Below are 86,816 nucleotides of genomic sequence, written 5' to 3' on the forward strand. Positions count from 1 at the left end.
GCCGCCTGATGACCCAAGACGACTGGGACCACGACTTCGGCCGCGCCCTCATGGTCTACCTCAATGGCAATGCGATTACGGAAACGACCGCCCGCGGCGAGCGCATCACCGATGATTCCTTCATCATGATTTTCAACTCCCACGACGGCGAAATCGAGTTCACCCTGCCCACCAAGGATCTCGGCGCTACGTGGCGGCTAATGGTCGATACCGCCGATTCCGGCGGCTACCCCGCGGAGGAAACCCTCATTGAGGCAGAGGGTACGATCACGGTGCAGCCGCGTTCAACGCTGATTCTGCGTCAGATTGAACCGCCCATCTTCGATTCCTAGAGAAAGGCCCCTCGTGTCATTTCCCGCGCACGGCGTACTCATCGATGTCACAGCGGATAAACTCGTGCTCCACCGCACCCTGCTGGCTACCAGCCTCGGCGCCCCCGCCACGCAGGATATCCCGCTTGAGTCCATCGACACCGTGCGCGTGAGTGAACCGACCGCCACCGGCTTCGGCGCCCTGGACTTGGGCGCCGCCGGCACTATCGCCTTCGCCCCGCACCAAGACCCGCAGGCAGTCGCCCGCGCCATTTCCGCCGCACAGCGCGGCGAAGCGCCCTCCTCCGCCGCCACCATCCCCGGCCTCGATTTCACCGCCGTGGACGTGGAAACGGCTAATGACAACTGGGGCTCGATCTGCCAAATCGGTGCGGTACGCTTCCGCGAAGGCCAGGAGACCGACTCCCGGTCCTGGCTGTGCACCCCTCCACCAGGCATAGAGCACTTTGCCGATATCAACGTCTCCATCCACGGCATTACCGCGGACGATGTGAAAGGAGCGCCGGCTTTTGTGGAGGTCTCCAAGGAGCTCTTCGATTTCCTCGGCGGCGACGTGCTTGTCGCCCACAACGCCCAGTTCGATTCCACCGCGCTGCGCTCCGCCCTACTTACCGCCGGTGCCGAGGTGCCCACCGTGCCGCTGGCCTGCTCTCTCGCACTGTCCCGCGACGCTTCCAAGGCCAAGGTGATTTCGGTGCGCAACCACAAGCTGCCTACCGTCGCCGCCCACCTGTCTGCGCCGGACTTCAGCCACCACGACGCCACCGAGGATGCTCGTGCGGCCGGCGAAATCATCGCCCGTTTGGCCGAGCGCTTCGGACACACCGGCAGCATCCGCGATCTATTCACCGCCCGTGAATTCACCTTGGGCCGCCTCGACTCCGAGGCCATCCTGCCCGTCCTGCGCGCCCACACGGCCCCCACCTCCGGTGCGGACCTCGGCGCTGGCACCGACTTCCGCGACCAGACCCGTGCGGCCGGCTCCACCAAGAAAAAATCCAACGGGCCCGCCCCGTGGCAGTCCGTCGCCACCCCGGACACAATCCCGGAGCCCAACCCCGACGCCGACCCGGAGGGCGCACTCTACGGCCAGCATGTCACCCTCACCGGCGATTTCGAGCCCTATGACAAGGGCGTGCTGTGGCAGGGCATCGCCGAGCGCGGTGGCCAAGTGGCAAAGAACGTCACCAAAAAGTCCACCCTGCTCATCGTGGGCGAATGGGCCAAGAAGACCTCCAAGGAAAAGCGCGCGGAGGAGCTGCAGGCCAAGGGCCAAGAGATCGACATTTGGCCGGCCGATAAGCTCTTTGCTGAGCTGCAGCTCGACGCCGAGCCACCCTTCTAGGCCCACCCGGGGAACCAAACGGCGGTTTCTCCAGTCCAATAAAGGCGACCGCACCCTACCGCCACTGGAGAACCCGCCGTGACCGTCGCCCTGCGCCCGCCTCGTCCCACCACCGCAAACCTGCTGCCTGCGCTCTTTGCTCGTTCCTGGCTGAAAGAACAGCGGCTTTCCGACGACGGCTTTTGCGACTCCCTCGCCACCATCCAGCTCTCCCCGAGCCTGTCCATGGCGCTAGTCTTTCCCGGCAAGCAGACCTTTCGCCGGCTCAGCCACCGCGGCCTCGCGGACATGGATATCTCCGCGCGCCGCGCATGGAACCACGCCTCGCATAATCTGCAGCGCGCCGCCCTCGATTCGCAAGGGTTGCGTTTTTGGACCCGGCCTGCCGCCTGCGAGCTTCCTTCCGCCGCTCGTTTCGGTGGCTTGCAAGTCCGCTCCCACGGCGCACCGATTTCCTCCTGGATTGCCCACCCGGAGACCTTTACCGTGCTGGACAAGCACATGCGCCGCCTCCTGCGATCGCACTCCCTGACATACCTCGTGCCGGACTCCGCCACGCTCTTTGCCTTTGCCCACCTGCCGGACACCTATGCCCGCCAGCTGGCCGCCGATGCCGTCGCGCGCGTACCCCGCCATCGCACCGTGCTCCACCCACGCCCGCTAGTATGGTCTAACGGATTCCCGCGGGAGTTATGAAAGGAGCACTATGCCGGAAAGTAGGATGTCGCGGCTGAGCAACCAGTACCACGACTGGGCGCGCAGCCACCCCACCGCCGCGGTGGACTTCCGCACCGCCATCGAGGACCTCCTCAATGACGCCGGCATCATCTTTGACCGCGTCTCTACCCGCGTAAAGACCTGGCCCTCGCTGAAGGCGAAGGCCAAAAAGCGCCGCGAGAACGGCGATTTTGTCTATCCCCAGCCCTGGCAGGAGATCCACGATGTGATGGGCGTGCGCGTGACGTTGTATCACTCCACCGCCATCCCGCAAGCGCTCAACGTCTTTGGGGAGTCTTTCCACGTGGAGCGCTCCGTAGACAAGGCGGCCGAAACTCGCATCTCTGGCGGCTTTGGCTACGGCTCCCACCACCTGGTGCTTACCGTGACCGAAGATAGCGCGGCTGCGATGGAAGAGCTCGCCGCCTACGTGGGATGGACTTTTGAGGTGCAGATTCGCACCGTCCTGCAGCACGCATGGGCGGAATTTGAGCACGATATCCGCTATAAGCAGGGACCGAACCCGCCCTCGCCGGAGGTAGATCGCCTCTTTACCTTGGCCGCCGGCCTTATCGAGCTCGCCGACCAGCAATTCGATGAGATCGCCGCCCTCAAGGCCCCCGATACAGAAACCGACAAGGACGTGGAACTTACCGCCGAGACCCTGCCGGGCGTGCTCGCCATCATCTTGGGCAATCGCTTCCCGCTCTCGCGCTCGGAGCACTACCGCTTCTTGGCGGAGCTCCTCGAGCAAAACGGCGTGCGCCACTTGGGCCAGCTTGAGCAGCTGCTGGATGACACCGCTATTGCCCACGTCCACGACGCCATGCGCTACCGCTTCCGCCCCGGCCAGGTGCGGCTTATCGACGACCTCCTGCTCAACAAGTTTGGCAAGCAACACATCGAGGCCACCGCCGAATCCGGCGACCGCCCGGGCCGCAAGCGGCGGCTTACTGCGCGCCTGAAAGCCCTACGCGCCGCCCACTAGCCGCGCAGTATGTTTCGGTAACTTACCGGAAACCGCCGCGGAATTTCTCCATGTCGCGGCGTTCCTTCTTCGTCGGCCGGCCGGCACCGCGCGGGCGCACGGGAACCGACGGCAGAAACTCCTTGGGCGGCGGCGGTGGCGCATGGTCCGTGTAGCAGGTGCGCGCGACGGGCGCGCCGACGCGCTTTGCGACGGTCGCTAAAACCTCGAGGTCATGCTCATGGTGGTTGCGCCATACGCGCACGCGGTCGCCAGGCACCACCTGTTGGGAAGGCTTGACGGCCTCGCCGTTTATCTTCACGTGCCCGGCGCGCACGGCGGTCGCGGCCGCGGACCGGGTTTTAAACATGCGAACGGCCCACACCCAGGCATCGATCCTGACGGGGCGGCCGCTAGGTTGCGGTGCCGGCATCTAGTACTGGTTGTGGTTCTCGTTGACGATTTTCTGGATCTTCAGCCAGTTATAGCCGCCACCTGCAACGGCGACGATGGCACCAATTAGCATCCAGGCCCAGAAGTTAGCCGAAAGCACGCCGAGCACTACGCCCACACCGAGGCCGCCGGCGACGCATACGACGGCGTTGCGGGAGTGCTTGCGCACCTGCTGCTTGCGCTGCGCAATGGGGTTATTCGGTCGCTGCTGCATACTCATGGTCAGGATCCTACCTCAACCCACGCGCTGCCCGCCTCTGCCGCTTCGAGCTGGCCCTGCGAGATCGCCGCCAGCGTAGCTTCCAGCTCGTCCAGCCCACCCGGGCGCACGGCCAGCGTAAAAGTCACCGCGGCCGCATAGGCGGTATCGGTTATCTCATAGCCGCGCCCACGCAGATCCGCTTCCACGCGCCCAGCCGTCGCATGCGGGCACTCCACCGCATAAAGCTCCCGGCGCGCCCTGGTTACCGCGCGCACCTTCTCCATGGCCTCGCTGACCGCACCACCATAGGCATGCACCAGCCCGCCGGCCCCCAACTTGATGCCGCCAAAGTAGCGCACGACCACCGCGCACACATCGAGCATGCCGGAGCCCTTCACCACGTCCAGCATCGGCTTTCCGGCCGTACCGGAGGGCTCGCCGTCATCGGAAGAGCGCTCCACCGGGTTCGCACCATCAACGTGGTAGACGTAGGCGGAGCAATGGTGGCGGGCGTCGGGAAAGCGGCTGCGGGCGGCGTCGATAAACGCGCGGGCTTCTTCCTCATTAGTGACGCGGCCGATCAAGGTAATGAACCGGGAGCGCTTAATCTCAATTTCGTGTTCAACCTGGCCCACTGGGCGACGATAAGAATCCTGCATTAGGCCACGAGGAATTCGTACTCGGGGGTGTCGGGCTTGAGGTACTGCACCGAAATCTTGGATTCTCCCATGCGCTCTAGCAGGCCCTCGAGATCCTCGGCGCGGCTAAGCTGCAGGCCCACCAGCGCAGCACCCGTCTCGCGGTTATTGCGCTTGAGATATTCAAAGAGCGTGATGTCATCGGTCGGGCACAAAATCTCGTGCAAGAAATGGCGCAACTGGCCCGGCTCCTGCGGGAAATTCACCAGGAAATAATGCTTCAGGCCGCGGTGGACCAGGGAGCGCTCCATGATTTCGGCGTAGCGCAGCACATCGTTATTGCCGCCGGAAATTACGCACACCACCGTCGAGCCTGGCTCCAGGTCCAATTGGTGCAAGCCCGCCACCGACAGCGCACCGGCCGGCTCCGCAATGATGCCCTCATTTTGATACAGGTTGAGCAGGTCCGTGCACACCGCGCCTTCGGACACGGTATCGAAGCTCAGGCGCTCGCGATTGGCCTGCAAAATCTCATAGGGCAGCGCGCCAAGGCGCTTGACGGCCGCGCCATCCACGAAGGGGTCGACCTCCTCCAGCGTCACCGGGCCGCCGTGGTCAAACGCCGCTCTTAGCGACGCCGCCCCCTCCGGCTCCATGCCCACCACCCGGGTCTGCGGCGCCATATCCGCCACGTAGGAGGTGATGCCGGAAATCAGGCCGCCGCCACCCACAGGAACGACGATGGTATCGAGCGACTTGCCCTTGGCCGAAAGCTGCGCCAGAACTTCCGCCGCGACCGTGCCTTGTCCGGTGATGGTATCGCGGGCGTCGAAGGGCTCGATGAAGGTGGCGTCGCGCTCGGCGGCGTCGGCATGCGCCGCGGCGGCTGCCTCATCGAAGTTGGCGCCGACCACCACCAGCTCCACCTGGTCGCCGCCATGGACCAGGATGCGGTCGCGCTTTTGCATCGGCGTGGGCTCCGGCACGAAAATCTTGCCGGCAATGCCCATCGTGCGGCAGGCATAGGCCACGCCCTGCGCATGATTGCCGGCCGAGGCCGTAACAATTCCCCGGCCGCGCTCTTCCTGGGGAACATTCGACATACCGTTTAACGCGCCGCGAATCTTATAGGAGCGCACGTCCTGCAGATCCTCCCGCTTGAGATAGACCTCGCAGCCCGTCTCGGCCGACAGCCGGGCGCAGTACTGCAGCGGAGTCGGGGCGATTTCCGAGCTAATCCGCGCCTGCGCCTGCTGGATATCGGATGCATGGATGGTCGAATCAGTCATGTCTTGACAGTCTACCCATTCACTGGAAATTCACTGTCCTTTAGTTGCACCGTTACCTCCATCAGCAATAGTGGACATAACCACAAGAAAGGAATACTTATGCTCAAGCGCATCTCTCTCTGCGTTACTTCCTCGCTCGTCCTCGCCTGTGCCCCGGCCGCCCACGCCCACATCGTGGATAACGTGCTGGAACACTCCGCCCCCAACGCGGCACTGCAGCTGACCCCCATCGGTTCCCATGAATCCGGCGTGCTGGGCAAATCCGCCGCCGAAATCGTCGCCTACCACGCTGCGTCCCAGCGCATCCTCACCGTCAATGCGCGCTCCGGCGAGGTCGATATTCTGGACGCCTCCGATCCCACTAAGCCGCGCAAGATCGGCGCCCTCTCCGCCGGCGGGGACAAGGAAATCAACTCCGTGGCCGTGCGCCCTGATGGCCTGGCCGTCGCCGCGGTGCAGCAGGCGGACAAAACCGACAACGGCGAGGCGCTGTTCTTCAACGCCGAAACCGGCGAGGAGCTTGGGCGCGTAGGCGTAGGCGCCCTGCCCGATAACGTGCACCTCACCGCCAACGGCCGCCACGCGCTGGTTGCCAACGAGGGCGAGCCTTCCGACGCCCTCAATGCCGAGGGCACCGCCTACCTCAAGGACCCAGAGGGCTCCATTTCTGTCATCAGCCTGCCCGAGGACGTCGCAGCGCCCGCGCTTGGCGACGTCCACACGGCCGACTTCACCGCCTTTGACACCGCCGACCTCGACCCCTCGATCCGTGTCTTCGGCCCCTCCGAGCACCATAACCTGCCTTCGCGGGACTTCGAACCGGAATACATTTCTTCCGCGGGCGGCAAGGCCTACGCCACGCTGCAGGAAAACAACGCCATCGCGGTCATCGATATCGAGTCCGCCACCGTGGAAAAGGTAATCCCCGCCCATATCGCGGACCACTCCCAGGTGCCGCTGGATCCGTCCAATAAGGATGACGCCGCGGAGCTGCGCACCATTCCGGTCAAGGGCCTGTCCATGCCGGACTCCATCGGCGCCTTCGAGTCGGAGGGCCAGACTTATTTCGCCACCGCCAACGAGGGCGATGCTCGCGAGTGGGGAGGCTATACCGACGAAGTAGAGCTCAAGGACCTAGTAAAGGACGGCAAGGTCTGCGACGATCTCGAGCTTCCCGAGGGCATTGAGGATAAGAAGTTCGCCGGCAACCTCAAGCTCACCAACGCTTCTGGCTGGAACGAAGAAAAAGAGTGCTTCGACGGCCTGTATTCCTATGGTTCGCGCTCCTTTAGCATCTACGACGCCGAGGGCAACGTCGTCTTCGACTCCGGCGCGGACTTCGAGAACATCACCAAGGATATGCCCGGCCTGAACTTCAACGCCGATAACGAGGATCCGGATTTCGATGACCGCTCCGATAACAAGGGACCAGAGCCAGAAGCCTTGACCATCGGCAAGGTTGGCGAGCGCACCTACGCCTTCATCGGCGCAGAGCGCGTGGGCGGCATCTTTGTCTACGACGTAACCACACCCGCCGAGGCAAAGTTTGTCACCTACGTCAACAATCGCGATTTCTCCGTTGGCTACGACGAGGACGATGTTGCTGCCACCACCAAGGCCGGCGACCTCGGACCAGAGGGCCTAGCCTTCGTTCCCGCCGCCGACTCCCCTATCAATGACGCCCTCCTCATCGCCGGCAACGAGGTCTCCGGCACCACCACCGTGTTCTCCGTCAAGGACCTGCTTGCCGACGCCTCCGATGACACCGATTCCCCCTCCACGTCCGCGGGCTCCACTGGATCCAGCAACAGCAGCAGCGGCAGCAGCGTCGCTGCCGGCGTGGGCATCGTGGCTGGTTTGGTAGGTCTTGGCGCCCTGATTGGCGGGGCGCTGGGCTTCCTGCCGAAGACCGTCGACGAGTTCTATGCGCTGTTGCCGGCACAGGTGCGCCAGCTTTTGCCATAGATCTTCTGGGATTTAGCTGCTAAATTATTTGAGGCTAATACCTCTCACTCTAAAGGAGAACCATGCGCAACCGTCTCAGCACTTCGCTCGTCGCCGCCACCGCCGTGGCAGCGGGCCTCGTTGCACCAGCAACCGCTTCTGCCGCTGAAGCGCAGCCGAAGCAGATCTCGGCTGAATGCCAGGCCGAGGTCGACAACGCCAAGGCAGAGCACCTCAAGAAGATCGAGAGCGGCGAGCTCGGATCTTCCGCCCGCACTCCGCAGGAGCTCATGCAGGGCCTGGCCAACGGCTACGGCTCTTCCGGAATGCCAAAGGAACCGGACTGCGTAGCCGAGGAGGCAGAGGCGCAGCAGATCGAGGCACTCAAGCGCCTGCCTATCTGGGGTTCTTCCTCCCCAGAGAAGTTCCTCGAGGTCATGAGCTGGGTTACCGTGGCTGCCAGCCTCGTTGCCGCGCTGCTGCAGGCCTTCACCATGGTTGCCAAGGTGAACCCGGCCGTGCTGGAGCCGATGAAGAATGCCCTCAAGCAGCTGGGCGTGCGCTTCTAAGCACTGAATAATTTAGCCGCTCCGGAGCTCCGGAGCGGCTTTGTGTGTTTTAGAAGAGTTCGCGGGTAGCAATCTCCGCGCCCTCGACCAAGGACTGCAACTTCGCCCAGGCAATCTGGGGGTGCAGGCGGCCGCCCAAGCCGCAATCGGTCGACGCGATGACGTTTTCGGGGCCGACTACCTCAGCGAATTGGATGATGCGATCGGCCACGAGGCGCGGATGCTCTACCGCGTTGGTGGAGTGAGATACCACGCCCGGGTAAATCACAGTGCCTTCGGGCAGCGCGTGGTCCTGCCACACGCGCCACTCATGCGCGTGGCGCGGCGAAGCGGCCTCGAAGGAGAATCCGCCGACCTCGGCACGCAGAATTTCCTCGATGATATCCGCAAAGGGCACGTCGGTAACGTGCGGGCCGTGCCAGGAGCCCCAGCAGATGTGCAGGCGCGTTTGTTCCTTGGGCAGGCCGGCGATGGAATCATTGAGGACGTCGATGCGCTCGCGAATAAAACCGCGGAAGTCCTTCACGGACGGCTCGGGATTGATTTGGTCCCAAGCCTCAGCCAAGTCGGGCGCGTCGAATTGCACAGTAAGCCCAGCGTCGGTGATGGCCTGGTATTCGGTACGCATGGCGCGGCCGACGTCGGCAAGCAGCTCATGCTCATCGTCGTAGTAGCGGTTGGTCAGGCGCGCTGCCGAGCCGGGCGAAAGGGCGGCGATGAAGCCGGGGGTGCCGGCCGGGAGGGCGTCGGCAAGCAGGCGCACATCGGCCGCGACCTCATCCTGGCCGATGTAGGTCACAGGGCCGGTGAACTCTGGGTTCGCCACCTTGGCGCGGCCGGTGAAGATGCCGGAATCCGGGTCATTATAGGCCTCCGAGAACAACGCGCGGTCGCGGCGATCAATAAAGGACGTCAGCCGCGGCTCACCCGGCTTGGAGCGCACCACCTCGGCCGATTCCCAGCGGTCGGTATCCGTCATCGTCAGCCCGCCTAGGCGGCTAAACGAATAATTCCACCACGCGCCATAATCCACCGCGCCAGAGGTGATATGGCCGTACTCGCCCTCGTTAATGATATCGAGGCCGAGATCGAGCTGCCGCTTGACGACGTCCGCCACCGCAGCCTCCAAAATCCCCTGAAACTCCGCGGCCGGCAGCTCCCCGCGCTGCAGGTTGGCTTCCAGCAGTTCCGGGGTGCGCGGCAGTGAGCCGACGTGGGTGGTGCGAATCTTTTTGACCATCAGGTTTCCTCCATCGATATAGACTGTGCTGTCTAGATTAGTGGAGGGCGCCTGCCGCCGCCGAGTTTAAATTCAGCCTAATATGCCCGCGCCCATGGTGGCCTTGAGGTCGCCCATGAGGTTGCCAGATCGCTCCACGCGCAGGTGGTCGCCGAGGATCATGGTGGTGGACTCGGAGCCATCGACAAGCTCGAGGTACACATCCGACTCGCCCTGGTTTTTGAGCAGGACCTGCTTGAGGCGGGCAATGTTTTCCATGGTGCACTGGTCCGTGCGCATGGTCAGGCGCAGCGGCAAGCCGGCGCCGCCGCCCGGGCCCAGCTCCGGCACGCGGATATCGGAGCAGAACAGGGAGCGGCGCTCATCGCGAACCTTCACGTTCACGCGCGCGAGGATGATATTGTCCTCGACAATCTGCGGGGCGACGAGCGAGTACACCTTGTTGAAGACCAGGATTTCCACCTGCGCGCCGTTGTGGTCCTCCACCGTGACAATGGCCCACGGCGAGCCATCACGCTTGGAAAAGCGACGGTCCACGCCCGAAATGATGCCGCCGATGATGAGCTCTTGGCCGTTATGCACCTCGTCGTTGAGGATCTTGGTCAGCGGGGTATCCGTCTGCGCGGCCAGCGCCTCCTCGAAGCCATCGAGAGGGTGGCCGGAAACGTACAGGCCCAGCATTTCGCGCTCGAGGGCAAGTTCGTGTTTGCGGTCCCAGTTGTCTTCCGGAATGTCCAAGGCAAAGGCGTTAGAGGCCGCATCGTCTTCTCCCCCGCCGATTCCAGCGAAGAGATCGAACTGTCCCTTATCCGCGGCCTTCTTGGTGGTTTGCACCGCATCCACCGCGTCCTCGTGGATGAGCATGAGGCCCTTGCGCGGGTGGTTCAAGTCATCGAAGGCGCCGGCCTTAATCAGCGCTTCTGTCACGCGCTTAGTGCAGGCGGCGAGCTCGATCTTGTCCAGGTAATCGCTAAAGGAGGTAAACGCGCCCTTGTCGTGGCGGGATTTGATGATGGATTCCACCACTTCCGAGCCCACATTGCGGATAGCGCCCATGCCGAAGCGGATATCCTCTCCCACCGCCTGGAAGTCCTCCTCGGACTCGTTGACGGACGGCGGCAGCACCTTGATGCCCAGGTGGCGGCAGTCCGATAGGTAGATGGCGGACTTATCTTTCTTATCGCCCACCGAGGTCAACAACGCGGCCATGTACTCCGGTGCATAGTAGGCCTTGAGGTAGGCCGTCCAGAAGGACACCAAGCCGTAGCCCGCGGCGTGGGACTTGTTAAACGCGTAGGACGCGAAGGGCTCGATGGTGCCCCACAGCGCGTCCATGGCGGACTTGGAGTAGCCATTTTCTTGCATGCCGCCCCAGAACTTGTCGTACTGCTGGGCCAGCACCTCGGGCTTCTTCTTACCCATTGCCTTACGGAAGCCATCTGCCTCGCCGGCCGTGTAGTTGGCGACCTTCTGCGAGATACGCATGATCTGCTCCTGATAAACAATGAGGCCGTAGGTCTCATCCAGGATTTCCTTGAGCGGCTCTTCCAGCTCCGGGTGAATTGGGGTGATTTCCTTGCGGCCGTTCTTACGGTCCGCGTAGTCCCAGTGGGCGTTCACACCCATCGGGCCTGGGCGGTAGAGCGCAAGGGAGGCCACAATATCCTTAAAGCCGGTCGGCTTCATGCGCTTGAGCAGCTCCTGCATGCCGCCGGAGTCGAGCTGGAAGACGCCCAGCGTATCGCCGCGCGAGAGCAGGTCATAGACCTTGGAGACCTTGGGGTCGTCGGCATGCAGCTGCTCTAGGTGGATTTCTTCGCCGCGGTTGCGCTTGATGTTTTCGATAGCATCGCCGATAACGGTGAGGTTGCGCAGGCCCAGAAAGTCCATCTTCAGCAGGCCGATGGCCTCGCAGGCCGGGTAATCCCAGCCGGTGATATAAGCGCCGTCGGCCGGGCGCTTCCACATAGGAATGTGGTCCATGAGCCGGACCGAAGCCATAATCACCGCACAGGCGTGCACGCCCGCCTGCCTGACGACGCCCTCCAAGCCCCGCGCCGTGTCATAAATCTTTTTCACGTCCGGGTCGGATTCCACCATCTGGCGGACCTCGGCGGCCTCGGAGTAGCGCTCGTGGTCCGGGTCCGTGATGCCCTTAAGCGGAATGTCCTTGGCCATGATGGCCGGCGGCAGCGCGCCGTTGATGCGGTCGGCCATCTGGAAGCCGGGCTGGCCAAAGTGCACCTTGGCCGAGTCCTTAATGGCCTGCTTGGTTTTCACCGTGCCGAAGGTAATCACCTGCGCCACCTTGTCCTCGCCCCAGCGCTCGGCCGCATAGGTAATCATTTCGCCGCGACGGCGGTCGTCGAAGTCGATATCGATATCGGGGGCGGACGGGCGTTCTGGGTTCAAGAATCGCTCGAAGAGGAGATCGTGCTCCAGCGGATCGATATTAGTAATGGTCAGCGCATAGGCGACGAGCGCACCAGCCGCCGAACCACGGCCCGGCCCCACGCGAATACCCACGGAGCGCGCGTGCTTAATGAGCTCGGCCACGATGAGGAAGTAGGACGGGTAACCCTTCATCTCGATAACGGAGATCTCATACTTGGCGCGCTCGATATATTCCTCCGGAACATCCTGGCCGGGGAAGCGCTTTTGCAGGCCCTCCATCACTTCATGGGTGAGCCAGGAGGTTGGGGTGTGGCCCTCGGGGACGTCGGCAATAGGCATGCGATCGTGGGTGTGTTCTTCCCAGATCTCGCCGTAGTCTTGCACGCGCTCGGCAATCCACAGGGTGTTATCGCAGCCGTCTGGAATCATATCGTCCCAGGTCTCGCGCATCTGCGCGGCCGACTTAATGTAGTAGCCGGTGCCGCCGAACTTGAAGCGGTCCGGGTCCATGAACGTCTTGCCGGTCTGCACGCACAGCATCGCCTCGTGCGCCGGCGCCTGAGACTCAAGCACGTAGTGGCAGTCATTGGTCACCAGCGGCGGCAAGTCCAGCTTGCGGCCGATCTCTAGCAGGCCATCGCGCGTGCGCTTTTCGATGTCCAGCCCATGGTCCATCAACTCCAAAAAGAAGTTGTCCTTGCCGTAGATGTCCTGCCACATGGCCGCGGCCTCCAGCGCCTCGTTGAACTGGCCGAGGCGCAGGCGGGTCTGGACGTCGCCGGAGGGGCAACCGGTGGTGGCGATGATGCCGTCTGCGTGCTCGGCGATGAGCTCGGCGTCCATGCGCGGCCACTTGCCCAACTGGCCTTCGTAGGAAGCCAGCGAGGACAAGGTAAAGAGGTTGCGCAGGCCGGTGGCATTCTCCGCGATCATCGTTTGGTGGAGGTAGGCACCGGACGCGGAGACGTCGTCGCGCTTTTGATCTGGAGTGCCCCACAGCACGCGCTTCTTATTGAAGCGAGATTCGGGCGCCATATACGCCTCGATGCCGATGATGGGCTTGACACCGGCACCGGTCATGCGGCGGTAGAAGGCATCAGAGCCGTACATATTGCCGTGGTCGGTCATGCCGACGGCCGGCATCTCCTGGCGGACCACCTCGTCTGCCAGCATATCGACCTTGGCCATGCCGTCCAGCATGGAAAACTCGGTGTGGTTGTGCAGGTGGACGAAGGAGGAGTTTTTGGCCATGCGGCTCATCATAGCGGGGCGGTCAAAATGGGCTATTATTTTGTGATGCTCTACACGCTCGCCGCCTACATCATGTGGGGATTTTTCCCCGCGTTCTTCCCCCTGTTGCTGCCGGCATCGCCGCTGGAAATCTTGGCTCACCGCGTGTTGTGGACCGCGGTGCTGGTCACGGGATTTTTGATCCTCGGCGGCCGGTGGCGCGAAATGGCGCGCATGGGCAAGCGCACCTGGGGTTGGCTTGCGGCCGCGGGCGTGTTCATCACGGTCAATTGGGGCACCTACGTAGTGGCGATTAATAGCAACCACGTGGCCGATGCGGCGCTGGGGTATTTCATCAATCCCCTGGTGTCGGTCGCCCTCGGCATGGTGTTTTTGAAGGAGCGGCTGCGGCCGTGGCAGGCCGGCGCGGTGGGCGTTGCGGCCATCGCGGTGCTGTACTTGACGTTCTTTACCGGCCAGGCGCCATACATTTCGCTGCTGCTGGCGTTCAGCTTCGGCTTTTATGGGCTGCTCAAAAAGCAGGTCCGGGTGTCCTCGGCCGTCTCGGTCGCGGCGGAGGCGCTCGTGATGTCACCGCTGGCGGTGGGCTACATCCTGTGGCTAGAAACAAGCGGCCAGGGCACATTCGCCAGCGAGGGAGTCGGCCACGCGCTGCTTTTGGTCAGCGCCGGCTTGATTACCGCGCTGCCGCTCCTCTGCTTTGCGGAGGGCGCACGGACGCTGCGCTTATCGACGATCGGCATGCTCCAATACCTCACCCCCATCATGCAGATGCTGTGGGCGCTCTTTGTCACCCACGAGCACTTTTCAACGCACCGCTGGATCGGCTTCGGCATCATCGGTGTGGCGGTGGCGATTTACGTCGCCGACTTGGTGCGCATGGCTAGGAGCGCCTAAGTTCCTCGCGAGCGGCGCGGGCGCGGCGACGCGCCGCCTGTTCCTCTTCTGCGCGCAGCGCCCAGCGCGGCATCACCACGACGAGAAAAATGCCATAGGCACATACGATCCCGGAAAACACCAGCGTCATCGAAGTGCCGCCGGTGACAAGGCCGATTAAAAGCGCGATGCCGGAAACCACCACCGCGACCCACGCGGCGATATAGGCAAACTTGTAGTTGGGCATCCACTGCGAAAAGGGCTGATGTGAGGACATAGGTCTAGCCTACGCGGTGGTTGTATTCGCAGGCCCGGTATCGACGAGGTCCGGTGGGGGCGGATCCCAGGGGTTGACCCAGCGCACGCCGCGGGCCGTGCGCTCGAAGCGGCCATTGCGCGGCGGGCCGGTGCGATGGTCATCATTGCGGCCGTTGTGATAGGCACAGGCGGTGGTGAGGTTCTTCGCATTGGTCCACCCGCCCCCGGCCCAACTGAAGATGTGGTGAACCTGGCACTCATCGGCAGGCTTATTGCATCCCTTGACCGGGCAGGTGGGATTTTCCGCCGCGGCCATCATGAACTGTTTCCAGGTGGCCCCGCGGCGCATGCGATACAGGTTCACTGGGCCCTCTACGGGGTGGAGCAGGGTGACAAACCCCTCCTCGGCAAGCGCACGCTGGGCCAATTCAGCACCCGTAATCTGCGCGCCATTGGTCATGGTCAACACCACATCGTCGCTGCCATGGGCCACGCCAACCAACTTATCCAGTGGCACCACAACGTTGGTGCGCACGGTTGCGGCGGCGCCAGTACCGGTGCGGAAGAGGGAGGCGACGTCGGCAAGCGAACCGGCATGCTGGTGCAACTCGGCGATGAGTGCGGACGGCCCAGTGATGGACAGCGTCCAGGGTTTGCCGGCGGCGCGGCGCCGCAACCGCACCCCCGGCTTGGGTTCGCGCGGAGCGCGCATCTCACGCAGCTTCTTGCGGGCACGCCTTTCCATCTCCCGCGTATCGCACGCGATATGGGTGAGCTCGGCGCGCAGGGCCCAGGCGCGGGCTTGGGTGGGCGCGCGCCGCGCATGCTTTTCGATGACCTCCAGCGTCGGCAGCGAATGCCGGTTGCGGCGGGCCCCGTCCACCGCGCGGCGTTGGCGGCGGCGAAAGCTGGTGGTCCCGAAGTAGACCTGCGCGAGCTGCGCAACGGATTCTGCTTCCGCATCGGGCATGCCAGCGGCGGTAAGGTCCGCGGCGGAGGCATCGGCGGCCTCGGCGAGGAGGTCCATCGCCGAGTTGAGTGCCGCAATATAAGCCCGAATGTGTTTCATGCCCTAGATGCTAAAAGCACTGGGCGGCCACCGCGCGCCACAGGGGCCAGGAGGGCGATATTAGCTGGGAGGGCGGATGGCGAAGCTGCCCCAGGCGGCGTCGGCAGGCGCGGGTTCGACGGCGGCGACGGAGGGAGTGGAGGCGACGTCGGCAAGCTGGGCGCCCGATCCCCACACCACGGCCGCGCTCACCGCGGTGGGGCGCTGGCCATAGGAGGCATCGATGCGGTCGAAGGCGCGTTGGATGACCGCGGCCCGGTCCTCGCCGGCGGTGGGTTCAGGGACGTCGATGGGGGCGGTGGAGCCGATAAGGATGGCATCCATGCGCGGGGCTGCGGCGACGGCGGCCGCGGCGGCTACGGGTGGCAGGTCCTCGTCGAAGGTGACTAGAGCGTAGGCAGGCGCGTCCGGAATGTCGCTGCCGGACACGCGCGCAATATACTCCGCGCGCGTCTCGCCATCCGGGCCGAGCTGGTCTCCTTGCACCTGCGAAGAAGCCTGGGTCCCTAGGGCGCCAAAAAGCGCGAGCGCGGCCAAGAAAAGCACCGCAAGCACCGCCAGGGCCGCTAGCCGACGCCGCCGGTAGACCTTCCTCATCCCCGCAGAACCTCCAAAGCGTGCTCGAGATCGGCCGGGTACGGCGCTTCAATCTCGAACCACTTGCCGGTGCCGGGGTGGGTAAAGCCGAGCTTTACCGCGTGCAGCCATTGACGCTGAAGCCCAAGGCGCTTAGCCAAGTTGGGATCCGAGCCGTACATTGGGTCGCCCACGCACGGGTGGCCGGTGGCAGACATGTGCACGCGGATCTGGTGGGTGCGACCGGTCTCCAGGTGCACCTCGATGAGGCTGGCCTCGCGGAAGGCCTCGATGAGGCTGTAATGGGTGACGGCCGCTTTGCCGTCGTCAAGCACGGCGAATTTCCAGCCCGACTTGGGGTGGCGGCCAATGGGAGCATCGACGGTGCCCTCGATGGGATCCGGCAGCCCCTGCACCACGGCGTGGTAGGTCTTTTTCACGCTGCGGTACTTAAAGGCATGCTTGAGCGCGGAATAGGCGCGCTCCGAGGAAGCCACGACCATCACGCCTGACGTGCCCACATCGAGGCGGTGCACGATGCCCTTGCGCTCGGTCGGCCCGGACGAAGCCACGGTATAACCGGCCGCGCGCAGCCCACCAATCACCGTCGGCCCGTCCCACCCCACGCTGGGGTGCGCGGCCACGCCCACCGGCTTATGCACGCAGATGATATCGGCATCGTTGTAAAGCACGTCCATGCCCTCGACCAGCTCTTCGCGCGGCAGCAACGGCTTTTCTGGCTCCGGCAAAAGCACGGAGACCACGTTGCCGGAAGTCAATCGCTCGGATTTGCCCAGCTCTTGGGAATCGATGGTCACACTGCCCTCGGCGCACAGCTGCGCGGTGGCGCTGCGGGAAAGGCCAAGGAGCTTGGCCAGGGCGGCGTCGGCACGCATGCCTTCTAGGCCTTCAGGAATGGGGAAGCTGCGCATCTGCCTATTCATGCTCGGCCTTCCTTTCCTCCAGCACCATGGCGATAATGAACAGCACCACGCCGCAGGTAATGGCCGCGTCCGCAATATTGAACACGGCGAAAGAGCCGACCGAAATAAAGTCCACCACGTGCCCGCACCAGAAGCCGGGGGCGCGGAAGATGCGGTCGGCGAAATTACCCAGCGCGCCTCCGGCGATGAGCGCTAGGCCCACTGCCTGTCTGGAGTGGGTAATGCGCGGGGCGGCAATGGCCACGCCGAGCACAAAGACCAGCTGGATAGTGGTAAAAAGCCACGTCGATCCCTCCCCGCCCATGGAAAAGGCGGCGCCAGGGTTAAAAAGCAGGGTAAACCGGAACCAATCCCCAATGACCGGCAGGGGCTCGCCCTCCGTAAGGATGGAGAGCATTATTTGTTTCACGGCTTGGTCCACCAGCGCCACGGCGATGACAACCGCGGCGATAAGTCCTGTCTTGCTCCTTCGTTTTTGACTCACCCGCTCTATTCTAAACGGGAGCGTCCGGTATTTTGGTAAGCGTGTTTCGAGTCAAAGTTTTTGCAGCCCTGACCACAGCCGCCGTAGCGCTTACGGCGTGTTCCTATGAAAAGCCGGGACCCGCGGTAGAACAGCCCGTGGGCCTGACTATCGACGCCCCACGCGTCACCGTGGACAATCCCGGCACCGGGGAGAAAAAGCTCCTGGAATACCGCGATATCGACTCCACGCAGGACGTGAACTACCGCGTTACCGAGGGTTTTTCGCAGGACCTGCTCAAAAAGTCAGCGGCCGAGAAGTTTCAGGCCTCCGACGTCGAATCGACCACCACTACCCTGCCGCTATCGGCCAAGGTAGATAAGGCTAGCGAGGACGTTGAAGATCAGCTGCCCGCCACCCGCAATGCGTTCGTCACGGCCGGTGCGCCGGAAACTTCTGGCGACACCGACGTCTCTTCGGCCGAGGGATTTCAATTTGGCTGGCGCGGTCAAAATACTGGCCAGATGAATTCGCTGCGCCTGGCCGCACCCCAAGACGCCACGGATGAAGCCCGTGGCTCTGTCGAACAGGCGATTATGAAGCTTACGGCCTTACCCGTGGTTTTCCCCACCGAGGAGGTAGGCAAGGGAGCGAGCTGGACGGTGGATTCGCGCGTTACCGGCGAGTCCACTCTGCTGCAGACCACGCGCTATACGGTCGATTCCATCGAGGGCGACCAGGTCAAGCTCAACGTAGAGGTAGAACAGCGGCCGTCGCTAGGCGCGCTGTCGTTTGAGGGCCAGGCCCAGGGCACGGAGTTGGAGGACAAGGAGCTCAAGGTTGTGGACTCCAGCACCCAATCCAAGGGCAACATCACGGTAGACCTGAGCAAGCCGCTGCCCGTGGGCGGTGACGTGTCTTTCGACACGAAGGTCATTTATGGCGCCGCCGGCTCGGAGCTGCGCGTGGTGCAGTCGAGCCTGACGGAGCTAAACTTTTCCTAATTACTCGGCCGGTGCCTCAACGGGGGCCTCGGCTGGGGCCTGCTCGGCGCCTTCAGCCGGGGCGTCGCCTTCAGCCGGGGCAGCGTCGCCCTCGGCCGGTGCCGGGGCAGGTGCGGAGGCACCGGCGCCGGTATCCGCGCACATCTCCGGAACCTGCTCCGGCGGCACGGTGTTTTGGATGAGCGTGCAAGCCCACGCCTTGGAAAGCTTCCAAGTGCCGTCTTCGTAGACGAATTCCACCTGTTCAGCGGTCTGCTGCTGGCCGTCAGCGGTGGTGAAGTTCACGGTGGTCAGCACGGACTGCGGGTCATAGCCCGGAAGTACGGGATCGACGACCTCGAACTCGGCGCCGGATTCCTGCTTGGACTGTGCCATGGTGTCAAAGATTTCCGGTGCGGTCTCGCCGCCCTGCACGGTGGCGGTCTTTTCCTGCTCAGAGGCGTTCGGATCAGTGGCCTTGGCCAAGATGGCGTTGAGGTCCGCCGGGGACGGCAGCGCTGGGGCGGCGGAATCGCCGTCGGAAGAGGCGGATTCCTGCGCCTCGGTGTTGGTGGCGGCGGTATCGTCCTGCTCGTCGTCGGAAGAGCAGGCGGCCAGGGCGGTGGCCGCGGTCAGTGCGAGGCACGCGGCGCTAAACTTGCGGAATTTCACTTCTAACTCCTCACGTCTGGGTTCTAAACTCCCATCAGTTTACAGCTGCACCAGCCTTTTCCGGGCTGCGCCCGCCGCGTGGGCGGAGATTTCTTTAACCTTGAGTGCATGACCCGACTTGCTTTGATAGCCACCGGTGGCACGATCGCGTGCACCACCGTGGCCGATGGTTCCTTGGTTCCCACCGTCTCTGGCGCGGACCTTGCCGCTGAAATCGACGCCGAGGTAGTGGAGTTTCGCCAGCTCGACTCCTCCTCTATTACTTTGGCGGACCTCGATGAGCTCATTGCGGTGGTCAATGAGCACACCGCGCGCGAGGACATCGGTGGCGTGATCATCACCCATGGCACCGACTCCATGGAGGAAACCGCGCTGGCGTTGGAGATTTTCTGCGCAGGGGCAAAGCCCATCGTGCTTACTGGAGCGCAGCGCGCCTACGATCACCCCGCGGCCGACGGCCCCACCAATCTGCGGGCTGCCCGCGAGCTAGCGGCCAGCGGGCACCCTGGGGTTTTCCTCTGCTTCGGCGGCGAGACCATCCCGGCGCGCGGTGCGCGCAAGCGGCACACCAGTGACCTGCGCGGGTTTGAGTCGCTGCCCGTTCCTGGCACCACCCCGCGTTTGCGTCCTGCCCCGCTGGCGTCGCAGCGTATCGAGATCATCCCCGCCTATCCGGGAGCGGGCCGCCTGCTGGTCGACGCCGCCGTACACTCCCCCGCCTCCGGCCTCATTGTGGAGGCCATGGGCTCGGGAAATATGGGCGAGGAGATGGGCCGCGCGCTTGCCGACGCCCTCCACGCCGGCCTCCCCGTCATCATTTCTACCCGCACCCCCTATGGCCCGACGGCGCTGGCTTACGGTGGCGACGGCGGTGGCGCGAGCCTGGGGAAGCGTGGCGCCATCAACGCCGGATGGTTCCGCCCGAGCCAAGCGCGAATCCTGCTCGCGGCGGCGCTGGCCACCGGCACCGATCCGGCGGAGCTTTTTGCTCAGGAGGGCTAGTCCTCGCTGGTCAGCCAGTCCTGCCAATCCAGTGAGTCGAGCGGGTCTGCTGGCACGAGCGCGGGATCGTCGGCCGCGAAGGATTTGGTGCGGCCGGGACCCGTGGCGCGGGTTTCAAAGCGCACGCTGACCACCCCGTGGCCGGCGCCTTGAATCCAACCGTGGCCGTATTCGGGGTGGAAAACATCCTGCGTGGCGTGCCACTGGTTATCGGTTTCTTCCTCCACCGTCACCGTAGGCGCTGGTATGGCCGGTGTTGCGTCGTCGCTCACCCCAGTTTCATAGTCCGTATCCGCCGGTGCAGGACGCACGATTTCGCGGTCGAGCTCCGGAAAGAGCACGTCTTGGCGAGCGGCCTCTAGGCCAGAATAGCTCACCCCCACCAGGCGGATGGGCCCCAGCTCATCGGGGTAGCGGGCAAGCTTGAAGGCGGCGGCGGTGAGCACGGCGGCGTCGTCAGTCGCGTAGGGCAAGGTGGTCGAGCGCGATTCGATATGAAAATCCGCCATGCGCAGCTTCACCGTAACGGTGCGCGCGCCGCGCCCATCCTTGAGCAGCCGGCGGTGCGCACCCTCCGCAGCCCGGGCAATGGCCGCATCGACCTCGGGCGCGGTCTGCAGATCCTTCGGGTAGGTGTGCTCAGTAGAAATCTGTTTAGAAATAGCACGCGGCGCCACTTCACGGTCATCGATGCCACGGGCTAGCTGCCACAGCTGCAGCCCCACCACGCTGCCGATGGAAATCTCTACTTCCTTGCGCGTCATCGCCGCTAGCTGCCCAATGGTTTCTACGCCGATGGACTTGAGCTTCGCACCAGTCACCGGGCCGACTCCCCACAGCTTGTTCACCGCAAGGGGGTGCAGCATATCTAGCTGGCGCTCCGCTGGGATAACAAAGGTGCCGTCGGGCTTCGCTTCGCCCGATCCAATCTTGGCAAATTGTTTGCCCGAGCCCGCCCCAATGGAGCACGGCAGACCCGTTTCCTCCCGAATGAGCGCGCGCAGCTCATCCGCCCAGCGCTTGACCTCCTCCGCGCTCGCCCCTTCCAGGGCGGCGGGTTCCATAAAGGCCTCATCGATGGAAAGTTGCTCGATGACCTCCACGTGTTGCGCGATGATGCCAAATACGCGGCGCGAGGCCGCCGAATACACCGCCCGGCGCGGCTGCACTACCACCGCGCGAAGTCCAACAAGCTGCTGCGCGCGGTACATCGGCATGGCCGAATGCGCACCGTACACGCGCGCCTCATAGGAGGCGCCAGCCACCACGCCGCGCCCGCTGGTACCGCCCACCAGGACGGGGCGTCCCTGCAGCGTAGGCCGGGTCAGCTGCTCGACGGAGGCGAAAAACGCGTCCATGTCGATGTGTAGAACCCAGCGTTGCATGCGGCCCAGTCTAATAGGCGCACCTCCACATGCACTCCTGGGTGTTTGCGTGCCGTTAATTAAAGCTTTTATTTCTTTCCATCTTCACGTCACCCACATGCAATATTGCGGCCTTATCTTTTTCGAGGTTATTTCTTGAAGAAAGTATTTCGCTGAGTATGAACTCACCCCACGTCATCTTGCGCGGCGTTAAGCGCGAATTCGCCGATAATACGGGCCTCCACGAGACCGATCTAAGCATCAACCGCGGTGAATTCATCTCTATTCTCGGACCTTCCGGCTGCGGTAAGTCCACCCTGCTGCGTTGCATCGCCGGGTTGGAAACTCCTGATGCGGGCACCATTGCCATTGGTGAGAGGGAGGTTTATGGTCCGCGGACCAATGTGGCCGTCAACAAGCGCCGGCTGTCTATGGTCTTCCAAGACCTCGCACTGTGGCCGCACATGACGGTGGAAAAGAACATCGAGTTTCCGCTGACAACCCCAGGCAATAAGGTGGCGGCAGGCCAGCGGTCCGAGAAGGTGCGTGCCTGCATGGACATGGTGGGCATCACCAGCAAAGCGAAGGCGCGGCCAAACCAGCTCTCCGGCGGCCAACAGCAACGCGTCGCCATCGCCCGTGCGCTGGTTTCGAATCCGGACCTCCTGCTCATGGATGAGCCGCTGTCCGCACTCGACGCTGCGCTGCGCGTACAAATCCGCGCCGAGCTCACCCAACTGGCACAGGAGCTGGGGCTGACGGTCATCTACGTCACGCACGACCAAGCCGAGGCACTTGCCATGTCGGATCGCGTCGTGGTTATGAATCAAGGCCACATCGAACAATTCGCGGACCCGGTCACCCTTTATGAACAGCCGGCCACCGACTTCATCGCTGGCTTTGTAGGCACCATGAACCGCCACCCACAGCTGCCCAGCGTGCGTCCAGAAAATCTCACCGTCACCACTGCGGAGGAGGACACCGGCGCCTCCCCGCGCCGGGTCGAGGCGCAGGTTCTTGGCGCTCACTACATCGGTGGGCGCTACGAGTTGCGCTGCGACGTCCCCGGGGCGGAGGAACCCTGGGTGACGTATTCACCGCATCGCTTCACTCGCGGCGAGACCGTCTACCTCAACTATCCATCTTCTCTTTCTGCATAGGAGCCACACATGTTTACCAAGAAGTTCACCGCCACCATCGCCACCACCGCTGCTGGTGCGCTCGCCTTGACCGGTTGCGGATCCGTCGAGGACAGCGCCGATACCGCCACCGACCAGTCCACCTCTTCTGCCGAAAAGTGGCAGGCACCTGAAGGCCTGTCCGGCGAGGTGGATTACTACTCGGCTAACCCGCAGGGGCTTACCGACGCCCTCGTGGAGGCCTTCGAAGAAAAGACCGACGTCCACGTCAACGTCTTTGCCGATACCACCGGCAAGATCACCGCCAAGCTCAAGGCAGAGGAAGCAAACCCGCAGGCTGACGTGGTCTACCTCGCCTCCTGGGCTGCAGCTAGCAAGCAGGAAAAATCCGGCGCTCTTGAAAAGTACACGCCGGAGGGAGCGGACAAGGTTGTTCCCGAGTGGGCGTCGAAAAGCGGGGCGTTTACCGGCCGCGATGGTTCGGCCCTAGCGCTGGTAACCAACACCAACGTCGTGGACGAGGCCCCGAAGGACTGGGAAGATCTCACCGATGAAAAGTACAAGGACCAAATCATCATGCCGGACCCGCGCGAATCCGGTACCGCGGCCGACCTCATCGCGGCCATGGTGGACCAATGGGGCGAGGAAAAGACCTGGGATCTCTTTGACAAGCTCTTTGACAACGGCATGATCGTCCAAGGCGCCAATGGCCCAGCGCTCGACCAGGTCACCTCCGGCTCGCGCGGCATCGTCCTCGGCGGCGTTGACTACTCCGCATACTCCGCGCAGAAGAAGGGCGAGCCGCTCGAGGTTGCTATCCCAACCTCCGGCACCACGGTTACCCCGCGCCCAGTCATGATCCTCAAGTCCTCCGATAACAAGGAAGCCGCAGAGGCATTCGTCGACTTCATGTTCTCCGATGAGGCGCAGGAGATCTCGGCCTCCAAGAACATGATCCCGGCCAATAAGGACATCGCTCCAAAGAATGGCCCGAAGCTGGATGAGATTAAGACCCTCAACGATGACCTCGATGGCCTGGTTTCTCAGTCCAAGGACATCAAGGAAACCTTCGCCAAGCGCTATTTGAAGTAACCAATGAGCTCCACCACCACTCCCCAACGTCGCCTTGGGATCTACGGGGTCCTTCTCATCTTGCTCGCCCTCGTCGCCGCGCCACTGGCTTCCGTGTTGGTCAACGCGGCCGTGGGCTACCACGATGAGCCTTCAGCCCTAGGCAGCATTGTCCAACCGGGCATGCTGCATATCCTTGGCAATACCGTCCTGCTCTCCGTGCTGGTCGTGGCTTTTGCCACGCTCATGGCCGCGCCGCTCGCCTTTCTCCGTTCGTGGACGCGGTTTAGCAGGGCCAATTGGATCGAGATCGTCATCATGATCCCGTTTATGACCCCGCCCTTTGCGGCGGCGATGGCGTGGATGGATTTCACCCGCCGCGGTGGTGTGGCCGAGATGCTGCTCGGCCACGGCGCCGGCAAGCTCGCCCACGATGCCATCTACTCGGTGTGGGGAATGGCCTTCATCATGGCCGCGGAGCTCTTTCCATTCTTGTACCTCATCCTGCGCACCTGCCTGAATTCCATTCCGGCGTCCACGCTGGAGATGGCACAGATAGCCGGCGCGAGCCGCTGGCAACAAGCCGTGCGCATCATCGCTCCGAACATAATCGGCCCCTTTTCCCTCGGCGCGCTGATTATCTTCATTAAGGCCGCCGGCGAGTTTGGCACCCCAGTCACGCTTGGCAACGCCATTGGCTACAAGGTGCTCGTCTCCTCCATCTATGAAGACGTCACCATCGACCCCCTCGATTTTTCCAGCGCCGCTGCCTCCTCGTCGGTGCTCTTTGCCATCGGCGTGGCCGCCTGGGCTTTCCAACAGTGGATTTCACGCCACGACCTCTCCGGCGGTGGCCGAGTAAGCCGCCCCGTACGTATCCGCCTCGGCTCGGTCGGCACCGTCTTCGGCGCTGTGGTGACCGCAATAATCTTCATGGCCGCGGTGGTCATCCCCTACCTTTCCATCACCTTGGCCGCGATGACCATTCTGCGCTCGGCCCCGCCTACGCCTAATAACCTGACCTTCGATTACTTTTCCATCGTTGTGCAGATGCCCACCGCTCAAGAGGCACTTGTTCGCTCCATCGGACTAGGCGCCCTTGGCGCGACCACCGCCGTTGCTCTCGGCGTCCTCGTCACGGTACTCACCCGCCGCCAAAGCACCATTACCGCAAAATTCAGCGATTTCTTGGCCATCGCCCCCGACACCGTTCCCGGCATTGTCCTGGCCATTGGATTTATTTTGCTGTGGAACTCTCCCTGGCTGCCATGGTCGCCCTACGGCACTATGGGCATGCTAGTTATGGCCTTCACCGTGCTCTTTTTGCCCATGGCCATCCAAAACATCAAGGCTTCAGCAGACTCCGTCTCCCCTACCGTCTACGAGGCCGCTGCTATTTCCGGCTCCTCCACTCTGCATACCTTTGGGCGCATCACCCTGCCACTGCTTGCCCCTGGCATCTTCGCTGGCTGGCTCCTCGCCTTCTTCGTAGGCATCCGCGAGCTGGTCATGTCCTCACTCATTCGCCCGAGCCAAGTCAACCTCTTGGCTCCGTGGATCATGAACCAATTCGATCAAGGCCACCGTGCCGAGGCCATGGCCATGACGCTCATCGGCGTCGGAACCTCCACCGTTGTCTTGGTAGCTATCACCTGGTGGCAAAACCGAAAGGCCGCACATGCCCGCTAGCATTTTTGTCTTTGCCGATCTGCACCTAGGCCGCCCGGGCGCCCCTGGGCTGGACTGGGCCCTGCAAGAACTCGAAGTTGCCGCCAATAGTGGAGCCACGGCGTGCGTATGCTTGGGCGATATCATTGACCGCAACGCTGAGGCGTCCGAATTCGTGCCCCAGGCCCGCGCCGTAATGGCCCACGCTGCCACACTGTTCGGCGAGGTCCACTTCATTTCCGGCAACCACGATACCCACCACAATCTGGACTTCCCGCCCGAGGTCACGGTCCACGGCACGCAGGTGCACTCCTTTCGCATAGGAAACACCACGGTTCTAACCGCAGCGGTGGCCACCGATCCGGACCCGCGCCGACTCCAGCTTCCGCCGCGCCCGAGCGACGGCCCCGTCCTCGGCCTCCTACATTCTTCCGTCACCGGTGAGTTTTCTAAAGGCACCTGCCTGCCGCTTTCCGTGGCTGAGCTACAGGCCAGCGAGGCCGATGCCTGGATCCTTGGGCACGTCCACACCCCGCACACGCTTGCCGACGCCCCCTTCATCGGCTGGGTCGGCATGGGCCACGGCTTACTCTTCCACCCCGATACGTGCCACGTCACACGTTTGCCTAGCTAGATCCGTTCCCCACAAAGTGCCACCACACACTTGCTTGCATGCAAGCTTGCATGCAAGATGGATGCATGTCCAATGAACGAATGCAGCCCGCCGCGGAGCGCGCCTATGACTTCGTCAAAGAGAAGATCATTGACGGCTCCTTCGAGCCCTCGCAGATGCTTTCCGAGGCCTCCCTGGCTACCGAAATGGGAATTAGCCGCACCCCGATGCACGAGGCTTTCCTGCGCCTAGAGGTCGAAGGCTTTCTACAGCTCTACCCCAGGCGGGGTGCGCTCATCGTGCCGATCAGCCCGCAGGAAATCCGCGAGGTTTATGAGGCACGCTTGCTCGTGGATAGGCACTGTGCTGAAAAGATCTGCGCAATGTCTGATGCCGAGCGCGCGGACATCGCTGATCAGCTAGATGCGACCATCGCGGAGCAGGACACTGCGTTGGATGGCGCAGACCTGCATACCTATACGCACCTAGATGCACGTTTCCACCAGATCATCATGGATGGCGGTGCCAATAGCCTGCTGGCCGGGCTGGGACACCAGCTGCGCGAACGCCAGCAGCGTTTTACCGCCACGGCCATTGGCCGCAACGTGGCCCGCGCCCGCACCTTCGTGGATCAGCACCGCACGCTTGCCGATGCCCTCCGCACCGGCGACCTCGACGCCTACCTTTCCGCATTGGACACCCACCTAACCAACTCGAGGAATCAACTATGACCGAAAAGTTTGCCAAACACTCATGGTTTCCCGTCGCTGGCAGCATGGTCGCTGTCGCGTGGGGCGGCAATGAGTTCACCCCTCTCCTAGTTATGTACCGCGAGGAGTCGCACTTCTCGCAGGTCACCGTCAATGGCCTCTTGGCCGCCTACGTACTCGGCATCGTGCCAGCGCTGCTGATTTCTGGCCCGCTTTCGGACTACATTGGCCGCCGCCCCACGATGCTGCCTGCCGCGCCACTATCGCTACTCGGTTCCTTCCTTCTGTCCATCGCACCGAACGAGCCACTCGTCATCGCCGTGGGCCGCATCATGTGCGGCTTGGCTTTGGGCATCGTCATGGCCGTCGGCTCCACGTGGGTGGCAGAGCTCATCACCCGCGCAGGCGGCGATCCCGCTGCCGGCCCGCGCCACGCCTCCATGTGCCTGACATTAGGCTTCCTCATCGGCGCCGGCCTCGCATCGGTGCTGGCCCAGTGGGGCCCGTGGCCGACCCACTTGGCGTATATCCTGCACATCCTCCTCACCGTCGCCACCGCTGTCTGGCTGATGAAGACCCCGGAAACCCGCCCGCCGCGTGGCGCTACGGTAAAAGACACCTTCCTTGACCTGAGCATCCGCGACATGCTGCGCATGCTGCACATTCCCTCCGCAGCACACCGCCGCTTCGTGCGCATTGTTCTGCCGGTCGCACCGTGGGTCTTCGGCTGCGCTGGCGCCGCCTATGCCCTCCTGCCCCAGCTTTTGTCCAAGTCCGCCGGCGATGCCCCCATCGCTTTCTCCGGCCTGATGACCGTTATCACCTTGGGCTGCGGCGTCGGCATCCAGATGCTCGGCAAGGTTATCGATACCAGCCGCTCCGCCCGCGCTTCCGCAGTTGCCATGGGCGTTATCACCGTGGGCACCATCCTCGGCGCGGTTGCCTCTCATACTCGCTCCCTGCCGCTCGGCATCGCCGGTGCCGCTGTCATGGGTGCAGGCTACGGCCTCGCCCTTGTCGCCGGTCTCTCCGAGGTCCAGCGCATCGCCCGCGCCGAAGAACTCGCCGGCCTCACCGCCGTGTACTACTCGGTCTCCTATACCGGCTTCTTTATCCCCATGGCCTTCAGCGCACTCGCGCCGCTGCTCGGCTTTACCACCCTATTCCTCATTGGCGCCGTGCTCGCACTGTGCTGCCTCGTTAACGTCGTCCTCGGCTGGCGCGCTCACCTGCCCGGCCCGGTCCGTTAAGTCCTATCACTCATAAAAATTGCCCAGCCGCTAAGGCTGGGCAATTACTTTTAGGTGGCGGCTAAGGCGCTACTGCTTAACGACGGTAGCCTTAACCCCCTTCACCACCTCGTGCACGTCCACACCATCGAGTGCCTCGGTGGTCACCTGGAAATCGGTGGCGAGCACTTCACCGGCGATGTGGTCGGCGTGACGCTCCGCCCAGGCCTTCTTCTCCTCTGGGACAGAGAGCACGGCCGCGATGCGGTCCGAGACCTCGAACCCAGAAGCCTTGCGGGCATCCTGCAGGCCACGGATAACGTCCGCCGCCCAGCCTTCGGCCTCGAGCTCTTCGGTCACCTCGGTATCGAGTACTACCAGGCCGTCGAGGCCCTCGATACGCGCGGTGGACTTCGGATTCGCTGCCTGCAGGCGCTCGGTGTACTCATCCGGGCCAAGCACGATATCGCCGTCCACTACAACCTCTTCGCCGCGGCGTTCGTAGTTGCCCGCCTTGAGGTTCTTGATGGCGCGCTGCACGTCCTTGCCCAAGCGCGGGCCGGCGACCTTCGCGTTGCAGACAACCTGGAAGGTGCCTACCGAATCGACGTCGTCAGTAAGCTCAACTTCCTTAACGTTGACCTCGTCGCGGATGATATCGGCAAAGTCCGCCAGGCGCTGCGCCCCATTGAGAGCCACCGTCAGCTTCGGCAGTGGCAAACGGTTGCGCAGCTTATTGGACTTGCGCACCGAGGATGCAGCCGAAGCGACCGCGCGGGTCGCATCCATTGCAGACACCAGATCTGCATCGGACGGGTAGTCCGCAGCCTGCGGGTAATCCGCCAGGTGCACCGAACGCTCACCGGTCAGTCCACGGTAGATAACCTCCGCCACGTGCGGCAGCAGCGGCGCCACCACGCGAGTCACGGTCTCCAGCACGGTGTACAAGGTATTAAACGCCTCAGGATGGGCGTCCTCGCCCTCCCAGAAACGATCACGCGAGCGACGGACGTACCAGTTGGTCAGGACGTCGGCAAACAGGCGTACTTCTTCGGTTGCCGTGGCGATATCGGTATCGGCAAGCGCCGCGTTGACATTGGCCACGACGTCGTGGGTCTTGGCCAAGATATAGCGGTCCAAAACATGCGTGGAGCTGGTGTCGAACTTTGCTTCCTTCTCTGCGTAGAGCTGCAGGAAGGTATAGGCATTCCAGATAGGCAAGATTGCCTGGCGCACGCCCTCGCGAATGCCCTGCTCGGTCACGATCAGGTTGCCTCCGCGCAGGATAGGCGAAGACATCAGGAACCAGCGCATGGCATCCGAACCATCACGATCAAAGACCTCGTTAACGTTCGGATAGTTGCCCTTGGACTTAGACATCTTGAGGCCATCGTTGCCCAGCACGATGCCATGGGCCACGACCTTCTTGTACGCCGGGCGATCAAAAAGCGCGGTGGACAGCGCGTGCATCACATAGAACCAACCACGCGTCTGACCGGAGTACTCCACGATGAAATCGGACGGCGAGTGGGTCTCAAACCATTCCTTATTCTCGAATGGGTAGTGCTTTTGCGCAAAGGGCATCGAGCCGGACTCAAACCAGCAATCCAGCACGTCTGGCACGCGGCGCATCATCGACTTACCGGTCGGATCATCCGGGTTCGGGCGCACCAACTCGTCGATATGCGGACGGTGCAGCGACTCCGGACGAACTCCGAAATCGCGCTCCAGCTCATCCAAGGAGCCGTAGACATCCATGCGCGGATAGTTGTCATCATCGGACATCCACACTGGGATAGGCGCACCCCAGTAGCGGGTACGGGAGATATTCCAGTCGCGCGCGCCCTCGAGCCACTTGCCAAACTGGCCATCTCGGATATGCTCCGGCAGCCACTCAATCTCCTTATGATTAAGCTCCACCATGCGATCGCGGAACTCGGTCACCTTTACGAACCAGGCCGGCAGCGCCATGTAGATAAGCGGCTCGCCCGAGCGCCACGAGTGCGGATAGGAGTGCTCGATGGTTACGTGGCGCACCACTCGCCCAGCAGCCTTCAAGTCCTTGATGATGTCCTTATTCGCATCAAAGACCAGCTGGCCCTCATAAGGCGGAACCTGCGAGGTGAACTTGCCGTCCTCGTCCACCGGGATAACCAGCTCGATGTCGTACTGGTTGGTGGTATTCATATCGTCTTCACCAAACGCAGGAGCCTGGTGAACCACGCCGGTGCCGTCCTCAGTGGTGACGTAATCAGCGATCAAGATCTGGTAGGCATTGCGCAGATCCGGGAAGAAGCCGAAGATAGGCTCATAGGTAAAGCCCTCGAGTTGCGCGCCGGTAAATTTCTCCAGTACCTCGGCCTCACCCAGTTCCTTCTCCAAGGTGGCCAACAGGTTTTCCGCCATGATGAAGGTACGGCCAGCGAAATCGCCCTCCGTAGCCTTAAAGAGCACGTAAGTAACCTCTGGATGAACCGCCAAGGCCTCGTTCGAAGGCAAGGTCCAGGGGGTGGTGGTCCAGGCGAGGAAAGAGGCGTCGGCAAGCGCAGGGTACTCCGCCAACGTCTTTTCTGCCGCGCTTCCCTCGCGCGCGCCCTCCACTGGGAAGGTAACGGTCAGGGTTGGATCCTGGCGCATCTTATAGGAATCGTCCAGGCGGGTCTCCTGATTGGACAAAGAAGTGTGCTCCGCCCAAGAGTACGGAAGAACTCGGAAGCCCTTGTAGATAAGGCCCTTGTCATAAAGCTCCTTGAACGCCCACATGACCGATTCCATGTAGTTGATATCCATGGTCTTGTAGCCGTTGTCAAAGTCCACCCAGCGGGCCTGGCGGTTGACGTACTCTTCCCACTCGTCGGTGTATTCCAGCACGGACTTGGCGCAGTATTCATTGAACTTTTCCAAGCCCATGTCCTCGATCTGCGCCTTTTCAGTGATACCCAGCTGCTTTTCCGCCTCCAGCTCAGCGGGCAGACCGTGGGTATCCCAGCCGAAGACACGAGGCACGTAATTGCCGGCCATGGTGCGATAGCGCGGGACGATATCCTTCACATAACCGGTCAACAGGTGGCCATAGTGCGGCAAGCCATTTGCGAATGGAGGGCCATCATAAAAGATGTACTCTGGGCAGTCCTTGGTCTTTTCTAGCGAAGCCTGGAAGGTATCATCCTGCTTCCAGTACTTCTGGACTTCCTCTTCCATATCTGGGAAGCGGCTGGAGCCGCCAGTCATGTCGACCTTGGGGTAAACCTTTTTCGCCATAATTATCCTTCACTCTTAACACGGTGCAGGGACGCGCCATCAAGGCTCGCGGTACCACCCTGCTTGAGCCCGAAGGCTCCGCTTCGTTTCGGTGAAGGAGTTGACGGTCCCACCCGTTCAGTTCTACTGGGCCACACTGGCTGTTCTTCTGAATTGCTCCCCGGTGATGGCCGGATCACTGCGTGTAGGCCACAGTATAGCGCCCCAGAATCTTCGTGCACAATAAGTTATCCACAGGCGAAAAATTTTCCCTTGTGGGGGCTTGCGCGGGGAAATAAATTGTGAGTCGTGAACGCGCTAGATACTTACCTCGCAGCCATGGCACCCGGGATGGACATCGTCCTCGGGTGCGCAGGCATGTCCGAGGACGACCTCTGCGCGCGTGGCGCCGCTGAAAAGACGGCCCGCGAGTTGGCATTGCTCAAAGAGGCGTACTGCGGCACGACCAAGTTCACAAGGAAGCGTCGTCGTGCTATCGAAGGAGCTCAGCACAATGGGCATTCCATCGTTGCGTTATCCATCATTGAAAAGTATGCACGCAAGATGCCCACGCTTTTCGACGCCTGGGTCCTCCGCGAACAGCTATGCACCACCAAGGCCACAGCAGCGGCACTAGAAAAGCTGGCGCAATCCAAGGTTCCGAAGAAAAAGCGCAAGGTAAAGCCTGGTGTACGCATCATCCGCCGCAAGGATGCGCCGTGGACGTTAGCTATCGACGGCTCGTCCTCGTTCATTGCAGACCTCCACGCGGCGGTGGAGAACCAGGATAAAAAGCCGCTGGATGTGGTGGAAGATACCTTCTTCGGCAGCGATACGGGGCAACGAAGCACGGTGGTAACCAATGTCATCGTGCGCTTGGAAGACTACGTGCGCATCGTCAACGGTGATGGCGAGGAAATCACCTTGCAGATGACCAACGGAGCAACGCTTACGGGAGCGCAGTATGTGCGCCGCACGTTAAAGGAGCATGGGCTCATTACCCTGGTGAGCCCCTATGAAGGCGCGGTGAACCTGTACCGCACGGAGCGCTTCGCCAATGCTAAGCAGCGGTTGATGGCGGGTGCGGAAAATCCGGTATGCCCATGGCCGCGCTGCGCTAAGCCTGCCGACGAATGCCAAATTCACCATTTGGAGCCGTGGTTGCACGGTGGATTGACCAATATCGCGAACTTATCCACAGCCTGCGCGTACCACAATGGCGCCAACGATGACGATCCCAATGCCCCGCCGCTGCGCGGGCAACTTGCCCGAACCAACGGACGGATTCGGTGGCAACCGCCCGATTGCTAGAGCCCGACTGCAGAATAAGGCGCCTCGTGCGCCTTATTGGCATGCCTGCAACCGAAAGCTTGGGGTCTCGCGGCGTTAGTCCTCGCGAAAGGCTGCGCGCACAGCCTCCTCCTCGGGGGATTCAGTTGCTGAGGCTTTGTCAGCGCGATGCTTATGCGCCCAGTCCAGGATGAAGCACACGAGTCCGACGCCGGCGGCGCCAAAAACGATATACAGCGACCAATCTGCACCCGAGATAACAAAGTTGACCAAGGCCACGAATGCCACGAGGGCGAGAACTAAAGCGGCTACGAGCACAGTGGTTCCTTTCGGTAGGGGCGGGCTATAGCACGACGGTCTAAAACAACAATAGCGCCCCCGCCGCGGTGGCGGGGGCGCTAGGAAGAACGGGGTGGCTTAGTTGTTGCCAGCCTCGCCGTTCGGTGCGGCGGTGCCGCGGGTAGCCAGCTCTTCCAGCTGAGACTCCAGCAGGGTCTTCAGGCGGGTGCGGTACTCGCGCTCGAAGGTGCGCAGCTCGGAGATGCGAGCCTCCAGTGCGGTCTGCTGCTGCTTGACGGTGTTCATAACCTCGGTGTGCTTGCGCTCGGCATCGGCCTGCAGGGACGCGGCCTTCTCCTCAGCCTGACGGATTTGCGCCTCTGCGCGGGAGGAAGCATCAGACTCGGTCTGCTTTGCCTTAGCCTCAGCGTCAGATACCAGCTTCTTGGAGCGGGAATCTGCATCTTGCAGCTGGGCGTCGTACTTCTTCTGGGCGTCGGCAAGCTGTGCCTTGGAGCGGGAATCTGCATCGCTCAGCTGCTTCTCGGCTGCAGTGCGTGCCTCGGACAGCATGGACTCGGACTCCGCACGAGCCTCGGAGGTCAGGCGGTCTGCCATCTCCTGTGCCAGACCCAGAACGCGGGCAGCCTGCATGTGGGTTTCCGGGGTAGCCAGGCCATCGGCGGTCTGTGCAACACCAGCACCTGCGATACCCGCTGCCGCTGCACCAGCCTTGGAGGAACCAGCTGCGGAAGCGGACTTCTTCAGCTCGTCGTTTTCCTTCTTGGAAGCCTCGAGGTCCTTCTTTGCCTGGGCTGCCTCGGCGCGAGCTGCCTCGGCGTCCTTCTTGGCCTGAGCCGCTTCATCGCGGGCTGCCTTCAGGTCTGCGGAAGAGGAAGCAGCAGCGGAGCCAGACGCCTGTGCCTTGGAAGCCTCAGCCTGGGCAGCCTTAACCTGCTCCTGTGCCTTCTTGGTCTCTTCCTTGGCACGGGAAACCTCGGACTTGGAGTCCGCCAGCTTGGTTTCGTACTCGGCGCGCAGCTTGGCCTCAATCTCCTTGCGCAGCGCAGCCTCATCGGTGCGGGTGGAAGCCGCAGTTGCGGTACCAGCAGCACCGGCGCCAGCACCCGCCTTGGCCTGGGAGTTCAAATCGCTAACCTGCGCCTGCAGGTCTTCGTTCTCATCCTGCAACTGGGCAAGGGCGTCCTCTACGAGGTCGAGGAACTGATCCACCTCGTCTTCGTTGTAGCCACGCTTGCCAATCGGCGGCTTGCTGAACGCGACGTTGTGAACATCAGCTGGTGACAGTGGCATGTCTTCTCTTCCCCTTCAGGTTGGTACAACCCCGGAGCTTCCAGGGCCTTAGGAGTGCGGTTCAGGTCTAACTAAACCTTCCCCACAAAGGTACATGTGGTTCATAATACGGGTTATCGCGATTTATCGTAACCAAACGCCCACAATAATCGACGCCCCGCCGAGTCTCAACGTTTACCACAGGTTTCGAGGCGACGGGGGTGCTACGTCAGAAAAATCATCTGCAAGATCATTGTGAGTATCGAGAGCAAGACGAACAGTACAAGCACCGATACATCAAGCGCTACGCCACCCATTTGCAGGGGCGGGATCAGGCGGCGCAACGTCTTGACCGGCGGGTCCGTAATCACAAACAGAGGCTCCGCTATAACCATAAACCAGCGTGGAGGGTTGAACTGCCGCGAGAAGGACTGGATCATCTCAATAATGATGCGGGCGATGAGCACCCAGGTATAGATCCGCACGAGCAGGATAAGAATAATTCCAAGTTGTGTCACAATGACCGAGCCTATCGAATAAACCCCCGCAGGTGCCCAACCGGCACCCCACGGGGGCTAAATGAACCGTGCCGCTCTAGCGCAGGCCTGCGGCGCGCTCGAGCTCGTGCTTTGCGATGTCCGCAGACTTCGGCACGATGGAAAAAACCTTGCGCTCAGTGTCCATACCCTTGGTGAGGTTGAGCATACGGCCCTCCAGGCCGAAGCAGAGGCCGGCAGCGAAGTCGATGAAACGCTTGGCGGTGGCCTTTTCGGCGTCAGTCAACTCGAAGACAACGGCATCGCCATCGCGGAAGGGCTCGCCTACCTTGGCGGCGTCATTGAAAGACGTCAGCGAGATGGCCACGATGGTCGGAACGAATTCCTCCTGCGCTGGGGCCGGCTCGTAGGACTGCGGGGCGCGGCGAGGTGCGTAGGCCGAGGAGCTATTTTCGGAGTAACGCGGCTCCTCGTTGTAGTAGGCATCGTCTTCTTCGATGTCCACCGGGCCCAGCCCGAAGAAATCCTTCGTCTTATCAATGAATGACATTTTTGGGTCTCCCTCTGACCTAAATTTGTACAAGTCTAAACGCGCAAAATGTGTCTTGTGTGACTCATGTGATTTACGCTGTGAAATGCGCTTTTGCGATGTTTTTAACCTACTGGCCGCGGCCCCATGATACTGGTTCCGACACGCACGATATCACTGCCCGCAGCAATTGCCTCGGCCATGTCCGCACTCATGCCAGCAGAGAATTTCAGCGGTCGATTGAGCTCAGAGGATAAGCGATCTACCTCTCCGCGGACGTTTCGGAATACCTCGCCAGCATCGGCATCAAGTGGCGGAACCACCATGAGTCCGGCAAGTTCTAGATGCTGCGCTTCTTCTACGGCACGCACGAGCTCATCGAGTGCCTCAGGAGAAACACCACCGCGAGCACCATCACCGTCGGCGGAGACTTGGATAAATACCGGCAAATTGCTTTCGCGCTCGCCTCGTTCCTTGGCTAAGGAAACTCCCCGCTCCAGTGCGTGGGCCAGCTTGAGGGAATCAAGCGAATGCACGCTGGCTGCCCATCGGGCTACGTGGTTGGCCTTCTTGGTCTGGATCTGGCCAATCATGTGGAATCGCAGCTGCGGCAGCTCGGTGGCCTTGGCGCGGGCTTCTTGTTCCCGGTTTTCGGCGACGTCGGTAACTCCTAGCTCTGCCAGCAGGGCAATATCGGCAGCTGGGTGAAACTTCGTTACCGGCAACAGCTGCGGTGGTTTTCGCCCTGACTGCGCTGCTAGCCGTTCAATCTTGGCAAGGGTGGCCGATAGGTTGTGTTCTAGCTGTGCCTTTCGGTCTGACATTACTTAACCTCCAACCAAATTAGTCCAGCCTGGCGGCCGGTGGTTCCTTCGCGCCGATAGGAAAAGAAGTCTTCGTCTTCGATGGTGCAGCGCGGGTCGGATTCAATCGCGGTGATACCTAGCCCCATGAGCTGGCGAATCAGCCCTGCGCGCACATCGATGCCCCACGTGCCCTTCGACGTCCGAGTCTTGGAGCCGGGCAAGCGGCGCTCGACGTCAGTGGCCATTTCCTCAGGCACTTCGTAGTTCTTTCCCGAAGCAGCCGGCCCCATAACCACCTGAATGCGCTCGGGCTGTGCGCCAAGCTTCTGCATTTCGCGCACGGTATTGACCACAATGCCGTTGCGGGCGCCCAAGCGGCCGGCGTGGGCGGCAGCAATGACGCCAGCGGCGACGTCGACAAGCAGCACCGGCGTGCAATCCGCAACGAGAACGCCTAGCCCGAGGCGTCGCTGGGTGGTAACAATTGCGTCTGTGGCTGGCACGGGCTCGTCCTGTGGACCATCGACGACGGTGACGGTATTGGTGTGCAGCTGTTCCATCCACACGATGTCGTCCAGACCGGTCACGCGCTTCAGGCGCTCGCGATTAGCGGCAACCGCGGCCGGGTCATCGCCGACGTGGTGCCCCAAGTTGAAGGAGTCGTATGGAATAGCAGACGCCCCGCCAGCACGGCTAGTAAAAACCATGCGGACGGGGCGTGTGGTGCGATGTTCCTCGTTTACTGGCATGCACACCAGCGTAGCGCTTTGCGCTTAGCGCATGAAGGAAGGCACGTCCAGATCGTCGTCGCCGTCATCGTCACGACGCTGCGACGGGCGGGACAAACGGTAGTCATCGCGGCGCTCCTCGCGGGAGAAACGGTCAGAGTTGGTGAACAGACCGCTAGATTCTGGGCGACGCTCCTCGGCAGGACGCTGCGGGGTGTAGCGCTCTCGCTCCTGGCCGGCGCGCGGCTCGTAGGAGTGGCGCGGGGAGTAGTCATCCTGTACTGGCTGAGAAGCAGCAGGCTGCGCCGGTGCCGGGGTGACGGGCTCTGCGGTCTCGCGCTGGCGATTGTCAAAAAGGGAGCCGGGCTTGCGCTGTTCCTGCTGCGGCTGCTGCGCAGCGGCCTGGGTCATATTGGCCTCGGCATCGAAACCGGTGGCAATAATGGTGATGCGGATTTCATCACCCAGGGTGTCATCGATGATGGTACCGAAGATGAGGTTGACGTCTTCGTCAGCGCGCTCTTCCACCATGGAGGCAGCGGCGTTTACTTCGTGCAGGCCAAGATCGGAGCCGCCGGCGATGGACAGCAGCACGCCCTTGGCGCCTTCCATCGTGGATTCCAACAGCGGGGAGTTAATGGCTTGCTCAGCAGCGGTCATGGCGCGGTTATCACCGCGGGCGGAACCGATACCCATGAGCGCGGAGCCAGCGTCAGACATGACGGAGCGAACGTCCGCAAAGTCGACGTTGATCATGCCCGGGATGGTGATCAGGTTGGTAATACCCTGCACACCATTGTGCAGCACCTCATCGGCAGCGCGGAAAGCCTCAACGATGGAAAGCTCTTCCCCACCGAGCTGCATCAGGCGATCGTTCGGGATGACGATGAGGGTATCGCAGACCTCGCGCAGCTCCTCAATACCGGCCATGGCCTGGCGGGTACGGCGAGCGCCTTCGAACTTAAACGGGCGGGTGACAACACCGACGGTCAGCGCACCCATTTTCTTCGCGATAGACGCCACGACTGGAGCAGCACCGGTGCCGGTGCCGCCACCCTCGCCGGCAGTCACGAAGACCATATCGGAGCCCTCGAGGGCGTCTTCAATTTCGGACTTGTGGTCTTCTGCGGAGGTCTTGCCTACCTCAGGGTTAGCGCCGGCACCGAGGCCGCGGGTGGCCTCACGGCCAATGTCGAGCTTGGTATCTGCGTCAGAGAAGATGAGGGCCTGGGAGTCCGTGTTGATGGCGACGAACTGCACGCCCTTGAGGCCTTCTTCGATCATGCGGTTCACGGCGTTGACGCCGCCACCGCCGACGCCGACGACCTTGATATCCGCGAGATTGTTATTGGAAGAGATCATGTGAGTTGGTCTCACCTTTCGCTACTGTAAGTCTGCACGTGCATTAAACGAGGAATGTAATGCGGTCCGCCGAGGGCGAATCGCGTTCCTTTCCATCTTTAACGACAGCGGTGTAATTTTCACGCACATTTTCCGCGTGTCGAGACCCTCAAGTTCCACTTTAGGGTTTCTCACCTGCGGTTTTGCTTGTCACACCCGTATCATCCGCCCCATGGTTCAGGCACTGAAATGGGCCCGTGCAGCGCACACGCCTAAGCGGTGCTGCACGGGCCCACAAGCGCGATAGAAAGTACCCGCGGGGGCACCCGTCGCCCTATCCGCGTGTGGTGACCAACTCAGGGTTGGAAATATTCCACTCGCGGCCTTCCATCTTCAACACGGTGGCGAAGGCATGCGCCTTGTCCTCATCGTTGGAATCGCTGGCACCCCAGAAGACGCGCCGGTCGTCTTTAGTGGTGAAAGTCAGCGAGTATTCGCCAGCAACTTCGAGTTTTGCTACCTGGTTGCGGACGTCGTCGGAAAGCGCTGCAATCGCTCGCACCGCATCCTGGGTTTGCGGGGAGCCGCTATCGACGGAGCCCGTCACCTCAACCGCGCCCGCGGGAGGCTCAGCGGAGGTAAATTCCTCGCCTTTATCATCGATCAGGTAGGGCTTATTATCGCGCTTTACAAACGCCACGGCCTTGTGCTCGGCCACGTTGATGGTCAAGGTCGAAGGGAAATCGCGAGAGACTGTCACCGAATCGACCCAGTCCAATCCAGCAACGCCGGAAGCTGCCTCACGCGCGTTAACGCGCAGCAAATTTTCGCCCTTGGGAACCCCAGAGGCTTCCTCCACCTGTGCGGGATCGAGCTGGTGGACGCCTTCCACCTGAAAATTGCGTACCTTCAGGACGGGAACTGTCCACATCACGGCGGCCGCTATGACGGCCACGGCGACAATTGCGGCGATGACCCCAGCGATGAGCTTTGCGGAGACGCGCACTAGCTTGCCCGCAATTCATCGAGGATTTCCGCCGCCACCATGGTTACCGAGCCAGCACCAATGGTCAGCACCACATCGCCTGGCTCCACCACCGACACGACGTCGCGGGCAGCGGCGGAAAAATCCGGCTCGAAAATAACCTGCATATCAGCGGGCATCTTATCGGTAATGATGCGGGAGGTAATTCCCTCCACGGGCTGTTCGCGGGCGCCGTAGATGTCGAGGACCACGGCGGCGTCGGCAAGCGAGAGTGCTTGGGCAAACTCGGCGTCGAATTCCATGGTGCGTGAGTACAGGTGCGGCTGGAAGCAGGCGATGACGCGCCCGCCGTGGCCTTCCGCCTCGACCTTGGCGCGTGCGGCCCGCAGCACTGCCGCAACCTCGGTGGGATGGTGCGCATAATCATCAAAGACCCGCACGGGCTTGCCCTGCTTGTCGACGCTCCCCCGGTACTCAAAGCGCCGGCGCACACCGCTAAAGTCAGCCAATCCCTCGGCGATGGCGGCTGGAGCGCCACCGGAGAGCACGCCGGCGATCAAGGCGCCCATGGAATTGAGCACCATGTGGTGGCCTGGGATCTGCAGCTCGTAGCGCACGGTTTCAGAAACGCCAGGAAGGTCGAGCTTGACGGTGGTGTCCATGCCTTCCGCGGTGGTCTCTTCGCGGACCAACTCGGCGGCCAGTGGCACAGTAGAGGTAAAAGACTTCTCCGCCGAGCCGTAGGCCACGACGTTGATGCCGCGCTCCAGCGCCCGCTCGCCAGCGCGGGCAGCGTGCTCGTCTTCGGCGCAGACAACGAGGTAGCCGGTCTCCGGGGTGACCAAGTCAGCAAAGTCATCGAAGACTTGGAAGTAGGCTTCCTCGCTGTGGAAGAAGTCGAGGTGGTCGGGCTCGATAGTCGTGAGCACCGCGACGTCCGGGCTATAGCGCAGCAGCGAGGCATCGGATTCATCGGCCTCGGCGACGAAAGCTTCCCCAGTGCCACCGTGGGCATTGGTGCCCGCGCGGTTGAGCTGGCCGCCGATGGCGAAGGAGGGATCAAGACCCGCGTGTTGCATCGCGCTCACGGTCATCGACGTGGTGGAGGTTTTGCCGTGGGTGCCAGCCAACAGCACCTGCTTGTGGCCTTCCATCAAGGCGGCGAGCAGATCGGAGCGGCGAATTACCGGAATATCGTTATCCTTTGCGGCCACTAGCTCCGGGTTGTCTTGGGGAATGGCGGCAAAAGAAGTAACCACGACGGTGGGCAGTTCGCCAGACAGTCGCAGGTTTTCTGCGGCGTGGCCGATGGCGACTTTGGCACCCATGGTGCGCAACACCTCAACCGGGGTGGAGTCTTTGACATCGGAACCTGTAACCACTCCGCCGCGAGCGGCGAGGATTCGCGCGAGCCCCGACATGCCGGAACCACCAACGCCGATGAGGTGGACGCGGCGCAGATCGTAGTGTGCGGGATCGGTCATTTACTTGTCCTTCCTTCCAGCGGCGTCTTCGGCCTCGGATACGCGGGCGGCGATGCGGTCTGCGATGGTATTGGCCACGTCCCCAGCGCTGGCATGGGCGGCGGCGTGCGTCATCGACTCGAGGCGTTGCGGGTCATCGAGAATGCCGCGCACCTCGGAGATGAGTCGCTCTGCGGTCAGCTCCGCGTCCGGGATCTGGATGGCGGCGCCTGCCTCGACCACGTCGCGGGAATTGAGCGCCTGTTCGCCATTGCCGTGCGGCAGCGGAACGTAAATGGCCGGCAGGCCTGCGGCGGATACTTCGGCGACGGTCATCGCGCCGGAGCGGCACACGACGAGGTCAGCCACCGCAAGGGCGGAGCCCATGTCCTCGATATACGGCAGTGCGGCGTAGTTCGGGTGTTCTGCGGGCGGGTCATTCTTCTTGCCATAGGCGTGCAGAAGCTGGAAGTCCTGTGCCAAGTCCTCTACCGCTCCGGCAACAGCGCGGTTGATGCTGGCCGCGCCTTGGGACCCGCCGGTGATAAGAATGGTGGGAAGCTCGGACAGGTTCCACTTGGTGCGCGCGTCTGCGGCCAGGTTGCCATTCGGGTCCTCCGCCAAGCTCGGGCGAACGGGGATGCCGACGACCTCGCCCGGCATGCCAGAATCCGGGTGCGCGTTGAGTCCGATGCCGCCCATCTTTACACCGAGCTTATTGGCCATTCCAGCCAATGCGTTGGTCTCGAGAACATAAAACGGGATGCCGAGGGATCGCGCAGCGATATAGGCCGGCCCGGCTACGTAGCCGCCGGTGCCAAAGACGACATCCGCCTCGACGTCCTTGAGTACCTGCTTGGCCTCCCCCACCGCGCGGGAGAGGTTGAACGGTAGTTTGAAGAGCTGCGCGTTGACCTTGCGCGGGATCGGCACGGGGGTAATCAGGCTCAGGTCCACGCCGCGGGCGGGAATGATATCGCGCTCGAGGCCCTTTTCGGTACCGAGAGCGGTGATGCGTGCGCCGTGGCGCTCGCGCAAAGCTTCACCCACGGCGAGGGCGGGTTCAATGTGTCCGGCGGTGCCGCCACCTGCGATGACGACGGAAATAGGCGTGGAATTCATAGCCTAAAGGCTACCAGCGCCACCTAGCGATAGCGGCGCTCGGCGCGCGGATAGCGGCGGCCGCTTCCGGTCACGGGGCGTCCAAAACGCTCCTCGCGCACGCGGGATCGCGGCTCCTGCGGACGAGCGTGACGACCCTGCTGCTTCTTCTTCGGCTTCGGCACCGGCTGCGGCTCGCCGATGAAAAAGAGGCGGTCGAACAGTGGGCGGCCGAAATTCTGCATGGCGGAAATCTGCATCGGCTCATGACGCGCCACGTTGCACAAGATGCCCATCGAGCCGATCGTGATGATCGCCGCGGTACCGCCGGCCGAAATCATGGGCAGCTGAATACCGGTCACCGGCAGCAGGCCAATGACGTAGCCAATATTTACGAAGGCCTGCGTGACCACACCGATGGTCAGCGTGGCAGCGAGCAGGGACTGGAACTGGTTCTGCGCGCGCATTGCGGTGCGCAGGCCCACATAACCCAAGGCGGCGAAAAGCACGATGACGAGCGCACCGCCCCACCAGCCGAGTTCCTCACCCACGATGGCAAAAATAAAGTCATTTTTCGCCTCGGGAAGGTAGAACCACTTGGCCCGGGATTGGCCAATGCCAACGCCCCAGAAGCCGCCGTCGGCAAGCGAGAGAAAGCCCTGATAGGACTGGAAACCCGTACCTTGAGTATCGGAGATATTGCCCACTAGGGCGTCGAAATAGGTATGGAAGCGGTTAGAGCGGAAGCCGCCAGAAAGGAAGATAAACAGCAAACCACACACTGCTGCGACGCCGATGGTCGCTGGGACCCGCCAGTCGACACCCGCGAAAATCAGGGTGAAGACAACCACGAGGGCAAAGGACAAAGCCATGCCCAAGTCGCCCTGAAAGACGATGAGCAAGAACATAACGCCGGCGATGAGGGAGTACATCATGAAGGGATCCGTCACCTTCATGGATTTGTGCTCCTTATCCGCCAATACGGTCGCACCAAACATGCCTACGGCGACGCGCGCAAGCTCCGAGGGCTGCAGGGAGAACGGGCCCAAGTAAATCCAGGACTGGGAACCTACCTCCTCGCGGCCGGTGCCCACGCCGGGGATCAGCACGGCGATGAGCAAAATGATGGACAAGCCCACAATCCACGGCACGCATTTGCGCAGGGTATGAGGCGACACCTTGAGGCCAAACCAAAAGGCGACGAGGCCCAAGAACACCATCACGCACTGGCGCAATGCCTGGTTCCATACGCCGCCGTCCTCGGTCAGGGAAGTAGCCATAGAGGAAGAAAAGACCATGAGCACGCCGATGCCGACGAGGAAAAAGATGATAAAGCGCAGCAGCTGGTAATCAAGGCCTGCTTCCTGGCGGGCTCGTTCGCGCAGCTCGCGAACGCGGTCGCCAAAACTCTTGGAGCGCGGGCGCTGCTGGGAGGTGGCCGTCATGTGTTCTCCTGATCCTTAAATCTAAAGCTCTACTTACGGGTAAGCTCCCGCGCGGCCGCGGCGAAAACATCACCGCGTTGAGCCATGCCGGTATACATATCCAACGATGCCGCAGCGGGCGCCAAAAGAACGGTATCCCCGGCGTCGGCGTGTTGCAGTGCAGCCTCCACCGCAGCATGCATGGCTGCAAACGGCTCCTGCGTTTCGATGACGTCCACCGGGGCATGCGGCGCGTGCGCGGCGAGTGCCCGGGCCACCTCTTCCCTATCCACGCCTAGGACTACCGCGGCTTTGATGTGGGCGGCGTGCTTGGCGACGAGCCCGTCTACCTCCGCGCCCTTCAACTGCCCGCCGGCAATCCAGATCACGGAATTGAGCCCCTTGAGCGCCGCATCCGCCGCGTGCGGGTTGGTGGCCTTGGAATTATCGATAAAGGTGATGCCGGAATGCTCATGGACCACAGCACCGCGGTGCCCGGCGACGGTATATGCGGCCAGCCCCTGCGCAATGGACTCCGGGGTGGCGCCTGCCAGACGCGCGACGCTGGCTGCGGCCGCAGCGTCGAGGACTCCTGCCAGGCCGGCGGGCTCAATGCCCTCTGCGGACGCGAGATCCTCGCGCTGCTCGTTAAGCCGCGAGACAAGGCGGCCGGCGCTTACGCCCACCTCTCCCTGTGTGGGTTCAGCGGCGGTAAAGCCGTAGAAGTCTGTGGTATCTGCGGCGTAGCGGACCGCCTCGGCGTCATCCTTGCCCACCACTGCGACGTCACCGGAGAGCACCTTGGCCTTCGCGCGGGCATAGGCATCGAACGATCCATGCCAATCCAGGTGATCGTCTGCCAGGTTCAGCAACACGCCCACATCCGGGCGCAAGTGGCTGGACCAATGCAACTGGAAAGAAGATAGCTCGGCGCAGAGAACGTCGACGCGAGGGGTGGCCGTGAGGGCGTCGAAAAGCGACACGCCGATATTTCCCACCGCCAGTGCGCGCTTGCCGGTGCGCTTGGCATCTGCCTGCATGATCTGGGCCAACATACCGGTAGTGGTGGTTTTGCCGTTAGTCCCGGTAACTACCAGCCAGGTACGCGGCGCGCCGAAGACGCCCGCACGATCCAGGCGGTAGGCCAGCTCCACGTCACCGATGACCTCTACCCCAGCGTCCTGGAAAGCAACCAACAAAGGCGAATCGGGACGCCAGCCCGGCGAAGTAACCACAAGGTCAAAATCGCCCTGGGCGGCAGAATCGACGGAGACGGTTGCTACCCCGAATTCCTCCGCCAATTCCGCCAGCGCGGTCTCGTTGGAATCTGCAACGGTGGTATCCACCCCGAGGCTTGCCAGCATAGCGACGCAACCGCGCCCCGATACTCCCGCCCCGGCCACGAGCACTCGCCCGCGCAACGAGGATGGCAACTCGGTCATCTCTATTCCTCTTTCCTCGATAAAGCTAAAAAGGCGTGAGTCTTAGGAAGCAAAGCCGACGGCGGACAGCCAGTCGCCGTAGAAGATGCATACGCCGGCGATAGCGGCCATGGCGCTTAGCAGCCAGAAGCGGGTGACCACGGCGGTCTCGGCCCAGCCACCATTTTCAAAGTGGTGGTGGATGGGCGCCATGCGGAAGAAGCGCTTTCCGGTGCTGCGGAAGACGATGATCTGGATAACTACGGAGACCGTCTCAATCACGAAGATGGCGCCGATGATGATCATGAGCAGTTCGGTGCGAGTCGTCACCGAGAGGCCGGCGACGAGGCCGCCGAGCGCAAGCGAACCGGTATCGCCCATGAAGATCTTTGCCGGTGCGGCATTCCACCACAAAAAGCCCAAGCAACCGCCCAGGCCGGCTGCAGCCAGCACAGCCAAATCGAGCGGATCGCGAACTTCATAGCACCCTGCCGCTGGCGAGACGGCGCAAGAGTTGCGGAATTGCCAGAAGGAAATCAGTGCGTAGGCGCCCATCACCATCGCGGTGGTGCCGGCGGCCAAGCCGTCGAGTCCGTCGGTGAGGTTCACGGCGTTCGACCACGCAGCAATGAGTAGATAGAGGAAGACCAGGAAAACAATGGTGCCGATGATGGCGCCGCCCACGGCGATGTCGAAGGTTTCAAAATCGCGAACGAAGGAAAGGTTAGTAGACGCTGGGGTCAATCCGTGCTCGTCTGGGAACTGCAGCGCCAGGATTCCGAAGATGAGCGCCACGGCCAGCTGACCTACCAGCTTGGCGGTCTTGTTCAGGCCGAGGTTGCGCTTTTTGAACAGCTTGATGAAGTCATCGGCAAAGCCCAGACCGCCAAGGCCCATCGTGAGGAAATAAACCAAGAGACCAGAGGGGCTAAAACCACCGTTGCCAGTCACGCGGGCATAAATTCCCACCACGAGGTAGGCCACGGTGATAGCCAGCAAAATCGCGAGACCGCCCATGGTGGGCGTACCGCGCTTGCGCAAGTGCAACTGCGGCCCGTCCTCGCGAATTTCTTGCCCCTTGCCTACCCCGGAAAAGTAGCGGACCAACATGGGAGTGGTAAAGATCGCGACGAGGAAGCTGAGGATGCCCGCGATAATGATCTGAGTCATTGCTAGAGGTCTTTCTCCTTGTACTGAGGACTAACGGCGATTGAGCTGTTCTGCCACGCGCCACAGGCGCTGGGCATTCGATGACTTGATGAGGACTACATCTTTGGCCTCGCGCCCGGTCCAATCTTCGATGCCGGCAGGCGCTACCCTGATGATGTCTTCGACCGCCGCCGCAGCGGCGTCAACATCCGGGCTGATAGTAGTATTTATACCCCGCGCCTGTGCGGCCTCGACCATGGCCCTCATATTATCGTTGTCTCCCACGGCCACGAGGTGGTCAACGTGGTACTTGGAAAGCACCTCTCCCAATGCGCGGTGGGCGGCCACTGCTTCTCCGCCGAGCTCGCCCATCTCACCGAGCACGGCGATGGCGCGGGCATCCGGTCGGGCGGCCGAGGTATAGGCCAGCGCAGCAATGGCCGCGTGCATGGAATCGGGGTTGGCGTTATAGGAATCATCGATGGTGGTTACTCCATCGCGGCGGGTACGCACGTCCATGCGGTGTTCCGAGGCATTCTGGTGCCCGGATAGCGCGTTGGCTACCACCTGCGGGTCCATGCCCGATTCGATGGCCGCGGCGGCCGCTGCCAAAGCGTTAGAAACCTGGTGCTTGCCAAAGACCTGCAGCTTCACCGGAAGTGGGTCCGTTCCCGGCGCATGCAGCACAAACGAGGGGCGGGCGACGTCATCGAGCTGGATATCGCTGGCGTAGTACTGGGCGTCGGAAGCCGGCGGCTTATTGGCCGAGTAGTAGACGACCTTGGCTGAGGTGCGCGGTGCCATGCCCGCGACGAAGGGATCATCGGCATTGAGCACGGCGACGCCGCCCTCAGCGGCCGAGGGCAAGGCTTCCACGAGCTCGCCTTTGGCCTGGGCAATATTCTCGCGGGAGCCAAACTCACCCAAGTGTGCGGTACCAACATTGAGTACCACGCCGACGGTGGGCGCGGTGATGGTGGTCAGATGGCGGATATGACCGATGCCGCGGGCAGACATCTCGGCAACCAGGAAGCGAGTGTGCTCATCGCAGCGCAAAGCGGTATACGGCAGGCCGACCTCGTTATTAAAGGAGCCGGGAGGAGCGACGGTGTCGCCCTCAGCGCGGAAGATTGTGGCCAGTAGGTCCTTGGTGGAGGTCTTTCCGGCCGAGCCGGTCACGCCGACGATGTCTAGGCCCTGCTCGGCGGTCAGGCGGCGCGTGACTTCTCTCGCGATATCGGATAGCGCCTGCACCACCGCGGCAGCCGAGCCGTCCTCGTCGTGGGCATAGATATCCGCGTTGGCGGCATCACCGGTTACGCGGCCTTGGGGCTTGACGACGACCGCCGGAACCCCCACCGGCCGCGCAGCCAACACCGCCACTGCGCCCTGCTCGATGGCCTTTTCGGCATAGTCGTGGCCATCCACACGGGCGCCGGGCAAGGCAAGGAAGAGCCCGCCCTTGGTTACCTTGCGGGAATCGAATTCGATGAACCCGGTAACGCGCTGGTCTGGGTCAGACACGCAATCGAGGCTGCCCCCGGTGATTTCGGCAATATCGGCAATAGAAAGTGGAATCATGTCTACTCCTTCGCATCCCCAAGGGTATCGCGGTGCGGGGTTCCGGCCAGCTTTTCCTCGATAGCGCGGGCCATTTCCTCGCGGTCATCAAAGTGCAACGTCTTTCCGTTCACGAGCTGTCCCACCTCGTGGCCCTTGCCCACGACGATGACGGCATCGCCCGGCTCGGCCCAATCGACGACCTCATCGATGGCACGGGCACGGGAGCCTACCTCGCGGATATCGCCTTCTGGGGCGGCGTCACGCGCGCCCTCCACCACCGCCGCGCGAATGGTGGCGGGGTCTTCGGAGCGCGGGTTGTCATCGGTCACCACGGTAAGGTCAGCGCGGCTGGCTGCGGCTGCGCCCATGATGGGCCGCTTAGAGCTATCGCGGTCTCCGCCGGCGCCGACGACAATGCCGACGCGACCTGTGGTTCCCTCCAGCTGACCACGCAGGGTGTCGAGCACCGCGGCGATGGCCGCGGGCTTATGCGCATAGTCCACTACGGCTACAAAGTCTTGGCCGCGGTCGATGCGCTCCATACGGCCAGGGACTGCGACCTTCTCCACGCCCGATAGGAACTCCGCTGGGTCCTCTCCTACCGCGGTGGCCATGCCGAGCGCCAAGCAGGCATTGGCGATATTGAACTCGCCAGGCAGCGGCAGCCGGAAGGTGAAATCGGCACCGTCATAGTTCAAGGCCACCTCCTGGGCACCGGTGGCCTCAGTGGCGGTTTGGCGCGCGCTAATCGTGGCCGCAGCGCCCTGGGTGGCCACCGTAGTCACTGGGTGGCCGGCGCTCTTGGCGACGCCGCGCATGCGCTCGCCCCACTCATCATCGATGCAGAGGACGGCTCGTTCGGCCGCCTGCTCCCCGGCGAAGAGCTTCGCTTTTGCCTGGAAGTAGTCCTCCATGGTGGGGTGAAAATCAAGGTGGTCCTGGCTCAGGTTTGTAAACCCGCCTACCGCAAACCGAGTTCCGCGCACGCGTCCCAGCTCCAGCGCATGCGAGGACACTTCCATCACCACGTGGGTAACGCCCTCGTTCTTCATTCGCGCGAAAAGCTCTTGCAGGGTCGGCGCCTCAGGCGTAGTCAGCGAGGTGGGAACCGGCGTGCGGTTAATACGGGTACCGGTGGTTCCGATAAGGCCCACGGAATGCCCGGCGTGCAGCAGGCCGGCCTCCAGCAGGTAGCTGGTGGTGGTCTTGCCGGAGGTGCCGGTAACGCCGATGACCGTCAGGTCGCGGGTGGGGTGGCCATATATCTCGGCGGAAATTGGGCCGAGCACGGCACGAATATCCTCCACCACCACAATGGGGCGGGTCTCTTGGTCCTTGGTAAGCAGGTCGAGCCCAGCGGCGTCGGTAAGCACAGCTCCCGCCTTGGTATCGCGAGCGAACTGCGCGCCGTGTACGCGCGTGCCCGGCAGGGCGGCAAAGAGCGCGCCTTCCGGCAAACGGGAAGAATCCAGCCCGCACGCGGAGACCTCCACGGAGGCATCACCAATGACGCGCCCACCAGAAAGCTGGGCGAGAGTGTCCAAAGAAACGGTCATACTAAGCTCCTATTGTGCCCGCAGGGTCAGCCGCGGTGCTGGTTTCGATGTCGGAATATTGTCACGGTTGAGCAGCCACGAGGCGATATCGCGGAAGATAGGTGCCGCCGACTGGCCGCCACCGCCATTGTCCTCCACGCCGGACTTGGGCTCATCCAGCATGACGGCAACAACGAAGCGCGGATCATCGGCCGGCGCAATGCCGGCAAAGGTGATCCAATAGGCGGAATTCGAATATGCCCCAGTATTTGGGTCCACCTTCTGGGCTGTACCGGTCTTGCCGGAAAGCTGATAGCCCTTAAGCTGCGCATTGCCGGCCGTACCATTTTGCAGGCCGGCATCATCGTCTTGGAAGACGGCGCGGAGCATATCCACCGTGGTTTTGGCGGTCTCTGGGCTTACCACCTGGTTCTTTTCCGGTTCCTCTAGCTTTTCGTCTTTGCCGTCTGGGCCCTTGACCGAGTCAATGATGCGCGGCTCGATACGTTCGCCGCCATTGGCCAACGTTTGGTACACGCTGGCCATCTGCAAAGTGGTCCACGACTGGCCCTGACCAATAGGCAGGTTAGCGAAGGTGCCGCCGGACCATTGCTCCAAGTCTGGGACGCTGCCGGCCGATTCGTTCGGCAGCTCAATACCGGTGGTATTGCCCAACCCAAACTTCTTGAGGTACTCGGCGTACTTCTCTTGGCCCAACTTATCGGCGATCATCAAGGTACCGACGTTGGAGGACTTACCAAAGATGCCGGTGGTGGTATACGGCTCGGTGCCGTGTTCCCAGGCATCATTGACCGTCACGCCCGCCATATCGATGGAACCGGGGACCTGGTGCACCTCATCCGGGGTGGTCACGCCCTCCTGCAGTGCAGCAGCCGCGGTAACCACCTTGGCTACAGAACCCGGCTCATAAGGATGGGAAACGCTGCGGTTTTCAAAGTCCTTACCCTCATCAAGCTGATCCTCAACATTCTTATTGGGATCCACGGTATCGGTATTGGCCATGGCAAGCACCTGGCCGGTGGCAGCATCGAGAACTACTGCTTCCGCACCAGAAGCCTTGGAGTTGGCCTTGGCCTTTTCCAGCTTCTGCTGAACGTAGGTCTGCAGGTCCAGATCCAAAGTGAGGGTGACGTCGCGACCATCAACGGTATCCACGACGTCACGCAGAGTGCCTGGAATCACCTGGCCATCTGCGGAGACGTCCTCGGTGGACTGGCCGTCAATGCCAGTAAGCTCCGTATCGCGCGCGGCCTCGAAACCGAACTGGCCATGGCCGTCCATCGACACCTTGCCCACAACGTTTTCACCAATGGCGCCGTTGGGGTACTGGCGAATGTCTTGGCGGTCCGCTGCCACTCCGTGGTACTTATTGGCGATCTCTACGGCAACGTCCGGGTCGACGTTGCGCACCAGTACCTCATACTGGGTATCGGCTTTGAGCTTATTGAAGATATCGTCCTTATCCACCTTGGAGGTCGAAGCGCCGGAATCCTCAATCAACTTCGGGATTCCCTCAGACATGTCCTTGAGGGTCTCCTCCATCTTCTTGGTGAGGAAGCTATCCAGCTTCTTATCATCCATGCCCTCGGTCGAGCCATCGTTTTGGGCCTCGATCTCGGCCTTGTCCTTTAGCTCATCGCGAAGTCGGGTCGGCGAGACAGTCAAGGAACGAGACTTCATCGTGTAGGCGAGGCGCTGGCCATCACGGTCTAAGATCTCTCCCCTACGGGCCGGCTCAATATAGACGCGCTCGCGCTGCGTTACGGCCTTGGCGGAAAGGTCTGGGCCCCACACAAGCTGCACCCACGCCAAGCGCCCAGCGAGGACGACCATCGCCACGAGCACCACGGATACGATGATGCGCAGGCGTTTGCGCATCATTTTCTTTTGCGGCACCGCGGAGCTGGCAGAGCGGCGCGGGCGGCGCCTAGCCTTACTTGGCGTAGTCACAGTCCAGTGTCACCTTCCCTATTTCCGCCACAATTTCTTGCGTGTATTGATTGTGCCCTACAAAAGTGAGAATGCCCGCGCCACCACGCGCGAGCATCATCTTTTTAACCGATTATTCTTCTCTAGCTACTCGGCGCGGCTGGCATACGGCGCACGGGCAGGAAGGTTAGGTCGCGCATTGTCTTGGGAGGCACCGGCATCGCCGGTCTCGCGGTCCGAGTTGCGGTCGCCGGCATCGCCACCATTGCTGGTGCGCTGCTGTCCCTGTGGCACGGCATTGAGGGAATCCGACATCCCCTCCGTGTCCTTTGGGTCGCTAGAAGCCTGGCCCGGGCGGATTGGTTCACCGTTGACATCAATGAGTTTCTCGGTATCCGGGGTGCCTTCGCGCTTGTCGACGATCTTTCCATCGCCGCCAACTTCCGCAATGCCCGGCTGCTTAGGAATAGCCATTCCCATCTCGTCCGCGCGGCGCGCAATATCAGCAGAAGAGCTGAGATTCTCCGCATCGCGGTTGAGGGTCTCAATCTGGTTATCCAGTTGGGAATCCTGCACGGTCAGCTGCTGGATGGCAAAGGTTTGCTTGGTAGACAGACCCGACAGCCACATGGCCAAGGCCACGCCGACGATAAGCAGCGTGAGGGAAATGACACCCAACCGGGTAAGGAGCCCGTTCTTCTTCGTCTGCGGCTGCAGTTGGCGCCCGCGGAAGCTAACCACCTGCTTCGAACCCAGTCGCTTAGTGCTGCGGTGCGGCACGCGAGTGCGGCTCGGGGCACGCTTAGTGCTGGGACGCTCGCGCAGCGCCGTCGGGGCTCCGGTATCGATTCCGGTGGTGAAGTCTCGGCTGGCGCCCATGGTGCGAGTGGCCTCTCTGTCGCGGCTGTCAGTCTTTAGGTGGTTGCGGCGTGGGATGGTGCTCATTGCCTGCCTCCCGGCGGTAGAAATTCTGGCATTCCCTCGAGTCTTTCGATGGCACGAACACGCACCGACGCGGCTCGCGAATTTTCCGTGACCTCCTCTTCAGAGGCCTTTTCCGCCCCGCGCGTAACGATCTTGAACTTCGGCGCGGTGCCCGGAAGATCCATCGGCAACCCAGCCGGCGTCTTGGACGTAGTCAGTTCTTTGAAGGCTGCTTTAACGATGCGGTCTTCCAAAGATTGGTAGCTCATGAATACGGCACGGCCGCCTTCTGAAAGCGCCTGGGTTATGACCGGCAGGACATTTTCGATAGCTTCCAACTCGCGGTTGACCTCAACCCGCAGCGCCTGGAAGGTGCGCTTGGCGGGGTGCCCTCCGGTACGGCGGGTCGCAGCGGGAATGACATCATACAGCAGCTCAACGAGCCGCGCGGAGTTCTCGAAAGGCTCCTTGTCGCGCTCTTTCAACACGGCGGAGGCAATTTTTCCCGCGAAACGCTCATCACCATAGGTTTTGAGGACGCGAGCCAAGTCACCGTGCGTATAGGTATTAAGCACATCCGCCGCAGTAATCCCCTGCGAAGGGTCCATGCGCATATCCAGCGGTGCATCCGCCTTATAAGCGAATCCGCGGTCAGCCTGGTCTAGCTGCATTGAGGAAACACCAAGGTCAAAAAGGGCGCCGGCAATGCCTACGGTGCGGGCCGAATCAAAGATATCGCCCTCACCTTCCGCGATGGCGCTGCCTAGCTCATCGAATCGTGCATTAACGCCAACGAAGCGATCGCCGTAGGGCGCAAGACGTTCGGTTGCATTGCGCAGCGCCTGCTTATCGCGGTCAACGCCAATGACTCGAGCCTTGGGGAAAGATTCCAGGAAGTAGCGGGTGTGGCCACCGGCGCCCAGGGTGGCGTCGACAAGCACTGCCTTATCCCCCGCCGCTTCTACCTGGGGGCGCAGGAGATCAGCCATGCGCTCGCGCATGACCGGCACGTGGCCGTGGTTTTCGGCCACATCATAATTTAGGTCTTTGGTAGCCATGTCTCCCCGCAACCCCCTTTCTCAAATTCCCTGACTTCCAGTGGTGGAAAGCATGCGAGTGCGTATAGGGCCCTGTCCGAGGCAGGTTTCTGATATCGGGGAAGTACACCAGAATCATCCGCCTCGGACAGAGTCCTTACACGCACTCTTGTGCAGGCTTAGAGCAAGCCCGCCAGCACGTCATCGGCATCTGCTGCCGAATAAGCATCTTCAGTTTGCGACTGGTACTCAGCCCACGCGGCTGCGTCCCAAATTTCGAGAAAGTCCACAGAGCCAACCACAACGCACTCCTTAGACAAGTTGGCATATTCCCGATGCCCCGCGGACAACGTAATGCGCCCATGCCCATCCGGCCGCTGTTCGTCCGCACTTGCTGCCAAGTTACGAATGAAAGCACGTGCTTCTGGGTTGGTTCGAGAAACCGCCGCAGCCTTCCGCGCACGTGCCGCAAATTCCTCCCGCGGGTACACGGCCAGCGAGTGGTCCTGCCCCTTGGTGACCATGAGGCCACCCGCGAGTTCATCGCGAAACTTTGCCGGAAGCGTAAGACGTCCCTTGTCATCGAGCTTCGGAGTGTAGGTTCCGAGAAACATCCCGGCGTCCACCTTCCTTACTCAAAAACTCCGGATTCTCTTACTTCAGAATCGAGACCCTTGAGCCCCTCTTTCCTCCGCTGCGCCCCACTCTACCCCACTTTCCCCCACCTAACCCACTTAAAGCGGCGTGTCCCTCGGATTACTTTCAATTACGTGCAGCTAGATAATGGTTTTTCCGGTGGGAAGAAATCCCGCGAAAGGCCTTGACAGCCCACTACAACCACCCCACTTACCCCACCCGTAACACCAATATAATGCGCCCCACCCCACCCACCGACCCCATATGCTGTGTTATCGAGGACTTTTATCTAAGCCCATGGGGCAACCACCCCACCATTGCCCACCCAGCGCCTCATCCGTGGGGCAAAGTGGGGAATTTTGGCGCGGCACAAAAATGCCCCGGTTGACCCTCACTGGGCCAACCGGGGCGAACTAAATTAAAAAGCGCTAACGCTCCTCAAAGCGGCGACGGAAGTTTTCCTCCAACTTGCCGCTGACTCCACCACTGCGGGACGCGGACTTCTTTGCACGAGCGCTGGAATAATGCCCCTGGGCAGAATGCCCAGATCCATCTCCGCGCAGCATCCACACACCGGCGGCAAACATCACCAAAAAGCCCGCGATAGAAAGCACGATAAACCACAGGCTTTGCTGTGCGAGAGCAACACCGCCGATAAGCATGCAAAGGCCAACGACAACGAGCGCTACGCCTCGGAGGGTTACCGCACCGCCAGATCCGCCGAACGACGTAGGCTCAGAAACGGAAGCGCCAAACTTAGGATCGTCAGCAAGTAACGATTCCTCAATTTCACGGAGCGTGCGCTGCTCCTGCTCGGAAAGAGACACTGTTCCTCCAACTAGGGATTGAGCTTCGGGCGGTAATAGTTCTATCTATATTAACGCCCAGAATAATCAGTATGTTCCCCAAAAGGTAGTGAGCGCCCCCACGAAGTGACTACGCAGCAAAAGAGCCGAAAGTAGTCCCTGCCTCACTTTCATCCAAAAACTGTGCAGCACGCTGCATGAGGCCATAAACATATTCCTCGCTCGGCGCTTCATCCAGTCCCGAAGACACGCGCGCACGAGTCCGCGAATATCCCTTAAAGGATTCAGCCCACCGCTTGTCTTCCACACCGACGAGCGCTAACCGATCCCATGCACTGGAGGGAAGGCGGCGGCGCCGAGCCACTACAGATGCAGCCACTCGTGCGCCAGCAGTACGTAGAGCCGATTGGTACGCCACCTCTAAGGCTTGATCGAATCGCCCCTCAGCCGCATAACCTCGCGCGGCGTCTAATAATTCTCGTGCCTGAAAGAGGAACCGTGCCCGCTTGCTGCCTTCTCGCCCAAGAGAACGGGTACGCGTTGCCGAAATAATCTGTGCCATTGTCTTTGCCCTTAACTAAATAAATAACGTCGTTGAACTGCCCCTGACCCTAAGTAAGCCGCTAGACATTTCAACCCCGAGTATAGTTCACCTGTTCGATTCGAGCAATGTTAATAGCTGGACACACGCTTTCCTCAGTCTTCTTGTTCGATTCACTTTTGTGAATTTCGAAGAATATAGCGAGCCCTGCTTTCCCCCTCCTCTACAGACATCTGGTGTCATAGGAAGTGTGAGCTTTGAAATTCGCCGTCTAACCCCGCCGGAATTCTCCCTGCTAGCCCCGCAACTGGTGGAAATCTACATCGAGGCAATGCACTACAACCCCGCGATCTTGCATAGTCGCATTTCAAGCTGGCGAAATGACGTGACCCGCCCCGGATTCAGCGCGCAGATTGCCACCCATGACAATGGCATCGTCGGCGTGGCCTATGGGTTCTTAGGTTCCCCAGATAGCTGGTGGGACGCTGAGCTTCGCCGGGGGCTCCTACTACAAGGCGGGCCCACCGAAGAGCAGTGGGACATTGTGCGCAACTACTTTGAGTTGGCAGAGATCCACGTCTTGCCGCAGTACCAGGGGCACGGCCTAGGCAGAAAACTATTAGAGGGATTGCTATGGAATGCCCCGGCGCGCTACGCGCTGTTGTCCACACCCGAGGTACCGAACGAGGATAACGGTGCCTTCCGCCTCTATAGAGCCGCCGGCTTCTTCGATGTCCTCCGTGAACATCTCTACCCCGCCGATTCCCGCCCCTTTGCCATATTGGGCGCGAGCCTGCCGCTGTAAACCTCTGTTATTTCTTGCGCAACCTAGCCGGTATCGTGTGGGGTGTGACTATGCAGAATATTCCTGAGCTTGCGGACATCCCCGGTGCAGTGCGCGAGGAACTCGCCACCTTCCTTGATCAACGCCGAGAGCAGGTGGCCGCAATTGGCGCCCCTGTAACCAAGGCCGTGAGCTTTTTGGAATCCTTCGTGCTTGACGGTGGCAAGCGAGTGCGGCCTACCTATGCCTGGGCGGGCTACCTTGCCGCAGGTCGAGGAGAAGAAGATCCCGTGGCCATGCTCCGCGCAGCCGCCTCTTTGGAGTTTATCCAGGCCTGCGCCCTTATCCACGATGACATTATCGATGCTTCCAATACCCGTCGCGGCAATCCTACGGTGCACCGGGGCGTCGAAAAGCTGCACCGCGAATCTGAATACTTGGGAGACCCAGAGTTCTTCGGCACCTCCGTAGCGATCTTGGTGGGCGATTTAGCGCTGGTGTACGCAGAGGACATGTTCCAAGATTCCGGCCTGAGTGCGGCCGCTTTGCACCGTGCTCGCAGCCCGTGGCGCGGCATGCGCACTGAGGTTATCGGTGGACAGCTCTTGGATATCTCTTTGGAGGCGGCAGGTTCCGAATCAGTAGAGCTTGCCAATTCCGTCAACCGCTATAAGACCGCCGCTTATACCATTGAACGCCCGCTGCACTTGGGCGCCGCCACCGCCGGTGCGAGCGAGGAACTTATCGCAGCCTTCCGCGGCTATGGGCACGATATTGGCATTGCCTACCAGTTGCGCGACGATCAGCTGGGTGTTTTTGGCGATCCCGCGGTAACCGGCAAACCTGCCGGTGATGACCTGCGCGAAGGCAAGCGAACCGAACTGTTAGCGCTAGCGCTCCAGCGCGCGGATGAGTCTGATCCACAAGCTGCTGCTACCTTGCGCAAGCTCATTGGCCGCACCTCAGATCCCCAGGAGCTATCGCGCTTGGCCCAGATCATCGCTGATTCGGGCGCACCAGAAGAAATTGAGCGCCGCATCGATGCCCTAACGCAATCGGGCCTGCAGCACCTGCGCGCCGCACAGGTGGATCCCGCGGTGACCGAAACCCTAGAGCAGTTGGCGATCAAGGCCACTGCTCGCCGCAAGTAGGTTGTCCCGTGGCAAAGACGTACTCTTTTCCCATTCCACGCGCGCTGCCGCTGGGGCTATCTGCCTCCTGCATTTTGTTGCTCGCGTCCTTCTCTGGCGGCGCCACCCGCAACCGTGGAGGACTCCTTGAAGCATTAAATATTGGCTTCTTGTCCTATGGGCACGGGCGCAATCTCGGCCTAGCGCTGTACTGGGTGGGTATTTTCCTCTTAGCCGCAGCGTGGGTGCTTGCTGGGCGCACCATCATTCGCCCACAGCTCAAAAATCCTCTCCCCGAGGGCGGCTTGCGCGACATCCAGCGCATTCTCATCGCCTGGGTAGCTCCCCTTTTATTAGCCGGGCCATTGGCCTCCCGCGATGTGTATTCCTACCTTATGCAAGGTGCAATGGTTCGCGATGGCTTCGATCCGTATACCGAAGGGGCCGCCGTTAACCCCGGCCCCTTCCTCCTTGAGGTATCACAAGATTGGCGCAATACCACCACACCTTATGGTCCCCTTCACCTGTGGATAGGAGAACTGGTCACCAGCCTGGTAGGAGATAACGTCACTGCAGGCGTGGTGATCTATAAGGTTCTTTCTCTGCTCGGGTTTATTGCCATCGCCTGGTCAATCCCCCGCATCGCCCGCAAACTCGGCGCGGATCCTGCGGTAGCACTGTGGCTTGGTGTAGCTAATCCAGTTATTATCTTGCACCTTATCGGCGGCATGCATAATGAGTCGCTCATGGTGGGGCTCGTGTCTATCGGCCTGCTAGCGGCATTGCATCAGCGCTTCCACGCCGCCCTCATCCTCGTGGGCACGGCCGTGGCTATGAAGGCAACTGCGGTTATTGCGGCACCGTTTATCGTATGGATGATGCTCCACCACTACGCTCCCAAGGGCTCCAGTAAGTGGCGACAACTTGCTGTCTTTGTGCTATCTGGCATCGCCGCAGTGGCAGAAATCATCGCCGCAGTAGCCCTCATCACGTGGGTTTCCGGCACGTCATGGGGCTGGCTATCGCAGGTAAGCGGCAATTCCAAGGTGATTAACCCGCTAGCCGGCCCCACCTTGGCCACCGATATTATCTTCCCAGCGGTACAAATATTTATGCCGGATGCGTCCTATAACGCCATCCTGGCCGTCCTGCGCAGCATCGCCATGGCCTGCATGCTCATTGGGCTGGTGGCGGTGTGGTGGCTTTGCCGCAAGGACAACCGCGACGCCATTATGGGCACCGCGGCCGCGTACCAAATTGCCTTTGTTTTCAACGCCGTGACCCTACCGTGGTACTACGCCTCTATCTTTACCCTGATGGGCACCTTCCGGCCGCCGCTCTGGCTCATCAAATTCACCACCGGCGTGGCCCTGTTTATTGGCGTCTCTTTCTCCGGCGATGGCAATCACCAGCTCTACAACTGGTTCTGGGTCATCGGCATGATTGTGGTGGCATGGTTTGCCACCCAGTGGATCTTTGAAGGCGTGCCTAAAAAGCGGCAGCCTGCGCGCGCCGAATAACTTCGCGGGCAAGGTGACCGTGCAGGGCATCGATCGGGCGGCCGGGCAGTGAGTCATCCTCGGTAAAGAGATGCTTGAAGATTTCGTTGTCCTTATAGCCGCCGTCTGTCAACACAGTAATTGCGGCAGTTACATGCTTGGCAATCACACCCTTGTCGTTGAAGAAGGCCAGAGGTACGCGCTTTCCTTCTGGGGAATCCCAGGCAATGAACTTTCGGTCCTGGAGCAGGTCATAAGCGCGCGTGATGGGTAGGTCTAGCTTTTCTGCCACCTGCTGCATGCTGAGCAGTTCTTCGTTAGCGAGCAAGGAATCGAGGGATTTTTCTTGGTTAGTCACGTTTTCTACTTTAACGCGGGCTAGATGATCGGCCATACTGGGAAGCATGACTAGGTTGGAAATTGGTGACGTTCTGGAGAACCGTTACCGGATCGATCGCCCCATTGCCCGCGGTGGCATGTCTACCGTCTATCGCTGCGTGGACATGCGGCTGGGGCGAGCGGTCGCGGCCAAGGTCATGGACGAGCGCTATTCCGATGACCCCGTCTTTATCAAGCGTTTTTCTCGCGAGGCTCGCGCCATGGCCCGCCTGCAGCATCCCAATCTCGTAGCTATTCACGATTTTTCCGCCGACGGCGAGCCCATTTATCTCATCATGGAGCTCATCGACGGCGGTACGCTACGCGAGCTACTGGCCGAGGGCGGCCCCTTTCCGGTGCAGGCGGCCACCTCTACCCTGCGCAATGTGCTGCGCGGCTTGGAAGAGGTGCACTCGACCGGGCTCATCCACCGCGACATCAAGCCCGATAATGTACTTATTACCTCGCACCACCGGGTAAAGGTGGGCGATTTTGGGCTGGTGCGTGCCACCAATGCCGAGGCTACCTCGGACATGATCGTGGGCACAGTGTCCTATCTCGCCCCGGAGCAGGTCACGGGCGAAGAAATTACACCGGCCTCGGATGTCTATTCAGCCGGCATCGTCCTCTTCGAGCTTCTTACCGGCACCGTTCCATTCTCGGGGGATACTCCCCTAGCGCATGCCACGGCCCGCTTGGATTCCGACGTCCCCGCGCCGTCCTCGCGGATTTCTGGGGTGCCCAAGCTTGTCGACGCCCTCGTGGCCACCGCCACCGCCCGCGATCCCCGCGAGCGCTTCGCCGACGCCGGAGAATTCCTCGAGGCGCTCGATGATGTATGCCGAGAGCTCGATCTTCCGGACGTGACCATCCCCGTGCCAAGGAACGCTGCCGCGGCACGCACGGCACAAGCACCCACGGATTTTTCGGGCACTGGAGCCACGGAAATTTTCGAACCCACCCGCAGCATTCCGCAGGGCGAAACGGAGCATCTCGACGGCGGCCCGACTGAAGTCATCCCGCCGCAGCGCCTTAGCTTTGAGACGAAACTGGATTTGCCACAGGCCGGGGCCGCTCCTGAACCGGAGCCGCAACCATTGTCACAACCCCAGGCACAGCCGTATTCCGCGTCCGAGCCCCCACTCGAACCATTTGCGCCGGCAGCTGCCTCTGCGCCTGCACCGGTACCTGCTCCAGTCCCCGAGCAGCCGGTCCAGAGCGCGCATGAAGAACCCGCCGAGCGTCCGCTGACCAACCGCAATCCGCTGTCACTAGTGCTGTACTTAGTAGTGGTCGCGATTGCGGTGGGCGCGGTGGCTATCGGCGGGTGGTGGTTCGGCTCCTCGCTCTACGGCATGACGCCGAACCTGTGGATTTAGTTACGTAGCATCTCCGCGATGAGGAAGGACAGCTCGAGCGACTGCTGAGTATTAAGGCGCGGATCCACGGCCGACTCGTAGCGGCCCGGCAGATCCACGTCGGTAATGTCCTCGGCGCCGCCCAAGCACTCGGTGACGTCTTCACCGGTGAACTCAAGGTGTACGCCACCCGGGTGGGTACCCAGTTCGCGGTGAACCTCGAAGAAGCCTTGGACCTCATCCACGATCTTGTCAAAGTGGCGAGTCTTGTAGCCATTAGAAGCGGTGAAGGTATTGCCGTGCATCGGGTCGGACTGCCATACCACCTTGTGGCCGGAGTCTTCCACTGCCTTGACAATGGCAGGCAGAACCGTGCGCACCTTATCGTGTCCCATGCGCGAAATCATGGTCAGGCGGCCTGGCTCGCGATTCGGGTCCAGCCTTTCCGCGTACTCCACGGCCTGCTCCGGGGTGACGCCCGGTCCCAGCTTGATGCCCACTGGGTTACCAATCATCGCCGCAAAGTTCACGTGGAAATCTTCGATGCCACGAGTGCGCTCACCAATCCACACCTGGTGTGCAGAGAGATCGTAAAGCTTGGTATCGCCGTTATTGTCCTGGCCCAAGCGCAGCATGGAGCGCTCGTAGTCCTTCAGCAATGCCTCGTGCGAGCAGTAGATATCGGCCGAGCGCAGGGTGTCATCGTGCACGCCACAGGCATTCATGAAGTTCAAGCCGTTTTCAATCTCCCGGGCCAAGTCCTGGTAGCGGGCACCAGCGCGGGAATTGCGCACGAACTCGCGGTTCCACTCATGCAGGCGATAAAGATCCGCAGTGCCGGAAGAGGTCAAAGAACGCACGAGGTTCATTGCCGCCGAAGAGTTCGCGTAAGCGCGGATCATTCGGGCCGGGTCGTGGCGACGAGCCTCATCGGTCGGCTCCACGCCATTGACAATGTCACCGCGGTAATTCAACAAACCATTGGAGTCCGTATCGGAAGAACGTGGCTTGGCGTACTGGCCAGCGATGCGGCCGAGTTTTACCACGGGAACGGATGCGCCGTAGGTCAACACCACGGCCATCTGCAGCAGCGTTTTCACATTGCCACGGATATGCGGCTCAGTATTGGACTCAAAGGTTTCCGCGCAATCGCCGCCCTGAAGCAAAAAGGCGTTACCCAAGGCAACGTCTGCCAGCTTCTTCTTGAGCGCCTCGATCTCGGGCGCAACCACGATGGGCGGCACGGACTCGAGAATCTTGCGCACGTTATCGGCCTGGGAAGTATCCCAGCTGGGCTGCTGCTTTGCGTCACGCTTGATGACGTCCTGGAAGACCTCGTCAATGCCGGCGGGCAATGGCGGGAGGTCTGGGAGAACGCCTTGCGGAATATCTACTGTCCAACTCACACTGCTATTTAACCATCAAGCGCCTATCGCGCGTTAGTTAAATTTTAGATATTAATTCTATTGCCCATAGACAGCGGAAGCACCTGGGCGCAGGCACGGAACTTGGCGAGGTTATGGCGGGCGTCGACAAGCGCATCGTGATTACCCTTAGGCACGGCCGGCAGGCTGGGACGCCCCGCAAACTCCCAGTACTGCTTCAGCTCGCGGGTATAGCGTGGCATGCGCTTAGGCAATCCGGCCATATCGCCCCACAGCTGCGCCAAAACCACATGATCATAAGCGCCCACCCAAGCCCACAGCTCTACCGGGGTTGAGCTCTGGGTAAGAAACTCGAAGACCTCCGTGCGAATGGTCTCCAGAGGCTTCCATACTGGGTCCCGCGGGCTGGGCAGCTTAGCCAGTACATTGTCTTTGACCCAAGAATTGGCCTTGGACGGATCGAAATCCGTAGACACGGCGTAGTACTCGCTGCCATTCTCACCGACGATGCCGATGGAGACCAATTCAATGGTTTGTCCATCTTCGATAAATTCGGTGTCATAGAAGTAGCGCACGTCTCCCAAGCCTAGTGCCGCCTAGTCTGCGGCGATAAATTGGCCCCTTAAAGAGACGGTTGTAGACTTCTGGCGTGAAGAAATCTTTGTGGTTTACTGCTTTGCCCTTGTGCCTCTCTGCCCTCGTGGCCCTTTGGTGGCTCATTGATATTCCGGAGCTTTTCTCCGGCCATTTTTCCACGTATTACCACATTGACCTGGACGTTTACCGCGAAGGCGGGGCCGGCTTTGGCAGCGACCTCTATTCCAAGGACTACCTCGTTGGCAGCAATCGCGATGTCTCTCTTCCCTTCACCTATCCGCCCTTTGCGGCGCTGCTCTTTGCCCCACTGAGCTGGATTCCCCTCACTGCTGCAAGCATCCTGGTTTCTATCGCCTCCTTTCTTGCGCTGTGGGGCTGCATAGCCTTGGTTCTGCGCGCCGTTGATTGCCCTGGCTGGGCAGGCTGGGCGCTGCTAGCGGCAATGCTTACGGAGCCGGTAACGGAGACCTTTAGCTTCGGGCAGGTCAACATCCTGCTCACCGCACTCGTCGTGGTCGATATCCTCTGGCTGCGCCCCGGACGCGGCAGGGGCGTGCTTACCGGCATCGCTATGGCGATCAAGCTCACCCCTGCGGTATTTCTCGCCGTATTTTTCGTCCGCCGCGAATGGCGCGCATTTTTCAGCGCCCTGGGTTCCTTTCTGGCAGCTGGGCTCATCGCCTTCGCCTGCAATCCGCATAGCTCCATCCAGTACTGGAGCGAAACGCTGCGCGATTCCAACCGCATAGGTGGACTTGCCTATAGCTCCAACCAATCCCTGCGCGGTTTCTTTAGCCGCCTAGTCCCCGAACACGCTGAAAAGCTGTGGCTTGTAGCCGTAGTCCTCGTCGTTGCCATCGTGTGGTTTGCTATGGAGCGCCTCTCCCACGAGAACCAGGCGGTACTCATGCTGCTGGCCGCTTCAGTATCGCTCCTGTGCTCGCCGGTGTCATGGTCACACCACTTCACCTGGTTGGTATTGGCGGGCGTACTGCTAGTGGCGCGGCGCCACTGGGTGCTCGGTGCGCTGACGTGGCTGGCGCTTTTGGCCCGCGGTCATTGGCTTGTCCCCCATGCCAATGAGCAAGAGCTGGACTGGGCATGGTGGCAGCACATCGTGGGCAATGACTACGCCATCGTTACCGCTCTGCTGGTTCTTTGCTCGCTACCATTGGCTCTACGACGGGCCGGCGCTTATCAATCCGCGGCGGAACCAGCGTCCAGCCAAGGATAGGGACCTTCCCGAGGACCCAGAGCGCTACCGATGCCGCTGCGGAGTAGAAGAAGCACATTCCGATCCAGAACCAGGTGTTTTCCATCGGCCACTGGCCAGCAAGGCTCACCACATAATCGCGGTGGGCCATGAAGAAGCCGTACCCCAGCGTCATGCCGATTGGGTGGGCCAAGTAAATGGGCAGGGTATGCCGGCCCACGAACTTTACAAAAGTGGACAGAGCCGGAATATGGCTAATAAGGACAGCACCAACAATGCCCGCTGGGGTTTCAAGCGTCTGCTCCGCAAAGCGGATCAACAGGTCTAGATCGCCTCGGCCAAGAATGTCCCCACCTGGCAGAGGCCACTGCACCGCTACCTCGCCTTCGACGGAATTCCAGGTGTGCCGGATGGTTAGTCCCGCGATGTAGCTGATGATTGCCGCGCCATATGCCCACATAGAGCCCTTGCGGAAGGTGCCTTTAAAGGGTGCTTCGGCGGCGTCGGCAAACCGCGTAATAGGCCCGCGGAGATAGGCTGCACCGACGAAGATGGGCAAGAACATGATTGCCTTGCCAATAAAGTAATAATGATCCTGCCACGCTATAAACAGCAGCGGCGCAAAGCTCAGGCCAATGCCTGCCCACGCGGGCAACTTGCGTACGGCCCACAAAAATATATTGAAAAAGATAAGCGCGTGAATGAACCACGCCATGGTATGGCCTAGCAGCAGGTTATAGAGCAGATCCGTAAGCTGCAGATAAGGATCACCAAATACCCAGTGGTACTCGATGCGCTTAGTCCACAGCTCAACGGTCATCCACACCGTATAGGGCACGAGAAAAAACCAAAGGCGGCGGGTAAAAAGCTCGCTGAAAGAATAGCGAAAGATCTTGGTAGAGAAATAGCCGGATACGAGGAAAAACAAGGGTAGGCGGAGCGGGTCCAGCCACATGTTTAGGTCAGCCAACCACGTTAGCTCACCTTCCGGAACCACCAGCGTGACGTGCAAGAGCACCACGCCGATAATGGATACGCCTTTAGCGGTATCTGGCCAAGCTAAGCGGGCCTTGGGAATAGTGATTACCTCCCCTTGTATTCGGCGCCGGCGGGGTAACCATGGCCGGCTTTAAGCGAAGCCTTCACATCGGAGGCGTACACATCAACATAAGGCTTATCGCTCAGCTCGGCCAAATCGCGCATCACAAAATCCGTGAAGGCGCGGATAGTCTCATGCTCGGCCGGATTCATCCCGCGCTCCTTGGCCCACTCATGCGGCCAAATGGGGTCTCCTACCCGCACGCCAACCTTAAATGGACGGGGAATCCACGAGCCAATGGGATTGGCCTTGCGCGAATTGATCATCGCAATGGGAAATACTGGCTGATTAGTCTCCATGGCGATGCGCGCCATGCCGGTACGGCCCTTGTACACACGGCCATCTGGGGAACGAGTTCCTTCCGGATAGATACCGAAGAGATCGCCACGGGACAAAATGCCTTCTGCGGTTTCCACGATGGCGTCGCCAGCGTCCTCGCTATCGCGCTCGATGGGGACCTGGCCTACCGAGGTAAAGAACCACTTTTGCAGGTTGCCGACAAGACCCGGAGTGGTGAAGTATTCCGACTTAGCCGGAAACGTGATCTGGCGCGGGCACACCAAAGGAAAGAAGAAGGAATCCATGACGGCCTGGTGATTCGACACCAAAATCGCAGGACCCTCAGCGGGGATTTTCTCGATGCCCTCGGTCCACGGGCGATTCCATACTCGCAGGGCGGGTCCGAAGAAGATGTGCTTAAAAGCCCAGTACCACTTGTTTTTCATCGCCAGGTCGTCCTTTGTTAGTTTTAACGGCCGCTGCGGGCCAAATCGGCTACGCCAATCATACCCGCTGCCGACCCTAATTCTGCGGTGGCAACACGTGCGAGGGGGCGATGCCCTGCCCCGACAATATCCTGCCCCATGGCTTGGGCAGCGCCCTCGAGATAGAGGTCCGCATCTTGGGATACGCCGCCGCCGAGCACGATGAGCTCCGGATCCAAAACATCAGCAACAATGGATAGGCCCTGGCCCAGCCACCGGCTGAAGTCTTCCATTACCGCTACGGCAAGCGGATCTCCACGGCGCGCCGCTTGGGTAATTTCCTTACCGGTGGGCTCAGCCGGCAGCGAGGTTTCATAGCTCCCACGCAAATCGGCGCAGGTATCCGGCAACGCGGTGCCGGAGGCATAGCGTTCCAAGCAGCCGCGCTTACCGCAGGAGCACTGCCGACCATTAGGGACTACCACGATATGCCCAAATTCTGGGGCGGTGCCAAACGCGCCGCGGTAGATGGTGTCATGCGTCATCAGAGTGGCACCGATACCTGTTCCTACCGCAAAGAAAACCCAATCCTCCGCTCCACGGCCGGCGCCAAAGCACCACTCACCCCACGCGGCGGAATTTGCATCATGCTCCAACCGCACGTGCATACCGAGCTTCTGCGAGAGTGATTCCCGCACATTGGCGTGCCGCCAGGGAAGGTGCGGGGCGAAGCGCACTACCTCGCACGTAGGATCCAAAAATCCCGCCAAGGCGAGGCCAACGGCGTCCACCTCATAGTCAGCGCGCAGCTCATTGACAATGCCCACAATATCCGCTTCCAGCTGCTCGGCGTCCATGGAAGTAGGAACCGTGCGGCTCGCGAGAATCTCACCCTCCCGAGTGATCACTCCGCCGCGCACGTTGGTGCCACCGACGTCGAAGCCGATAGTCAGATCGGCGGAGTTGTTCTTAAGCATGCATAACAGAATATACCGACAACCGGGTTAGGGTCACATCAAGACATCAGCTGCCGCAATCGCTGCCCCATTATCCGCCACGTCCAATTCTCTTCCACATGGCGACGCCCCGCCTGCCCCATGCGCAGCCTACGCTGCGGGTCGGCCAGGAGAGCTTTCAACGCTTCAGCTAGTTCCGGCACAGAGGCGCCCTTGACGACGACCCCCGTCTCCCCCGTCATCGTCTCCGGTGCTCCTCCGGAGTCTCCGGCGATAACTGGCAGGCCGCACGCTTGGGCCTCCAAATACACGATTCCCAAGCCCTCGACGTCTAACCCACCGCCACGGGTGCGTGCCGGCATGGCAAAAACATCCGCTGCGTGCAAAGCAGTCTCAATGCTTTCTGCTTCTTGGATCACTGCGTCTGGGCAATAGATTTCCGCCAACCGTTCTAAAGCCGCGCGGTAGCGTCCGCGCCCAATAAGTAGGAGCCGTGCATCCGGGAATTCTTCACGCACTAGAGGCATAGCGCGGAGCAGCTGGTCTTGCCCCTTACGGGGGACAAACCGCGAAATGCAGACGATGGTCGGCCCGCTGACCCCGAACTCTGCCTTCGCCGCTGCGCGTTGCTCCGGCGTGGCTGGAGAAAGACCTTCCACGCTCACTCCGGAAGGCAGGTGCTCCCAGCGCGGATTCGGTCCAAATGGTCGACGCAACCGACGTAGGGTGTAGTCGGAAATATAGGTAATCACGTCAGCATGGTCACCAATACGGCGCAGGCAGTGCCGTGCCACGGGCACCATTGACCACCCCACTTCGTGCCCGTGCGTGGTAGCAACCACACGGGTGGCACCCGCCTCTTTTGCAGCCTTGCCCATCAAGGCAAGGGGCGCGGCGGCGCCAAACCAGACGATGTCGATATTTTCTGCGCGGATGATCTCCTGCATCCGACGCACCGTGGCGGGCGTCGGCAACATCACGCGGCGAGGCCAGCGGATGACCTTGTAGTCCACCCCGGCATCGAATTCCGCCGGCGATTCCTGGGTTGAGGCAAAGACCACGACATCGCGCGGATCTAAGGTTGCTACGAAATCGCGCAGGTAAGACTGAATGCCGCCAATCTTGGGCGGAAAGTCATTGGTTACCAGCAGAACGCGGGCCACTTAGTACCGCGCCGTTCCGGTAATCGGCATGGACTTCAGCGGTACTACCTGAACAGGCACGCCATAGGTAGAGGCATGGACCACCTGACCATTACCGATGTACATGCCCACGTGCGTTACCCCAGGGTAATAGCCCACGATATCGCCCGGCTGTAGGTCTTCCAACGGTACCGATGTGCCACCTGCAATCTGAGCCTGCGACGTACGCGGAATGGACTTGCCAATCTGCTGATACGCCCAGAACATCAGGCCGGAGCAGTCAAACTGATCGGGGCCAGCCGCACCCCAGCCATATGGGGCGCCCAGCTTCGACAACGCTGCGGAAGCAGCGCCATCTGCGACCTCGCCCAGATCCATATCCGGCTTATCAGATCCGCCGAACTGGCCTTCCCAAGCCTCGCGTTGCTGTTCATCGAGGGCGTCCACCTGCTTCTCGATGTCCTTTTGCTGCTTTTCCAGCTCCTCTTTCTCCTTGAGGAGCTCTTCACGCTGCTCTTCCAGCGCCTTCTTTTCCTCGCGCACCTTGGCAGCGGCGTCAGCAGCCTTATGCTTTTCCTCTTCCGCCATGGACGCAGCATTTGCCTTCGCATCAAGCGTGCGCTGGGCCTTGCGGGAAAGCGCGCCGAGGTAGCCCATGCGCTCTACGGCATCGGAAGGATCTTCCGCTGCCAAGGCCCCAGACACTGCCGAACGGGAATCACCGCGGTAGCGCGACTGTGCGATGCCGTTGACACGGTCCTGCTGGGTGGAAACATCGCCCTTCGCATCGTCCGCACGCGTTTGTGCCTCAGCGGCGGCCTGCTCAGATTCAGCAACCTCAGCCTGCTTTTCCTCGAGCTTGACCTCGAGCTCTTTTACTTCTTCATTCTTGGCAGAAACCTTGCGCGCAACTTCGCCAACGCGCTTTACCAAGGCGTCCACATCTTCGGTGGCGCTCTCCTGTTGTGGAGCCGCCTCCTGCGCAACAACCTGCGAAATCCCAGAAACCGACGAAACAGCAAGAGCCGCCACAAGTGCAGCTGCAGGAAGTACTCGTTTAGACACGTAAGGACCCTTAGACTAAGAAAATTTTAGAAATCGTATTAACTATAGCGGGTTTTACCCCCTAATGCACGACAAAGCCCTCCCCGCGAAGGGGAGGGCTAGATCCGCTGCTTCTTAGAAGCGAACTGCGGAGTGAATCGGCATGTAGTTCAGGTCGCGCTCCTGAACTGGGACGCCGGAGTTGAGGGCGTCGATGATGGTGCCGTGGCCGGTGTAGATACCAACGTGGGAAGCGCCACCGTAGTAAGCAATGATGTCACCCGGCTGCAGCTGATCCAGCGGTACCGGGGTACCGGCGGCAGCCTGTGCCTGAGAGGTACGCGGAATCTGCTTGCCAGCCTGAGCGTATGCCCAGCTGGTCAGACCGGAGCAGTCAAAGGCGTTCGGGCCAGCGGCGCCGTATACGTACGGGGAGCCGATGACGGAGCGTGCTGCAGCCAGTGCCTTCTGGCCAACGGTCTGCTGTGCCGGAGCGGCCTGCTTGTGGCCAGCTGCTGCGTAGTTGGTGTTCTGCTGGTTAGAAACCTTACCCAGGGACGGAACGTAGCGGTCGATGTTCGGAACCTGGTCAATGTTCGGGACGTTTTCCAGACCTGCTACCTCAAAGCGGTAGTCAGTATTAGGTACGACGACCTCTGCTGCCTGTGCGACGCCCGGTGCGACGACGGCGGCGGTTGCAGCCAGTGCTGCAGTAGATGCGATGCGACGGGTGTTCTTCATGCCCTGACGACGGTGCTGTGCCATGAGTAAAACTCCAAATCTTCCTGCGCGCCTACTCCCCTTGTAAAGGAAGCTCTGACCCTGGGGGACTAGCGTTCGTTGGGAATCCGTTCCTTTAGGATTTCCTCCGCTCGGCCCCTCAGTAGGAGGGGCCAGATGCGGCGCTGTAATTCTTCTGTTTAGATTGAGCACCTTTTCGGGCGGTAACTCAATGTCTCGAATAGGTTACGAAATCATCACAAGCAATGTCCATTCGCGACACCAAAATAACGTTTGTTATCGCTTCGTTACCTTCCGTTGACCTTGTCGAGATTTAACCTCCACACGGACGCTAGTTCCCACCAGAATTAGAGGCTTTAAGGTCACAAGCTGCACAAACGACAGAGGATGACAGACACCCGACCAAGAATTACCCTTACTAAGAAAACGCTTAACAATTAAGAGAATTCTAAATTGTGACTTTCAGCACTAAGACATTTTGGCAGCCCCTTCTTCCCCACCAATTGACTCCTCTACCGCACGCCTAGAGCCTAGTTTTCATCGCAACTGCGCCCCGCTTTGCCGCCTTTCCTTGCGGTGGTTCTAGCTAAACCGCTTTCCGACGCCCCCTAACGCGCTCAATCGACGAGCGAAACGTGCTTCCAGCAAACAAAGACTTCCGGCATCCACACCCATCTGAGCCCACGCACTAGGCTCCTAAAGCTACAAAGCATGAGAGAACCACTAACCACCGACAATTCGCGCACCAGAACACGTACTAAACCGACTACACAACAAGCTTCAGCAGCAGCCCTTCAAATGCTTCAAGATTCATAAAGACTCACAGAAGCGCAACAGCTCCCCCTTCAAAATCTCTTGTTGCAGCTAGAAGAATAAGGACTGGGTTCGGAATTGATCTTTACATACGCAAGACCCGCCCTTGCTCCTTTAATAGGAGCAAGGGCGGGTCTGTGAGCGTGTTTCGAGAAGTCCTCAGGAAAAGCGGTTAGATGCGGCCGTTTTCCTCGTCCTCACGGCGGTTAGCCTCGTTGAGGCGGCGGAACATCTCCGCTTCCTCGTCGTGGTTATCCGAGTGGATTTCGTGCACTCGGTGCATGAGGGCCGGATCATCAGGGCTGAAGGTGCCCTGAGTCTCGGAGTCCGCAAAGCCAAGCTGGTTGAGCTGCTTCGGCACCTGAGCGCCTGCGTACTCGAGCGGAACCGGGTGACCATCGGCGTCAACCGGGCCGAGTGGCTGGTGAACCTCAATGAAGGCACCATTCGGCATCTGCTTGATAACGCCGGTTTCAATACCGTGCTCCAGCACCTCACGATCAGAGCGCTGCAGACCAACACAAATGCGGTAAGTCATGAAGTACGCAATCGGAGGCAGCACGATGAGGCCGATACGACCAACCCAGGTCATAGCGTTCAGCGAAATCTGGAAGAAGTGTGCCACGTGGTCGTTACCACCGGAAAGGGTAACCAGCAGGAAGAACACGATGGCAGCCGCGCCGATAGCGGAGCGGGTAGGAACATCGCGCGGACGCTGCAGCAGGTTGTGGTGTGCATCGTCACCGGTGAACTTCTTCTCCAAGAACGGGTACGCCATCAGCAGGACGACCATGAGGCCACACAGCAGGGCTACCCAGAACGCGGAAGGAATGGTGTAGTTGCCGATGTAGAGCTCCCATGCCGGCATGACACGAGCGACACCGTCAGTCCACAGCATGTAGATATCTGGCTGGGAACCAGCAGAAACCTGGGATGGGTTATAAGGTCCAAGCGTCCAGATTGCGTTGATGGTCAGCAGACCAGACATCAGCGCCAGTACGCCAGCAACCATCATGCCCATGCCGATAGCCTTAGTAGCGAAGACCGGCATAATGCGCACACCAACCACGTTGTTCTCTGCACGGCCTGGTCCAGGGAACTGGGTATGCTTCTGGAACCAAACCATAATCAGGTGGGCTGCAATCAAGCCAAGGATGATGCCCGGAATAACCAGAACGTGCAGGATGTAGAAACGATCCAGCATCAGGTCAGACGGGAAGTCACCGCTAAAGATTGCCCAGTGCAGCCAGGTGCCGATAATCGGCAGGCCCAGGATGATGGCGGACATGATTCGCAGACCAACACCGGAAAGCAGGTCGTCCGGCAGGGAGTAACCAAGGAAGCCCTCGATCATGCCCAGCAGGATAAGTGCGCAACCGATGATCCAGTTTGCCTCACGCGGACGACGGAATGCGCCGGTGAAGAAGATACGCAGCATGTGCGCAACCATGGACATCATGAACAGCAAAGCTGCCCAGTGGTGCATCTGGCGCACGAACAGGCCACCACGAACTTCGAAAGAAATATCCAGCGCGGTGGCATATGCGCGGGACATTTCTACACCGTTAAGCGGTGCATAGGTGCCGTCGTAAATGACCTTGGTGATGGAAGGGTCGAAGAACAGCGCCAGGTAGATACCGGTCAGTACAAGAATGATGAAGCTGTATAGCGCCATCTCACCGAGCATGAAGGACCAGTGGGTCGGAAAGACCTTGTTCAGCTGAGTCCTCAGCACGCCGGCGGCGCTATAGCGCTCATCCATGTTGTTGCCCATTTGGGCGAGTTTATTGCTCATTATGACTTACGCTCCCAGAATGCCGGGCCGACAGGCTCAATGAAGTTGCCCTGTGCAACGAGGTAGCCCTCGTCATCCACCGTGATAGGCAGCTGTGGCAGTGCACGGGCAGCCGGGCCGAAGACCGGCTTTCCGTAGTGCAAAGCGTCGAACTGCGACTGGTGGCACGGGCACAGGATTCGGTTGGTCTGCGCCTCATACAGAGAGGTCGGGCAACCGATGTGGGTACAGATCTTGGAGTAGGCGTAGTAATCGCCGTGGTGGAAGTCTTCCTGACCTTCGCGCTCGATTGCCTTCTGAGCGTCGTTGTGACGCAGGCGAATCAGCATGACCGCATTGCGGTTGCCGTGAATCGAGTGCATGTGGTGCTCGTAGACATCGCGCTCGGCATCGTACTTGTCGCCATCGTTAACGTCTTCTTCTGCCAGCGGGAAGACGGTCTCCATGCCGCCTGCCGCCAGATCCTCCGGGCGCACACGAACCAAGCGGGTAACACCCTTGGTGCTGTAGTGCTCACCGGTTTCGCCAGAGTGCTTCTCGGCGATAGTACCGGTGTCGCGCGCCAGGTAGAGCTTGACGCCTTCATTGTGCATGGTCCAACCGGAAGTCCACAGGGTGCCGTCACCGGCATAGTTCATATTGTGGCGAACCTTCCAAGGGTTCTTAATTGCGCCGCCCAGCGGAGCAATCACGGTAAGACCGAACAGAACGCCGGCGCCGCCCAACAGACCCTGAACGGTCTTGCGGCGACCCAGAGTGGAGGTCTTCCAAGAATCGTTCAGAAGAGCGGTCAGGGTACGGCGGTCAACTTCTTCGGAAGGACCGTCGTGACGACGCTGAACGGAAATCTCTTCTGGGAGAATCTTCTTAACGTACTGAACGATGGCGATGCCCAAGCCGCAAATTGCGAGGGCTGCAGTAATACCCAGCAGAGGGGTGTAGAGGGTGTGCCAAATGTGGCCCTCCTCCCCTAGCTGCTTGTACTGCCACGGCCAGAACAGGTAAACGCCGAGGAATCCGAGGCCGCCGATGACGGACAGGAACAACCAGATAGCAACGTTACGTCCAGCGCGCTTTTCAGCCGGGTCACCTTCGACTGGGAAGCGCTCCTTGCGGAACGCAACGGTGACGTCGTCGAGCTCGGTACCAAGAGCAGCGAGTTCATCGTTGCTCATCTTGTCGAGCTCAGCGTTAGTGTAATTCTTCTTCACATTGCTCATGAGCGCGATCCAATCCACATAGCGGCAGCGCACAGGGCGCTAATGCCGATAATCCACATTGCCAGGCCTTCCGCTACTGGGCCAAGACCGCCGAGGTCCCAACCTGCTGGGGAAGGAGTTTCCTTTGCAGACTTGAGGTAGGCAATGATGTCCTTCTTCTCATCTGCGGTGAGCTGGCGGTCGGAGAACTTAGGCATGTTCTGCGGACCAGTCAGCATTGCCTGGTAGATTTCCTGCTCGCTTGCCGGAGCCAGCTCCGGAGCGAACTTACCGGAGGACAGGGCGCCGCCCTGGCCGGTGAAGTTGTGGCAGGAAGCGCAGTTCATGCGGAAGAGCTCGGAGCCCTTCGCTACGTCTTCTGCCTGGATTTCGCCATTGTAGTTAGCACCACGCAGCGATTCCTGAGCAACGCTTCCGTCGTCGTTGTAGACAATGTCTGCGCCGCCGCCGTTGGCTGCAACATATGCAGCCAAGGCCAGAGTCTGCTGCTCGGTGTAGCGAGGAGCCTTACGCTCTGCCTGGGCGTCGTTAGACATCATCGGCATACGGCCGGAGTGCACCTGGAAGTACACGGAGCCAGCACCGATACCAACGAGGGACGGACCGCGACCTTCGATGCCCTGCAGATTGGCACCGTGGCAGGTGATACAAGCGGTGTCATAGATGTCCTTACCCTCTTGGACGAGGGCTTGGTCATCTTTTTCCGCCGTGGCGACCTGTGCGTCCGGGGTCAAGGCAGAAGCCAAGACGCCCGCACCGGACAGGCCAATCGCCAAAGCGAAGCCACCGGCAAGGGTACGCTTCGCCTTGCGGCGACGGCGGGTCTTCTTAGCCGCCGCAGTGGTCTGCTCCACTGCCACGGACTGCGAATTGTTATCCATCATTTTCCTTTAGATAACTCGAACACGGGAGGACTGTTTGGGGATCTTGGCCAGTGCTACTGGACCAAGTAAATAACGGTGAAGACGCCGATCCACACAACGTCAACGAAGTGCCAGTAGTAGGACACTGCCATTGCTGCGGTCGCCTGTGCCGGCGTGAACTTGGACTTAGCAACGCGCGCGAGGATGATTGCAAAAGAAATCAGACCCGCGGTCACGTGTGCAGCGTGGAAGCCGGTGATGATGTAGAACACCGAACCAAAGACGCTGGACTGCACAGTCACACCTGCGTGAATCAACTCGGTCCACTCAAACGCCATGATGCCCAGGAACACAACGCCCAGTACCAGCGTCACGGTGTACCAGAGTCGAAGCTTGTAAACGTCACCCCTTTCTGCGGCAAACACGCCGAACTGCGAGGTCACAGAAGAAGAAATCAGCACTGCCGTAATGAGGAAACCCATGGGCAGGTTGATATGAGCGGTGTGCTCCGCCCAATCGCCTTCCTGACCGTTAGCTCGCGAGGTAAACCACATCGCGAACAGTCCGGCAAAGAACATCAATTCCTGAGACAGGAACACGATGGTGCCCACGCTGACCATATTGGGTCGGTTCAGCGAGGCAGCACGTGGTGCTGTCATACCTTGGTTAGAAACTACGCTCGTCACAGTGGCTATTATGGCTGTTCTGGGCGCTAAAGTCACCTCGATTCCCCCCGCTTTCTCTATTCTTTTTTGATGCTTCGTCCAGCAAAAGGCCAGCAAGTCAGAGTCAAAAACTTTATTTTTCCAAACGGGAACTTTTCGCCCCGCTTTCCGACGCCCCATTGATGCAGGTGACACCACACGTCGGGCCCTACCCTGAAATTCCGAAGCACCCCGGCCACCCGACGCCCCCACTTATCGATGCACCCGTCCGTGTACCCGAACCCCGCTGCCTGGAGAGATAAATCACACTCCACGAGCCCCCCAAACGCCCTGCTTTACAACTTTCGAACGACCCCCGCAAAAATCGGCTTTTACGTGCCAGAATGCAGAAGAAACGCTATCGCGAACATGCAGCAAGATCAGCCACGCCTCCCCCACCGGTAAAACTTTTTGAAACTCTCGGGAACTTTCTTGCGCCGCGAACGACGCTGGATCGCCAAAGCCCTCCTAGCCATGATAACTAGGAGGGCGGAGAAGTTTTAGGCAGGGATTCCCTTACATCGAGGAATTAGTGCTTTTCCTTCGGTAGGCCGTACTGCAGGGACAGGCCGGTGCAGGCCGCGATGAGGCAGACAGCGCCGAGGGCAATCAGCCAGAAGTAGAGGAAAATGATTCCCAAGCCGAGGAGGCCAATGGCGCCAGTCATAGCCAGCGGCCAGATGGAGCCTGGGGAGAAGAAACCAAGGATACCAGCGGCATCTTCAGTTTCTGCCTCTTCCCAATCCTCTGGCAGGACGTCACTGCGGTCATCAGTGAAGTGAAGGTAAGCACCCAGCATCATGCACAGCAGGAAGGCGAGGAACATGCCCACGATGCCAACCCACTCGGCACCGTAGAGGTAGCCGTCGTCCTTAACGAAGGTGACGCCGAAGATGTAGACAATCAGCGAGACAAGAAGGTACGTCGCGATTGAGTAAAAGACTTTCGATGTTGCACGCATTGTGTTGTGTCCTTATCTCTTATGCCGCGGTGTTCACGTAGTTGTCACCCTTAGCGGTATCACGCTCGCCGGAGAACGGGTGGGTGGTTACCGCGTATGGGTCCTGGCCGATTTCTTCCAGGGCCTCCGCATTGGTGGCATCTGGGTTGTCCTCGCGGAACTTCAGGTAGGTGTTGAAGTCCTCCGGAGAGACAACGCGAATTTCGAAGTTCATCATCGAGTGGTAGGTACCGCACATCTCGGCACAACGGCCAACGAATGCGCCCTGCTTCTCAATCTTTTCCACCTGGAAGCTACGCTCCTGAGCGTTTGCCTCTGGGTGTGCGTAGACGTCGCGCTTAAACAAGAACTCCGGTACCCAGAATGCGTGGGACACGTCGCCGGAAGCGAGGCGGAACTCAATCGCAGTATCGGAAGGAAGAACCAGAACCGGAACCTCTTCGGTGGTACCGACGGTCTCAATCTTGTTGTAGTTCAAGTAGGAAAGGTCGCCCATGGACTTGCCGTGGATTGGGTTCGGGTTATCTACACCCTCAGGGTCGTGAGCGGTCTTCTCTGCCTCAGCCTGACGCTCCTTGTCGGCACCGTCGTAGTTCTCACCATTGACGTGATTCTCGGCGTAACCGAACTTCCAGTTCCACTGGAACGCAGTAACGTCAACGACAACCTTCGGATCCTTATCCAAGGCGGTGACCTTCTGCTGAGTCTGAACGGTAAAGAAGAACAGGCCCATAATGATGAGGATCGGGACGATGGTCAGAACCATCTCCAGCGGAACGTTGTACTGAATCTGGCGCGGGAACTCGCCCTTGCCATCCTTCTTTGCCTTCTTCGCGCTCCAGCGGAAGATTGCGGTGAGGAACAGGCCCCACATAATAAAACCAACGATCCATGCAGCAACCCAGACCCAAATCCAGAAGTTGTACATGGCCTCTGCCTCAGGGGTAATACCCTTCGGCCAACCGAATCCCAGGAGGTTCTCTACAGCAGTTGGCGCCTGAACGTCACAACCTGCCAGAGCGAGTCCACCCAGGGCAAGTGCGCCAGCTACGCCCGCCTTGCGGGCAAAGGTGCGCTTATTACGCTGTCCCACGTGTGTTCTGCCTTTCTGTCCACACAAAACTTCTCGAATACTCACAGAGCACTCTTACCCAATCAGAATAGAGGATAATTGCCAGATTCCCAGCCTGTTTAAAGGCGTAAAAGGGCACCTAGTGCACTCATTTCATATTCTCTTTCTGGTAGGTTACCGCCCCACCTGCACAATGTTCCAACCGCACCCCCAGCAGCCACAGAATCCATGTGCGCCAATTCACAGGAATCGGACGGAACCATCATCCGAAAGTTCGCACCCCTATCGGGGAAGCTAATTCCAAGGCAGTCGGCAGGTTTCCTTAAGCCGTGGCGTGTTCTGGTTTCACGCTCTCTGGCCGTAAAGTGGGTGACTAGCAATAGACGCTTATATATAAGGAGCAATCTTTTCATGTGCGGACTTCTTGGCATGCTCGCCGCCACAGGCAACGTAGATAAGTACGTTGACGCGCTGGAACGTTCCCTGCCCTGCATGCGCCACCGCGGCCCAGATGCGGCCGGCACGTGGCATGACGGCGATGCCGCTTTCGGCTTCAACCGCCTGTCCATTATTGACCTGGAGCATTCCCATCAGCCCCTCCGCTGGGGCCCAGAGGACCAGCCCGACCGCTACGCCATGACCTTTAATGGTGAAATCTACAACTACGTGGAGCTGCGCGAGGAGCTCAAGGGTCTCGGCTACACCTTCCACACCGAGGGCGATGGCGAGCCCATCGTGGTGGGCTACCACCACTGGGGCAAGGACGTAGTCAACCACCTGCGCGGCATGTTCGGCATCGTCATCTGGGATACCCACACCAAAACGATGTTTGCTGCTCGTGACCAATTTGGCATTAAGCCGCTGTATTACGCCACTACCGAGGCGGGCACCGTTTTCGCTTCGGAGATGAAGTGCATCCTTGAAATGGCGGACGAGATTGGTCTAGAGCTCAACCTTGACCGACGCGCCATTGAGCACTACGTCGACCTGCAGTACGTCCCGGAGCCAGAATCCCTCCACGCGAATATTCGCCGCGTTGAATCCGGCTGCACGGTTACCCTTCGCCCGGGCGAAGACGTTGTCGCCGAGCGCTACTTCAAGCCTCGCTTCCCTGTGCAGCAGGTAAAGCAAGGCGAAGAGCAGCAGCTATTTAACCGCATTGCAGAAGCGCTGGAAGATTCCGTCGCTAAGCACATGCGCGCCGACGTCACCGTGGGTTCCTTCCTATCTGGCGGCATTGACTCCACCGCTATTGCCACCCTGGCCAAGCGCCACAACCCGGATCTACTGACTTTTACTACCGGCTTTGAGCGCGAGGGCTATTCTGAGGTCGATGTCGCAGCGGAGTCCGCGGAAGCTATTGGTGTGGAGCACATCGTCAAGATTGTCTCCCCCGAAGAATATGCCGAGTCCATCCCGAAGATCATGTGGTACTTGGACAATCCGGTGGCTGACCCCTCGCTGGTGCCGCTGTACTTTGTGGCGCAGGAGGCCCGCAAACACGTCAAGGTAGTTCTTTCCGGCGAGGGCGCGGACGAGCTCTTTGGCGGCTACACCATCTACAAGGAACCACTGTCCCTCGCCCCGTTTGAGAAGATCCCTTCCCCACTGCGTCGCGGACTGGGCAAGCTCTCCCAGGTTCTGCCAGAGGGCATGAAGGGCAAGTCGCTGCTTAATCGCGGCTCGATGACGATGGAAGAGCGCTACTACGGCAACGCTCGTTCTTTCAACTTTGAGCAGATGCAGCGCGTTATCCCGTGGGCAAAGCACGAATGGGACCACCGCGAGGTTACCGCCCCCATCTACGCCCAGTCCGAGGACTTTGATCCGGTTGCCCGCATGCAGCATTTGGACCTATTCACCTGGATGCGCGGTGACATCCTGGTCAAGGCCGATAAGATCAATATGGCCAACTCGCTGGAGCTGCGCGTGCCATTCCTAGACAAGGAAGTCTTCAAGGTTGCCGAGTCCATCCCTTATGACCTGAAGATTTCTCACGGCACCACCAAGTACGCCCTGCGCAAGGCCATGGAGCAGATCGTCCCGGCGCATGTTCTGCATCGCAAGAAGCTAGGCTTCCCAGTGCCGATGCGTCACTGGCTGGCCGGCGATGAGCTTTATGGCTGGGCCCAAGACACCATCAATGAATCCCAAACCGAGGACATCTTCAATAAGAAGGAAGTTCTCGAGATGCTCAAGGAGCACCGAGATGGCGTTTCCGATCACTCCCGCCGCTTGTGGACCGTTCTGTCCTTTATGATCTGGCACGGCATCTTTGTGGAAAAGCGCATCGATCCGCAGATCGAGCAGCGCGACTACCCAGTCAAGCTCTAAGAGCCTTCCACACACAAAAAGAGGGTGGGTACCACTGGCACCCACTCTCTTTTCTGTCCTTCTATTTAGTTGAAGGAATCGCCACAAGCGCAAGAGCCGGTGGCATTCGGGTTATCAATGGTGAAACCCTGGGACTCGATGGTGTCTGCGAAGTCAATCTTGGCACCGGTCAGGTAGGGAACGGACATTTTGTCCACAACGAGGTTTACGCCGCCTACCTGGTCAACCTTGTCACCATCCAAGGTGCGGTCATCAAAGTAGAGCTGGTAGCGCAGGCCAGCGCAGCCACCAGGCTGGACGGCAATGCGCAGGGAGAGATCGTCGCGGCCTTCCTGATCAAGCAGCGCCTTTGCCTTTGCGGCTGCTGCTTCAGTCAGAATGACGCCGGTTGCGGAAGCTGGAGCGGTCATCACTTCTCCTCAATAAGTATTGGAATCGTTGCCACTACCCTACCCGCTTAGTTCAGGTGGGAAAAGGTAGCCCATACCTACAACACCATCTGGGCCGGGCCTATTCCCCTATTCACACCTAAACCTTGTAGTGTGAGGAACGTGAAACTCCCGTGGCAAAAAGATGACAAGACCTCCACTGAGCCTGCTCCTGTACAGGACAAAGCTCAGGCAGAAGTTCAGGAAGAGCCCCAGCGCAAGGGCTATACCCCACCGAAGGGTCGTCCTACGCCAAAGCGCTCAGAGCAAGAGATTGCGCGCGGCGTAAAGCGCGATCCCCATGGCATGTCCGATGCACAGCGTTACCAGCATCGCAAGGACATGAAGAAGTCCATGAGCAAGGACGAGTGGAAGGAATATAAGAAGAAGGAGCGCCAAGAGCGCCAGCAGGCCAATCGCGAGCAGCAGGCCCGCATGGCAGAAGGCGATCCGCGCTTCCTGCCCGCCCGCGACCAGGGTCAAGTGCGCGCCTATGTACGCGATTGGGTGGATGCCCGCCGCAGCCTGAGCAACTGGGTCATGCCGATGGCCTTGGTACTCATCGTGGTCATGTTCTTGACCTACGCGGTACCCAGCATTGCAACAATCATCAACGCGGTAGCGATGGTCATCCTCGTGATCTTCGCCATCGAGGGCGTCATTTTGGCCCGCCGCTGCAATAATGCCGTGCGCGCCAAGTTCCCTGGCACCACCGAAGCCGGCTTTAGCCTTGGCTTTTATGCGTATTCTCGCGCCAGCCAGCCGCGCAAGTGGCGCATCCCGCGCCCCCGCGTGGAGCTCGGCGCTGACGTTTAGGGGGACTACTCATGGCCATTCCGCAGCCCGATAAGCAGGCACATACCGCACAGGACGCACAGCTCGCCCCTTGGGGGCGCCTGACCGACGCCGCTCAATGGCTGGCTGCTTGCCAAGGCGCGGCACCTGCCCGTGAGCCGCGGCGCGTGCGGGCCGTGATTTTCGCGGATCAAGAGACCTCACTTTCGGCCGCTGAGACCGCTGCGCGTCGCGCCGAGGCCGGGCTGAATGTAGTCACCGTGACGGATTATTCCCAGGCCTACAGCCTTGGAGCCGCAACAGCGGATGCGGAAATTGATGCCGGGGCTGACCTACTCATTCCCGGCGGCGAAGAGCTCGCCCGAGTACCGGCCGTGGTAATGGCAACGATGACGCAGACGGAGCCAGTAGTGATCGTCGGCAAGCAGCGCAGCGTAGAAGACTGGAAGCGCGAGGTTTGCGCTATCCGGGACGCTATGTTCCGCGCCCGCAACCTCGAAGGCATGGAGCTGGTTGAATCGTGCCAGTCTGCGGTTCTAGCAGCCACGGTGGGGTTTATTACCCAGGCCGCGGAGCGCCGTACGCCCCTGCTTATCGATGCCCCCTTGACCGCCACCGCCGCGCTCCTTGCCGAGCGCGATAATCCTGGTGTTAAAGAATGGCTCTTCGCCACCACCCTATCCACTGCCCCTGCACACAAGTTGGCGCTGGAAAAGCTAGGGCTCCACCCCCTGATGGAACTGGGAATGGAGCCACAACCTGCACTCGGCGCGCTCGCGGCGCTGCCGATGCTGCTCACCGGAGTGGAGATCGCCGCGGACGCCTAAGCGGGGGGCTACTTCACTAGGGTATGGAGCCAACCGTGGGTATCCTCCACTGCGCCGCGCTGGATTCCGGTGAGGCGCTCGCGCAGGGCCATGGTGATCTCACCCGCTTCGTTGCCATTGACCTGGAAGTCGGCAGAGTCTCCCATCACGTGGCCCACCGGAGTGATAACTGCGGCAGTGCCACAGGCAAAGACCTCTGACATAGCGCCGGATTCGGCATCGCGCTGCCACTCTTCGGTGGTGATGCGGCGCTCGGTGACCTTGTAGCCCAAATCCTGGGCTACCTGCAATAGGGATTCGCGGGTAATGCCGGGCAGCAAGGAACCCGATAGTTCTGGTGTAACAATCTCCGCGCTATCACCAGAGCCATATACAAACATCAGGTTCATTCCGCCCATCTCCTCGATGTAGCGGCGCTCGATGGCGTCCAACCAGACCACCTGGTCACAGCCCTTTTCATCCGCCTGGGCCTGCGCCAAGAGCGAGCCTGCGTAGTTGCCCGTAAACTTGGCCGCGCCGGTGCCACCGGGTGCTGCGCGCACGTAGTCAGTGGACAGCCACACCGAAACTGGTTTAATCCCGCCGCTGAAATAGGAGCCCGCTGGGGAGGCAATGAGCACGTAGCGGTAGGAATTGGCGGGGTGAACGCCCAAGGAGACCTCGGTGGAAATCATAAACGGGCGCAGGTACAGCGCTGCTTCCCCGCCGGCTTCTGGTACCCAGTCCTGATCCACCTCCACCAATTGGCGCAGGGACTCAATGAAATCTTCCTGCGGAAGCTCGGGCATAGCCAGGCGCTCAGCAGAATTGATAAAGCGCTGCGCATTGTGGTCCGGCCGGAAGGTAGCGATAGAACCATCCGGCTGACGGTAGGCCTTGATGCCTTCAAAGATTGCCTGCCCATAATGGAATACGTTGCTGGCAGGTTCCATGGTCATCGGTCCGTACGGGCGCACCTGAGCATCGTGCCAGCCCTTTTCTTCGGTCCAGTCAATGGTGACCATGTGGTCCGTAAAGTGCTTGCCAAAGCCGGGGTTGGCGAGGATCTCTCTCAATTCTTCCGCGGACGTGGGGTTATCGGTACGAGTTATCGTGTAATCAAGCATGCCCACAATCTACCCCTTTATCTATAGCGAGGCAGGAATAAGTTCATCGCCGCGCGGTACAGTGGAGGGAAGATTGATAAGCCTTTCCATAAAGGAGGACACAATGGCACAGACCGATCTACCCGCACGCGGCCACTTTCCCCAGGTAAAGCTGGGAAAGAAGGTTCCTAAGAAAGCAGAAGCACTGCTGATCGCTGCATTCGAGGGCGAAGGCGGCCTTGAGCTGCCAGGCACCGATCTGCTTGGGGGCGCAGCGCTACGCTCCACTTATGAAGCATTGGTGGCCGTAGGGGCCTCTGGCAAGGCCGGTGAGGTTACGCGCGTGCCGGCTCCGGCCAAGGCGGGCGTGGCCTCCATCATCGCCGTTGGCTTGGGCGATGCGGAAGAAGTAGACGATGAGACGCTGCGCCGCGCTGCCGGCCAGGCCGCGCGTTCCATCACCAAGGTGGGGGCCGTAGCCACCTCGCTAGGCGATTTTGGCGTCGCCCCAGTGGTAGAAGGCCTCATCCTCGGCGGCTATAAGTACTCTGGCCTGCGCTCCGAGTCGGCCGCGGAAACCACCACTTTCACCGTGGTGGCGGAAAAGTCCGCACAAGAGGAATTCGACAGCGCCAAGATAACCGCCGAGTCCGTCCTCATCGCTCGCGATCTGGTCAATACCCCTTCCAACCTGCTCTACCCAGAAACGTATGCCGAATTCCTCTCTGCCCAAGCAGCAGAGGCCGGCCTTGAAGTCGAGGTCTTGGATGAAAAGGCGCTGGAAAAGCAGGGCTTTGGTGGCATCATGGCCGTCGGTCGCGGATCCGCCCGCCCGCCGCGCTTGGTCCGCTTGAGCTGGAAGCCGAAGAAGGCCAAGCGCCACGTCGCTCTGGTGGGCAAGGGAATCACCTTCGACACCGGCGGAATTTCCCTGAAGCCGGGCGCCAAGATGTGGGACATGATTTCTGACATGGGCGGTTCCGCTGCAATGGCCGCCGCCATCATCGCCGCGGCAAAACTGAACCTCAAGGTGGGCATCACCGCTACCCTGCCGCTGGCGGAAAACATGCCGGGCAGCGATGCTACCCGCCCAGGCGATGTCATCACCCACTACGGCGGCATTACCTCCGAGGTTCTCAACACTGACGCGGAGGGCCGCCTTGTGCTTGCCGACGCCATTGCGCGCGCCAGCGAGGACATCCCCGATTACCTCATCGAAACCGCCACCTTGACCGGCGCCCAGATGGTCGCCCTGGGTGAGCGCACCGCCGGCGTGATGGGCTCGGAAGAATTCCGCGATCGCATGGCCGAGATTGGCCGAGAGGTGGGCGAAAAGGCATGGGCCATGCCTTTGCTAGAAGAACACGAGGAATCCGTGAAGTCCGCCAGCGCCGATATCCGCAATATCAACGCCAAGCGTGAGGGCGGCATGGAATACGCCGGCACCTACCTCCAGCACTTCGTGGGCGAGGGAATCGAATGGGCTCATATCGACGTGGCAGGCCCTTCCTTCAACACCACTGGTGCCTATGGGTACACGCCGAAGATGGGCACGGGCGTGCCTACCCGCACGGTGGTTGCCGCCCTGCGCGAGATTGCTGAATCAAAGTAGCACCACAGCAGGCTTAGTGCGTTTAGAATCCTAGAAGCATGAAGCCTGCTTTAATCATCGTTGACGTACAACATGACTTCTGCCCCGGCGGTGCCTTAGGCACCGAGCGGGGCAATGAGGTCGCTGCAAAAATCGCCTCCCTGCAACAGGGCTACGAAACCGTCGTAGCCACGCAGGATTGGCACATCGATCCGGGTTCTCACTTTTCAAAGGACCCGGATTTTGTCGATTCTTGGCCGGTGCACTGCGTAGCCGAGTCCCACGGCGCAGCCATGCATGAGGCCATCGGGCCGGCGCAAGCCTACTTCCGCAAGGGCGAATACACCGCCGCCTATTCCGGATTCGAAGGCGCTGCAAACGGCACCTTGCTCGCTGACTGGCTGCGCGAGCGCCACATTGACGCCGTGGATATCGTGGGCATTGCCACCGATCACTGCGTGCGTGCCACGGCCGCCGACGCCCTTAAAGAGGGCTTTGCCGTCCGCGTATTGCGTGAATATTGCTCCCCAGTGGACGAAGCCCGCGGCGAGGCCGCGTTGCAAGAGTTGGCCGCCGCCGGCGCCATCATCTGCTAAACACAGGAAAACGCCTACGGCCCTCGAACCGAATGTGGTCCGAGGGCCGCTGGCGTCTCTCTACAAGGTGTTTCCATGTATCGGCTAAAGTAGCCGCCCTCTGGAAACGGGAGGGGTTCTCTCTATCTCTCTCGCATGCGCTCTCTCAAACGCATGAATTAAGTATGGAATGCCGATATTGGATCCGGGTGTCAAGTACCTGAAAGTTTCCTGTTGAATTGTGCCACCAAGGCTCCTACTACCTCACCTCGGCAAATGCGTCTCCACCAAATTGGCGAAAGCTCTGCGCTACGCGAGACGATTGTTATAGGGTGATCTGCGTCCCCACGGGTGCCCGAGCACGGGCTGAGAGTGCGCTAAAGCTGCGCATAGACCGTTCGAACCTGTTTGGTTAATACCTACGAAGGAAGAGAGGAGCGCTTGCCATGACGGCTGCCCCAGAAAACCACCCTAAGCATTCCTATTCCCCCATTCACCACGACGGTCTAGAAGTTCCAGAGACCGAAATCCAACTGGATGATTCCCCACAAGGCCCCAATGAGCCCTTCCGCGTCTACCGCACGCGTGGGCCAGAATGCGCACCTGAAGTGGGGCTACCGGCCCTGCGCAGCGAGTGGATTAGCGAGCGCGGAGATACCAAAGAGTACGCCGGTCGCGGCCGCGAGCTGGCTGACGATGGACGTGCCGCACAGCGCCGCGGGGCGTCTTCCCAAGAGTGGAATGGCTCTAAGCGCCCGCCGCTTAAGGCTCAGCTCGGGCGCCGCGTAACTCAAATGCACTACGCTCGCCAAGGAATCATCACCCGCGAAATGGAATTCGTAGCACTGCGTGAGCACTGCGATCCGGAATTCGTTCGCGCTGAGGTAGCTCGCGGCCGCGCCATTATCCCTAATAATGTCAACCACCCCGAGTCTGAGCCCATGATCATTGGGCGAAAATTTCTCACCAAAATCAACGCCAATATTGGTAACTCCGCGGTTACCTCCTCCATCGAGGAAGAAGTGTCCAAACTGCGCTGGGCTACCCAGTGGGGCGCGGACACCGTAATGGATCTTTCCACTGGTGACGATATCCACACCACCCGCGAGTGGATTCTGCGCAATTCCCCAGTTCCCATTGGCACCGTGCCTATTTACCAAGCATTGGAAAAGGTCAATGGCGTGGCAGAGGATCTGACCTGGGAAATCTTCCGCGATACCGTCATCGAGCAATGCGAGCAGGGTGTGGACTATATGACCATTCACGCCGGTGTGCTCTTGGCGTATGTACCGCTAGCAAGCAATCGCGTGACCGGCATTGTCAGCCGCGGTGGCTCCATCATGGCGGGATGGTGCCTTGCTCACCACAAAGAGTCATTTCTGTACGAGCACTTCGATGAGCTGTGCGAGATTTTCGCTCAATACGATGTTGCATTTTCGCTTGGCGACGGCCTGCGCCCCGGCAGCCTTGCCGATGCCAACGACGCCGCCCAATTTGCAGAGCTAAAGACTATCGGCGAGCTTACCCGCCGCGCCTGGGAGTATGACGTCCAAGTCATGGTGGAAGGCCCCGGACACGTGCCGCTCAACATGATTCAAGAAAACAACGAACTCGAACAGGACTGGGCTTCAGATGCCCCCTTCTATACCCTCGGCCCTCTAGTTACCGATATCGCCCCTGGCTATGATCACATCACTTCCGCCATCGGTGCCGCCCATATCGCAATGGGTGGTACAGCCATGTTGTGCTATGTCACGCCGAAGGAGCACTTGGGACTGCCCAACCGCGATGATGTAAAAACTGGCGTCATTACTTATAAGATTGCGGCGCATTCAGCGGACGTGGCCAAGGGACATCCAGGCGCCCGCGCTTGGGACGATGCCATGAGCAAGGCCCGCTTTGAATTTCGCTGGAATGACCAATTTGCGCTCTCCCTCGACCCAGAGACCGCGCAGGCCTATCACGATGAAACGTTGCCTGCTGAGCCAGCAAAGACCGCACACTTTTGTTCCATGTGTGGGCCGAAGTTCTGCTCCATGCGCATTAGCCAAGACATCCGCGAGATGTTCGGCGGGCAAATGGCCGAGCTGGGCATGCCGACGCTGGGCGAGCAGGTCCACGCGGCAGCCCACGGCTCAGCACCTGAGGAAGGTATGCAGGAAAAATCCGCCGAATTCCGCCGCAACGGGTCTCAAATTTATGTACGCGAGGATGCTGACCTAGCTTAGCTCTCGCCCTGTATCGGGATTTTCGCCGCGCTCAAATCGGGCGCGGCGTTGCCTTTGCTCTTCCCTTTTGCGCAAGATGCGCTGCCTTTCCATGCGATCGCGCATGCGCTGCGGATAGCCGGTTTCTTCTACATCATAAATATCGCAGCTCAAAAGTTTGGCCACCGCATCGATGCCCTTTGGCCCGCCGATACGACGGCGAATGAACTCGCCGTTTTCATCCACAACAACAACGGACATCTCATTGACTACCGTTTCCGGCTCCACAAAGGCTTCTACAAAAGCCTTTCCGGCGGCCCACTGTTGCAGATCCTGCGCGTCTTCCGGGCGGACGGTCTCCCCCGGTCCGCGGGGTGGTCGCAGCGACGATCTGGACTTATTGCGGCGGAAAGGGTTGAACATAATTGCCTAGCTTACCCGGAAGGAGGGTAGTTACTAACCCCACATCTGCACGAGGGTGAGCATCACGCTGTAAGATTGTCGGGTAGCGATAGAACACTTCCAACTTTCGAGGAGTCTTATAACTCATGGCGAACTCCGTTGAGATGCCCGAGCTGGGCGAATCCGTAACCGAAGGCACCATCACGCAGTGGCTCAAGTCCGTCGGCGATACCGTCGAGGTAGACGAACCATTGCTCGAGGTCTCCACCGACAAGGTCGATACCGAAATCCCCTCCCCCGTAGCCGGCACCATTATTGAAATTAAGGCTGACGAGGATGACACCATCGAGGTTGGCGAAGTCATCGCCATTATCGGTGACGAGGATGAGGCAGGCTCCGCATCCAACGACTCCTCCGCTGATAAGGGCGAGGAAGAAGCAGAAGAAAAGAAGGAAGAGCCGAAGGCTGACTCCTCCAACGGCGGCTCCGGCGACGCAGCCGACGTGGAAATGCCAGAACTCGGCGAATCCGTCACCGAAGGCACCATCACCCAGTGGCTGAAGTCCGTTGGCGACACCGTCGAGGTAGACGAACCACT

At 60.5% G+C, this 86,816-nt stretch carries 81 protein-coding genes and 1 riboswitch (1 of these 82 running past the window's edge); of the genes, 28 read left to right on the top strand and 53 right to left on the bottom strand.

The window, feature by feature from the left end; all coding sequences use genetic code 11:
- The 4 genes from glgX to CORTU0001_RS08130 form a co-directional block, all read left to right on the top strand.
- A protein-coding gene (glgX, locus tag CORTU0001_RS08115; protein ID WP_244262105.1) for a glycogen debranching protein GlgX crosses the window boundary here: on the top strand, positions 1-332 show its final stretch. 1,867 nt of this gene lie to the left of the window's left edge; the window shows 332 of its 2,199 coding nt (coding positions 1,868-2,199); the start codon falls outside the window, past its left edge; it ends in the stop codon at positions 330-332.
- Between the two features lie 13 nt (positions 333-345).
- Positions 346-1,677 (top strand): exonuclease domain-containing protein, encoded by a 1,332-nt coding sequence (locus tag CORTU0001_RS08120; protein WP_005328826.1) that lies wholly within the window; start codon positions 346-348, stop codon positions 1,675-1,677.
- Positions 1,678-1,755: 78 nt separating this feature from the next.
- Positions 1,756-2,373 carry a hypothetical protein gene (locus tag CORTU0001_RS08125; protein WP_005328828.1) on the top strand — a complete coding sequence of 206 codons (618 nt, stop codon included), beginning with the start codon at positions 1,756-1,758 and terminating at the stop codon, positions 2,371-2,373.
- Between the two features lie 10 nt (positions 2,374-2,383).
- On the top strand, positions 2,384-3,382 hold the full coding sequence (locus CORTU0001_RS08130) for a GTP pyrophosphokinase (RefSeq protein ID WP_005328829.1): 999 nt from the start codon (positions 2,384-2,386) through the stop codon (positions 3,380-3,382).
- 22 nt (positions 3,383-3,404) lie between these two features.
- Here the strand turns inward: CORTU0001_RS08130 and CORTU0001_RS08135 are convergent, their stop codons facing one another.
- From CORTU0001_RS08135 to ilvA, 4 genes are read right to left on the bottom strand one after another with little or no spacing between them, the layout of a single operon-like run.
- Positions 3,405-3,794: an RNA-binding S4 domain-containing protein gene (locus tag CORTU0001_RS08135; protein ID WP_005324575.1), complete on the bottom strand. Its 390-nt coding sequence runs from the start codon at positions 3,792-3,794 to the stop codon at positions 3,405-3,407.
- The gene (locus CORTU0001_RS08140; protein WP_005328831.1) at positions 3,795-4,034 is read right to left on the bottom strand and encodes a hypothetical protein; all 240 of its coding nucleotides are present in this window, start codon (positions 4,032-4,034) and stop codon (positions 3,795-3,797) included. It abuts the gene before it with no gap.
- Between the two features lie 2 nt (positions 4,035-4,036).
- Positions 4,037-4,675, bottom strand: coding sequence for a YigZ family protein (locus CORTU0001_RS08145; RefSeq protein WP_005328833.1), 639 nt, complete (start codon positions 4,673-4,675; stop codon positions 4,037-4,039).
- Positions 4,675-5,943 (bottom strand): threonine ammonia-lyase IlvA, encoded by a 1,269-nt coding sequence (gene ilvA / locus CORTU0001_RS08150; protein ID WP_005328835.1) that lies wholly within the window; start codon positions 5,941-5,943, stop codon positions 4,675-4,677. The genes CORTU0001_RS08145 and ilvA overlap by 1 nt, the downstream gene beginning before the upstream one ends.
- 99 nt (positions 5,944-6,042) lie before the next feature.
- Between ilvA and CORTU0001_RS08155 the strand changes: the two genes are divergently transcribed.
- Both CORTU0001_RS08155 and CORTU0001_RS08160 read left to right on the top strand, forming a co-directional pair.
- Positions 6,043-7,908 carry a choice-of-anchor I family protein gene (locus CORTU0001_RS08155; protein WP_005328836.1) on the top strand — a complete coding sequence of 622 codons (1,866 nt, stop codon included), beginning with the start codon at positions 6,043-6,045 and terminating at the stop codon, positions 7,906-7,908.
- A gap of 62 nt (positions 7,909-7,970) precedes the next feature.
- Positions 7,971-8,456 (top strand): hypothetical protein, encoded by a 486-nt coding sequence (locus CORTU0001_RS08160; RefSeq protein WP_005328838.1) that lies wholly within the window; start codon positions 7,971-7,973, stop codon positions 8,454-8,456.
- 49 nt (positions 8,457-8,505) lie between these two features.
- Here CORTU0001_RS08160 and CORTU0001_RS08165 read toward each other — a convergent pair whose 3' ends face one another.
- Both CORTU0001_RS08165 and dnaE read right to left on the bottom strand, forming a co-directional pair.
- Positions 8,506-9,696: a cobalamin-independent methionine synthase II family protein gene (locus tag CORTU0001_RS08165; RefSeq protein ID WP_005328845.1), complete on the bottom strand. Its 1,191-nt coding sequence runs from the start codon at positions 9,694-9,696 to the stop codon at positions 8,506-8,508.
- A gap of 72 nt (positions 9,697-9,768) precedes the next feature.
- The gene (gene dnaE, locus CORTU0001_RS08170) at positions 9,769-13,341 is read right to left on the bottom strand and encodes a DNA polymerase III subunit alpha (protein WP_005328847.1); all 3,573 of its coding nucleotides are present in this window, start codon (positions 13,339-13,341) and stop codon (positions 9,769-9,771) included.
- A 27-nt stretch (positions 13,342-13,368) separates the two neighbouring features.
- Here dnaE and rarD point away from each other — a divergent pair, with 27 nt between their 5' ends.
- Positions 13,369-14,238 (top strand): EamA family transporter RarD, encoded by an 870-nt coding sequence (rarD, locus tag CORTU0001_RS08175; RefSeq protein WP_005328860.1) that lies wholly within the window; start codon positions 13,369-13,371, stop codon positions 14,236-14,238.
- On the opposite strand, the gene CORTU0001_RS08180 is transcribed toward rarD, so the two are convergent.
- The 5 genes from CORTU0001_RS08180 to lspA are packed head-to-tail and all read right to left on the bottom strand — an operon-like array spanning position 14,225 to position 17,548.
- A complete protein-coding gene (locus CORTU0001_RS08180; RefSeq protein ID WP_034668487.1) occupies positions 14,225-14,494 on the bottom strand; it encodes a hypothetical protein in 270 nt (89 codons plus the stop codon). The genes rarD and CORTU0001_RS08180 overlap by 14 nt on opposite strands.
- Positions 14,495-14,503: 9 nt before the next feature.
- Complete coding sequence (locus CORTU0001_RS08185) at positions 14,504-15,544, bottom strand: HNH endonuclease signature motif containing protein (protein WP_005328864.1); 1,041 nt, start codon at positions 15,542-15,544, stop codon at positions 14,504-14,506.
- A 60-nt stretch (positions 15,545-15,604) separates the two neighbouring features.
- The gene (locus CORTU0001_RS08190; RefSeq protein WP_005328865.1) at positions 15,605-16,141 is read right to left on the bottom strand and encodes a hypothetical protein; all 537 of its coding nucleotides are present in this window, start codon (positions 16,139-16,141) and stop codon (positions 15,605-15,607) included.
- Entirely contained in the window at positions 16,138-17,064 is a 927-nt protein-coding gene (locus tag CORTU0001_RS08195; RefSeq protein ID WP_005328870.1) for an RluA family pseudouridine synthase, read from the bottom strand. The genes CORTU0001_RS08190 and CORTU0001_RS08195 overlap by 4 nt, the downstream gene beginning before the upstream one ends.
- Entirely contained in the window at positions 17,057-17,548 is a 492-nt protein-coding gene (lspA, locus tag CORTU0001_RS08200) for a signal peptidase II (RefSeq protein WP_005328876.1), read from the bottom strand. The genes CORTU0001_RS08195 and lspA overlap by 8 nt, the downstream gene beginning before the upstream one ends.
- Positions 17,549-17,589: 41 nt before the next feature.
- Here lspA and CORTU0001_RS08205 point away from each other — a divergent pair, with 41 nt between their 5' ends.
- Positions 17,590-18,531: a hypothetical protein gene (locus CORTU0001_RS08205; protein WP_005328879.1), complete on the top strand. Its 942-nt coding sequence runs from the start codon at positions 17,590-17,592 to the stop codon at positions 18,529-18,531.
- On the opposite strand, the gene CORTU0001_RS08210 is transcribed toward CORTU0001_RS08205, so the two are convergent.
- Entirely contained in the window at positions 18,532-19,182 is a 651-nt protein-coding gene (locus tag CORTU0001_RS08210) for a WKL family lipoprotein (RefSeq protein ID WP_005328880.1), read from the bottom strand.
- Between the two features lie 108 nt (positions 19,183-19,290).
- Between CORTU0001_RS08210 and CORTU0001_RS08215 the strand changes: the two genes are divergently transcribed.
- Positions 19,291-20,184, top strand: a complete 894-nt coding sequence (locus tag CORTU0001_RS08215) for an asparaginase (protein WP_034668489.1) — start codon at positions 19,291-19,293, stop codon at positions 20,182-20,184.
- Here the strand turns inward: CORTU0001_RS08215 and CORTU0001_RS08220 are convergent.
- Complete coding sequence (locus CORTU0001_RS08220) at positions 20,181-21,569, bottom strand: DNA polymerase IV (RefSeq protein ID WP_005328882.1); 1,389 nt, start codon at positions 21,567-21,569, stop codon at positions 20,181-20,183. The genes CORTU0001_RS08215 and CORTU0001_RS08220 overlap by 4 nt on opposite strands.
- A 158-nt stretch (positions 21,570-21,727) precedes the next feature.
- Here CORTU0001_RS08220 and CORTU0001_RS08225 point away from each other — a divergent pair, with 158 nt between their 5' ends.
- From CORTU0001_RS08225 to CORTU0001_RS08250, 6 genes are all read left to right on the top strand, one after another.
- Positions 21,728-22,708: an ABC transporter ATP-binding protein gene (locus CORTU0001_RS08225; RefSeq protein ID WP_005328883.1), complete on the top strand. Its 981-nt coding sequence runs from the start codon at positions 21,728-21,730 to the stop codon at positions 22,706-22,708.
- Between the two features lie 9 nt (positions 22,709-22,717).
- The gene (locus CORTU0001_RS08230) at positions 22,718-23,779 is read left to right on the top strand and encodes an ABC transporter substrate-binding protein (protein ID WP_005324544.1); all 1,062 of its coding nucleotides are present in this window, start codon (positions 22,718-22,720) and stop codon (positions 23,777-23,779) included.
- A gap of 3 nt (positions 23,780-23,782) precedes the next feature.
- Positions 23,783-25,447 carry an ABC transporter permease gene (locus tag CORTU0001_RS08235; RefSeq protein ID WP_005328893.1) on the top strand — a complete coding sequence of 555 codons (1,665 nt, stop codon included), beginning with the start codon at positions 23,783-23,785 and terminating at the stop codon, positions 25,445-25,447.
- Entirely contained in the window at positions 25,437-26,060 is a 624-nt protein-coding gene (locus tag CORTU0001_RS08240) for a metallophosphoesterase (protein WP_005328896.1), read from the top strand. The genes CORTU0001_RS08235 and CORTU0001_RS08240 overlap by 11 nt, the downstream gene beginning before the upstream one ends.
- Positions 26,061-26,125: 65 nt before the next feature.
- Positions 26,126-26,770, top strand: coding sequence for a GntR family transcriptional regulator (locus tag CORTU0001_RS08245; protein ID WP_005328897.1), 645 nt, complete (start codon positions 26,126-26,128; stop codon positions 26,768-26,770).
- Positions 26,767-27,999: an MFS transporter gene (locus CORTU0001_RS08250; RefSeq protein WP_005328899.1), complete on the top strand. Its 1,233-nt coding sequence runs from the start codon at positions 26,767-26,769 to the stop codon at positions 27,997-27,999. The genes CORTU0001_RS08245 and CORTU0001_RS08250 overlap by 4 nt, the downstream gene beginning before the upstream one ends.
- Positions 28,000-28,068: 69 nt before the next feature.
- Here CORTU0001_RS08250 and ileS read toward each other — a convergent pair whose 3' ends face one another.
- Positions 28,069-31,239 carry an isoleucine--tRNA ligase gene (gene ileS / locus CORTU0001_RS08255; RefSeq protein ID WP_005328901.1) on the bottom strand — a complete coding sequence of 1,057 codons (3,171 nt, stop codon included), beginning with the start codon at positions 31,237-31,239 and terminating at the stop codon, positions 28,069-28,071.
- 288 nt (positions 31,240-31,527) lie between these two features.
- Here ileS and CORTU0001_RS08260 point away from each other — a divergent pair, with 288 nt between their 5' ends.
- Positions 31,528-32,529 (top strand): HNH endonuclease signature motif containing protein, encoded by a 1,002-nt coding sequence (locus tag CORTU0001_RS08260; protein ID WP_034668492.1) that lies wholly within the window; start codon positions 31,528-31,530, stop codon positions 32,527-32,529.
- A 75-nt stretch (positions 32,530-32,604) separates the two neighbouring features.
- On the opposite strand, the gene CORTU0001_RS08265 is transcribed toward CORTU0001_RS08260, so the two are convergent.
- From CORTU0001_RS08265 to CORTU0001_RS11530, 21 genes are all read right to left on the bottom strand, one after another.
- Positions 32,605-32,826 carry a hypothetical protein gene (locus CORTU0001_RS08265; RefSeq protein ID WP_005324526.1) on the bottom strand — a complete coding sequence of 74 codons (222 nt, stop codon included), beginning with the start codon at positions 32,824-32,826 and terminating at the stop codon, positions 32,605-32,607.
- 99 nt (positions 32,827-32,925) lie between these two features.
- Positions 32,926-34,101, bottom strand: a complete 1,176-nt coding sequence (locus CORTU0001_RS08270) for a DivIVA domain-containing protein (RefSeq protein ID WP_005328903.1) — start codon at positions 34,099-34,101, stop codon at positions 32,926-32,928.
- Positions 34,102-34,304: 203 nt separating this feature from the next.
- Complete coding sequence (locus CORTU0001_RS08275; RefSeq protein ID WP_005328905.1) at positions 34,305-34,598, bottom strand: YggT family protein; 294 nt, start codon at positions 34,596-34,598, stop codon at positions 34,305-34,307.
- 76 nt (positions 34,599-34,674) lie between these two features.
- Positions 34,675-35,127 (bottom strand): cell division protein SepF, encoded by a 453-nt coding sequence (locus CORTU0001_RS08280; protein ID WP_005328906.1) that lies wholly within the window; start codon positions 35,125-35,127, stop codon positions 34,675-34,677.
- 104 nt (positions 35,128-35,231) lie between these two features.
- A complete protein-coding gene (locus tag CORTU0001_RS08285; RefSeq protein WP_005328907.1) occupies positions 35,232-35,930 on the bottom strand; it encodes a YggS family pyridoxal phosphate-dependent enzyme in 699 nt (232 codons plus the stop codon).
- Complete coding sequence (pgeF, locus tag CORTU0001_RS08290) at positions 35,930-36,661, bottom strand: peptidoglycan editing factor PgeF (protein ID WP_005328908.1); 732 nt, start codon at positions 36,659-36,661, stop codon at positions 35,930-35,932. Before pgeF ends, CORTU0001_RS08285 begins: the two co-directional genes overlap by 1 nt.
- Before the next feature lie 24 nt (positions 36,662-36,685).
- The gene (gene ftsZ / locus CORTU0001_RS08295) at positions 36,686-38,002 is read right to left on the bottom strand and encodes a cell division protein FtsZ (RefSeq protein ID WP_005328909.1); all 1,317 of its coding nucleotides are present in this window, start codon (positions 38,000-38,002) and stop codon (positions 36,686-36,688) included.
- 313 nt (positions 38,003-38,315) lie between these two features.
- A complete protein-coding gene (locus tag CORTU0001_RS08300) occupies positions 38,316-38,987 on the bottom strand; it encodes a cell division protein FtsQ/DivIB (protein WP_005328910.1) in 672 nt (223 codons plus the stop codon).
- On the bottom strand, positions 38,987-40,450 hold the full coding sequence (murC, locus tag CORTU0001_RS08305; protein ID WP_005328911.1) for a UDP-N-acetylmuramate--L-alanine ligase: 1,464 nt from the start codon (positions 40,448-40,450) through the stop codon (positions 38,987-38,989). Before murC ends, CORTU0001_RS08300 begins: the two co-directional genes overlap by 1 nt.
- Entirely contained in the window at positions 40,451-41,551 is a 1,101-nt protein-coding gene (gene murG, locus CORTU0001_RS08310; protein ID WP_005324514.1) for an undecaprenyldiphospho-muramoylpentapeptide beta-N-acetylglucosaminyltransferase, read from the bottom strand. It abuts the gene before it with no gap.
- A gap of 23 nt (positions 41,552-41,574) precedes the next feature.
- Entirely contained in the window at positions 41,575-42,975 is a 1,401-nt protein-coding gene (locus CORTU0001_RS08315; protein ID WP_005328914.1) for an FtsW/RodA/SpoVE family cell cycle protein, read from the bottom strand.
- 29 nt (positions 42,976-43,004) lie between these two features.
- Positions 43,005-44,396 (bottom strand): UDP-N-acetylmuramoyl-L-alanine--D-glutamate ligase, encoded by a 1,392-nt coding sequence (gene murD, locus CORTU0001_RS08320; protein WP_005328917.1) that lies wholly within the window; start codon positions 44,394-44,396, stop codon positions 43,005-43,007.
- A gap of 42 nt (positions 44,397-44,438) precedes the next feature.
- Positions 44,439-45,545 (bottom strand): phospho-N-acetylmuramoyl-pentapeptide-transferase, encoded by a 1,107-nt coding sequence (mraY, locus tag CORTU0001_RS08325; protein ID WP_005328919.1) that lies wholly within the window; start codon positions 45,543-45,545, stop codon positions 44,439-44,441.
- Positions 45,546-45,575: 30 nt separating this feature from the next.
- Positions 45,576-47,105, bottom strand: a complete 1,530-nt coding sequence (locus tag CORTU0001_RS08330) for a UDP-N-acetylmuramoyl-tripeptide--D-alanyl-D-alanine ligase (protein ID WP_005328922.1) — start codon at positions 47,103-47,105, stop codon at positions 45,576-45,578.
- Between the two features lie 2 nt (positions 47,106-47,107).
- On the bottom strand, positions 47,108-48,643 hold the full coding sequence (locus CORTU0001_RS08335; RefSeq protein WP_005328924.1) for a UDP-N-acetylmuramoyl-L-alanyl-D-glutamate--2,6-diaminopimelate ligase: 1,536 nt from the start codon (positions 48,641-48,643) through the stop codon (positions 47,108-47,110).
- A 9-nt stretch (positions 48,644-48,652) separates the two neighbouring features.
- Complete coding sequence (locus tag CORTU0001_RS08340) at positions 48,653-50,524, bottom strand: peptidoglycan D,D-transpeptidase FtsI family protein (protein ID WP_084771664.1); 1,872 nt, start codon at positions 50,522-50,524, stop codon at positions 48,653-48,655.
- 195 nt (positions 50,525-50,719) lie between these two features.
- Complete coding sequence (gene ftsL, locus CORTU0001_RS08345) at positions 50,720-51,517, bottom strand: cell division protein FtsL (RefSeq protein ID WP_005324501.1); 798 nt, start codon at positions 51,515-51,517, stop codon at positions 50,720-50,722.
- On the bottom strand, positions 51,514-52,554 hold the full coding sequence (gene rsmH, locus CORTU0001_RS08350; protein WP_005328928.1) for a 16S rRNA (cytosine(1402)-N(4))-methyltransferase RsmH: 1,041 nt from the start codon (positions 52,552-52,554) through the stop codon (positions 51,514-51,516). The genes ftsL and rsmH overlap by 4 nt, the downstream gene beginning before the upstream one ends.
- A 158-nt stretch (positions 52,555-52,712) precedes the next feature.
- Positions 52,713-53,147 carry a division/cell wall cluster transcriptional repressor MraZ gene (gene mraZ / locus CORTU0001_RS08355; RefSeq protein ID WP_005324499.1) on the bottom strand — a complete coding sequence of 145 codons (435 nt, stop codon included), beginning with the start codon at positions 53,145-53,147 and terminating at the stop codon, positions 52,713-52,715.
- Positions 53,148-53,597: 450 nt separating this feature from the next.
- Positions 53,598-53,996: a DUF3040 domain-containing protein gene (locus CORTU0001_RS08360; RefSeq protein WP_005328929.1), complete on the bottom strand. Its 399-nt coding sequence runs from the start codon at positions 53,994-53,996 to the stop codon at positions 53,598-53,600.
- Between the two features lie 109 nt (positions 53,997-54,105).
- Positions 54,106-54,537 (bottom strand): SAV_6107 family HEPN domain-containing protein, encoded by a 432-nt coding sequence (locus CORTU0001_RS11530; protein ID WP_084771666.1) that lies wholly within the window; start codon positions 54,535-54,537, stop codon positions 54,106-54,108.
- 229 nt (positions 54,538-54,766) lie between these two features.
- Here CORTU0001_RS11530 and CORTU0001_RS08365 point away from each other — a divergent pair, with 229 nt between their 5' ends.
- Genes CORTU0001_RS08365 through CORTU0001_RS08375 form a run of 3 tightly spaced genes read left to right on the top strand, consistent with a single transcriptional unit; the run spans position 54,767 to position 57,950 of the window.
- Positions 54,767-55,321 carry a GNAT family N-acetyltransferase gene (locus tag CORTU0001_RS08365; RefSeq protein WP_005328931.1) on the top strand — a complete coding sequence of 185 codons (555 nt, stop codon included), beginning with the start codon at positions 54,767-54,769 and terminating at the stop codon, positions 55,319-55,321.
- Positions 55,322-55,371: 50 nt separating this feature from the next.
- A complete protein-coding gene (locus CORTU0001_RS08370; protein WP_005328932.1) occupies positions 55,372-56,451 on the top strand; it encodes a polyprenyl synthetase family protein in 1,080 nt (359 codons plus the stop codon).
- An 8-nt stretch (positions 56,452-56,459) separates the two neighbouring features.
- On the top strand, positions 56,460-57,950 hold the full coding sequence (locus CORTU0001_RS08375) for an alpha-(1->6)-mannopyranosyltransferase A (RefSeq protein WP_005328933.1): 1,491 nt from the start codon (positions 56,460-56,462) through the stop codon (positions 57,948-57,950).
- Here the strand turns inward: CORTU0001_RS08375 and CORTU0001_RS08380 are convergent.
- Positions 57,919-58,323 (bottom strand): Rv2175c family DNA-binding protein, encoded by a 405-nt coding sequence (locus tag CORTU0001_RS08380; protein ID WP_005328934.1) that lies wholly within the window; start codon positions 58,321-58,323, stop codon positions 57,919-57,921. The two genes, CORTU0001_RS08375 and CORTU0001_RS08380, sit on opposite strands and share 32 nt — an antisense overlap.
- Positions 58,324-58,333: 10 nt before the next feature.
- Here CORTU0001_RS08380 and CORTU0001_RS08385 point away from each other — a divergent pair, with 10 nt between their 5' ends.
- On the top strand, positions 58,334-59,686 hold the full coding sequence (locus CORTU0001_RS08385; protein WP_034668498.1) for a protein kinase domain-containing protein: 1,353 nt from the start codon (positions 58,334-58,336) through the stop codon (positions 59,684-59,686).
- Here the strand turns inward: CORTU0001_RS08385 and CORTU0001_RS08390 are convergent.
- Complete coding sequence (locus CORTU0001_RS08390; RefSeq protein ID WP_005328936.1) at positions 59,683-61,071, bottom strand: class II 3-deoxy-7-phosphoheptulonate synthase; 1,389 nt, start codon at positions 61,069-61,071, stop codon at positions 59,683-59,685. The two genes, CORTU0001_RS08385 and CORTU0001_RS08390, sit on opposite strands and share 4 nt — an antisense overlap.
- A gap of 44 nt (positions 61,072-61,115) precedes the next feature.
- Positions 61,116-61,625, bottom strand: coding sequence for a polyadenylate-specific 3'-exoribonuclease AS (locus CORTU0001_RS08395; RefSeq protein ID WP_005328938.1), 510 nt, complete (start codon positions 61,623-61,625; stop codon positions 61,116-61,118).
- Between the two features lie 74 nt (positions 61,626-61,699).
- Between CORTU0001_RS08395 and CORTU0001_RS08400 the strand changes: the two genes are divergently transcribed.
- Entirely contained in the window at positions 61,700-62,881 is a 1,182-nt protein-coding gene (locus tag CORTU0001_RS08400; protein WP_005328939.1) for a glycosyltransferase 87 family protein, read from the top strand.
- Here the strand turns inward: CORTU0001_RS08400 and CORTU0001_RS08405 are convergent.
- The 12 genes from CORTU0001_RS08405 to ctaC all read right to left on the bottom strand — a co-directional run bounded on the left by CORTU0001_RS08405 (position 62,787) and on the right by ctaC (position 75,995).
- Positions 62,787-63,881: a hypothetical protein gene (locus tag CORTU0001_RS08405; RefSeq protein WP_050776594.1), complete on the bottom strand. Its 1,095-nt coding sequence runs from the start codon at positions 63,879-63,881 to the stop codon at positions 62,787-62,789. The genes CORTU0001_RS08400 and CORTU0001_RS08405 overlap by 95 nt on opposite strands.
- Positions 63,882-63,943: 62 nt before the next feature.
- Positions 63,944-64,684 carry a lysophospholipid acyltransferase family protein gene (locus tag CORTU0001_RS08410; protein ID WP_005328940.1) on the bottom strand — a complete coding sequence of 247 codons (741 nt, stop codon included), beginning with the start codon at positions 64,682-64,684 and terminating at the stop codon, positions 63,944-63,946.
- 23 nt (positions 64,685-64,707) lie between these two features.
- Positions 64,708-65,640, bottom strand: coding sequence for an ROK family protein (locus CORTU0001_RS08415; RefSeq protein ID WP_005328941.1), 933 nt, complete (start codon positions 65,638-65,640; stop codon positions 64,708-64,710).
- A gap of 38 nt (positions 65,641-65,678) precedes the next feature.
- Entirely contained in the window at positions 65,679-66,782 is a 1,104-nt protein-coding gene (locus CORTU0001_RS08420) for a glycosyltransferase family 4 protein (RefSeq protein ID WP_005328942.1), read from the bottom strand.
- Positions 66,783-67,826, bottom strand: a complete 1,044-nt coding sequence (locus tag CORTU0001_RS08425; protein ID WP_005328943.1) for a C40 family peptidase — start codon at positions 67,824-67,826, stop codon at positions 66,783-66,785.
- 114 nt (positions 67,827-67,940) lie between these two features.
- A complete protein-coding gene (locus tag CORTU0001_RS08430; RefSeq protein ID WP_005324468.1) occupies positions 67,941-68,570 on the bottom strand; it encodes a C40 family peptidase in 630 nt (209 codons plus the stop codon).
- 961 nt (positions 68,571-69,531) lie between these two features.
- A complete protein-coding gene (gene qcrB / locus CORTU0001_RS08435) occupies positions 69,532-71,154 on the bottom strand; it encodes a cytochrome bc1 complex cytochrome b subunit (protein ID WP_005328944.1) in 1,623 nt (540 codons plus the stop codon).
- Complete coding sequence (gene qcrA / locus CORTU0001_RS08440) at positions 71,154-72,374, bottom strand: cytochrome bc1 complex Rieske iron-sulfur subunit (protein ID WP_005324466.1); 1,221 nt, start codon at positions 72,372-72,374, stop codon at positions 71,154-71,156. Before qcrA ends, qcrB begins: the two co-directional genes overlap by 1 nt.
- Entirely contained in the window at positions 72,371-73,258 is an 888-nt protein-coding gene (qcrC, locus tag CORTU0001_RS08445; RefSeq protein WP_005324465.1) for a cytochrome bc1 complex diheme cytochrome c subunit, read from the bottom strand. The genes qcrA and qcrC overlap by 4 nt, the downstream gene beginning before the upstream one ends.
- A gap of 53 nt (positions 73,259-73,311) precedes the next feature.
- The gene (gene ctaE / locus CORTU0001_RS08450) at positions 73,312-73,923 is read right to left on the bottom strand and encodes an aa3-type cytochrome oxidase subunit III (protein ID WP_430516378.1); all 612 of its coding nucleotides are present in this window, start codon (positions 73,921-73,923) and stop codon (positions 73,312-73,314) included.
- 547 nt (positions 73,924-74,470) lie between these two features.
- A complete protein-coding gene (gene ctaF / locus CORTU0001_RS08455; RefSeq protein ID WP_005328946.1) occupies positions 74,471-74,902 on the bottom strand; it encodes an aa3-type cytochrome oxidase subunit IV in 432 nt (143 codons plus the stop codon).
- A 19-nt stretch (positions 74,903-74,921) separates the two neighbouring features.
- Positions 74,922-75,995 (bottom strand): aa3-type cytochrome oxidase subunit II, encoded by a 1,074-nt coding sequence (gene ctaC / locus CORTU0001_RS08460; RefSeq protein WP_005328947.1) that lies wholly within the window; start codon positions 75,993-75,995, stop codon positions 74,922-74,924.
- 390 nt (positions 75,996-76,385) lie between these two features.
- Here ctaC and asnB point away from each other — a divergent pair, with 390 nt between their 5' ends.
- Complete coding sequence (asnB, locus tag CORTU0001_RS08465) at positions 76,386-78,308, top strand: asparagine synthase (glutamine-hydrolyzing) (protein WP_005328948.1); 1,923 nt, start codon at positions 76,386-76,388, stop codon at positions 78,306-78,308.
- 65 nt (positions 78,309-78,373) lie between these two features.
- Here the strand turns inward: asnB and CORTU0001_RS08470 are convergent, their stop codons facing one another.
- Positions 78,374-78,718 carry a HesB/IscA family protein gene (locus CORTU0001_RS08470; RefSeq protein WP_005324455.1) on the bottom strand — a complete coding sequence of 115 codons (345 nt, stop codon included), beginning with the start codon at positions 78,716-78,718 and terminating at the stop codon, positions 78,374-78,376.
- A gap of 141 nt (positions 78,719-78,859) precedes the next feature.
- Here CORTU0001_RS08470 and CORTU0001_RS08475 point away from each other — a divergent pair, with 141 nt between their 5' ends.
- Both CORTU0001_RS08475 and CORTU0001_RS08480 read left to right on the top strand, forming a co-directional pair.
- On the top strand, positions 78,860-79,552 hold the full coding sequence (locus CORTU0001_RS08475; protein ID WP_005328950.1) for a DUF3043 domain-containing protein: 693 nt from the start codon (positions 78,860-78,862) through the stop codon (positions 79,550-79,552).
- Between the two features lie 11 nt (positions 79,553-79,563).
- Positions 79,564-80,358, top strand: coding sequence for a nicotinate-nucleotide--dimethylbenzimidazole phosphoribosyltransferase (locus tag CORTU0001_RS08480; RefSeq protein ID WP_005328951.1), 795 nt, complete (start codon positions 79,564-79,566; stop codon positions 80,356-80,358).
- 8 nt (positions 80,359-80,366) lie between these two features.
- Here the strand turns inward: CORTU0001_RS08480 and CORTU0001_RS08485 are convergent, their stop codons facing one another.
- Positions 80,367-81,464, bottom strand: coding sequence for a branched-chain amino acid aminotransferase (locus CORTU0001_RS08485; RefSeq protein WP_034668554.1), 1,098 nt, complete (start codon positions 81,462-81,464; stop codon positions 80,367-80,369).
- A 103-nt stretch (positions 81,465-81,567) separates the two neighbouring features.
- Here CORTU0001_RS08485 and CORTU0001_RS08490 point away from each other — a divergent pair, with 103 nt between their 5' ends.
- From CORTU0001_RS08490 to thiC, 3 genes are all read left to right on the top strand, one after another.
- Positions 81,568-83,055 (top strand): leucyl aminopeptidase, encoded by a 1,488-nt coding sequence (locus CORTU0001_RS08490; protein WP_005328954.1) that lies wholly within the window; start codon positions 81,568-81,570, stop codon positions 83,053-83,055.
- A gap of 38 nt (positions 83,056-83,093) precedes the next feature.
- On the top strand, positions 83,094-83,630 hold the full coding sequence (locus CORTU0001_RS08495; protein ID WP_005328956.1) for an isochorismatase family protein: 537 nt from the start codon (positions 83,094-83,096) through the stop codon (positions 83,628-83,630).
- A gap of 316 nt (positions 83,631-83,946) precedes the next feature.
- Positions 83,947-84,057, top strand: a riboswitch (TPP riboswitch).
- Positions 84,056-85,837, top strand: a complete 1,782-nt coding sequence (thiC, locus tag CORTU0001_RS08500) for a phosphomethylpyrimidine synthase ThiC (protein ID WP_005328979.1) — start codon at positions 84,056-84,058, stop codon at positions 85,835-85,837. Its footprint overlaps the riboswitch before it by 2 nt.
- Here thiC and CORTU0001_RS08505 read toward each other — a convergent pair.
- Positions 85,829-86,239 (bottom strand): hypothetical protein, encoded by a 411-nt coding sequence (locus tag CORTU0001_RS08505; protein ID WP_005328980.1) that lies wholly within the window; start codon positions 86,237-86,239, stop codon positions 85,829-85,831. The two genes, thiC and CORTU0001_RS08505, sit on opposite strands and share 9 nt — an antisense overlap.
- Positions 86,240-86,364: 125 nt before the next feature.
- On the opposite strand from CORTU0001_RS08505, the gene CORTU0001_RS08510 reads away from it, so the two are divergent.
- A partial coding sequence (locus CORTU0001_RS08510) for a biotin/lipoyl-containing protein (RefSeq protein ID WP_005328981.1) occupies positions 86,365-86,816 on the top strand: 452 nt, incomplete at its 3' end.

The sequence above is a fragment of the Corynebacterium tuberculostearicum SK141 genome (assembly GCF_000175635.1).
Lineage (GTDB): Bacteria > Actinomycetota > Actinomycetes > Mycobacteriales > Mycobacteriaceae > Corynebacterium > Corynebacterium tuberculostearicum_C.

What these genes read in the sequence shown, in the direction of transcription:
- CORTU0001_RS08130 (WP_005328829.1), top strand. Translation starts at nt 2,384, where the DNA reads ATGCCGGAAAGTAGGATGTCGCGGCTGAGCAACCAGTACCACGACTGG.
- CORTU0001_RS08135 (WP_005324575.1), bottom strand. Translation starts at nt 3,794, where the DNA reads ATGCCGGCACCGCAACCTAGCGGCCGCCCCGTCAGGATCGATGCCTGG.
- CORTU0001_RS08140 (WP_005328831.1), bottom strand. Translation starts at nt 4,034, where the DNA reads ATGAGTATGCAGCAGCGACCGAATAACCCCATTGCGCAGCGCAAGCAG.
- CORTU0001_RS08145 (WP_005328833.1), bottom strand. Translation starts at nt 4,675, where the DNA reads ATGCAGGATTCTTATCGTCGCCCAGTGGGCCAGGTTGAACACGAAATT.
- ilvA (WP_005328835.1), bottom strand. Translation starts at nt 5,943, where the DNA reads ATGACTGATTCGACCATCCATGCATCCGATATCCAGCAGGCGCAGGCG.
- CORTU0001_RS08155 (WP_005328836.1), top strand. Translation starts at nt 6,043, where the DNA reads ATGCTCAAGCGCATCTCTCTCTGCGTTACTTCCTCGCTCGTCCTCGCC.
- CORTU0001_RS08160 (WP_005328838.1), top strand. Translation starts at nt 7,971, where the DNA reads ATGCGCAACCGTCTCAGCACTTCGCTCGTCGCCGCCACCGCCGTGGCA.
- CORTU0001_RS08165 (WP_005328845.1), bottom strand. Translation starts at nt 9,696, where the DNA reads ATGGTCAAAAAGATTCGCACCACCCACGTCGGCTCACTGCCGCGCACC.
- dnaE (WP_005328847.1), bottom strand. Translation starts at nt 13,341, where the DNA reads ATGGCCAAAAACTCCTCCTTCGTCCACCTGCACAACCACACCGAGTTT.
- rarD (WP_005328860.1), top strand. Translation starts at nt 13,369, where the DNA reads ATGGGCTATTATTTTGTGATGCTCTACACGCTCGCCGCCTACATCATG.
- CORTU0001_RS08180 (WP_034668487.1), bottom strand. Translation starts at nt 14,494, where the DNA reads ATGTCCTCACATCAGCCCTTTTCGCAGTGGATGCCCAACTACAAGTTT.
- CORTU0001_RS08185 (WP_005328864.1), bottom strand. Translation starts at nt 15,544, where the DNA reads ATGAAACACATTCGGGCTTATATTGCGGCACTCAACTCGGCGATGGAC.
- CORTU0001_RS08190 (WP_005328865.1), bottom strand. Translation starts at nt 16,141, where the DNA reads ATGAGGAAGGTCTACCGGCGGCGTCGGCTAGCGGCCCTGGCGGTGCTT.
- CORTU0001_RS08195 (WP_005328870.1), bottom strand. Translation starts at nt 17,064, where the DNA reads ATGAATAGGCAGATGCGCAGCTTCCCCATTCCTGAAGGCCTAGAAGGC.
- CORTU0001_RS08215 (WP_034668489.1), top strand. Translation starts at nt 19,291, where the DNA reads ATGACCCGACTTGCTTTGATAGCCACCGGTGGCACGATCGCGTGCACC.
- CORTU0001_RS08220 (WP_005328882.1), bottom strand. Translation starts at nt 21,569, where the DNA reads ATGCAACGCTGGGTTCTACACATCGACATGGACGCGTTTTTCGCCTCC.
- CORTU0001_RS08225 (WP_005328883.1), top strand. Translation starts at nt 21,728, where the DNA reads ATGAACTCACCCCACGTCATCTTGCGCGGCGTTAAGCGCGAATTCGCC.
- CORTU0001_RS08230 (WP_005324544.1), top strand. Translation starts at nt 22,718, where the DNA reads ATGTTTACCAAGAAGTTCACCGCCACCATCGCCACCACCGCTGCTGGT.
- CORTU0001_RS08235 (WP_005328893.1), top strand. Translation starts at nt 23,783, where the DNA reads ATGAGCTCCACCACCACTCCCCAACGTCGCCTTGGGATCTACGGGGTC.
- CORTU0001_RS08240 (WP_005328896.1), top strand. Translation starts at nt 25,437, where the DNA reads ATGCCCGCTAGCATTTTTGTCTTTGCCGATCTGCACCTAGGCCGCCCG.
- CORTU0001_RS08245 (WP_005328897.1), top strand. Translation starts at nt 26,126, where the DNA reads ATGTCCAATGAACGAATGCAGCCCGCCGCGGAGCGCGCCTATGACTTC.
- CORTU0001_RS08250 (WP_005328899.1), top strand. Translation starts at nt 26,767, where the DNA reads ATGACCGAAAAGTTTGCCAAACACTCATGGTTTCCCGTCGCTGGCAGC.
- ileS (WP_005328901.1), bottom strand. Translation starts at nt 31,239, where the DNA reads ATGGCGAAAAAGGTTTACCCCAAGGTCGACATGACTGGCGGCTCCAGC.
- CORTU0001_RS08270 (WP_005328903.1), bottom strand. Translation starts at nt 34,101, where the DNA reads ATGCCACTGTCACCAGCTGATGTTCACAACGTCGCGTTCAGCAAGCCG.
- CORTU0001_RS08280 (WP_005328906.1), bottom strand. Translation starts at nt 35,127, where the DNA reads ATGTCATTCATTGATAAGACGAAGGATTTCTTCGGGCTGGGCCCGGTG.
- CORTU0001_RS08285 (WP_005328907.1), bottom strand. Translation starts at nt 35,930, where the DNA reads ATGTCAGACCGAAAGGCACAGCTAGAACACAACCTATCGGCCACCCTT.
- pgeF (WP_005328908.1), bottom strand. Translation starts at nt 36,661, where the DNA reads ATGCCAGTAAACGAGGAACATCGCACCACACGCCCCGTCCGCATGGTT.
- ftsZ (WP_005328909.1), bottom strand. Translation starts at nt 38,002, where the DNA reads ATGATCTCTTCCAATAACAATCTCGCGGATATCAAGGTCGTCGGCGTC.
- murC (WP_005328911.1), bottom strand. Translation starts at nt 40,450, where the DNA reads ATGACCGATCCCGCACACTACGATCTGCGCCGCGTCCACCTCATCGGC.
- murG (WP_005324514.1), bottom strand. Translation starts at nt 41,551, where the DNA reads ATGAATTCCACGCCTATTTCCGTCGTCATCGCAGGTGGCGGCACCGCC.
- CORTU0001_RS08315 (WP_005328914.1), bottom strand. Translation starts at nt 42,975, where the DNA reads ATGACGGCCACCTCCCAGCAGCGCCCGCGCTCCAAGAGTTTTGGCGAC.
- murD (WP_005328917.1), bottom strand. Translation starts at nt 44,396, where the DNA reads ATGACCGAGTTGCCATCCTCGTTGCGCGGGCGAGTGCTCGTGGCCGGG.
- mraY (WP_005328919.1), bottom strand. Translation starts at nt 45,545, where the DNA reads ATGACTCAGATCATTATCGCGGGCATCCTCAGCTTCCTCGTCGCGATC.
- CORTU0001_RS08330 (WP_005328922.1), bottom strand. Translation starts at nt 47,105, where the DNA reads ATGATTCCACTTTCTATTGCCGATATTGCCGAAATCACCGGGGGCAGC.
- CORTU0001_RS08335 (WP_005328924.1), bottom strand. Translation starts at nt 48,643, where the DNA reads ATGACCGTTTCTTTGGACACTCTCGCCCAGCTTTCTGGTGGGCGCGTC.
- CORTU0001_RS08340 (WP_084771664.1), bottom strand. Translation starts at nt 50,524, where the DNA reads ATGATGCGCAAACGCCTGCGCATCATCGTATCCGTGGTGCTCGTGGCG.
- ftsL (WP_005324501.1), bottom strand. Translation starts at nt 51,517, where the DNA reads ATGAGCACCATCCCACGCCGCAACCACCTAAAGACTGACAGCCGCGAC.
- rsmH (WP_005328928.1), bottom strand. Translation starts at nt 52,554, where the DNA reads ATGGCTACCAAAGACCTAAATTATGATGTGGCCGAAAACCACGGCCAC.
- mraZ (WP_005324499.1), bottom strand. Translation starts at nt 53,147, where the DNA reads ATGTTTCTCGGAACCTACACTCCGAAGCTCGATGACAAGGGACGTCTT.
- CORTU0001_RS11530 (WP_084771666.1), bottom strand. Translation starts at nt 54,537, where the DNA reads ATGGCACAGATTATTTCGGCAACGCGTACCCGTTCTCTTGGGCGAGAA.
- CORTU0001_RS08370 (WP_005328932.1), top strand. Translation starts at nt 55,372, where the DNA reads ATGCAGAATATTCCTGAGCTTGCGGACATCCCCGGTGCAGTGCGCGAG.
- CORTU0001_RS08380 (WP_005328934.1), bottom strand. Translation starts at nt 58,323, where the DNA reads ATGGCCGATCATCTAGCCCGCGTTAAAGTAGAAAACGTGACTAACCAA.
- CORTU0001_RS08385 (WP_034668498.1), top strand. Translation starts at nt 58,334, where the DNA reads ATGACTAGGTTGGAAATTGGTGACGTTCTGGAGAACCGTTACCGGATC.
- CORTU0001_RS08410 (WP_005328940.1), bottom strand. Translation starts at nt 64,684, where the DNA reads ATGAAAAACAAGTGGTACTGGGCTTTTAAGCACATCTTCTTCGGACCC.
- CORTU0001_RS08415 (WP_005328941.1), bottom strand. Translation starts at nt 65,640, where the DNA reads ATGCTTAAGAACAACTCCGCCGATCTGACTATCGGCTTCGACGTCGGT.
- CORTU0001_RS08430 (WP_005324468.1), bottom strand. Translation starts at nt 68,570, where the DNA reads ATGGCACAGCACCGTCGTCAGGGCATGAAGAACACCCGTCGCATCGCA.
- qcrB (WP_005328944.1), bottom strand. Translation starts at nt 71,154, where the DNA reads ATGAGCAATAAACTCGCCCAAATGGGCAACAACATGGATGAGCGCTAT.
- qcrA (WP_005324466.1), bottom strand. Translation starts at nt 72,374, where the DNA reads ATGAGCAATGTGAAGAAGAATTACACTAACGCTGAGCTCGACAAGATG.
- qcrC (WP_005324465.1), bottom strand. Translation starts at nt 73,258, where the DNA reads ATGATGGATAACAATTCGCAGTCCGTGGCAGTGGAGCAGACCACTGCG.
- ctaF (WP_005328946.1), bottom strand. Translation starts at nt 74,902, where the DNA reads ATGCGTGCAACATCGAAAGTCTTTTACTCAATCGCGACGTACCTTCTT.
- asnB (WP_005328948.1), top strand. Translation starts at nt 76,386, where the DNA reads ATGTGCGGACTTCTTGGCATGCTCGCCGCCACAGGCAACGTAGATAAG.
- CORTU0001_RS08470 (WP_005324455.1), bottom strand. Translation starts at nt 78,718, where the DNA reads ATGACCGCTCCAGCTTCCGCAACCGGCGTCATTCTGACTGAAGCAGCA.
- CORTU0001_RS08480 (WP_005328951.1), top strand. Translation starts at nt 79,564, where the DNA reads ATGGCCATTCCGCAGCCCGATAAGCAGGCACATACCGCACAGGACGCA.
- CORTU0001_RS08485 (WP_034668554.1), bottom strand. Translation starts at nt 81,464, where the DNA reads ATGCTTGATTACACGATAACTCGTACCGATAACCCCACGTCCGCGGAA.
- CORTU0001_RS08490 (WP_005328954.1), top strand. Translation starts at nt 81,568, where the DNA reads ATGGCACAGACCGATCTACCCGCACGCGGCCACTTTCCCCAGGTAAAG.
- CORTU0001_RS08495 (WP_005328956.1), top strand. Translation starts at nt 83,094, where the DNA reads ATGAAGCCTGCTTTAATCATCGTTGACGTACAACATGACTTCTGCCCC.
- thiC (WP_005328979.1), top strand. Translation starts at nt 84,056, where the DNA reads ATGACGGCTGCCCCAGAAAACCACCCTAAGCATTCCTATTCCCCCATT.
- CORTU0001_RS08505 (WP_005328980.1), bottom strand. Translation starts at nt 86,239, where the DNA reads ATGTTCAACCCTTTCCGCCGCAATAAGTCCAGATCGTCGCTGCGACCA.